General features: G+C 37.7%; 101 protein-coding genes, 1 pseudogene and 3 riboswitches (2 of these 105 cut by a window edge). Of the genes and pseudogenes, 45 read left to right on the top strand and 57 right to left on the bottom strand.

Annotated features, from left to right (window positions below; translation table 11 throughout):
* Together lipA and NLW78_RS11040 are read right to left on the bottom strand one after the other, a co-directional pair.
* Positions 1-164 carry the 5' portion of a lipoyl synthase gene (gene lipA, locus NLW78_RS11045; RefSeq protein ID WP_254497191.1) on the bottom strand. It extends 766 nt beyond the left edge of the window, so only the first 164 of its 930 coding nucleotides appear in the window; the start codon lies at positions 162-164; its stop codon lies beyond the left edge, outside the window.
* 4 nt (positions 165-168) lie between these two features.
* Complete coding sequence (locus tag NLW78_RS11040) at positions 169-1,005, bottom strand: lipoate--protein ligase family protein (RefSeq protein ID WP_254497190.1); 837 nt, start codon at positions 1,003-1,005, stop codon at positions 169-171.
* A gap of 309 nt (positions 1,006-1,314) precedes the next feature.
* On the opposite strand from NLW78_RS11040, the gene NLW78_RS11035 reads away from it, so the two are divergent.
* From NLW78_RS11035 to NLW78_RS11025, 3 genes are all read left to right on the top strand, one after another.
* On the top strand, positions 1,315-2,127 hold the full coding sequence (locus NLW78_RS11035) for a zinc ribbon domain-containing protein (RefSeq protein WP_254497189.1): 813 nt from the start codon (positions 1,315-1,317) through the stop codon (positions 2,125-2,127).
* A 53-nt stretch (positions 2,128-2,180) separates the two neighbouring features.
* Positions 2,181-2,360, top strand: coding sequence for an SE1832 family protein (locus tag NLW78_RS11030; protein WP_254497188.1), 180 nt, complete (start codon positions 2,181-2,183; stop codon positions 2,358-2,360).
* A gap of 157 nt (positions 2,361-2,517) precedes the next feature.
* A complete protein-coding gene (locus tag NLW78_RS11025; protein ID WP_254497187.1) occupies positions 2,518-2,889 on the top strand; it encodes a DUF805 domain-containing protein in 372 nt (123 codons plus the stop codon).
* 39 nt (positions 2,890-2,928) lie between these two features.
* Here NLW78_RS11025 and NLW78_RS11020 read toward each other — a convergent pair whose 3' ends face one another.
* The 6 genes from NLW78_RS11020 to NLW78_RS10995 form a co-directional block, all read right to left on the bottom strand.
* The gene (locus NLW78_RS11020) at positions 2,929-3,453 is read right to left on the bottom strand and encodes an acyl-CoA thioesterase (protein WP_254497186.1); all 525 of its coding nucleotides are present in this window, start codon (positions 3,451-3,453) and stop codon (positions 2,929-2,931) included.
* 42 nt (positions 3,454-3,495) lie between these two features.
* On the bottom strand, positions 3,496-3,855 hold the full coding sequence (locus NLW78_RS11015; RefSeq protein ID WP_254497185.1) for a VOC family protein: 360 nt from the start codon (positions 3,853-3,855) through the stop codon (positions 3,496-3,498).
* Positions 3,855-4,886, bottom strand: a complete 1,032-nt coding sequence (locus NLW78_RS11010) for an S-adenosylmethionine:tRNA ribosyltransferase-isomerase (RefSeq protein WP_254497184.1) — start codon at positions 4,884-4,886, stop codon at positions 3,855-3,857. Before NLW78_RS11010 ends, NLW78_RS11015 begins: the two co-directional genes overlap by 1 nt.
* On the bottom strand, positions 4,883-5,599 hold the full coding sequence (locus NLW78_RS11005; protein ID WP_254497183.1) for an SDR family NAD(P)-dependent oxidoreductase: 717 nt from the start codon (positions 5,597-5,599) through the stop codon (positions 4,883-4,885). The genes NLW78_RS11010 and NLW78_RS11005 overlap by 4 nt, the downstream gene beginning before the upstream one ends.
* Positions 5,600-5,764: 165 nt before the next feature.
* Positions 5,765-6,718, bottom strand: coding sequence for an L-threonine 3-dehydrogenase (locus tag NLW78_RS11000; protein WP_254497182.1), 954 nt, complete (start codon positions 6,716-6,718; stop codon positions 5,765-5,767).
* Between the two features lie 20 nt (positions 6,719-6,738).
* The gene (locus NLW78_RS10995) at positions 6,739-7,932 is read right to left on the bottom strand and encodes a glycine C-acetyltransferase (RefSeq protein WP_254497181.1); all 1,194 of its coding nucleotides are present in this window, start codon (positions 7,930-7,932) and stop codon (positions 6,739-6,741) included.
* A 287-nt stretch (positions 7,933-8,219) separates the two neighbouring features.
* Here NLW78_RS10995 and NLW78_RS10990 point away from each other — a divergent pair, with 287 nt between their 5' ends.
* The 6 genes from NLW78_RS10990 to NLW78_RS10970 all read left to right on the top strand — a co-directional run bounded on the left by NLW78_RS10990 (position 8,220) and on the right by NLW78_RS10970 (position 13,975).
* Positions 8,220-8,465, top strand: a complete 246-nt coding sequence (locus NLW78_RS10990; protein ID WP_254497180.1) for a stage VI sporulation protein F — start codon at positions 8,220-8,222, stop codon at positions 8,463-8,465.
* 88 nt (positions 8,466-8,553) lie between these two features.
* Positions 8,554-8,688, top strand: a complete 135-nt coding sequence (locus tag NLW78_RS15605) for a hypothetical protein (RefSeq protein WP_302328525.1) — start codon at positions 8,554-8,556, stop codon at positions 8,686-8,688.
* 372 nt (positions 8,689-9,060) lie between these two features.
* Positions 9,061-9,744: a CPBP family intramembrane glutamic endopeptidase gene (locus tag NLW78_RS10985; RefSeq protein ID WP_254497179.1), complete on the top strand. Its 684-nt coding sequence runs from the start codon at positions 9,061-9,063 to the stop codon at positions 9,742-9,744.
* 99 nt (positions 9,745-9,843) lie between these two features.
* A complete protein-coding gene (gene megL, locus NLW78_RS10980; protein ID WP_254497178.1) occupies positions 9,844-11,037 on the top strand; it encodes a methionine gamma-lyase in 1,194 nt (397 codons plus the stop codon).
* 118 nt (positions 11,038-11,155) lie between these two features.
* Complete coding sequence (gene rarD / locus NLW78_RS10975; RefSeq protein ID WP_254497177.1) at positions 11,156-12,085, top strand: EamA family transporter RarD; 930 nt, start codon at positions 11,156-11,158, stop codon at positions 12,083-12,085.
* Positions 12,086-12,415: 330 nt separating this feature from the next.
* A complete protein-coding gene (locus tag NLW78_RS10970) occupies positions 12,416-13,975 on the top strand; it encodes an FAD-dependent oxidoreductase (protein ID WP_254497176.1) in 1,560 nt (519 codons plus the stop codon).
* Positions 13,976-14,003: 28 nt separating this feature from the next.
* On the opposite strand, the gene NLW78_RS10965 is transcribed toward NLW78_RS10970, so the two are convergent.
* From NLW78_RS10965 to NLW78_RS10945, 5 genes are all read right to left on the bottom strand, one after another.
* Positions 14,004-14,897, bottom strand: coding sequence for an NAD(P)/FAD-dependent oxidoreductase (locus NLW78_RS10965; protein WP_254497364.1), 894 nt, complete (start codon positions 14,895-14,897; stop codon positions 14,004-14,006).
* Positions 14,898-14,979: 82 nt separating this feature from the next.
* The gene (locus tag NLW78_RS10960; RefSeq protein WP_254497175.1) at positions 14,980-15,180 is read right to left on the bottom strand and encodes a cold-shock protein; all 201 of its coding nucleotides are present in this window, start codon (positions 15,178-15,180) and stop codon (positions 14,980-14,982) included.
* 169 nt (positions 15,181-15,349) lie between these two features.
* Complete coding sequence (locus tag NLW78_RS10955) at positions 15,350-15,889, bottom strand: DUF4097 family beta strand repeat-containing protein (protein WP_367617677.1); 540 nt, start codon at positions 15,887-15,889, stop codon at positions 15,350-15,352.
* Positions 15,890-16,115: 226 nt separating this feature from the next.
* Positions 16,116-19,148, bottom strand: coding sequence for an efflux RND transporter permease subunit (locus NLW78_RS10950; RefSeq protein ID WP_254497173.1), 3,033 nt, complete (start codon positions 19,146-19,148; stop codon positions 16,116-16,118).
* 243 nt (positions 19,149-19,391) lie between these two features.
* Positions 19,392-19,898 carry a PTS sugar transporter subunit IIA gene (locus tag NLW78_RS10945; RefSeq protein ID WP_254497172.1) on the bottom strand — a complete coding sequence of 169 codons (507 nt, stop codon included), beginning with the start codon at positions 19,896-19,898 and terminating at the stop codon, positions 19,392-19,394.
* A gap of 294 nt (positions 19,899-20,192) precedes the next feature.
* On the opposite strand from NLW78_RS10945, the gene NLW78_RS10940 reads away from it, so the two are divergent.
* The gene (locus NLW78_RS10940) at positions 20,193-21,065 is read left to right on the top strand and encodes an SGNH/GDSL hydrolase family protein (protein ID WP_254497171.1); all 873 of its coding nucleotides are present in this window, start codon (positions 20,193-20,195) and stop codon (positions 21,063-21,065) included.
* Between the two features lie 23 nt (positions 21,066-21,088).
* Entirely contained in the window at positions 21,089-21,709 is a 621-nt protein-coding gene (locus NLW78_RS10935; RefSeq protein ID WP_254497170.1) for a YpmS family protein, read from the top strand.
* Between the two features lie 34 nt (positions 21,710-21,743).
* Here NLW78_RS10935 and manA read toward each other — a convergent pair whose 3' ends face one another.
* Positions 21,744-22,691, bottom strand: coding sequence for a mannose-6-phosphate isomerase, class I (gene manA / locus NLW78_RS10930; RefSeq protein WP_254497169.1), 948 nt, complete (start codon positions 22,689-22,691; stop codon positions 21,744-21,746).
* A 29-nt stretch (positions 22,692-22,720) separates the two neighbouring features.
* Positions 22,721-23,740 (bottom strand): low-specificity L-threonine aldolase, encoded by a 1,020-nt coding sequence (gene ltaE, locus NLW78_RS10925; RefSeq protein ID WP_254497168.1) that lies wholly within the window; start codon positions 23,738-23,740, stop codon positions 22,721-22,723.
* Positions 23,741-23,893: 153 nt separating this feature from the next.
* Here ltaE and NLW78_RS10920 point away from each other — a divergent pair, with 153 nt between their 5' ends.
* Both NLW78_RS10920 and NLW78_RS10915 read left to right on the top strand, forming a co-directional pair.
* Positions 23,894-25,156, top strand: a complete 1,263-nt coding sequence (locus NLW78_RS10920) for an MFS transporter (protein ID WP_367617681.1) — start codon at positions 23,894-23,896, stop codon at positions 25,154-25,156.
* 73 nt (positions 25,157-25,229) lie between these two features.
* Complete coding sequence (locus tag NLW78_RS10915; protein ID WP_254497167.1) at positions 25,230-25,421, top strand: gamma-type small acid-soluble spore protein; 192 nt, start codon at positions 25,230-25,232, stop codon at positions 25,419-25,421.
* A 22-nt stretch (positions 25,422-25,443) separates the two neighbouring features.
* On the opposite strand, the gene pepT is transcribed toward NLW78_RS10915, so the two are convergent.
* From pepT to NLW78_RS10875, 8 genes are all read right to left on the bottom strand, one after another.
* Entirely contained in the window at positions 25,444-26,676 is a 1,233-nt protein-coding gene (gene pepT, locus NLW78_RS10910; protein ID WP_254497166.1) for a peptidase T, read from the bottom strand.
* 110 nt (positions 26,677-26,786) lie between these two features.
* On the bottom strand, positions 26,787-27,521 hold the full coding sequence (locus tag NLW78_RS10905) for an SIS domain-containing protein (protein ID WP_254497165.1): 735 nt from the start codon (positions 27,519-27,521) through the stop codon (positions 26,787-26,789).
* A 6-nt stretch (positions 27,522-27,527) separates the two neighbouring features.
* Positions 27,528-28,238 carry a KDGP aldolase gene (locus NLW78_RS10900; RefSeq protein ID WP_254497164.1) on the bottom strand — a complete coding sequence of 237 codons (711 nt, stop codon included), beginning with the start codon at positions 28,236-28,238 and terminating at the stop codon, positions 27,528-27,530.
* On the bottom strand, positions 28,222-28,965 hold the full coding sequence (locus tag NLW78_RS10895) for a creatininase family protein (RefSeq protein ID WP_254497163.1): 744 nt from the start codon (positions 28,963-28,965) through the stop codon (positions 28,222-28,224). The genes NLW78_RS10900 and NLW78_RS10895 overlap by 17 nt, the downstream gene beginning before the upstream one ends.
* Positions 28,966-28,974: 9 nt before the next feature.
* A complete protein-coding gene (locus NLW78_RS10890; protein WP_254497162.1) occupies positions 28,975-29,967 on the bottom strand; it encodes a phosphotriesterase family protein in 993 nt (330 codons plus the stop codon).
* Positions 29,968-30,028: 61 nt separating this feature from the next.
* The gene (gene ulaA / locus NLW78_RS10885) at positions 30,029-31,324 is read right to left on the bottom strand and encodes a PTS ascorbate transporter subunit IIC (protein ID WP_254497161.1); all 1,296 of its coding nucleotides are present in this window, start codon (positions 31,322-31,324) and stop codon (positions 30,029-30,031) included.
* Positions 31,325-31,338: 14 nt separating this feature from the next.
* A complete protein-coding gene (locus tag NLW78_RS10880) occupies positions 31,339-31,605 on the bottom strand; it encodes a PTS sugar transporter subunit IIB (protein WP_254497160.1) in 267 nt (88 codons plus the stop codon).
* Complete coding sequence (locus tag NLW78_RS10875) at positions 31,602-32,051, bottom strand: PTS sugar transporter subunit IIA (protein ID WP_254497159.1); 450 nt, start codon at positions 32,049-32,051, stop codon at positions 31,602-31,604. The genes NLW78_RS10880 and NLW78_RS10875 overlap by 4 nt, the downstream gene beginning before the upstream one ends.
* A gap of 220 nt (positions 32,052-32,271) precedes the next feature.
* On the opposite strand from NLW78_RS10875, the gene NLW78_RS10870 reads away from it, so the two are divergent.
* A complete protein-coding gene (locus NLW78_RS10870; RefSeq protein ID WP_254497158.1) occupies positions 32,272-32,994 on the top strand; it encodes a GntR family transcriptional regulator in 723 nt (240 codons plus the stop codon).
* Between the two features lie 34 nt (positions 32,995-33,028).
* Here the strand turns inward: NLW78_RS10870 and NLW78_RS10865 are convergent, their stop codons facing one another.
* From NLW78_RS10865 to NLW78_RS10780, 19 genes are all read right to left on the bottom strand, one after another.
* Entirely contained in the window at positions 33,029-34,435 is a 1,407-nt protein-coding gene (locus NLW78_RS10865) for an HD-GYP domain-containing protein (protein ID WP_254497157.1), read from the bottom strand.
* The gene (locus NLW78_RS10860) at positions 34,435-35,667 is read right to left on the bottom strand and encodes a GGDEF domain-containing protein (RefSeq protein ID WP_254497156.1); all 1,233 of its coding nucleotides are present in this window, start codon (positions 35,665-35,667) and stop codon (positions 34,435-34,437) included. The genes NLW78_RS10865 and NLW78_RS10860 overlap by 1 nt, the downstream gene beginning before the upstream one ends.
* Before the next feature lie 289 nt (positions 35,668-35,956).
* Positions 35,957-37,387 (bottom strand): S8 family peptidase, encoded by a 1,431-nt coding sequence (locus tag NLW78_RS10855; protein WP_254497155.1) that lies wholly within the window; start codon positions 37,385-37,387, stop codon positions 35,957-35,959.
* Between the two features lie 70 nt (positions 37,388-37,457).
* Positions 37,458-37,589 (bottom strand): hypothetical protein, encoded by a 132-nt coding sequence (locus tag NLW78_RS15600; protein WP_302328524.1) that lies wholly within the window; start codon positions 37,587-37,589, stop codon positions 37,458-37,460.
* Between the two features lie 74 nt (positions 37,590-37,663).
* A riboswitch (cyclic di-GMP riboswitch) is annotated at positions 37,664-37,740 on the bottom strand.
* Positions 37,741-38,193: 453 nt separating this feature from the next.
* Positions 38,194-38,273: riboswitch (cyclic di-GMP riboswitch) on the bottom strand.
* Positions 38,274-38,453: 180 nt separating this feature from the next.
* The gene (locus tag NLW78_RS10850; protein WP_302328523.1) at positions 38,454-39,632 is read right to left on the bottom strand and encodes a M24 family metallopeptidase; all 1,179 of its coding nucleotides are present in this window, start codon (positions 39,630-39,632) and stop codon (positions 38,454-38,456) included.
* 37 nt (positions 39,633-39,669) lie between these two features.
* Positions 39,670-40,650 carry a cyclodeaminase gene (locus tag NLW78_RS10845; RefSeq protein WP_254497154.1) on the bottom strand — a complete coding sequence of 327 codons (981 nt, stop codon included), beginning with the start codon at positions 40,648-40,650 and terminating at the stop codon, positions 39,670-39,672.
* A 17-nt stretch (positions 40,651-40,667) separates the two neighbouring features.
* A complete protein-coding gene (locus NLW78_RS10840; protein WP_254497153.1) occupies positions 40,668-41,621 on the bottom strand; it encodes a pyridoxal-phosphate dependent enzyme in 954 nt (317 codons plus the stop codon).
* Between the two features lie 456 nt (positions 41,622-42,077).
* Entirely contained in the window at positions 42,078-43,451 is a 1,374-nt protein-coding gene (gene argH / locus NLW78_RS10835; RefSeq protein WP_254497152.1) for an argininosuccinate lyase, read from the bottom strand.
* Between the two features lie 22 nt (positions 43,452-43,473).
* Positions 43,474-44,685 carry an argininosuccinate synthase gene (locus tag NLW78_RS10830; RefSeq protein WP_254497151.1) on the bottom strand — a complete coding sequence of 404 codons (1,212 nt, stop codon included), beginning with the start codon at positions 44,683-44,685 and terminating at the stop codon, positions 43,474-43,476.
* Between the two features lie 81 nt (positions 44,686-44,766).
* Positions 44,767-45,693, bottom strand: coding sequence for an ornithine carbamoyltransferase (argF, locus tag NLW78_RS10825; RefSeq protein WP_254497150.1), 927 nt, complete (start codon positions 45,691-45,693; stop codon positions 44,767-44,769).
* Positions 45,694-45,704: 11 nt separating this feature from the next.
* Positions 45,705-48,923 (bottom strand): carbamoyl-phosphate synthase (glutamine-hydrolyzing) large subunit, encoded by a 3,219-nt coding sequence (carB, locus tag NLW78_RS10820; RefSeq protein WP_254497149.1) that lies wholly within the window; start codon positions 48,921-48,923, stop codon positions 45,705-45,707.
* Positions 48,910-50,010 (bottom strand): carbamoyl phosphate synthase small subunit, encoded by a 1,101-nt coding sequence (locus tag NLW78_RS10815; RefSeq protein ID WP_254497148.1) that lies wholly within the window; start codon positions 50,008-50,010, stop codon positions 48,910-48,912. The genes carB and NLW78_RS10815 overlap by 14 nt, the downstream gene beginning before the upstream one ends.
* Before the next feature lie 18 nt (positions 50,011-50,028).
* Positions 50,029-51,213 carry an acetylornithine transaminase gene (argD, locus tag NLW78_RS10810; RefSeq protein ID WP_254497147.1) on the bottom strand — a complete coding sequence of 395 codons (1,185 nt, stop codon included), beginning with the start codon at positions 51,211-51,213 and terminating at the stop codon, positions 50,029-50,031.
* Positions 51,206-52,006: an acetylglutamate kinase gene (argB, locus tag NLW78_RS10805; protein ID WP_254497146.1), complete on the bottom strand. Its 801-nt coding sequence runs from the start codon at positions 52,004-52,006 to the stop codon at positions 51,206-51,208. The genes argD and argB overlap by 8 nt, the downstream gene beginning before the upstream one ends.
* 12 nt (positions 52,007-52,018) lie before the next feature.
* Positions 52,019-53,257 (bottom strand): bifunctional ornithine acetyltransferase/N-acetylglutamate synthase, encoded by a 1,239-nt coding sequence (gene argJ, locus NLW78_RS10800; protein ID WP_254497145.1) that lies wholly within the window; start codon positions 53,255-53,257, stop codon positions 52,019-52,021.
* A gap of 22 nt (positions 53,258-53,279) precedes the next feature.
* Complete coding sequence (gene argC, locus NLW78_RS10795; RefSeq protein WP_254497144.1) at positions 53,280-54,317, bottom strand: N-acetyl-gamma-glutamyl-phosphate reductase; 1,038 nt, start codon at positions 54,315-54,317, stop codon at positions 53,280-53,282.
* A 218-nt stretch (positions 54,318-54,535) separates the two neighbouring features.
* Positions 54,536-55,117 (bottom strand): C40 family peptidase, encoded by a 582-nt coding sequence (locus NLW78_RS10790; protein WP_254497143.1) that lies wholly within the window; start codon positions 55,115-55,117, stop codon positions 54,536-54,538.
* A gap of 228 nt (positions 55,118-55,345) precedes the next feature.
* Positions 55,346-56,692, bottom strand: coding sequence for an MATE family efflux transporter (locus tag NLW78_RS10785; protein ID WP_254497142.1), 1,347 nt, complete (start codon positions 56,690-56,692; stop codon positions 55,346-55,348).
* A 111-nt stretch (positions 56,693-56,803) separates the two neighbouring features.
* On the bottom strand, positions 56,804-58,129 hold the full coding sequence (locus NLW78_RS10780) for a S8 family peptidase (protein ID WP_254497141.1): 1,326 nt from the start codon (positions 58,127-58,129) through the stop codon (positions 56,804-56,806).
* A gap of 238 nt (positions 58,130-58,367) precedes the next feature.
* Here NLW78_RS10780 and NLW78_RS10775 point away from each other — a divergent pair, with 238 nt between their 5' ends.
* From NLW78_RS10775 to NLW78_RS10745, 7 genes are all read left to right on the top strand, one after another.
* Positions 58,368-59,531: a M20 family metallopeptidase gene (locus NLW78_RS10775; protein ID WP_254497140.1), complete on the top strand. Its 1,164-nt coding sequence runs from the start codon at positions 58,368-58,370 to the stop codon at positions 59,529-59,531.
* Between the two features lie 176 nt (positions 59,532-59,707).
* Positions 59,708-60,502 (top strand): transporter substrate-binding domain-containing protein, encoded by a 795-nt coding sequence (locus tag NLW78_RS10770; protein WP_254497139.1) that lies wholly within the window; start codon positions 59,708-59,710, stop codon positions 60,500-60,502.
* Between the two features lie 26 nt (positions 60,503-60,528).
* On the top strand, positions 60,529-61,188 hold the full coding sequence (locus NLW78_RS10765; protein WP_254497138.1) for an amino acid ABC transporter permease: 660 nt from the start codon (positions 60,529-60,531) through the stop codon (positions 61,186-61,188).
* A complete protein-coding gene (locus NLW78_RS10760) occupies positions 61,181-61,903 on the top strand; it encodes an amino acid ABC transporter ATP-binding protein (protein ID WP_254497137.1) in 723 nt (240 codons plus the stop codon). The genes NLW78_RS10765 and NLW78_RS10760 overlap by 8 nt, the downstream gene beginning before the upstream one ends.
* A 472-nt stretch (positions 61,904-62,375) precedes the next feature.
* Positions 62,376-63,995: an ABC-F family ATP-binding cassette domain-containing protein gene (locus NLW78_RS10755; RefSeq protein WP_254497136.1), complete on the top strand. Its 1,620-nt coding sequence runs from the start codon at positions 62,376-62,378 to the stop codon at positions 63,993-63,995.
* A gap of 95 nt (positions 63,996-64,090) precedes the next feature.
* Positions 64,091-64,813 carry a DUF421 domain-containing protein gene (locus NLW78_RS10750; RefSeq protein ID WP_254497135.1) on the top strand — a complete coding sequence of 241 codons (723 nt, stop codon included), beginning with the start codon at positions 64,091-64,093 and terminating at the stop codon, positions 64,811-64,813.
* Positions 64,814-65,006: 193 nt separating this feature from the next.
* Positions 65,007-66,170 carry an MDR family MFS transporter gene (locus tag NLW78_RS10745; RefSeq protein ID WP_254497134.1) on the top strand — a complete coding sequence of 388 codons (1,164 nt, stop codon included), beginning with the start codon at positions 65,007-65,009 and terminating at the stop codon, positions 66,168-66,170.
* 24 nt (positions 66,171-66,194) lie between these two features.
* Here the strand turns inward: NLW78_RS10745 and NLW78_RS10740 are convergent, their stop codons facing one another.
* Complete coding sequence (locus tag NLW78_RS10740) at positions 66,195-67,016, bottom strand: ion transporter (RefSeq protein ID WP_254497133.1); 822 nt, start codon at positions 67,014-67,016, stop codon at positions 66,195-66,197.
* A 219-nt stretch (positions 67,017-67,235) separates the two neighbouring features.
* On the opposite strand from NLW78_RS10740, the gene NLW78_RS10735 reads away from it, so the two are divergent.
* Positions 67,236-67,895: a type 1 glutamine amidotransferase domain-containing protein gene (locus NLW78_RS10735; protein ID WP_254497132.1), complete on the top strand. Its 660-nt coding sequence runs from the start codon at positions 67,236-67,238 to the stop codon at positions 67,893-67,895.
* 30 nt (positions 67,896-67,925) lie between these two features.
* On the opposite strand, the gene NLW78_RS10730 is transcribed toward NLW78_RS10735, so the two are convergent.
* Positions 67,926-68,711, bottom strand: coding sequence for a hypothetical protein (locus tag NLW78_RS10730; protein ID WP_254497131.1), 786 nt, complete (start codon positions 68,709-68,711; stop codon positions 67,926-67,928).
* 139 nt (positions 68,712-68,850) lie between these two features.
* A riboswitch (purine riboswitch) is annotated at positions 68,851-68,952 on the top strand.
* A gap of 162 nt (positions 68,953-69,114) precedes the next feature.
* Between NLW78_RS10730 and ade the strand changes: the two are divergent.
* The 3 genes and pseudogenes from ade to NLW78_RS10715 all read left to right on the top strand — a co-directional run bounded on the left by ade (position 69,115) and on the right by NLW78_RS10715 (position 73,277).
* Positions 69,115-70,781 (top strand): annotated as a pseudogene (gene ade, locus NLW78_RS10725) (adenine deaminase).
* A 354-nt stretch (positions 70,782-71,135) separates the two neighbouring features.
* On the top strand, positions 71,136-72,635 hold the full coding sequence (gene zwf / locus NLW78_RS10720; RefSeq protein WP_254497130.1) for a glucose-6-phosphate dehydrogenase: 1,500 nt from the start codon (positions 71,136-71,138) through the stop codon (positions 72,633-72,635).
* 24 nt (positions 72,636-72,659) lie between these two features.
* A complete protein-coding gene (locus tag NLW78_RS10715; protein ID WP_254497129.1) occupies positions 72,660-73,277 on the top strand; it encodes a cyclase family protein in 618 nt (205 codons plus the stop codon).
* A 50-nt stretch (positions 73,278-73,327) separates the two neighbouring features.
* Here NLW78_RS10715 and gnd read toward each other — a convergent pair whose 3' ends face one another.
* Both gnd and NLW78_RS10705 read right to left on the bottom strand, forming a co-directional pair.
* Positions 73,328-74,737 (bottom strand): NADP-dependent phosphogluconate dehydrogenase, encoded by a 1,410-nt coding sequence (gnd, locus tag NLW78_RS10710; RefSeq protein WP_254497128.1) that lies wholly within the window; start codon positions 74,735-74,737, stop codon positions 73,328-73,330.
* 92 nt (positions 74,738-74,829) lie between these two features.
* Complete coding sequence (locus NLW78_RS10705; RefSeq protein ID WP_254497127.1) at positions 74,830-75,096, bottom strand: hypothetical protein; 267 nt, start codon at positions 75,094-75,096, stop codon at positions 74,830-74,832.
* Positions 75,097-75,232: 136 nt separating this feature from the next.
* Here NLW78_RS10705 and NLW78_RS10700 point away from each other — a divergent pair, with 136 nt between their 5' ends.
* The gene (locus tag NLW78_RS10700; protein WP_254497126.1) at positions 75,233-75,895 is read left to right on the top strand and encodes a LysE family transporter; all 663 of its coding nucleotides are present in this window, start codon (positions 75,233-75,235) and stop codon (positions 75,893-75,895) included.
* Here NLW78_RS10700 and NLW78_RS10695 read toward each other — a convergent pair.
* On the bottom strand, positions 75,851-77,191 hold the full coding sequence (locus NLW78_RS10695; protein ID WP_254497125.1) for an amino acid permease: 1,341 nt from the start codon (positions 77,189-77,191) through the stop codon (positions 75,851-75,853). The two genes, NLW78_RS10700 and NLW78_RS10695, sit on opposite strands and share 45 nt — an antisense overlap.
* Before the next feature lie 367 nt (positions 77,192-77,558).
* Between NLW78_RS10695 and NLW78_RS10690 the strand changes: the two genes are divergently transcribed.
* The 8 genes from NLW78_RS10690 to NLW78_RS10650 all read left to right on the top strand — a co-directional run bounded on the left by NLW78_RS10690 (position 77,559) and on the right by NLW78_RS10650 (position 88,975).
* Positions 77,559-78,569 (top strand): TAXI family TRAP transporter solute-binding subunit, encoded by a 1,011-nt coding sequence (locus NLW78_RS10690; RefSeq protein ID WP_254497124.1) that lies wholly within the window; start codon positions 77,559-77,561, stop codon positions 78,567-78,569.
* 99 nt (positions 78,570-78,668) lie between these two features.
* The gene (locus tag NLW78_RS10685; RefSeq protein WP_254497123.1) at positions 78,669-80,699 is read left to right on the top strand and encodes a TRAP transporter permease; all 2,031 of its coding nucleotides are present in this window, start codon (positions 78,669-78,671) and stop codon (positions 80,697-80,699) included.
* 179 nt (positions 80,700-80,878) lie between these two features.
* Positions 80,879-81,130 (top strand): DNA alkylation repair protein, encoded by a 252-nt coding sequence (locus NLW78_RS10680; protein ID WP_254497122.1) that lies wholly within the window; start codon positions 80,879-80,881, stop codon positions 81,128-81,130.
* Positions 81,131-81,199: 69 nt separating this feature from the next.
* Entirely contained in the window at positions 81,200-83,185 is a 1,986-nt protein-coding gene (locus tag NLW78_RS15595) for a cell wall-binding repeat-containing protein (protein WP_302328522.1), read from the top strand.
* Positions 83,186-83,529: 344 nt separating this feature from the next.
* Complete coding sequence (locus NLW78_RS10665) at positions 83,530-84,885, top strand: hypothetical protein (RefSeq protein ID WP_254497121.1); 1,356 nt, start codon at positions 83,530-83,532, stop codon at positions 84,883-84,885.
* Positions 84,886-85,079: 194 nt separating this feature from the next.
* Positions 85,080-86,267: a CaiB/BaiF CoA transferase family protein gene (locus NLW78_RS10660; protein WP_254497361.1), complete on the top strand. Its 1,188-nt coding sequence runs from the start codon at positions 85,080-85,082 to the stop codon at positions 86,265-86,267.
* A 15-nt stretch (positions 86,268-86,282) separates the two neighbouring features.
* Positions 86,283-87,479 carry an acyl-CoA dehydrogenase family protein gene (locus tag NLW78_RS10655; protein WP_254497120.1) on the top strand — a complete coding sequence of 399 codons (1,197 nt, stop codon included), beginning with the start codon at positions 86,283-86,285 and terminating at the stop codon, positions 87,477-87,479.
* Between the two features lie 47 nt (positions 87,480-87,526).
* Positions 87,527-88,975, top strand: a complete 1,449-nt coding sequence (locus tag NLW78_RS10650; protein ID WP_367617676.1) for an NAD-dependent succinate-semialdehyde dehydrogenase — start codon at positions 87,527-87,529, stop codon at positions 88,973-88,975.
* Positions 88,976-89,028: 53 nt separating this feature from the next.
* On the opposite strand, the gene NLW78_RS10645 is transcribed toward NLW78_RS10650, so the two are convergent.
* The 7 genes from NLW78_RS10645 to NLW78_RS10615 all read right to left on the bottom strand — a co-directional run bounded on the left by NLW78_RS10645 (position 89,029) and on the right by NLW78_RS10615 (position 97,823).
* Entirely contained in the window at positions 89,029-90,183 is a 1,155-nt protein-coding gene (locus NLW78_RS10645; RefSeq protein ID WP_254497119.1) for a saccharopine dehydrogenase family protein, read from the bottom strand.
* A gap of 15 nt (positions 90,184-90,198) precedes the next feature.
* Positions 90,199-91,695, bottom strand: a complete 1,497-nt coding sequence (locus tag NLW78_RS10640) for an aldehyde dehydrogenase family protein (RefSeq protein ID WP_254497118.1) — start codon at positions 91,693-91,695, stop codon at positions 90,199-90,201.
* 51 nt (positions 91,696-91,746) lie between these two features.
* A complete protein-coding gene (locus NLW78_RS10635; protein ID WP_302328536.1) occupies positions 91,747-93,354 on the bottom strand; it encodes a thiamine pyrophosphate-dependent enzyme in 1,608 nt (535 codons plus the stop codon).
* A gap of 8 nt (positions 93,355-93,362) precedes the next feature.
* Complete coding sequence (locus NLW78_RS10630; RefSeq protein ID WP_254497117.1) at positions 93,363-94,535, bottom strand: LL-diaminopimelate aminotransferase; 1,173 nt, start codon at positions 94,533-94,535, stop codon at positions 93,363-93,365.
* Between the two features lie 279 nt (positions 94,536-94,814).
* On the bottom strand, positions 94,815-95,771 hold the full coding sequence (locus NLW78_RS10625; protein ID WP_254497116.1) for a glycine betaine ABC transporter substrate-binding protein: 957 nt from the start codon (positions 95,769-95,771) through the stop codon (positions 94,815-94,817).
* 13 nt (positions 95,772-95,784) lie between these two features.
* The gene (locus tag NLW78_RS10620; protein WP_254497115.1) at positions 95,785-96,621 is read right to left on the bottom strand and encodes an ABC transporter permease; all 837 of its coding nucleotides are present in this window, start codon (positions 96,619-96,621) and stop codon (positions 95,785-95,787) included.
* Positions 96,618-97,823 carry a quaternary amine ABC transporter ATP-binding protein gene (locus NLW78_RS10615; RefSeq protein ID WP_254497114.1) on the bottom strand — a complete coding sequence of 402 codons (1,206 nt, stop codon included), beginning with the start codon at positions 97,821-97,823 and terminating at the stop codon, positions 96,618-96,620. The genes NLW78_RS10620 and NLW78_RS10615 overlap by 4 nt, the downstream gene beginning before the upstream one ends.
* 122 nt (positions 97,824-97,945) lie before the next feature.
* Here NLW78_RS10615 and NLW78_RS10610 point away from each other — a divergent pair, with 122 nt between their 5' ends.
* From NLW78_RS10610 to NLW78_RS10580, 7 genes are all read left to right on the top strand, one after another.
* Entirely contained in the window at positions 97,946-98,170 is a 225-nt protein-coding gene (locus tag NLW78_RS10610; RefSeq protein WP_254497113.1) for a hypothetical protein, read from the top strand.
* 135 nt (positions 98,171-98,305) lie between these two features.
* Entirely contained in the window at positions 98,306-99,385 is a 1,080-nt protein-coding gene (gene htpX, locus NLW78_RS10605) for a protease HtpX (RefSeq protein ID WP_254497112.1), read from the top strand.
* Between the two features lie 473 nt (positions 99,386-99,858).
* Positions 99,859-100,365, top strand: a complete 507-nt coding sequence (locus tag NLW78_RS10600) for a zinc ribbon domain-containing protein (protein WP_254497111.1) — start codon at positions 99,859-99,861, stop codon at positions 100,363-100,365.
* A 424-nt stretch (positions 100,366-100,789) separates the two neighbouring features.
* A complete protein-coding gene (locus NLW78_RS10595; protein WP_254497110.1) occupies positions 100,790-102,055 on the top strand; it encodes a hypothetical protein in 1,266 nt (421 codons plus the stop codon).
* Complete coding sequence (locus tag NLW78_RS15685; RefSeq protein WP_254497109.1) at positions 102,048-105,914, top strand: vWA domain-containing protein; 3,867 nt, start codon at positions 102,048-102,050, stop codon at positions 105,912-105,914. Before NLW78_RS10595 ends, NLW78_RS15685 begins: the two co-directional genes overlap by 8 nt.
* Before the next feature lie 20 nt (positions 105,915-105,934).
* On the top strand, positions 105,935-107,500 hold the full coding sequence (locus NLW78_RS10585) for a hypothetical protein (protein ID WP_254497108.1): 1,566 nt from the start codon (positions 105,935-105,937) through the stop codon (positions 107,498-107,500).
* 18 nt (positions 107,501-107,518) lie between these two features.
* Positions 107,519-108,235, top strand: coding sequence for a hypothetical protein (locus NLW78_RS10580; protein ID WP_254497107.1), 717 nt, complete (start codon positions 107,519-107,521; stop codon positions 108,233-108,235).
* Positions 108,236-108,575: 340 nt separating this feature from the next.
* On the opposite strand, the gene NLW78_RS10575 is transcribed toward NLW78_RS10580, so the two are convergent.
* Together NLW78_RS10575 and NLW78_RS10570 are read right to left on the bottom strand one after the other, a co-directional pair.
* Positions 108,576-110,066 carry a zf-HC2 domain-containing protein gene (locus NLW78_RS10575; RefSeq protein ID WP_254497106.1) on the bottom strand — a complete coding sequence of 497 codons (1,491 nt, stop codon included), beginning with the start codon at positions 110,064-110,066 and terminating at the stop codon, positions 108,576-108,578.
* Complete coding sequence (locus tag NLW78_RS10570; protein ID WP_254497105.1) at positions 110,063-110,566, bottom strand: RNA polymerase sigma factor; 504 nt, start codon at positions 110,564-110,566, stop codon at positions 110,063-110,065. Before NLW78_RS10570 ends, NLW78_RS10575 begins: the two co-directional genes overlap by 4 nt.
* A 214-nt stretch (positions 110,567-110,780) precedes the next feature.
* Here NLW78_RS10570 and fdhF point away from each other — a divergent pair, with 214 nt between their 5' ends.
* Genes fdhF through NLW78_RS15585 form a run of 4 tightly spaced genes read left to right on the top strand, consistent with a single transcriptional unit; the run spans position 110,781 to position 114,623 of the window.
* Entirely contained in the window at positions 110,781-113,771 is a 2,991-nt protein-coding gene (fdhF, locus tag NLW78_RS10565; protein ID WP_254497104.1) for a formate dehydrogenase subunit alpha, read from the top strand.
* Positions 113,746-114,237 (top strand): helical membrane plugin domain-containing protein, encoded by a 492-nt coding sequence (locus tag NLW78_RS10560; RefSeq protein WP_254497103.1) that lies wholly within the window; start codon positions 113,746-113,748, stop codon positions 114,235-114,237. The genes fdhF and NLW78_RS10560 overlap by 26 nt, the downstream gene beginning before the upstream one ends.
* 15 nt (positions 114,238-114,252) lie before the next feature.
* On the top strand, positions 114,253-114,474 hold the full coding sequence (locus NLW78_RS10555) for a heavy-metal-associated domain-containing protein (RefSeq protein WP_254497102.1): 222 nt from the start codon (positions 114,253-114,255) through the stop codon (positions 114,472-114,474).
* Positions 114,475-114,488: 14 nt separating this feature from the next.
* Entirely contained in the window at positions 114,489-114,623 is a 135-nt protein-coding gene (locus NLW78_RS15585) for a hypothetical protein (protein WP_302328520.1), read from the top strand.
* A 49-nt stretch (positions 114,624-114,672) separates the two neighbouring features.
* Here the strand turns inward: NLW78_RS15585 and NLW78_RS10550 are convergent, their stop codons facing one another.
* On the bottom strand, positions 114,673-115,343 hold the 3' portion of the coding sequence (locus NLW78_RS10550; RefSeq protein ID WP_254497101.1) for an L-lactate MFS transporter. It continues 571 nt past the right edge of the window; only the last 671 of its 1,242 coding nucleotides appear in the window; the start codon falls outside the window, past its right edge; its stop codon occupies positions 114,673-114,675.

Below are 115,343 nucleotides of genomic sequence, written 5' to 3'. Positions count from 1 at the left end.
ACAGACCAACACTCATGAATGTTCGGACACCTTGCTTCTTCACAGACAGTATGTAAGTTTTTTTCACGCATCATTTTTTTCAAGTCTGTGTAGTTTTTATTCGTATTTAACTTAATCTTTAACCATTCAGGTTTTCTAAGATATTCTTCCTTCTTTTTACTCATTGTATCACGCTCCTAAGTTCGTGTTTCGTTTAAATGTCCAGTCATCATTACCGTACTTCTCTTCCATCAACTTATGTACTTCCTTAAGCTGTTCGGAAGATAACTCAAATGGAACGAAATTTATATTTAAACCTTCTTCAAACCCTCTCTTAAAAGCCAACCTTAAATCGTTCATATTTCGTTTTACCGGGGAAATATCATTAATCGCTACTGCTTTATTCCCAAAAGCTTGCTTTGCTTTACTTTTCACACGTTCATTAGGGTATACAAACAGATCAAAAAGCTTATCCTCGTCAACTTCCAGAGGAATCGACCCATGTTGTAAAATAACACCTTTTTGTCTTGTTTGTGCGCTTCCCGCTGCTTTTCGACCTGCTACTACAAGTTCATACCAGGATGGCTGATCAAAGCAAACAGCAGAACCTGTTTGAGTTAATTTCCCTTCAGGAATCGAAAATTCAGCATCTAAATGTAAGTTTTGAAACCCTCTTAGTATTCCTTGCGAAATAACACGATATGCCTCAGTGACAGAATTCGGCATTTTTTCATGTTTTTCACTTACGATGACACTATATGTTAGCTCATCATCATGAAGAACAGCACGACCACCAGTTAAGCGCCTAACAAGTTGAAACCCATGTTCCTTTACAGCATTAACATCGATTTTTCCATCAATCTTTTGAAAATAGCCAACTGATAGGGCTGCAGGAGACCAACAATAAAACCTTAGAACGGGCGGAATGTCACCTTCACTATGCCACCGAAGAAGAGCTTCATCTAAAGCCATATTAAATTCAGGTGAATTATACTCCGTATCCAAGAAATACCACGTTTCCTTCATATTGTACCCCTTTTCTGCCTTCAGTCCTTTAACGTACGTAAACATTACCATAATATCAGTTATTATTTTGTCTGTAAATTACTGCGTTTAATCGTTTTCAATCCATACCTATATAAAGGAATCATAATCCGGATTCACTCATAATTCTTGTAGAAAGAACATTTCTTTTTTTCGGGTTATAAAGGATAATAGACTTATCTGTCGAAAAAGGGTGACAGAACAAAATATGTATGTTGATACGTTACATAATTTTTGTAAGTCAGCAAGTTACATTGTACGAACCAAAATAAATGGAAGGAAGTGTTGATTATGAATTGTCCTAATTGTGGTCAAGAAGCTTCTGGTGAAAAGTTTTGCTCCAACTGTGGTACACCGTTAGGAAATTATGAAACTCCAACAACACCTGTTCAGGAAATACCACAAAACAGTGAGCAAGCAGCAACTGTTCAGGCTAATGTTGTACCAGTTTCTGAAAATTCCTCACAAAAGACGAACGAGGTAGTTAAGCAAGTAGCTTCACAGTTCAAAGAATTCGGTTCCTTCTTACTACGTCACTGGAAAAAACCGAGTGAAGCAAAAAATGCTACCGAGAATGACTTCATCCCTTCGTTAATAACGGTTGGGGTTGTTTCTCTCCTAACGCCAATCTTCTTATTTATCTCATTAATTGGCTTACTATACTATATTAATATTGGAAGTGTAATTATCTTACCGTTAATCGGCTTTTTAGTGATCTTTTCTGCATCCTATGGCACTACGATAGCCGGGTTACGTTTAGCGAAGAATCAAAGCAGCGCTAAACTCGTGTTTGCTAAATTCGGTGCATACTTAGTACCGTTCGCTTCTTTATATGTATTAGGGCTATTATTTGGAGCACTTAAAATTCACACATTACTTAGTATATTCTCTGCTATCGGACTTTTAGGCATTTTATTCGTTATTCCAACTCTTATTCTTTTCGAAAACAAAAAAGAGGTTGGTGGAATAGACCAAATTTATACATTGTTAATCATTGTAAGTGTGAATCTATTAGTATTTGGGATCGCTGTAAGATGGTTCTTTTTAAATATTTTAGGTAGCCTCTTCGGCGGAATAGGCGGAGCGTTTCTAGGTTTTACATAATATCTATGAAATTTTTTCACTTCCCATATATCTCGAATTAGGAGGATGGTAACATGACAAAAAAAGAACTTGAGCAACAAATAGCACAGCTAAAAAATGATTATGTTCGAATCCAAGGGGATTTAGATAAACTTGAATCTGTTGGTGGAAATGTTGCCAATTTGGAACAGTCGCTAAACACTATGGAGGAAGAACTTGCCCAACTACGCAAACAGTTAGAGGAAAAGTTATAAAGTTAAGAGTCGTTTTCGAACGACTCTTATTTATTTGAATTATTACCGAATATACACATTTCCTGTATAGTTCCAAAGGTACATTCCATAACTGTTTCTTCAAACAATGCTGAAATATGTCGATATTAATAGTAATGATTTAAAAGGAGGTGTCATCATGTATTGGTTCCTAAAAGTATTAAAAAACTACTCTACTTTTAGCGGTCGGGCACGTCGTAAAGAATACTGGATGTTTGTTCTTTACAATGCGATTTTCGGTGTATTACTAAGTGTCTTAGAACTTGTTATCAACCTAGAAGGTGTGTTAACTACGTTTTACGGACTAGCGTTATTATTACCAGCACTAGCGGTAACAGTACGTCGATTACACGATATCGGCAAAAACGGGTGGTGGTATTTGCTTATGCTCGTACCTATTGTAGGAGCTATTATGATCCTCATATTTACTTGCTTAGACAGCCAGGAAGATGAAAACCGTTTCGGTCCAAACCCTAAATTACATAATGAAGGAAAAACAGTTACTGCTTAATGAAAAAACCATTCCGTCCAAGTGGAATGGTTTTTTACGTTATATTTTTTTCCTATTCCACGGCAAGTTTGTTCCAAACTTCTCCGCTACTTCTTTTGAATCCTTCCTACGCAGTCGACGGTATTCCGCTCTTTTTGCCGCCCCCTCATGTAACCACTTTTCTTCCTCCGACTCAGGGTATACACCAGGGACAGGTGTAGGTTTATTATTTTCGTCAATCGCTACCATTGTAAGAAACGCTGTTGCGCATAACTCCCGGTCCCCTGTTAATAAATTTTCCGTAATAGCTTTCACAAACACTTCCATTGATGTTTTGTGCGTATAGGTGACGAACGCTTCTAAACATATCGCGTCCCCTTCTCTCACTGGTGAAAGGAAGTCAACAGAATCTGTAGAAGCAGTTACAACCGGCTTTCTCGCATGACGTAATGCAGAAATGGCAGCTACATCATCCATATAAGCCATTAGTTTTCCACCAAATAACGTTCCATGGGTATTCGTATCTGACGGTAATACGTGTGATATTTTGATGGACAATGATTCTGAACAAGGCTTCGATTTCATAAATATCCCATCCTTTCATCATATATGATTCATATCATAACATTAACATTTTTCCTTTACTTCCATTAATTCAATTACTTCTCCGTTAATTCCGGACATGAACATAAGCTTTATCGTATCACGAGCATGAATGGGACCCTCGATAATTCGTGCTCCAAATTCGGTAAGCTGGTCTGCGACTCGTTCTACATGATCTACTTCATACGCAATATGGAACGTTCCTTTATCTGTTGTTGTTGAAGGTTCCACAAGTTCAATAAAGTGTTGATCTTTATACAAAAAGCAGATTTTTTCTTCAGCTATAATCATTTCTGCATGTACTTGATAACCTAATTGCTGCTCGTAAAATTGACGGGATTTATCAATATCTTCCACCTCAACACCTATATGGTGTAATTTCATTATTTTACTCCTAATGGCAGTATGAAATTCATATCTCCAAATTCATGCCACAAATATTGTTCCCTTACAGCCTCTTCGTACGCTGTTAACAAAAGATGTTTATCAACAAAAGCTTGTAACATATGAAGGTGGCTTGCCTCAGGCTCGTGCAGTCCAGTTATTAATCCATCTACAACTTGCAAAGGATAATTCTCCGTAATATAAAGATTCGTTTCTCCATTCTTCGCCTCTACACTTCCTGCTAGGGCAGCACTTTCAAGGGCTCTTACTACCGTTGTCCCTACCGCAATAATTTTTCCACCCTTGTTCTTCGTATCGTTGATTGTTTTTGCCGTTTCATCTGATACAGAAAAGAATTCATATTGATCTTCGGGATTAGGCCAAATATCATTTTCATAGTAACTTAAACCTGTATGAAGTTGTATAAATGCTTGATGAACACCTTTGTCCTTCAGCTCCTTCATCAATCTCCATGTAAACGGCCTTCCAGCTGACGTCATTTCTACAGACCCGGGTACACTGCCATAAACCGTTTGGTATACATGTAATGGCCAAGGAGTGTTTATATATTCATAACGAATTGGCATACCGTACCGATACAAAAAATCATATAGTTGGATACCCTTTTCCGAAAAGACTAGCTCTACCCTTTCTCCATCATTCATTAGTGAATTAATGGTAGCTTCCACATGATCCTCGAAACGAATGACTGACCCCATCTTCTTTTTCCCATTTATGAGAAGTGCTTCCCACCGATTACTTGAAATCATTTTTGCAAGACGTATACTGACCAAGTTTCCATCTTGATATCCTTTTACATGTGATGGAATGGTTCGACTATTGTTAAACACGAGTAAATCCCCGCTTTGAAGGTATTGTCCAATTTGGGTGAAATGATTATGGTCCGTCTTTCCAGTAAGGGAATCTAAAACCATCATTCTAACATCCGCTCTGGAATGATTCCGAATTTCGGGTGGCTTCGCCGCATTGAGTGACTCCGGAATGTGAAATTGATTCTTTATCAGCTTCATGTTGTTTTCCGGCTTTCATTATAGATTCCGGCTTCAAACCGTTTGCCGTTATCGGCCTTCGTTTCTGCTAAATAAAAAAACACCCCCATTACATCCTCGGGCCGCTGCAATTCATAATCACAGTCCGGAACTGCTACTTTATGCATGTCTGTATCCATCTCACCTGGGTCTACCATATTCATAACAACACCTGTTCCCTCTAATTCATCTGCCCATATCTCGGTCATTCCTTCTAATCCAAATTTTGACACACCGTAAGCACCCCATTCACTAAATCCAGTCTTCCCCGCTTCTGATGTAACATTAATAATTGATCCACTACCTTTCGTTAACATGCCTGGCAATACCCTTCTCGTTACGAAAAATGGATTCATAATATTTACATGTAACACGTTTTGAAACTTGTTAACCGGATAGTCCAACAACAAACTTGGACCTGGACCAAAGATGGAAGCATTGTTAATGAGAACGTCGATTTGACCATACTCTAATTCAGTAATGGAAACAAACCGTTCTACATCTGCCTCAATTGAAACATCTGCAGCAACCGCTATGACTTCTCCACCTAACTGTTCAATTTCCGATTGCACCTTTGTTAACGTCTCTTTCCCTCGCGCACAAATCGCTAGTTTATATCCCGCTTGTGCAAATGCTATGGCAAGAGCTCTCCCTAAACCTTTAGAAGCACCTGTAATCATAACCACTTTTTTCATTGCCTTTCCCCCTTCGTTTTATTACATACAGTGTAAGAAACGAGGGATGTTGTCACATCGGCAATTTACAGGAAAAGAATGTACGAAATGTGGATGAAATTTTTTCAGACTTTTGATGTAGAAAAATGCCCCCTCCATATTCAGGAAGGGGCAAGGGGTAAACGTTTATTTTTGTATTAACTTTCCACGTAGCTTTTGAAACATATCACCCGTCATCGAGTTTAAGTCATACTTTGCGCGGAATCCCCACTCTTCCCATGCAATAGAGGAATCAATCGCATTCGGCCAACTATCGGCAATGGATTGGCGAACAGGGTCTACATCATAGGTCATGTTAAACTGAGGAATATGTTCCCTTATGGCATTTGCAAAATGTTCAGGAGCAACACTCATTGCCGTTACGTTATATGCGTTGCGATGAATAAGTTTATCACCATCAGCTTCCATGAGCTGAATAATTGCTTCAATAGCATCCGGCATATACATCATGTCCATATACGTTCCTTCTCGTAAATAACAACGATATGATTGATTTGCCAACGCTTTATAATAAATATCAACCGCATAGTCGGTTGTTCCGCCACCAGGTGGTGTTACATAGGAGATTAACCCAGGAAAGCGCAAGCCTCTCGTATCAACACCAAATCTTTGATAATAGTAGTCACATAACAGTTCACCTGCTACCTTATTCACACCATACATCGTAGTTGGTCTTTGAATTGTCACTTGAGGAGTTTCATCCTTTGGTGTTGTTGGTCCAAACGCACCGATTGAGCTTGGTGTAAAAAATTGTGTATTTAATTCTCTCGCTACTTCCAGCGCATTTACTAAACCACCCATGTTTAAGTTCCATGCTAACAGAGGTTTGTTTTCCGCAGTTGCAGATAGAAGTGCAGCTAAATGAATAATCGTGTCTACTTCATATTGCTTTGCGATCTCAAACATCCGCTCTCCGTCCATAACATCTAAAACCTCGAATGGTCCATCTCCTACAGTTCCTTCACTATCGTTTCTTATATCAGTGGCAATAACATAATCATTACCATACCTATATCTAAGTTCCGAGGTAAGTTCAGACCCAATTTGACCAAGAGCTCCCGTCACTAATATTCGTTTCATCTGAATCCCTCCTGTTTACGTTAAGAAATAATACCAAGCTCTTTTCCGACTTTCTCATATATCGCTAATGCACGATCTAACATTTCTTTCGAGTGTGCCGCTGTTGGCATATTTCTCACGCGCCCAGTGCCACGTGGGACTGTCGGGAAAACAATGGACTTTGCATATACGCCTTCTTCATTAAGCCTTTGACTAAACTGTTGGGTAGCCTTTTCCTCTCCAATGATACACGGTGTAATTGGTGTCTCACTATGACCAATATCAAAGCCCAACTTCTTTAAACCATTCTTCAAGTAGTCTCCATTTTCCCATAAGCGGTTTTGAAGCTCAGTACTTTCAGTTAAAAGATCAATAGCTTTAGTACACGCCGCTACATCTGCTGGAGTTAAGGACGTTGAGAATAGGAACGGTCTTGACCTAACTTTAAGCCAGTCTATCAGCTCCCGTTTGCCCGCAACATAGCCACCTACAACACCTATTGCTTTAGATAGCGTTCCAATTTGGAAGTCTACTTTTTCCTGTAACCCGAAATGTTTTACTGTACCTGCCCCTTTTCCTAACACACCTGAACCGTGGGCATCATCAACGTACGTAATCAAGTCAAATTCTTCCGCAATTTCAACTATTTCTGGTAATTTAGCAATGTCACCATCCATAGAAAACACACCATCTGTAATGACCATAACTTTGTTATATAAGCCAGATTCGACTGCCTCTTTCGCCTTTGCTCTTAAATCTTCCATATCAGAATGTTGAAAGCGGATAATTTTCGCTTTCGATAATCGACAACCGTCAATAATTGAGGCATGGTTTAGTTCATCGGATAAAATTGCATCATGTTTATCCATCACAGCTGAAATCGCAGCCATATTGCAATTAAAGCCTGATTGATAGGCAATCGCTGCTTCAGTTCCTTTAAACGATGCTAATCTTTCTTCTAATTTCACATGCAAATCTAATGTGCCGTTAATGGTACGAACAGCCCCCGCACCTACACCATGTGTCTCAACCGCACTGATGGCAACCTTTTTCAATCGATCATCTGTCGCTAAACCTAAATAGTTATTAGATGATAGGTTAATAAGTTCTTTTCCTTTAATTTTGATTGTTGGTCCATTCGCACCTTCTACTGTATCGATCTCATTGTATAAACCGTCATTTTTCAATTCTTCTAAATGGTTGCGTAAGAAATTCGTTAACGTACTACTTGCCAACTTAATCCACCCCTTCACTGTAAGCGTTTAAAAAACTATTGTCCTTTTCACAAGGACAAATAAAACCAATAAATACTTTGTGTAATAGTATTTTATCATAAGATGTTTTATTTGTTTACTCTAAATAGACAGTTTTTGTGTGTTATTTTGTCGATTTCTTAATAAGAGCTGTTATGTGTTTTTCTCATATCTCAAAATATTGATACATTGGTCTAATCGCTTTCTTCAACCATTGAATACACTTTGGTAAGGGGGTCATAACGAGGAGGTAGAGGAGGAGCATTTGTATGGACTTCATGAAAAACATTGAAAAAGCTACAGGAGTAAAACAAAAGGACATTTTAAAAGTGGCTAATTCTTTTCAAAATGCTAACTTACAAGATGAGAGAACAGTTCGGAAGTTAATTCGAGAAATATCACGATTAGCTAATAAGCCAATATCAAAACAACTTGAAAATAAGATTGTAGATAATGTGGTCAATAATAAAGTACCAAAGAATATGGAACAATTAAAAAAGAAAACGGGGTTTTAGCAGGTAGTCACAGCGATAGTTGCCGTTACACTATTAATCATTATAAGTATGTTACTCATAACGAAAACAAGAAGGAGATTGGTTAGAGATGGGGCAGTTAGGAAATCACTTCATTGATAATGAATATGTTCTAGCAATCGTGCATTTTTCTATCGTTTTGTTGTTAACGGAGAGAGATGCCCTTTTTAACAATTTAATGATGAATCCTAATGAACCTCTCTAACTCTATCCTTTTCGGTGGTAAGTACTGATTCTGCACAAAATCTTATCCAACTATGTCAACCTGAGGTACTGAGACCTCAGGTTTTTTTATATCAAGGGCGTATTATGTTAATTACGTTGAAACATGATATAAAAATATGTGGCGGAGACATCATATTCATATTTGAGCAAGTCATCTTGAATTAAGAAACGGGGAACGAGTTGTTTTAGTCGGTTGAAATGGTAGTCGTAAAACGACACTTTTCAGACTGCAAGGCATGAAAACGATGGATGAGATAAAGTACAGTCGCATCTATCATAATCGACAGATTGCGCAATAATGGAATTACCTGTAATATTACAGGTGAATCCATATCTATTAAGTGGTGATTAAATGAACAAGAAACAAATTACCCATATTATCATAATGAGTATGGTTAGTTGCGTAACTTTATTTATCGTTGAGCAAGTAATCGATTTTCCTTACGGACTTAAAACGTTATGTAAAATCGGTTTATTTCTTATGATTCCCGTTTTATATATCCGATTTGTAATCAAACAACCGGTTAGAACGTTCCTAAACTTACGTAGCTTCACCTGGGTTCGACTTAAATCTGGTTTTTTCCTTGGTCTTCTATCAATCGGTATCATTTATATTACGTACATCTTGTTAAATGATTTTATTAATGAAAGATCGATTATTTATGATTTGGAAAATAGACTAGGCATAAACGCGAAGGAATTCATTTTTATTGGTATATACATTACATTAGGAAACTCATTCCTGGAAGAATTTTATTTTCGCGGTTTTATCTTTCTAAGAATCTATCAAATGAAACATAAACTACTAGCATACGTGTACTCTGCTCTTCTGTTCTCTCTCTATCATATTGCTATCTTTGCTACTTGGTTTAACGTTTGGATTATGTGTATCGCCGTGTTTGGGCTGTTTATTGTGGGCTTACTCTTTAACTGGCTAAACACCCGGGCAAAAAACTTCTTCAATTCATGGATCCTTCACATATGTGCCGACGTTGCCGTAGTGACAATTGGATTCTACTTATACTACATCTATTAACTTTTATCATGTAATAATCTTCACCATTTTTAGTAAGCGCTTACAAATTTGTGATAATTAACATATGATATTGATGAGGGAGATAAAAGGAGGAGTTCGATGAAGAAAGATGATAATTACCAATTTCATTTTGACACATTAGTTGTCCATAGTGGCTATAATTCAAAAGATTACCTCGGCAGCTTATCGACACCACTATTTCAGACATCTACATTCACTTTTGAAAGTGCCGAGCAAGGTGAAAGGCGCTTTGCCGGGGAAGAAGGCGGGTATATTTATTCTCGGCTTGGCAATCCTACCGTTTCTGCACTTGAATCTCGTATTGCCTCTTTAGAGGGGGGAGAGGCTGGACTAGCGTTTAGTTCGGGTATGGCTGCTATTTCCGCGATATTAATCGCTCTAACGAAGTCTGATGATCACATCATTTGTTCAAAGGGGATCTATGGCTGTACATTTGGATTACTTGATTTGATGAAAGATAAGTATCGTATTCAAACTGACTTTAGCTCCATGTCTTCAGCAGATGAAATTGAATCACTCATTACCCCAAAAACATCATGTATTTATATTGAATCCCCTATCAATCCTACAATGAAACTCGTCGATTTACAGCTTGTCTCACAAATTGGAAAAAAACATAATATACCAGTCGTTGTTGATAATACATTTGCTACCCCATACTTACAAAAACCACTACAACTCGACTGTGACATTGTTATTCATAGTGCTACGAAATATATTTGTGGTCACGGTGATGTAGTTGCAGGACTAGTTGTTGGCAAGAAAGATTTTCTTGCTAAAGTTGCAATGACGACGCAAAAAGATATTGGCGGCATCATATCTCCGTTTGATGCTTGGTTGCTATTAAGAGGCTTAAAAACATTACCGGTTCGAATGGACCGCCATTGTTCAAATGCTAAGTTTCTTATGGAGAAGTTAAAGGAACATCCAAAAGTCAAAAAAGTGTATTACCCGGGTCATTCCGATTACCATGATGACTTTATTATGACCAAACAAATGGCACAAGGGGGAGGTCTCATCTCATTTGAAGTTTATGGAACAAAGGACGATGCTCAACAGTTATTAAATGAATTACAGTTAATTCGTATTGCGGTTAGTTTGGGTGATGCCGAAACGCTAATTCAGCACCCAGCTACGATGACACACGCTGTAGTGCCAGAAAAAGAACGGTTGGATATGGGGATCACCGACCAATTGTTACGCCTCTCTGTCGGCTTAGAAAACAAAGATGATATATGGGCCGACCTTTCCAATGCGTTAGCTAAAGTGTAGGAAGCACCTCCGCCATTGCGGGGGTTTTTCTGTTTCCAATCTTTTTCATACTTCTTCCCCTCCATTTTCCTTTATAATAAATGGAACAACTTAAGAAATGGAATGTGAGGTTTATGACATGGGAACAGGAACGGATAAGCTTGGAATTTTATGTGCTGCAGGAGCGTATATTTTATGGGGGTTTCTTCCATTATATTGGAAGTTAGTTGAACATATAAGCGCACTGGAAGTATTAGCTCACCGAATTGTATGGGCATTCGTATTTATGATGATAATCGTTGTCATTTCGAAGCAATGGAATGTGTTTAAGCTAGAATGTCTTAGTATTATAAAAGACCGAAACAAGTTGTTTGGTATAACGGCCGCTTCCCTCGTTATTAGCATAAACTGGCTGGTATATATTTGGGCTGTCAACAACAACCACGTAGTAGAGGCGAGCTTAGGCTATTATGTTAATCCGCTTGTAAGTATTTTGTTAGGCGTTCTCGTTTTAAAGGAACAACTTAACAAATGGCAGATTGGTGCATTTATCCTTGCTACCATCGGCGTATTAAATATGACAATCCACTTTGGTAGCATTCCTTGGGTTGCACTGCTTTTAGCGATATCGTTCGGACTGTATGGATTACTTAAAAAACTTGTCTCTGTTAATTCCGTATTCGGGCTTACAATTGAGACATTAATCGTTACACCAATTGCTTTACTCTTCCTCAGCACAGTTCATTCTAACGGCACAGGTGGCTTTCAACTAAGTACCGACCCGGTTGTTGCCTTATTGTTAGTTGGGACAGGAATGGCTACCGCAATTCCATTGTTGCTTTTCGCGAGTGGAGCAAAGCGAATTCCCTTATCTATGGTTGGATTTTTACAATACTTCGCCCCAACTATTATGCTCATACTAGGTGTCTTACTATTTAAAGAACCATTTACAACTGTCCATATGATATCCTTTACGTTTATTTGGTCAGCACTAACGATTTACACATTATCTAGAACTAAATTATTAACAAAGCTGGAAGGTAGAAGATCTATCAATAAACCAATGTAAGTTCCACCATTAAAATGGCGTGTAATCTGATACAGATTTGACACGCCATTTTATTTTTTATGGTTTTATGACGTCGATTACTTTGAAACAAAATAATTTGTTTATTACCAGTAACGTCAGTAAATATCCGAGAAACGTCATTTGCACTCTCCCTACTTATGAAATCTTTCTTTCTCTGTAAGAAAACACATATCGTCAATTGAACGTTCAAAGCGGAATGATTTAAATCTACCATGACAGTGTATTTTTTGTACATACAATACAAATAGGTGAATGTATTTCCCTCTTTTTGGAAATGATAATCGATAAATTATAAATGGAGGGTACACAATGAATGAACAACAAAAAAGTAGCAGCGAAATGCCGAAACAGCCGAAATCTTATTGGCGAGACTCGGTTAAATTCCAACAATTTAATTCGTTATCAGAGGATATTGAAGTAGACGTAGCTATTGTAGGAGCGGGAATTACAGGTATAACGACAGGGTACCTCTTAAGTAAAGAAGGGCTAAAAGTAGCAATTATTGAAGCTGGGAGTATTTTAGATGGGGCAACGGGATACACTACAGCAAAACTAACAGCTCAGCATGGTGTTGTGTATGATGAATTTATCCAACACTTCGGAATTGAAAAAACACGCCAATATTATGAATCGAATATGGAGGCAATCCGGTTTGTAAAGGATACGATACAAGAGTACAATATTGACTGTGATTTTAGTGAAGAGGATGCTATTGTTTATGCAACTTCGGAAAATTCATTGAACAATATTCAAAAAGAATTTAAAGCGTATGAAAAATTAGGTATAGAGCGGGATTTTCTTCATGAGATTCCGTTTAATATTGATGTAAAAGGCGCCTTAGTAATGAAAGACCAGGCCCAGTTTCACCCGTTAAAATTTTTACAACCCCTTTTACAAGCTTATTTACAAAACGGCGGTCTGCTTTACGAAAAAACAACCGCTACGAATGTGGAAGAAGGTACTGTATCTAAAGTCGTCACGTTAAAGGGGCATAAAGTTTCTTGTAAGTACGTCTTATCCTGTTCCAGATTTCCTTTTTATGATTCGAAAGGACATTATTATGCGAGACTCAAGCCTGAGCGATCCTATCTTATTGGTATTACGACAGATACACCTTATCCTGGCGGAATGTATATTAATGATGATTCACCAACTCGCTCTTTACGTTATACAACTTACAACGGAGAAAAACTTATCCTCGTCGGAGGAGACCGACATAAGGTTGGACACGGAATTAATACAATGAAACATTATGAAGCATTGCAACAATTTGCGGAAGATGTATTAGGAATTAAAGAGTTTAAATACCGTTGGTCCACTCAAGATTTAACGACGTTAGATAAAATTCCGTACATAGGAAATATCACCTCTAACGACCCTTACGTTCTCGTAGCTACCGGGTATCGAAAGTGGGGGATGTCCAACAGTATTGCAGGTTCATTACTTTTACGGGATATCATTATGAAACGAGACAACCCTGCTAGAGAAGTGTATGATCCAGGGAGATTCAATATTGATCCAGATGTAAAGTCATTTGCGAAATATAATACAGACGTTGCAACACATCTCGTTCAAGGCAAGGTTCAAGCGCCTAACAAGTTTGATGCTTCAGATTTACCAAATGGAGAGGCTACCGTTTTAACAGTGAATGGTGAACGATCAGGTGCCTATCGAGATGAAAATGGCCAATTACATGTCGTAGACACAACTTGTACCCATATGGGCTGTGAAGTTGAATGGAATAATGCAGAACGATCATGGGATTGCCCTTGTCATGGATCACGTTTTAACTATAAAGGGGATGTTGTTGACGGACCAGCTGAAAAACCGCTAAAAACATTCGATACATCAGATATTGAAAACAAATAAGCTGTCCAATTGGACAGCTTTCTTTTCTTTATAATAAGCTCTTATGAATCCATATTGCTGCTTGAGACCCTTCCCCCATAGCTAGCGTTACGAGTTCTGAATGGGCAACAACGTCCCCCGCTGCCCAAACATGTTTCACATTTGTTTCACGGGTACGGGGATTCACTTCAATATGATCATTTTTTAATGGTTGAACCCCTAAGCTTTTGGCTAATGAGGATTTCACTTGATTACCTCCCATAGCAATAAACCCTCTTTCCCCATCTATTGGTTGACCGTCAGCCAAAATTACACCTTGAAATGAAGGACCGTCACCTGTGATTTCCATTATCGATTGATTTATAATGGGAATGCCTTTTCGTTTTAACTGATCATACTTTTCGTTGCTTATATTCGTTTGTTCATGATTAATATACATAAGGTCATTCGTCCAATAAGTTAGGGTTAAAGCCATATTGGCCCCTACATCCCCAGACCCAATAACAATCGTCTTTTTATTGTTCACTTCGTAGCCATCACAATCAGGACATACATATACGGAAAGACCTAAAAACGCTTCTAAATGCGGTATGTTCGGCAACCTGTCCAAAAGACCAGTTGCAAAGAGTAGTCGTTTTCCTTTATATGTGAATCCATTTTTTGTTTCAAGTTGAAAATACTTCTCGTCTATATGTTGTACATGTACAACTTGATCGTCATGAAATTGTACGCCTACTCGTTTTGCTTGTTCCCTGCCAATTTTTCTTAGCTTTTCTCCACTTATCCCATCAGGCCACCCTAAAATATTGTGGTAGCTTCTACAGAGGGCAGAACGCCCTTTACCAGCATCAATAACGAGAATGTGATGGTTGTATCGCCCTAACTGAATAGACGCTTGCAAACCAGCAATCCCACCACCAATGATAATGCAATCAAAAATGATTATCCCCCCCTTATGAATAGGGCACTAAAAGGAAAAGGACCTAAAAAGATAATGCATTATCTTTTTAGATCCTTTGTCAGGCTTACGATTTTCTTACATTAGCAGCTTGAGGTCCTCTTTGACCATCTTCAATATCAAAAGATACTTCTTGACCTTCTTCTAATGTTTTAAAGCCGTCTCCTTCGATTGCTGAATAATGTACAAATACATCATCAGCGCCTTCCACCTCAATAAATCCATAACCTTTTTCTGAGTTAAACCATTTTACCTTACCTGTTGTCATTTCGATCCTCCTGGTACTTATGTCTAGCGATGATATATTAATATCATCATTCTTAATATGGTCATTATTGTGAGAACAAATACTAACAAAATTCGTAAACAGAAAAAAATTTTCCTAGTTCGGAAACAACAATATTATTTCAGCTTAAACATGCACGAATGTATATAATTCATTCATGTTGAATATTTATTTTTCCAATTTCTGTTTTCCCAAATAATATAGGACCACCTTCACTTAACTCTTTAACCATTTTGCGTGACGAGCCATCTACGTTATCGAAACCATTAACCGAAATTTCACCTAAGTTTGTTGAAAGGTCAAACGTGATATGATCGGGTACATGTAATATATTCACATTAATTTCACCTATATTAGACATAAGATAAACATCTTCAACCATCTCATCCAATGTTAACGAAATTTGTCCTTTATCTGTACTTACATTCATTTTACCTACTGCTGAGTTAATGTTAATTTTTCCTATGTTTGTTTTAATATCAGCTTTCTCACCTCGGAACTGATCAATTAAAATTTCACCTATATCACTTTCAGCGTGTAATGATTTAGTATGGATTGTCTCGATATGGATTTGACCAATATTAGAAATTACTTTGACAAAATCAACTTGACCTTTCGGAATTTTGATTTGGACTAGTCTTTGTTCACCGTTGCTTTGAAAATTCAAAAACGGTATAGAAAAACCCTTCATAGTCGGGGCATCCATTTTTACATACACAATACTATTCTTTTGTTCCAGCGAAAAGGTTCCATTGTCTACAGTTCGTTTTTGGTAACTTTCCATAAAGGCTTACATGACATCAAAACTCACATAAACGATATGGAAAAGTGGAGAGGAGTAAACTTGTGAAAAAAGCCACCATATTACTACTTTTCGTAGTTGTTATTTTCATAATTGGCTCTACATATGTTTTCTCCTACATCGTCAACGTATCTTTTTTCTTTCTTTTTACAATCTTTCGTAACCCTCTACCGATATCATTAAACGTCATATACACTGCTGGAATTAAAATTAATGTTATAAGCGTTCCGAATAACAGACCGGAAATAATTACAGTAGCAATCGGTGCCTGAAAATTACCAGAAGAACCTGTTGCAAAAGCTAAAGGCAGCATACCTCCTGCTGTCGTTAACGTCGTCATAAAAATGGGGCGTAAGCGATTTTTCCCTGCTGTAACTAAAGCCTGATCAATGTCATATCCTGCTTTTCTTAACTGTTTTGTCCGATCTAATAAAAGAATAGCATTGTTTAAGATAATCCCGATTAACATAATCACACCCATCGATGAAAATATGCTTAGTTCTCTCTGAGTAACGAGAAGTCCTATAATAACTCCTGCCATTGTTACCGGGATAACCGACATTACAACCAGCGGATGAGCTAAATGGTTAAATTGTACAGCCATAACAAAATATACAAGGAAAAGGGCAGCAAGCAATACGAGCATCATTTCAGTCATTGCTTTTTGTTGTTCCTCTAAATCGCCAGATAAAGATACACTATAACCCATAGGAATATCCATATCTTTTATCACATTTTGCACATCACGATTAATAGATCCTAGGTCTCGCCCCTCAATATCTGCTTGAACAATTATATATCGCTCGCCTTTTTTCCGTAGCACTTGATTCGGTGTTTCTACATTCTCGAGTGAGACATATTCTGAAAGCACTTTAGTTCCCCGTGGTGTATTAATTTCCGTTTCCAATAAAGCATCATATGATGTTAAAGGTTCACCCATAGATACAATGATTGGATACGTATTCCCCTCTTCTTGAATCATACCGATAGGCATTTCCATCGATAATTGTTCCATATATTGTTTTATTTGTATCGGGGTTAAACCGTCATCAAATACTGTATCCTCATCGACAATAATGTGTTGTGCTATGGATTGTCGTTGTGCATTTGTAACACCGACTATACCATCGATGGATCTTAATTCTGCTCGGAGTTCTTCGGCAATTTGTTCAATCTCAGCAAACTCTTTCCCTTGAACATCTATTTGAACAGGTGAACCTCCCACAGCATCGAGATTGCCTGATACAGATTTTATAGGATAAACGCCAGTCATCTCCCGAAAAGAGCTTAAAATTTCCTCGTTTACAGCACTTTGCTCCCTCGTAATGTTTTCCCCTCTTGTCATATTAATGATCGCAAACAAAGTATTTTCAAATGTCATTACATAATTCGTTTCGACATCTGTAATATTAGATAAACGAGCATCAATCTCGTTTATGACTTCGGTTCGTTCTTCTAACGTTGTTCCAGGTTCGAGTAATAATTGTACTTCACTGTAGCGGTTATACATGTCAGGAATGACCGTCGTCGGTATTTTGGAAACGACAGCCATAGAACCGATAAATATGAGGACGAACAATGCTATAACTCCTAAACGGCACCGCTTTTTCCTTGTAATCCACGTAATAACCGCCCCATACTTTGATAAAAGTTTACTTTCACCATTTTTCTCCGAATTACTTTTAACCTTTACAAACTTATCCGATAGTACGGGAATTAAAGTAAAGGCAATAATAACTGAACTTGTTAGTGTAATAATCACGACCATTGAAAGAACAAGAATGAATTCACCTATTTCTCCACCAATAATTCCAATTGGTAAGAACACGACGATGGTCGTCAACATAGAGGCGATCACAGCCGATGCAACTTCTTTCGTACCTGTTACGACTGCATCGAAGTTCTTTAAACCTTCTTCTTTCTTTTTGTAAATGGATTCTAAAATAACGATTGAAGAATCAACAATCATCCCTATTCCTAAACCTAATGCTATAAGGGTCAATAAATTAAAACTAAAGTCAAAAACCCACATCGCTATAAATGTTAGTAATATTGATGACGGAATAGCCAGAGCGATAACAACGGTAGCTCGAATGTTACGTAAAAAGGCTAATAATATAAAAAGAGCTACAATTCCCCCGATTAATACATTGTTTTGAACACCACTCATAGCATCATCAACATAATCTGCTTGGGCAACGATTTCATTTATCTCAAATTCATCCACTAACCCTTCATCTTCTAAAGCTTTGATTTCTTCTCGAACTGCAAGGGCCATATCAATTTGATTTGCATCAGTAGAACGACCTATTCGAACAAATATAAAATCTGTTGAACCTTCTTTCCACACATTTGAGACAACATCTGATTGATTCATTGTAACTGTAGCCATTTCACCTAAACGTACAGGACCATCATTAGAAAGAATGGAAATCTTTTCAACATCTTCCTTATCCGATAATGTCGTATCCCACTTTAATGTAGGCGTTTGCTCTTCTTCACTAAATGACCCCATTGACTGAAACCGATTCGTCTCTTGAATCGCTCCAATAATTTGTTGAGGGTCCAGTCCGTATTCGGATATTCTGTTCTGATCAAGTTCAATCGTAACTTCATATTGTGTTAAACCTGATAATGAAACTTCCCGGACTTCAGAAAGCGATTCTAATCTAGGTTTTAAAACATCTTTAGCAAACTGTGACATTACATCCATATCACCATTTGATATTTCCATAAAATGCTCAAACGGCTGGTCTGTTGACAGTTGGAATGTTTCATAATCTTGCAACCCGATTAATTCATTTTCCACTTCATTTATTGCAGCTTGAACATCTCTATAGCCTTCATCCCCAGTTCCTTCATCAAAAAAGACTCGGATCGTTGCATTACCTTCATATGTAAAGGATAACATGTTATCCAAGGTAGCAATGGCCAACAATCTTTGTTCAAGTGGCCCGACAATTTGTTCTTCAATTACAGTAGCATCTAAATCCCCAGCATACAGTTCGATAACTGCAGCATCAATTTTTATCGTTGGTAGTAATTTTTTGTCCAGTTGATTCACAGCAAATAAACCGAATCCAATAACAAAAAATACTAATAATCCAACAAGAATCTTTCTCTTTAAAATAAATTGTATAAACTTCACAAAGCCCCTCCCCCTAACCAGTTAACAAATTATTCCACAATAACATATAATCTCCAATATTCTATAACTATTTCCCTATAAATACAACTTAATAAATAAAATATGCACAAGATTTACAATAGTATAACATTACCACTTGCGGACACTTTAAGAGACGTTTCTGTTCCTGCTTCCTCCTCATTTCACTTTTTTAAAATAAAAAAAAGATAAACATATTATATATGTTTATCTTCATATTCCTTATTACTGTTGCTTCACTTTAACATGCAATACTTTTGTCTCTTGGGAAACTTTTCCGTCGTTATTTACTCGTTCAATATTTTCAACAGCTGCTTCATTTGTAATGATAACAGGTGTAATTGTACTTTTCGCCTTTTCTTTTACAAGGTCCATATCGAATGTAACAAGTTGATCGCCAACCTTCACTCGGTCTCCTTCTGTAATATGGCCTTCAAAACCTTCACCTTTCATTCCAACTGTTTCAAGTCCAATATGAACTAATACTTCTAAACCAGAATCAGTTTGAATGCCAACAGCATGTTTCGTAGGAAATAGCTGAATGATTTTACCCTCTACCGGACTTACAACTTGTCCATCCTCAGGTTCAATGGCAAATCCATCACCCATCATCTTTTGTGAAAAAACTGGATCTGGCACTTCCTCTAAAGGTAGTAGCGTTCCATTTATTGGTGAAAAAATATCTTCTTCTGTTTTTTGTTCTTTTTTCTTCCCGAAAATTTTGTTTAACATGCTCTACACCTTCCTTTTCATATGTAAGTAAACAATTTCTGCTACACAATGGCATATTATATCATGCAATTTAAATTACGCAACGAAAAAATGGAACTTGCCTTTTGAATAGATAGCAAAAGAGCAATATTTTAAGACAGAATTTTTGACGCATCGTATATTATACTTTATTTTATAATGTTCGCTAAAGGATTGTAACGTATACAATTTTTCAGCAGGATAGGGAAAAATAAATCCGACATTATCGTTAACTTACATAAATGGAATATGATATTCTTAATTTAGGTGATTTCTATGAAAAAAGGAACAATAGGCAGTATCATCTTTCTTCTAATTATTGGCGTTATCTTAATTGTGCAACAACTTACTATTGAGCAACCCGTTACTGAAAATGAAACAGATGATTCGGAGACTGAGACTGAAGAGACTTTGCCCGATGAAGAAACGAGCGAAAATGTTATGCAAAAAGTCGGGGAAACAATAGAAGGTTTTGTCCAATCTACAATTGATCTTCTCATACCTAGAGATGTAAATATTCTGGCCATTGGAGATTCTTTAACACAAGGGGTCGGAGATGAAACTGAAAACGGAGGGTATGTTGGCTTATTAGAAGAAGCTATACCATATGACCGTAATGGTGAGGTAACCATTTATAACTATGGAAAGCGTGGGAACCGAACGGATCAATTACTAAAACGATTAGAGCAAGAGGAAATTGTTTCTTCGATAGAAGAGGCAGATATAGTTCTCATTACGGTTGGTGCAAACGACATTATGAGGATCGTAAAGGAAAATTTCACAAATTTAAATTACAATATATTTGTTTCCGAGCAAGACAACTACCGGGAACGGTTACATCAAATATTTGTTGAAGTAAGAAACTTGAACGAAGATACACACATCTTTTTAATTGGACTTTATAATCCGTTCGCTCAATATTTTGAGAACATACCAGAACTAACACAAATTGTAGAGGATTGGAATAACATTGGTATGGAGGTTGTAGCCGAGTATAATCATACAACATTTATTCCAATTAAGGATATATTCTTAAAACATGAAAAAGACTTATTTTACGAAGATCACTTTCACCCTAATCACGATGGATATAGGGAAATTACCAAAAGAGTTATACAATATATAACACCTATAATAGAAAATTTATAAACAACAAGGGACTGAGGGGACAGATGTATCAAAAGTTAAAGTTTAAAATTCAAAATAAGTGGAAGGCAAGTTTTTGGGGACTTTTGATTCTCAATATTGTTATATTATTAGGGGTTCTTTTACTGATCTTTTATCCTGCCAGTCCAACAACATTGCCGAAGCAAAGTAAAAACGAGCCGATTGGGGCCGAGTTTACGATCTCTTCTACGAAAGATAACTTAAATGACTATATTAATTCTTACTTAAGTGAATTGTCAGCCAAAACAGGAATCTATTACAGCGTTTCAATCGAAGACGAGGTAAAACTAACGGGGACAATTATTGCGTTTGAAAAAAAAGTACCTTTAACTGCAACATTTGAACCGATTGTGCAAGAAAACGGTGATTTGGTACTCGAGCTTAATTCGATTGCACTAGGTGCACTCCAATTACCAAACAAGCGCGTGTTGGACTATGTGAAAAAGAATTACCCAATGCCGGATTGGATAGTTGTTAACCCGAATGAACAATTCATTTATGCAGCAATTACAGAAATGAACTTAAAAAGTGACTTCAATATACGGGCCGAACAGTTTAATTTGGAGGATGAAACGATATCCTTTATTATTAATGCGCCGAAAGAAAGCTTTAATATTTCATTCTAATGAGCAAAACAGGCAGGTATTACCTGCCTGTTTTTTATATGTGAGAAATAATAATTTCCACTTCACCTTCAATTTGAAACTTTCCGAATCCTTCCGGCAATAAGAAATGATCCCCCTTCACGATGTTATATCGTTTTTCTTTTCGAATGCACCCTTTCCCACGAATAACACTGACTAATAGGAAAGGTTTTGTCTGTTCATATGCAATATCACCGTTTACTTCTAATTTATGGACCGAAAAATAGTTGCTTTTCACAAACGTTGTCAGGGTACCGTTTGGAAATTCTGTCCTCTCAATTGAGTTTGGACTATCTTTGTGAGGGACAGATGTAACATCTATAGCTTTATCAATATGTAGCTCACGCTTACGACCTAAGTAATCTTTACGGTCATAATCATATACACGATACGTTGTATCAGAGCTTTGCTGAGTTTCTAATACTAGTGTGCCTTCACAAAGGGCATGTATAGTTCCACTTGGAACATAGAAAAAATCACCAGGTTTTATTTTTATTCGACGTAAAAGCTTGTTCCACAGACCTTCATTGATCATTTGTTCAAATTGTTCCCGACTTTGTGCATGATGGCCAATTATAATTTCAGCCCCTTCATTACAGTCGATAATATACCAGCACTCTGTCTTCCCTAGTTCCCCATTCTCATGTTCATACGCATAATGATCATCAGGGTGTACCTGTACGGATAAATTCTGGCTAGCATCTAACATCTTAGTTAATAAAGGGAACACATCAGAGGAATGGTTCCCAAAAAGCTCCCGTTGATGTTCCCATAGTTCACTTAATGTTTTCCCTTTGAATTCCCCATTCATTACTTTGCTCTCACCATTTGGGTGTGCAGATATAGCCCAGCATTCTCCTGTGCGTTCTGACGGAATGTTGTACCCAAATTTGTCCCGGAGTTTTGTACCTCCCCAAATACGCTCTTGAAACACAGGTTGTAAAAATAACGGCTCTAAACCCATCCCAATCCCTCCGTTAAGCAAAATTCTCTTTACAGTACGCTTTTTACTTTATCTAACACGAGTTGAATATCATGTTTTGTTACGCCGTAATTTGTCACAAATCGAACTGTGTTTGGACCGAACGGTACGGCAAGAACGCCTTTTTCTTTTAGAGCTTCTAAAAACGTATTCGCATTATATGAAGTATCACTAACATTTACTAAAAGGATATTCGTTTCCACCTCATTTTCGACAGTTAAGGGTGAAATATTTCCTAACCCTTCCGCTAATAACTTCGCATGATCATGATCATCCTGGAGACGATCTACCATATGTTCCAGTGCTACTAAACCAGGTGCAGCAATGACTCCTGCCTGACGCAGACCACCACCAAGTCTCTTTCTCCACTTCCTTGCCTTGTCGATAAATGATCTTGGACCTGCAAGGATTGAACCAACAGGTGCACCTAACCCTTTAGATAAACAAACTTGTACTGTATCTGTATTAGAGGCAAAAGCATGTAATGGTGTGCCTGATGCAACTGATGCATTGAATAACCGCGCCCCGTCTAAATGGACTGAAACGCCCTTTTCTTTTGCAATCCCATAGATTTGTTCCATATTTTCAAGCGGAACGACCGCCCCACCTGCTTTGTTATGAGTGTTTTCAATACAAATTAAATCCGTTTCCGGAAAATGAATATCATCAGGACGTATCGCAGCATTCACTTCCTCAGGTCTCATTGCACCTCTCATCCCTTTTAACGTTCGCGGCTGTACACCAGCTAACGCCGATGCAGATGCACCTTCGTATAAAAATATATGTGACTCTTCTTCTAATAACACTTCATTACCCGGTTGACAGTGGGATAAAATGGCAATGGAATTTCCTTGTGTCCCACTCGTTACAAATAGCGCTGATTCTTTCCCTAACATATCCGCGGCTTTTTCCTCTAGCTTCCGTACGGTAGGATCCTCTCCGTATACATCATCTCCTACTTCAGCTTGATAGCTTGCTCTTCTCATTTCTTCTGTTGGTTTTGTAACCGTATCGCTACGCAAATCTATCATTGTTTCATATCCCCTTTGTTTTCTATGTTATGTCTACTATTCTACTATTCCTATATACGAATGCAATTTTGTTTCCCATTAATTTAGAAAATATGTCTTTTTACCGTTTTCTTTTTCCACATTTCGTGTAAGATAAATATTTAGATAGACGAAATAAAAAAGCGAACAGTTCAAAGAAAGAAGGGAACGAGCATTTTAGATCAGGAGAAAGCAGCAAGGCGTAATTTAATCATTATGTGGATTGCCAACTTCTTTATAGCTGGCAGTATGACGATGGTATTACCGTTTTTATCTTTATATATTGAAACATTTGGGGATTTTTCGGATCAATATGTTAAGCACTGGTCAGGCTGGGTATTTGGTATAACGTTCGTGTCAGCCATTATCTTTTCTCCGATATGGGGACGTTTTGGAGATAAATATGGCCGTAAGAACATCTTAATTATATCTGGTACAGGTCTTGCCATTTGTGTATTTTTAATGGGGTTTGTAACGTCGGTTTTTCAACTTTTTTTATTGCGTTTTGTGATGGGGATATTCACTGGTTTTATTTCCATCGGACAAGCACTCATCTCTACGGAAACACCTAAGCACCTAGCTGGTAAAGTTCTCGGGACTCTACAAACAGGGAATGTATCTGGTGCATTACTCGGACCTTTACTCGGTGGTGTGTTAGCCGATTCAATCGGTTTTGCAAAGACATTTCAACTTACAGCCATTACATTAATTTTGGCTGCGTTTCTCGTTCTCTACGGAATAAAGGAATCACGACTAGATGCTGGAAAAGAAAAAAAGAAGCGGTATACAAGTAAAGAAGTGGTCAGTCATATTTTACGGCATCCGATGTTGCTAGCTGTCATGTTTATCTCAATTTTCATTCAAATTGCACACTTTAGCATTCAACCGATATTAGCCTTATATGTAAGTGAAATACACGGTCCTGCTAACCTGGCTTTATTTTCAGGAATTGCCTTCTCGGTTACCGGACTAGGCAACTTACTTATGGCGAGAAGTTGGGGGAGAATTGCTGACCGATTCGGTTATGAAAAAATTCTCGTATTACTTCTCATCTCCTCCGCTATTGTTTATTTCCCTGGTGCTTTTGTGACAAACATATGGCAGCTCATTATTTTACGATTTTTATTAGGTGTTACAATCGGGGGAATTATCCCAGTACGAACAGCATACATCCGGCAGGTTGCACCAATTAGTATCCAAGGTGAAGTATTAGGGTATAACAATAGCCTCCGCTTCCTTGGTAATATTATTGGACCTGCGTTGGGCGGTTTATTATCCGGTTATTTCGGTATTTCATCCGTCTTTTATGTTACGAGTTTCCTTTTACTCGCCTGTGGAATTATGCTAGCTTCTGTCATCAAACAAAACCCCAAATATGTAACAGAAAATAGAGCTTAGTGGTAAGCTCTATTTTTATTGAGCATATTTTGAATGCAATTGCCCATGTTAAGGATAAAAGGAGGAAACGTGTATGAATAATGAAAATCGCACAGATGTCGGTACGGATATCGATGAAGTAAAACGACTAAATGCACAATCGGGGTTAAGCTATAATGAAGTAAAACAATTGCTTGTTGAAGCGGGTGGTAGTGGTACGGCTAAGTATAGTGATACCGATGTTCAAGCAATCAAGCAAAAATTAACGGCGAAGAAAAAGACTTAGGCGATAACACCTAAGCCTCTGTTTATGCTCTTTCTTCAAATAGTCTTGCTATAGCTACAATTGTTTCTACCGCTTTTTCCATGTTGTCAACAGAAATATATTCATATTTCCCATGGAAGTTTTCCCCTCCTGTGAATAGGTTCGGTGTTGGAAGTCCCATAAAGGAGAGTTGTGACCCATCTGTTCCGCCTCGAATAGGTTTCACTAATGGTTCAATCCCTACTTCCTTCATAGCATCGTATGCAATATCGACAATCTCCTTAACTGGCTCAATTTTTTCACCCATGTTGTAATATTGATCCTTCATCTCCAAGCTGACTGTTTCGTCTCCATATTTTTCTTTCAGTTGTTTTACAATTTCTTCAATTTTAGATTTCTTTTCATTAAACTTATTTCGATCGTGGTCGCGGATAATATAGTACAATTCTGTTTCCTCTACTGTCCCTTGAAAAGAAATTAAATGATAAAAACCTTCATATTCTTCGGTCAACTCTGGTGCTTCTTTTGCCGGTAATTGATTGTGGAAATCGATCGCCATCTTACTGGAATGGACCATTTTATTTTTTGCAGTTCCTGGGTGAACATTATTTCCTTTAAACGTAATCTTAGCAGCTGCAGCGTTGAAGCTTTCATACTGAAGCTCTCCTAAAGGGCCTCCATCTACTGTGTATGCGTATGTGGCATTAAAACGGTCAACATCAAATTTATGTGGTCCCCGTCCAATTTCTTCATCAGGAGTAAAACCGATCCGAATCTTACCATGTTTTATTTCCGGATGCTGAATTAAATAGTCCATAGCGGTCATAATCTCAGCAATTCCAGCTTTATTATCAGCACCTAACAATGTTGTTCCATCCGTCGTAACTAAAGTATGTCCTTTATAGCTTGTTAACTCAGGAAATTCCTTCGGTGAAAGGGTAACACCTAACTGTTCATTTAAAACGATATCGTTCCCATCATAATTGTGAACAAGTTGTGGATTAACATTTGCTCCAGTGAAATCAGTCGCCGTATCTACATGGGCAAGAAAACCAATCGTCGCCACGTCTTTATTTGTGTTCGCTGGTAGCGTAGCAAACAAGTACCCATTTTCATCAACAGATACATCTTCCATACCGATCTCTTTTAATTCATCTGCTAACATGTGAATAAGTGTCCACTGTTTCTCTGTTGAAGGACATGTATCACTCTTTTCGTTTGATTGAGTATCAACCTTTACGTATGTAGTAAACCGTTTGATGATTTCCTCTCTCATTGCTTTCACTCCAATTCATTAACATTACGTTTATATTATCATAACTCCTCCGTCTTATATGTAAGGTTAATAAAATAAATAGGCACACCTGGTGGCGTACCTATATTCATTTACTTAAGTAATGGTATTCTCTTTCTATACTTTTCGACCAGGCGCGTATTGTGATCATCAGACCCATTAATATTTCCACTTAAAAAGACAGGAGGAGTTTCACCTTGGTCTGCAATATTGGCAATCGCCTCAGCAAATACGCCATTTAGAATCGTGGCCCCGACTACAGTTGAACTTGGTCCAAAAGGTACATCCACTTTTTCATGGGTTAGTAGGGCATCTCCCTTTACTGCATGGTTATCAATGACATGGTCAACTACATCAGATAAATGTTTACCGTTCACATGGCGTGATGGCTGACTTTTCGAATACTCAATCGAGGTTATTCCTATGACATATGCCCCTTTTTGTTTTGCCATTAACGCTACATCTACCGGCACTGGATTGCGCCCTGATGTCGATATGACAAATATCACATCACCTTTACGAATATCTTGTTCTTCCATAAACCCTTTCGCATAGTCATTTTTCCGCTCATATGATGAGGAGCGAACCGCTCCTTCATGTAGCATTAATGGTTCTACAAAAATTGGGTGGACAGGAACTAGTCCCCCTGCACGATAAAACATTTCTTCCGTTAAAATATGAGAATGTCCACAACCAAATAAATGGACAATCCCGTCATTTAAAATACATTCAGCCACTTTACGGGCTGCTGCCTGCAACTGTTCGCTTTCTGCTTGTTGGACTTCTGTAATCTTTTCTTTAATCTTTTCAAAATACGTTGTTAGCAAACCGATTCACTCCACTTCCAGTAGAATTTGTTTCACCTTTTCTGGTATTGTCTTTCCTGTCTCTTTATCAATAGTAGAACCGAATATATGAGGCATAAACAGTTCGATGCCTGTGTTTTTGATCCCATCTACAATTGCTTTAATATTCCTTGCTTCAATTCCACCTGCCGGTTCGACAGCCCTAATCCCCTGTTTTGCTGCCACTTTTGTAATATATACGAGCTCATGTAAATGAGTTTTCCCTTTGACCGGCATTACTTTAATCGATTCGATCCCAATATAATGAGCGACTTCCATAAATTCTTCCACTTTCATACGAACACCTGATGATAGTTGAATTATCCCTACTTCACCTGTAGGTGAAATTAAGCCGTTGACGACTTGGGGAACCCCCCTGCCTTGAAGATAACCCTTTACATATGAGGCTTTTTCAAAAGGCTGGTTAATATGGCCGGGGTCCGATTGTTCAGCAATTTCCATTACTTTTGCCCAATTGGTGACATCACCGCCCCCCCCAAGGCCAATGCTTACACAATTTGATACGGTTTTTAATTCTTTCACCTTATTTGCTGCTACTTCTATATTCACATAGCTAGACGCTACAATTCCCGGAACAATATAACCGTTTCCAGCTTCACATATATCTATTGCATTCTCTTCATCTATTGCTAAAAAATTAAAAAGTAAAAAATCGTGTAATTTATTCTGTTGAATCATGGAGCTCCTCCTTAGCTAATTGAATCATGTCAATCATATGATTCAATGAAACCGATATTATCTTTCCTCCCTTTTCTTTCGTTGCAAGGGTTGCATCGCCTAACACCGCTGATGACGTAAACTCCTCCCACGGGGTTGGTGTGGAGTCTGCGCTAAGAGGTATCGTTGGTATATCACATATAGCCTTTTCCATGTCTACATATTCTTCTGCTAAATGCAGCATAAATGACGTTTCAATTTCACAAGCATGAAAATACGTACCATGAGAAGAAGGGGTTTCCCGCACCTCTTCAACGGGGTTTTTCATCCCTGGATAGAAGAAATAAAAGACTTTAAAATCTTTATACCTTTCATAAAGCCTTCGAGCCGCTTCTTTTATAGCAACCGCATTACCTAGATGTCCGTTCACAATCGCCAGTACTTTAAATCCTTGGCGATACAGACTGTCGCCAATATCTACGAGCATTCCAATTATCGATTCATTAGAAACATTAATGCTTCCAGGGAAGTTTTTTAAACTCCATACTTGGCCATAGGGTAACGTCGGTAACACAAAAGCATTAACCTGCTCAGCCAGCTTATCTGCAAGGCGTTCCGCTAATACATTATCTGTACCTAACGGCAGATGGGGGCCATGCGCCTCTACTGCTCCAACCGGTAAAATGGCGACAAGTTTTTCATTTATTTTTTCTTTCACTTGAAAGGAATTTTCGTTTTGAAATTTCATGACATTCACCTACTTTTTAAAGGTAAAGCAATTGGCTGGATTTTTGACGAAAAATTTTTCGATTAATTGCTCCCCATCAAACCCTCGACTGTTAGCTTCATCTATAAATCGCGGCACCCATTTGGAAATAATATATTCTAATCCTAATCCGTAATCGTAATGCTTATAATACGTCTTTCTCGCTGTATCTCCACTAATTAATATTTGGCCTTCATAACCTTTATCTACTAACTGAAGCAAGCATTGAATTCGATCGCTTTCTGGTGCATATTTAATTTTCGCGATGGAATCAAAGCTGAGGTAAGCACCTGTTTTTGCAATTTGCTCATGATAATATGGGTCTAAATTACGATCCATATGGCCAAAACTCATGTAAGATAGGTCAACACCTTCAGACTTTAATAATTCAATTTGTTCTAAACCCATTGTTCCAGCTTCCGTATGGGAGTGAACCGGTGCTTTCGTCTCATGGTGAGCACGGGCAACGGCACGAAGCGTTTTTTCCTCCAATGGTGTGATACGATTGTATCCAGTTCCAAACTTCACTTGTCCTGCCTTAAATGACGTGCCTTCTAAACCTTCCTCAACCTCTTTGACGACAAAGTCCGTTAGTTCATTTATCGATGCGGAATCAATCCACTCATAATACGTCCTATAATCACCGATAATCGGCTTTAATTCTTCTTTAATTTTCGCATCCCATAAGAAGCTTTTATTAAATCCAGCAGTTCCGACTATATGAATACCTGTTTCTTTACCAATGGCGGCTACTTCTTTAACACTACGTCCATAATCGATTGCCGTTGCATCGACAATTGCTTGTCCACCATGATTCTTAAAATCGAGTACATCTTGCTTTGATTTCTCTTTATCATCTAACAAAAGGTCGTCTTCTCCTCTTTCTTGCCAAAAAGCTGGACGACAAACAATATGTTCATGTGAATACGTAAAGCCAAGTTGATTAGGTTGTATATCTCCATAAAATGTTCGAATAAAACTCATGTTGAACCTCCTATTTGATAGAAAAGAAGGACAGTCTATGCTGTCCTCCTTCGTTTATCGATTACAAGAATAATTGAGCTAACACTTTAATGATTGGTCCAAGGATAAACATGTCAGAGTCTGCAGCCCACATCGCTGTGTCAGGTACTGTTGAAGCTAGTAATCCTTTTACCATGACAAATTGTCCCCATGCTACAACTGTTGATGTAATAAAACCACCTATTAATGCACCTCGTACACCACCAGTTACGTTACCGAACACACCTGCTGTAGCAGAGTGGAAGAACAATACAATCATCGTTGGTACGAATATATATCCAACCGTGTTACCGATTACAACTAGCCATAAAAGAGCTCCGAAAAATGAACCTAGGAAACCTAATATAACTGCATTAGGTGCATACGGGAATACAACAGGACAGTCAAGGGCCGGCTTAGCACCTGGAACAAGTTTAGTAGCAATTCCGTTAAAGGCTGGGACAATTTCGCCAATGAACATACGTACTCCCATTAATACAACTGCAATACCTGCTGCAAATTGAAATGATTGAATAATGGCATAGACAAAAAAGTTTTTATCGCCTGAAGAAGCAATTAACTCTTCTGCACCCGGAGTCCCTTTACCACTTACAATAAGTGCACCAACTAGGAATAAAACTCCCATTGTCAAAGCTGTAATTACATTTGAATCCCGTAAGAACTCTAATTTCTTTGGTAATTTAATTTTTTCTGAGTCGTTATCTTTATTTCCTAAATATTTACCTGCAAGGGCTCCTAATAAGGCAACAGATGCAGATGTGTGTCCTAAGGCAATATTGTCATTCCCTGTTATTCTTCTCATAAATGGTTGAGTTAAAGCTGGCTGAATCGTCCAATAAACCCCCATAAATATAGATAGGAAGACGACAAGCTTACCAAATGATACATGCCCTACTTCGTGAATAATAATTCCTGCAAAAATTGTAGTCGTCCAGAACATCATATGCCCTGTTAAATAAATAAACTTAAATCTCGTAAAACGGGCTAATAGTACGTTTATTAAGAACCCTAAGGTCATCGCCAATGTAATAGCGCTTCCATACTTAGCATTAAATTCACCTTGACCTAAAAAGGATCCTAATTCTTCTTGCTCCAAATTAAATACTTCTGCCCACATCGGTTGGAAGATTAATAGAGCGTCTACGATAACTCCTGCTCCTACACCGATAATTAAGAAACCAATAATCGCTTTAAACGTTCCACTCATCGTTTGGTTAATCGTTTTCTTTTGTAATACTAGTCCTAGTAATACGATGAAACCGAGCAAGACTGCAGGCTCACCAAATATATTCGTGGCCATCCATTTAATTGTTTCCATTGTCTATTTCCCCCTTATGAAAGATGTTCTGACAAAGCAGATTTTATTTCGTTATTATCAAAATAGTTATTCACTATAATGATCTTGGCTGATGAACTAGTTAATGATTCGGCTAGTTCGTTACTCGTCACAATATAGTCTGTATTTTCACTTGAAGCAGCTGAAACATCTGTATTTTCTACATCTGCTTCTACACCGAGTTCTCTTAATACTGTTTCAACATTCATTCGCAAAATTAAACTCGTACCTTGACCTAACCCACATACACATAAAATTTTCATTGTTTATTTCCCCCTACATCTAGTATTTTTTGTAATTCTTCAAAGTTAGAAACCTCTTTTAACTGCTTTATTTTATCTTGGTTTCCTAATACACTTGATAATTTTTGTAACACTTGGATATGTTCATCACTGGACGAAGCACCAAGAGCAAATACAAATTCAACTGGATCATTCGACTTATGACCGAACTTAACAGGTGTTGTCAACCTCATAAACGAAACGGATGCCTCCTTACCCCCATCTTCTGGTCTTGCATGGGGCAAAGCTATATGAGGTGCAAGGACGAAATAAGGTCCATTTTCCTGATATGATTCAATCATTGCTGTCACATAAGCAGAGTCAACACATCCGCTATCTACTAATAATTGACCCGCTTTCTGTATAGCTTCTTCAGGACCTTCTACTTGTACATCGAAAAGCACCATATTTTCCTCAATAAATTTCATATTCCTTCCCCCAATTGTGTTGATACTACATTTGCATTACTTTCTTCGCAATTGATAGCGTTTTCATTAATTAATCCTAAAGTACCATATTTTTTTATAGTTGTCTATACCACTAGATAACTTTTCTATTAAACGAGATAAATTGTAAAGTAAAGGAAAATCGATTAATATGGAGATAACGTAATAAAGTCTGTTTTTTACTTAAGAAGGAGATGATGTAATGATTGATAAAAACTCTCCCATACCAATATATTTTCAAATTGAAGAAAATATTAAAAGACTTATACACGAACAATCACTACAACCTGGGGATAGCATTCCATCTGAACGGGAATTTTCTGACATGTTCAATGTAAGTCGCATGACCGTAAGGCAAGCCATTCAAAATCTAGTATCAGAAGGTTTACTTTACCGGGAAAAAGGAAAGGGAACATTTATAGCCCATCAAAAAATTCAACAACCGTTAGAAGGTTTAACGAGTTTTACAGAAGATATGAAGAAAAGGGGGATGACACCAGGAAATCGCTTGTTACATTTCCGAAAGGTGCAAGTTAAACAAAGTATTGCAGAAAAATTGAAATTAGAGTTGAATGAACAAGTGTACGAAATTGAACGGATTCGACTTGCAGATGAAACCCCAATGGCATTTGAAACTCTTTACTTACCTGTTTCTTTGTTACAGGACTTACCGAAAGAAATATTGCATCATTCTCTTTATCAATACATTGAAAAACTAGGGCTTACTATTGGAAATGCACAGCAAATCATTGAAGCATCGACTGCAACCGAACGGGAAGCTAACATCTTAGGCATTGAAGAAGAAGCACCAGTATTAAAAATTGAACGACAAACTTTTTTAAAAAATGGACAGCCCTTGGAAGTGGTTCGCTCTATCTATCGATCGGATAGATACCAGTTTGTTACAAATATGAAACGAATATAAAAACCCATCTCACAAGAGATGGGTTCATTTTAATTTAAATAATTTGCTTTTCTACCATTAATTTTATAATTCGGGAATTGGATTTAATTTGTTTGTCCACCACTGATTGTTGCACAAGTTTTGCTGAATTTTTAAAAATATGGTCACCAAGTGTCTTCCGAATATTCATCAAGGCTTCCACAACAGCAGGATGGAACTGTGTACCTTTACAACGTTGGATTTCGTTCAGGGCATCCTCTACTCTCATTCCCCGCTTATATGCACGATCAGATAATATGGTATCTAATGTATCCGCTACTGCTAAAATGTGAGCGCCAATCGGTACTTCACTGTTTTTCAGTCCTCTCGGATACCCTTTCCCATCGTAACGTTCATGATGCATACCTACTAATGTGGCCACATCTCGTAAGCTATGAATTTTATTTAATATCTCTTCACCAATTTCAGCATGTTGTTTAATGATTTCATATTCATCGTCACTTAGCTTCCCGTCTTTGAACAAAATATGTTCAGGAATTGAAATTTTGCCGATATCATGAAGCAACCCGGCAATCCGTATTTGTTCAATTTCCGTCTTTTTCAACTTCAATTCTGTAGCTATTGCCAATGCATAATTTGACACCTGAAGCGAATGCCCATACATAAATGGGTCACGGGCATCAATCGTAGCTGTTAATGTAGCGATAAAATCTTCTAGCGTCTGGTCTAACTGGGACACGAGATTTTGCTTTTCTTTATTACTTCTTTCCAGTTCGACTAAGCGCTTTTTAAAGATTAAGGCAGATGCCTTTAGTCCATAGCTCACTAAAAAGATTAAAAACATTGATAATACAATGGAAATGACGCCGTATTGTTTATACCATTGGCCAAGTAACCCACCAATGACTGCAAATATTAACGAATGAGCAATGTGGGGGCCAATAACATCTTCGACAACCGTTTTTATCCTTTTTCCTGTCACAATAAGCATTAACAAGACCGTTAATATGTAATTATGTAATATGTAAGCAAATGATAATGTAAAAGGATACATAATACTAGACTCTTCTAGTGCTGTATGGACAAGTAGATAGTTTGCTAGAATAGAGGTAAGAATAACAGTTGTTACATAAGAAAAAACATTGTAAAACGTCTTAATTGCAGGTAATTTTTGATATAACGATACCGTTAAACCGGCTAATGCACTTACTATAATTGCCTCTCGAATGCCGAAAATAACGAGAACACCTATACATAATACGGAAGTCCACGAAATCGATACAGACTCCCTCGTATTATAAATAGATATTCTCACTTTAAATTTTTCAGCAATACACGTCATAATAATAAAAGGCATTAAAAGTTCCCACTCAATTGAATCACCCACAAAGTTTAAAAAGGAAAACCCTAATGAAAATGACCCTAGCAGGATAATATAAAAGTGTAGGAGGTTCTTGTTCATTACGAAGTACCTCCTTTCGAAGCTAATTGCTCAAATAGATTCGTATTGGCATCATATTGTTTTACTGTATTCTTTCCAGAGTGTTTCGCTTCATATAGCGCTTCATCAGCGCATTTAACCAAAGTTTCCATATCCGTAGCATCGATCGGGTAGTTTGCCACACCTAAACTAATGGAAAGCTTTAATGGTGTACCGTCCTCCAGGGGCACTTCTTGCGCTGTTAGGTCTATTCGGATTCTCTCTGCAATTTTAGCTGCCTCTGCTTTTGTGATTGACGGTAAAATCATAACGAATTCTTCTCCTCCAAACCGGGCAACGATATATTCTTCATTATACTGTTTGAATACGTCCCCAACTTTAACAATCGCTTTATCTCCATACTGATGACCATATGTGTTATTAATTTCCCTTAAATTATCCATGTCACCGAATACAACGCTTAACGTCTTCTTCTTTTGAACTGCTGTTTGGAATTTTTCTTTCATCTGTTCGTCAAAGTATCGATAGTTATATAAACCGGTTTTTTCATCTATGTAAATGAGCTTCGAATCGTTCACATTTTTCAATAGTCTATGGAGTGAAATGAGTGGAAGTAAGAGTAATAGTAGCAGGTACGGATCAACCATGTACATTTTCGCTACTAATGCGCCTGAAATAATGACGACACCTTCCATTAAAAAGGTGCGACTTTCCATCGTTCCTACCCTTTGCCAATGTTTTTGACTATCAACCGATAATAGAATAGTCATAAATAAAATTTGGATAAAAGCAAATGTTAAACCTGATAAAAGTAATGTTAATGTTGATAGGGAATCTCCTACTAGTGGAGCTAGTAATTCATAAACCAGAACTGCAATGTAGCCACCAATTAAGACGTTTGCAGCATTAAAATCAGGACCTAAAAATGGTTCTGGATGTTTCCGTCGGATACGGTCCAACACAATGGTGCTGTATGACACTACCATCGCTAGACAAAATAACGGAAATGGTAATATCATCACGACAGCAAATTCTACTGCGTTTGCCCACCCGACAGATATATCAAAACCGAAAAACTTAAACAATCCGCCTAACCTGGCTATACATAAAATGAACAACCAAACCCCAAAATGAATCCACGTACTTATATTATATTGTCCAAATTCTTGCAAACTGGAAACTACGATTAAGATGGCTGTGATATTACATAGCCATACGAATATGTAAGTACCAATTGGATGTTTATTTTTCATGGTTATCCCCCATTAATCTTTAAATAGATAAGGTGGTCTGTTTGAACCACCCCAACGGAAATTCAGTCCTTCTATACTTCGAGATATAGATTGAATTCTCTATTCTTCATGCTTATTCCCTATTATTATAAACCGCTCTACTTGAAAAAATTGTAAGACTATGCAGAGAAATCGTTGTTTTTTTGTCGATTTTGATCATGTAATCTTATGTCTATCCCTTTTCTCATATGATAGATAATAGTTGACCGAATCAATAATGATCCGATCAACTATATGAAGACTCTATTGTTTATTCAAACAAATTAGACCATGAAATGTTTGACCATGAAATATTTGACCAAGAGATGTTCGACCATGAAATGTTGTTAAATAATACATCTTCATCATCAGCATCAATAAATGGTGATAGTTCCACACCTTCGTTTGCACTTGGAATTTTTGTTACATCTTTTTGATACGCCGTTGCTTTATCAATTTGAACAATAGGAGTGTCAATGCCTTCAATTTTTTCACCTGTTTCCATTAACAACCACTTCACTTGGTCTGGTGTTAAATCTGGAAGCTCTTGTAAAATGATAGCCGCTGCTCCTGCTACCATTGGAGCTGACATAGAAGTTCCACTCATACGGAAATAGTAATCATCTACAACGCGGTCTTTCATCTCTTTCTTAATGAACCCAGAAGGCATAAAAGATACAATATCTGATCCTGGTGCCATAACTTCTGGTTTCATAAACCCGTCTAAAGTTTCGCCATAGCTAGAGAAGCTTGCTAGAACGTCATCGTTAATTTTAGCTGTTTCATTATCCTCTAGTGCACCAACTGTAATTACAAATGGATCGTTCGCAGGTGCGTAACATGTAGAGCAGTCTTCTCCCCCACGGTTCCCCGCAGAAACAACAACGACAATTCCGTTATGCCAAAGTACTTCAACAGCAGCATTTAACGCACTTTCTGTATAATGTTGTTGCGTTGCTACTTGTGAGGAAATGTTGACAACACGAATGTTGTGTTCATCTTTATTTTCTAACACCCATTGCAACCCATTTACGATGTCTTCCTCTGTTGCCATACCTTCATCATTACTAACTTTCACACTAATAATGTCTGCCCCCGGAGCAACTCCTATATACTTACCATCCTGAGCATTTCCGTCTCCACCTGCGATTCCAGCTACGTGAGTTCCATGCCCAAATTTATCAGCCATATATTCTGTCTCAGAATTCACTTCAACTACTTCAAGTCGATCTTTAAAATCATTTACTTGCCCCTTTTCCTTTGTTACACCACTATCGATGACAGCAATGCCAATACCCTCACCAGTTAGACCTTTTTCCCATGCTTTTGTAGCTCGTATTGCTTCGTTATATACGTTAGCAAGGGTTGCGGTAAAGTCTTCTTCTGTGTCACTCTTCGTTTCAATCGCCATATTGTTTGGTGTTACAGCTCGTACACCTTTAATTGTTGCTAACGTTTCTATTTGATTCTCCGGAATTTCCACCGCAAAAGCATTAATGAAATCCCATTTAGCTGTTACATGTCCACCTAATGCTTCCGTTTCTTCTACTACACTATCGTTATCAGAAGTACTAACGATTACACTTACTGGATCCGTAGATTCATTAGCTCCCAACTCACCGACAGTTGCCGCTGATACTGCAACCGCTATCGCTAATGCAAAGATGCTCGTAATAATGACGCGTTTCCATATTCCTCTCATTAAAAAACCTCCTCTGTTTCTTCATTCCTTTAACTTAAAATATTTCGTTTCGAATTTGTGATTAGTAGGTTCAAGACCATGAGATATTTTGATAGGAACGAACGATATCCCATGCACTGAACGTACCTGTAGCTAACGCTAGTGCAACCGCTAGCGTAACTACACCCGCAATGGCGATACGATTCCTTGTCCTTCCTTTCACATCTTCATCCTCCTTTGTTAAGAGCATGTCCCATCCATAAAAAAACCCGGCCTGAAAGGGCAGCCGGTTATCCGAATGGTAGCTGGCTGGCTTTTAAAAAGCCCCTATAGCTTTGCGTCACTAGGTCACCCTAGCTTTGCCCTTGTCATAATTTCTATCATTCTCTTTTCAGTAGTCATTATAGCTTTTCCAATTAGAAAATATTGTCACTATACGAAAAAAATCTCTTCTTCTTTTGTCGATTCATTTGGTTTTTTTCCTAATTTCGTCCAATAGTTGTTTTAAAAGGATATATTTTCCTTTTGTATCATCTTATTTACTTATGATATAACCGATACCCCAGTTATGACATGTACCTTTTTCCCTATTAATACAGTGAGAATGTTTTTTGGATAGGTCTAATGACTTAACAAACAAGAATCCCAGTCAATGATGCTTAAAAGCTATTTCATTAGCCATTACGAAATGAGATTCTCAAGGAAACATACAAACGCTAACTTTCTTTGAATAGCTACTCAATTTTTTACCTCCTTTTCCTATTGTTCGAGCAAAATTCCACCAAAAAAAGACCGGCTGTCTAGGGGGAGAAACAGCCAGTTTATCTGATGGTAGCTGGCTGGCTTTATAGTAGAAGCCCCTATAGCTTTGCGTCACTAGGTTTCCCTAGCTTTGCCCTTGTCACATTTATATCTATATTTCTATGTCGTTAGCCATTCTATCCATTTAAAAGTCTTTTAAACATTAAAAAATAAAAAAATGACAAAAATATTTTACTTTTAGAGAATCGTAGTTTCTATCAATGGATTTGTATCATAGTCTTACAAAAAGGAAAAAGTACCCTTTTTTAGAAACGAAGTACTTAAGTTACTGTTCTGTTTCTTCTTTAATAAATAATTTTCGAGGAAAGTTAGAAAACGTTTCGATCCCTTTCTCAGTAACAACAAACGATTCACTAATTTCTACACCGTAATCGTCATACCAAATGCCAGGTATTAAATGAAAGGTCATGTTTGGCCGGAGAATCGTTTTATCTCCCGCACGTAAACTTGCTGTATGTTCACCCCAATCTGGAGGATAACTTAGTCCCATGGAGTATCCTATACGGGAGTCTTTCAAAAAACCGTACTTCCCTATCGATGAACGCCACACTTCCTCGACTTCCTCACAAGTAACTCCTGGCTTGATAAAGGATAACGTATCTTCAATACCTTCAATGACGACATCAGAGAGTTCCTTAACTTGTTTTTGCGGCTTCCCTATAACTAGAGTTCTAGCTAGCGGTGCATGATAACGTTTATAGCACCCTGCTAACTCGATGATGACATTATCTCCACCCTCATACGGTTCATCTGCCCACGTAATGTGTGGAGCAGATGTTTTCTCTCCTGATGGAAGTAAGGGTACAATTGCAGGGTAGTCTCCACCATACCCCTCAGTCCCCATTATTTGTGAGTAGTATATGTTGGCGACGACTTCGTTCTCCTTAACTCCTTTATGAATGTTATCAATTGCTGTTGTCATGGCTTGCTCCACTATTTTACCGGCTTTTTTCATAAAGTCGATTTCCAAAGGGGACTTAATGATTCGCACGTAGTTTACGAGTAATGTAACATCTTTAAAGGTTGCGTTCGGTAACCCTTTTACGAGTTGTTCATAAGCTTTTGCCGTAAAATAGTAATTTTCCTTTTCAACACCTATTACGTGTTGGTTAACACCAATCTCGGTTAAAATCCTTGCAATCTCATCCATTGGGTGTTTTGTAATCGAGTGGACAAATTCGTCTGTATAAAAGTATATGTTGCCGTGATCCAGCCATGTTGTTAGTTTTGCTGAATTTGCATCCTGCTTTCTTCCTATCCATATCGGCTGTTCCTCATCTAGCAATACGACTAACATTTGATGCACATAAAATGACCATGCATCATATCCGGATAAATAATTGATATTTGACGGATTCGTTACTAGTAAAACATCAATTCCTTCAAGAGCCATTCGTTCTTTTGTCTTTTTTAGCCTTTCTTTATATTCAATTAACGGAATCAAAGGACTTCCCCCCTCTATACGGACGTGTTCTTATCAGTTAATTTCCTACTGTAATGCCCGCCAACTTCCGTAACTTTTCATATGCTACAATCGCTATCGCTGTATCTTGGACACCTGTCCCGGTCAAGTCGCATACAGTAATCTCTTGATTAGACAATCTTCCGCTCTTCTCATTTGTTAATATTTCCCCTAATTCCGTTATCGACGTTTGGTTCGAAATAGTCCCGTCATCGTACGCATGATGTAATTCGCCAAGTCGCTTACACTGTGACTTCACATCACAAACAATACGGTCTGCCTGTAAAAAAACATCTGGATATAGTTCTTGTTTATGTTCCGCATCAGACCCCATGGCTGTAATGTGTATTCCCGGATGTAACCAATCACCCTTAATAAGGGGAGTTTCCGAAGGGGTCGTTGTCACGACGACTTCACTTTTTTTTACTACTTCTTCTATTGAGGTTGTAGGAACGACTTCTACCTTTAATAAAGCCTCCATATCCTGCTTGAATTGTTCAACCTTCCTGTAGTTACGACCGCACACACGTAATTGTTTAAAGGGGCGTACTTGTTGTAAAGCTATCATCTGATAACGAGCTTGTGCTCCTGTGCCAATAACGCCCGCAGTTGTTATGTTTTCCTTAGCTAACAATTTAGCACTAACCGCTCCTGCTGCTGCCGTCCGGACATGGGTTAAATAACCGTTATCAAGAAGTATGGCTCTCGGAAATCCTGTTTCGCTGCTTAACAGTAACATCAGTCCATTCCCACTTGGTAACCCTAGTTCATCGTTATTAAAAAAGCCTGACGATAACTTGACTGCGAAGTATTTTAATCCAGGGATATAAGCTGATTTCACATCTAACTCACCATTATGTTCCTTTACATCGATACGCATAATTGGAGGCATCTCCACTTTTTTTGTTCGCAAACTAGCAAAAGCTTCCTCCACAACATTCATCGTCTCAAGATCTATATCTACATATTGCCGAATTTCCTTTTCTGTGAAAATTTGCATGATAACCCTCCTTGCTTTCATTTGAATAATGTAGAAACGTCGACATTATTACCCGAAATGATCAGGACTACATTATCTCCAATCTTTTTTAGTTTTTTGTCGAGAAGTGCGCCAGCACCAACTGCTGCAGCACCTTCCACGATCAACTTCTCCTGATAAAATAAATGGGATAACCCTTTTTGAATGCTGTTTTCTTGAAGCAATACGAGTTCATCCATTACCGACTGAACGATTGATAAAGTAAATTTATTTTGTGAACCTATACCTCCTAATAAACTGTCTGCTACAGTGTCCTTTTCCGGGACCCCTGTCGGGTGGCCTTTTTTTATACTTTCAGCCATCGCCGATGCACCATCAACTGAAATGCCGGTTATTGTGGTACCTTCATTTGCAGACTTCAATGCTAGTCCAACACCTGATAATAAACCTCCCCCGGATAACGGTACGAGACAATGATCTACTTGCGGTAAATCCTCTAATATTTCAAGACCTATTGTTCCTTGCCCAGCAATAACTTCTCGATCATCAAATGGGGGAATGACCGTCATATTATACTTCTTATGTAATGCTTCACAATGTCTTGCAGCATCGTCCTGACTGTGACCTATGACTTCTAACTCAGCCCCGTATTGTTGAAGTTGCTTTACTTTCGCTTCAGGAACACGATTGGAAATACAAATAATCGGTTTTATGCCCAGTAAAGTAGCTACATAAGCGACGGCTAACCCGTGATTCCCGGTGGAAAACGTTGTGACTCCTCTTTTTTGCACGTCCAGAGGGAGGGACAATATTTTGTTTGCGGCTCCGCGTAGCTTAAATGCACCAACTTCATTTGCAGTTTCCAGCTTCAAATAAACTTTTTTATTGGTCATACGAGATAGGGTGTGGGATTGAATAAGTGGGGAATTAGACACAATAGAGGAAATACGTTTTTTTGCTTTCCATATATCACGTATCCTTACTTCAGCCATTGCACTCCTCCTTTTCTTCTTATTACAAAATATGCCTTCTAAATGCTCAACATGATATCACTGCAAAAATTTACATTTACTATGTTCATTTAGAAGGAAGTTACAGTTTCATAGAGTATATTTCAAAAAGAGGCATTTCTATTTTCATAAGTACCTATACCTCTCCAAACATACTATGAGGAGTGGGAACGTGTTAAATCTTGATATTGCACGAATCATTCGCTTATAACCGGAATATGGATGTAACTTATTTCATCCGAAAGCGTCGAAGTTGGTGGTAGGACCAGCCTTCCTCTAATTTCAATCGAACAACCTCACTTCGGTATAGGCAACAAATTTCTGGCCTTATTTTAGCCATAGAAAAACCCCCCTACAAGTAGACTATTTAGAACATTTTATATGCTCTCTTTTTTCCATGTCTACCTGTAAGGGGATACTACCATTTAGGCTTCTTTTTTATTTAATCTTTTCTTCTGCCAATGCGATTTGCTGTCGAACTTGATCTTGAGAGGTTCCACCTGTACTCTTTCGTGCAGCAACAACTTGTCTTGGGTCCAACGTTTCATAAATGTCTTCCTCAAAATAAGAGTGGAACTGTTTATATTCATCTAACGTTAAATTCACTAAATACTTCTCTTGCTGAATAGCATACAACACAATTTTTCCAATAACCTCATGCGCCTCACGGAATGGTAACCCTTTTGTCACTAGGTAATCGGCAATGTCGGTAGCGTTAGAAAAGTCTTCTTTAACCGCTTGGTACATGTTCTCTTTTTTCACGGTCATCGTTTCAATCATTGGTGCAAGAAGAGTTAATGAACCTTCTAACGTTTTAACGGTATCAAACATTCCTTCTTTGTCTTCTTGCATATCTTTGTTGTATGCTAGTGGCAAGCCTTTGAGCACGGTTAGTAAACCGAACAAATCACCGTAAACTCGACCTGTTTTAGCCCTCAATAACTCCGGTACGTCAGGATTCTTCTTTTGAGGCATAATACTTGAACCGGTACAGAACGAGTCATCTAGTTCTACGAATTGGAACTCTTGACTCGACCATATCACTAGCTCCTCAGATAAGCGTGAAATGTGAGTCATAACGATTGATGCCGAGGATAAAAATTCTAAAATAAAATCCCGGTCACTAACTGCATCCATACTATTAGGATAAATGCCGTCAAACCCTAAAATCTCCGCAACTCTTTCCCGGTCTATTGGAAAAGTAGTTCCAGCTAATGCCCCTGCTCCAAGAGGAAGAACATTGATACGAGTTAAACTATCTTGAAGTCTTTCCTTATCTCGTTGAAACATCCAAAAGTAAGCTAGTAAATGATGAGCAAAGGAGACAGGTTGAGCACGCTGCAAATGTGTATAACCCGGTAAAATCGTTTCAACATGCTCTTTTGCTTGCAATAACAACGCTTCCTGTACATCGTTTACATACTGAATAATCTTTTCCGTTTTCGTACGTAAGTAAAGATGCATGTCAGTTGCCACTTGGTCGTTTCGACTTCTACCTGTATGCAATTTCCCGCCTACAGGGCCTACTTCTTCAATTAGAAGCTTTTCGATGTTCATATGAATGTCTTCATGTTCAACCGAAAATTGCACTTCGCCACTTGCTATTTTCTTTTGAATACGAAGAAGCCCCTCTTTAATCATTTCTGCATCTTCTTGGGGAATGATATTACATTCCCCTAACATTTGCACATGGGCAAGACTGCCCTCAATGTCCTCATTTGCTAACTGTTGATCAAATTCAATGGATGCAGTAAACTCTTCTACCAGTTTATTCGTTTCTTTTGTAAACCGTCCACCCCAGAGCTTAGACATGATTATCCTCCTACCTATCTGCTTAGCTGTTTACTTTTTCTTTTTGGTGTACTTGGGAATATACTTCTGTTGACAATCCCCATAGTTTAATAAATCCTACTGCCGCGTTATGGTCAAACATATCTTCTTTAGAATACGTTGCAAGCTCTTCATTATATAAACTGTTGTCTGATTTTCGACCAACTACTGTATGGTTCCCTTTAAATAATTTTACTTTAACTGTTCCTGTTACAACTTTTTGTGTTTCATCAACAAACGCATCCAATGCATTCTTCAACGGTGAATACCATAATCCTTCATATATAATTTTTGCCATTTGTTGATCAATTTGAGGCTTAAATTGAGATACTTCTCGCGGTAATGTTAAAAACTCCAACTCTTTATGAGCATTTATCAAAATAAGTGCTCCTGGGTTTTCATACACTTCACGAGATTTAATACCGACAAGACGGTTTTCAATGTGATCAATTCTGCCGACGCCATGTTTTCCGCCTACTTCATTTAACTCTTCAATAATATCTACTAACGTCATTTGTTGTCCGTTAAGGGCAACTGGAACACCTTCTACATACTCAATTTCCACATATTCAGGTGTATCTGGTGTTTCCTCAATTGGATTCGTCCAGTCAAAGGCAGCTTCTGGTGCTTCTTCCCAAGGGTTCTCAAGTACGCCTGCTTCACAAGCACGCCCCCATATATTTGCATCTATAGAAAACGGATTATCTACATTAACAGGTACAGGAATATTTTTCTCTTTTGCATAGGCAAGTTCTTCATCACGTGTCATACCCCACTCACGAACAGGAGCAAGCACTTCTAGGTTCGGGTTTAATGCTTTAATGGACACTTCAAAGCGAACTTGGTCATTCCCCTTACCTGTACATCCGTGAGCTACAGCTACTGCTCCTTCCTGTTCAGCTACTTCGACTAACAATTTTGAAATTAACGGACGGGATAGCGCTGACGATAATGGATATTTTCCTTCATATAAAGCATTAGATTTTAATGCTGGTTTAATATACTCTTCCGCCAACAATTCTTTTGCATCAATCATAATCGCCTTAATAGCTCCAACATTTAACGCCTTTTCCTTTATCGATTCTAAATCCTTTCCTTCTCCTACGTTTAATCCCAGCGCAATGACATCATATCCGTACTTTTCTTGGATCCACTTTACTGCAACCGATGTATCTAAACCGCCTGAATAGGCAAGCACAACTTTTTCCTTCGCCATGAAAAATCTCTCCTTTGAATTGTTCGTGAGTATAATTATATATAAACTTGCATTAATATACAACCATAAACAAAAATTTTTTTATTTGTTCTCGAGCAAAGCTTTTAAAATGGCTTTTTGAGCATGCAATCGGTTTTCTGCTTCATCAAATACAACAGAGTGTGGTCCATCTATAACATCGGCTGTTACCTCTTCTCCTCTATGAGCCGGCAAGCAATGTAAAAAGATAAAATCATCCTTCGCATATTGGCACAGTTCTTTATTCACTTGGTATGCATATAAATCTTTCATTCTATTCGCCTGTTCACCTTCTTGCCCCATACTCGCCCATACATCTGTAACGACGACATCTGCTTCTTGAATCGCGGTGATTGGGTCAGTAGTAAATGAATACTGGCTTTCGGTTTTTTCTCCAATCTTTTTCGCTTCACTTACAATTGTTTCATTTGGTTCATACCCCTTCGGACTAGCGACTGCAATATCCATTCCAACTGACAAAGCACCTTCAATCAGGGAATGACACATGTTGTTGTCCCCATCACCGACGTAACACATTTTTAATCCTTTTAATTTCCCTTTATGCTCTAGTATTGTTAATAAATCGGCCATAACTTGTGTTGGGTGGTGCATATCCGTTAATCCATTAATGATAGGTACAGATGAATGCTCTGCAAACTGTTCCACCGTTTCATGACCAAAAGTGCGAATCATAATCCCATCTACATACCTTGATAGAACTTGGGCGGTGTCGGAAATCGACTCCCCACGCCCAAGCTGAATATCATTCGAGTTTAAGAAGATCGCATTGCCGCCCATTTGTAACATACCAACTTCAAAAGAAACTCTCGTTCGTGTTGAAGATTTTTCAAAAATCATCCCTAATACTTTTCCTTTTGTATAAGGATGTGATTTTCCACTCTTTTGCATCTGTTTTATAGTTAATGCATCATCTAACAATTTCGTTAATTGGTCAGGTTCATGCTCCCCTATCGTTAAAAAGTGTTTCATTGTACATCCCCCTATATATTTAATAACGTTGCATTCGTATATTGTTTCATGGAACGAATTTCCCAATTTTCTTTTGAGATATTTGCTAATTGTTTTACTGTATCAAGGGAAGTGAAATAAGGGACTTGATAACGTACAGCTAACTCCCGAATATAAAACCCAAACGTCGTTTTATCCCTTCCTTTCGTAGGAACGTTCATAACAGCTGTAATTTTTCCTTCACGTATGATGTCATGTAACTGTTCTTTCTCTTTTTCTACTCGTTGAACAGGAACGTTGTTTTTCTGTAAAAATGCCGCTGTTCCTGGGGTTGCCATTATTTTATATCCTTGCTGTACAAACTGTTGTATCGTTGCAAGACTTTCCTCTTTAGCCCGATCATTGATGGAACAGAGAACATAATGTTTTTCTGTAGATGAAAATGGCAAATGTTGATCTTTTGCTAATGCCTTAGCTACCGCTTCTTTTATTGTCACCCCAAGGCCTAACACTTCGCCAGTCGATTTCATTTCTGGCCCTAATACGTGATCCACATTTTTTAATTTGCTCGTAGAAAAGACAGGTGCTTTCACTGTGTAAAATTGTGGTTCATCCAACAATCCGCTCTTATTCGTTATAGTTTGTAGTGAATCACCTAGTTGAACAGCAGTAGCCCATTCCACCATTGGCACTTTTGTCACTTTACTCATAATCGGAACCGTACGTGATGAGCGGGGGTTTACTTCTAATACATATACTGTTTCTTCATGAATGACAAATTGTATATTCATAAGCCCAACAATATGCAATTCCTCACTTAATCTCATTGCATAATCTACTAAAGTATCTTTTGTTTTTTTGTTCATCGTTTGGGGCGGAAAAATGGTGACACTGTCTCCAGAATGTACACCTGCTCTCTCTACATGTTCAAAGATACCAGGGACGACAACATCTTTTCCGTCACAAATCACATCGATTTCACACTCTAGTCCAGGGATGTACTGGTCAACAAGCAACGGCCATAACTTTTCATTTCCTACTGAAATCGTTTGTAAATAATAGTTTAATTCTTCTTCTTGGTTAAAAATATGCATCGATTGCCCACCAATCACGTAGGATGGACGAACAAGAATTGGATAGCCTAATTCATTTGCGACTTGCTTCAAATGTTGTTCATTGTGCACCGTTTCCCCTTTAATGTGAGGGATGTTTCGTTTTTGCAATACGTCATAAAACTGTTGACGATCCTCTAATTGATCAATTGACGCCATACTTGTGCCGAGTAACTTGATACCTTCTTCCTCTAAGCTTTCCGCCACATTAATGGCTGTTTGACCACCAAATTGGATGAGGACCCCATCAACATTTTCTTTTTCTGCAACGTGTAATATATCTTCCGTAGTTAACGGTTCAAAATATAAACGATCTGCAACCGAATAGTCGGTACTCACCGTTTCGGGGTTATTGTTCATCACTACTGCCTCATACCCTTTTTTCTTTAATGCGAGTGTCGCTTGAACGGAGCAGTAATCAAATTCGATTCCTTGCCCAATTCGGATTGGACCTGAACCGATAACGAGCACCTTTTTCTTGCTCGTAACCTCTACTTCATCTGCACCTAACCATGTTGAATAATAGTAAGGAGTTACTGCTTCAAATTCTCCTGCACATGTGTCAACTAACTTGTAACCTGGTGTAAGCCCTTCTTCTTTCCGTTTAGCACGTACCTCTTGTTCGGTAACATTACATAGTTTCGCAATATAATGGTCACTCATATTTTTTTGTTTTGCTTCACGTAATAATTCGAGTGGCAACGCCTCCCATTCATACGTATGCAAACGATGCTCCAGTGTGATTAGCCCATGTATTTTCGTTAAAAACCAGTAGTCGATTTGCGTTAACTCATGGACACGTTCAATTGTGAACTTTCTTCTAAAACATTCTGCAACTGCAAATAAACGTAAATCGGTTACCTCTGCAATATTAGAAGCTAGTTCTTCTTCACTCATATGATGAAATAGTGGGTGGTACAAACCATATACATTCATCTCTAAAGAACGGATCCCTTTATTTAATGCACCTTCAAACGTTCGATCAATCGCCATCACTTCTCCAGTTGCTTTCATTTGAGTGCCAAGCTTACGTTCTGCTTCTGGAAACTTATCAAAAGGAAAACGAGGCAACTTGACAACAATATAATCAATTGCCGGTTCAAAGGATGCATACGTATTTTCAGTAATCGGGTTTTGAATTTCATCAAGATGATAACCGACAGCAATTTTAGCAGCCATACGAGCAATAGGATAACCTGTCGCCTTCGATGCTAAGGCAGACGAACGACTGACCCTCGGATTTACTTCAATAATGTAATATTGGTCTGAATGTGGGTCTAAAGCGAACTGGATGTTACATCCACCTATTACATTAAGAGCACGTATTACTTTCAGTGATGCGTCCCGTAAAATTTGGTATTGCACGTCAGTAATTGTTTGGGACGGAGCTACGACTATCGAATCCCCAGTATGCACGCCAACTGGGTCTACATTTTCCATATTACAAACTGTAATACACGTATCGTTGGCATCACGCATCACTTCGTATTCAATCTCTTTCCAACCTTTAATGCTTCGTTCAACAAGGACTTGATTAATTGGGCTTAAGCTTAATCCTTTCGTAAGCACTTCCTCTAACTCTTCATCATTAGCAGCAAATCCGCCGCCGGCTCCTCCTAATGTATAGGCAGGGCGGATAATGACTGGATAACCGATTTTTTGAACAAACTTCACACCTTCTTCGTAGGAACGTATAATTTTTGATTCTGAAATTGGTTCACCAATATCAATCATTAATTGGCGGAACTTTTCCCGATCTTCCCCTTTTTGAATAGAATCAACTGTTGTTCCTAATAACTCCACACCGTACTTCGATAAAATTTGTTGTTGTTCAAGTTGAACTGCTAAGTTTAAGCCTGTTTGGCCACCGAGTGTACCGATAACACCGTCCGGCTTTTCCTTTCGGATAATTTCCTCAATACTTTCAATCGTTAGAGGTTCTATATAAATGTGATCTGCAATCGTTTCATCTGTCATAATTGTTGCTGGATTACTATTAATTAAAACAACTTCAATTCCTTCTTCCTTAAGTGCTAAACAAGCTTGTGTTCCTGAATAATCAAACTCTGCAGCCTGCCCAATAACAATAGGTCCTGATCCGATGACTAATACTTTTTGTATATCTTTACGTAACGGCATAATGCTTTTCCCCTACCCCTTTTAGTTGTTTCATAAATTTTTGGAAGATATGGTCTGTATCTGTCGGCCCTGGATGGGCTTCCGGGTGAAACTGTACAGACTGAATCGGTAATGTCTTATGCTCCAGTCCTTCTAATGTTCCATCATTTACATTGCGATATGTTATGTTGAACTGTCCTTTATCTATACTATTTTCGACTACAACATAACCGTGGTTTTGGGCTGTCATCCACACTTTTCCGGTATGAAGTTCTTTTACTGGATGGTTTCCACCACGATGTCCAAAGGTTAACTTTTCAGTTGAAGCACCGTAAGCTAGAGCTATAAGTTGATGCCCTAGACATACACCCAATGTTGGATAAGCTTCGATAATCTTTTTTATCTCCGACAATGAAGAAGATAATTGAAGCGGATCACCAGGTCCATTGCTTAATAAAATACCATCGGGGTTTAATGCTTTCACTTCTTCGTACGTATAGTTATGTGGGACAACTGTTACTTTACATTTCGCTTCAAGTAATGCGTTCAAAATAGATTTTTTATATCCGAAATCCATTAATACGACATGATGTCCATCACCTTCATACGTTTTCAACTTCTTCGTTGAGACATCCGCTACAGGTGTTTTCGTTATTTGTTTTGTAGCAGCTTTGACGTAATTTTCAATTGACTTATCTTCAGGTAATGATGTCGTTATCGTTCCTTTTAATGTTCCTTGTTTACGGATTAATTTTACGAGCGTTCTCGTATCAATGCTGTGTAGCCCGGTTACACCTGCTTCTGCTAATTCATCGTGCAATGTTTTTTCTTGTAAATAATGGCTAGGATGTTCACACATTTCGCCAACAATAACTCCTGATAAGTTCAACTTCACACTTTCAAAGTCCTTATGATTAATGCCGTAATTCCCAATCATTGGGTAACAAAATGTAATGATTTGTCCTGTATACGACGGATCTGAGATAATTTCTTGATAACCTGTCATACTCGTATTAAAGACGACTTCTCCGATTGTCTCCTTGTTATTTCCGAAGAGTATTCCTTCAAATACATCTCCTGTCTCTAATAACAGATAACCTTTCTCCATTTGGAAGTCTCCCCTTTCTTAGATCGCCTTACTTTTAGCTTCCAATGCTTCTGATAACTGATGCACAAAGTAATCTATTTCTGCTTTTGTCGTATTTAGAGGGGGCAAAATGCGAATCACATTTGGCCCTGCTGGCAGAACGAGAACTCCCATTTCCCTTATAAGGGAAATGATGTCTAATGCGTTTCCTTCTACGGCTAAACCTAATAAAAGGCCTTTTCCGCGCACTTCTTTAATAAGTGAAAATTTATCTTTTATATCCCTTAACTCGTTATGAAAATATAAAATGTTCTTTTTTATCGTCAGTTGATGTTCCTCTTTCGCTAAATATTTCACTGTTTCCAACCCTGCCGTTGCAGCAAGAGGATTACCGCCAAAGGTACTTCCGTGACTACCTGGCTGAAATGATTGTGCTACCTCTTCTTTCGCCAATATGGCTCCTATTGGTATCCCCGAACCTAGCCCCTTTGCTAATGTAATAATATCTGGCTCAATATCATATTGCTCATAGGCAAATAGTGACCCTGTACGCCCAATTCCTGTTTGCACTTCATCAACAATGAGCAATACGTCGTGCTGCTTACAAAGGGTTGCGAGTTTTTGTACCCATTCACTGTTAGCAACCATAACACCACCTTCTCCTTGAACAAGCTCAAGAAGTACGGCAATGGTATCCGGTTGAATTATTTTTTCCAATGCTTCCATATCATTAAACGGCTCGTGTCGGAAACCAGTTAAGAGCGGAGTAAATCCATGTTGAATCTTCTTTTGTCCCGTTGCAGATAAAGTTGCCATCGTTCGACCGTGGAACGACTGGGTAAACGTTACAATTTCACCTTCTTCTTTTCCTTGATCATGCGCATATTTCCTAGCTAATTTAATCGCTGCTTCATTTGCCTCTGCCCCACTATTACAAAAGAAAACTTGATCAAAGCAACTATACTCGACTAACAATTCTGCAAGCTGTTGCTGTGCAGGAATGTGATATAAATTTGAGCAATGCCATAATTGATCAAACTGCTCCATCACTTTTCCTCTAATCTCTTCAGGAACGTGACCTAAGTTGCACGTCGCAATACCTGCCGTATAATCTAAATATTTGTTACCCTTATCATCCCAAACATAACTCCCTTTCCCTTTCACTAACGTCACCGGAAAACGGTTATATGTCTTCATAATTGGTGATGTATCCACTTTAGCCATTGGCCACTTCTCCCCCTAACACAACTCGTGTGCCTATCCTCTTACCTTCACTGTAATGGATGAGACTATCACGCTCTTTCCCATTTAAAATAGCAACTTCTTTTACATTATGATTTAACCCATCTATTGCAGCTTGCGCCTTCGGAATCATACCGTCTTTAATCACACCTGCCGCAATCATCGATTCGATCTCTTCACTTGACACTTTATTTAAAATTTTCTTTTCCCCATGTTGAATGTGGTAAACACCTGGTACATCACTGACAAAGCATAGTTTTGCCTTTAATGACTTTGCTATCGCTGCGGCAGCTACATCTCCATTCACGTTATATGTTTGCCCATCACCATCGATCCCAATAGGAGAAATAACCGGTATATAACCTAATAACGCCATATCACTAATGATCGTTTCATTAACATTCGTTACCTCTCCTACATAACCTAATGCTTTATTTGGAACTTGCTTTACTTGTAAAAATTCTCCATCAACTCCGCTAAATCCTAATGCTTTACCTCCAGCTTTCGCTATAGAGCGGACAATACCTTTGTTGACCGTACCCGATAACACCATTTCAACGACATCCAGTACTTCTTTCGTTGTTACTCGTAATCCATCAACGAATTGTAATTCTAAAGATAATTGTTCTAGTTTCTTTGAAATGGCTGGTCCGCCTCCGTGAACAATAATTGGTTGCCACTTTCCTTCTTTTTGAAGTTGGACGATATTTTCGTAGAATGTGTCAGGCAGTTCTTCCAACACACTACCGCCAAACTTCACGACTAAATAGTTCATATTGTCACCTTCCTAAGTTCGATAAGATGCATTGATTCGAACATACTCATACGTTAAATCACATCCCCACGCTTTTCCTGTTCCTTCTCCAGCATGTAAAGAGACGTATATTTGAATAAATTCATTTTGTAAATATCTTATTGCTTCTTCTTCATTAAAGGTTGTTGGTAGTCCATCTGATATTACTTTAATTGGTCCTAAACTAATCTCAATTGAGTTTGGGTCTACTTGTTCACCACTATAACCGATAGCCCCAATGATTCTTCCCCAGTTCGGATCCTCTCCAAAGACAGCTGTTTTGACGAGATTTGAGGAAATAATAGATTTCGCAATAGCTGTTGCCGATGAATGGCTGCTAGCTCCATCTACTTGTACTTCGATTAGTTTCGTAGCTCCTTCTCCATCGCGAGCAATTTGCTTCGCTAGCGTTTCACATACATAAGTTAACCCGGCTACAAAGGTAGACCAATCAGGATGGTTTGCATGTAATGTATCGTTTTCTACCATACCGTTAGCTAGCAGAAGGACCATATCATTAGTACTTGAATCCCCATCGACCGAAATACAATTAAATGTTTTGTCGGTAATCGTTTTTAACGCTTGATCCAAGTCATCCTTTTTAATGTTAGCGTCTGTTGTTATGAAGGCGAGCATCGTCGCCATATTTGGATGAATCATGCCTGACCCTTTAGCTGAGCCACCAATCGTTACCATCTTACCGTCGATTTCCATCTTTACGCCAACGTGTTTCGTACACGTATCCGTTGTTAAAATGGCTCTTTCAAATTGTTCAACTTCGTGGTTCTCCATGCTCAGATTCGATATTCCTGTTTTAATCTTCTCCATTGGCATTGGCTCCCCTATCACCCCGGTAGACACAACTGCTGTTTCGTGATGAAGGAGATGAAAATGATCGGAAAACATTTTCCGCATGTTATAAGCATCGGTTAATCCTTGTGTTCCAGTACAGGCATTTGCATTACCTGAATTGACAATTACACCTTGTATCTTTCCTCCTGCTTCAATACTTTCTTGGGTTACAACTAATGGTGGAGCTTGAAAGGTATTTGTCGTATAAACACCCGCTGCCGTAGCTGGAACCTTTGAATACAACCAGCCTAAATCAGGTCGTTTCCGTTTAATCCCACAATGTAATCCTCCGGCTTTATATCCTACAGGTGTAGCCACATTACCGTCTTCCAACACTGTATATGCCGTTTCCCTTTTTACTTCACCTTTGTTCACACTCATTACCGAATTCCCCCTAATTTTGTTACGGATAAACAGTTGTTTGTTTTAAGCCGGTTTCAACATCCCAACCGTTTAATAGATTCATATTTTGTATAGCCTGACCGGCAGCCCCTTTTACGACATTGTCAATGACAGCTACAATGGTTACTCGTTTTGTCCGTTCGTCTACCATAAAACCGATATCACAGTAATTTGTGGCATAGACTTCTTTCGTCGAAGGCCAACTACCTTTCGGGCGAATTCGGACAAACGGTTCCTGTTCGTAATAATTGTTATACAAATCAATCAATTGATCTTCAGAAGTAGAAGCCCGAAGGTTACCGTACATCGTACACATAATCCCTCGTGTCATGGGTACTAGGTGTGCAGAAAACGAAATGGGAAAATCGTTTCCTGTAACATCACCTATTGTCTGCTCAATTTCGGGAATATGTTGATGTGCTCCGAGCTTATATGCCTTCACATTCTCATTTACTTCAGAAAAATGTGCCGTTAATGACGGTGTTCTCCCTGCACCTGAGACCCCCGTTTTTCCGTCAATAATAATTGTCGACGGATCAATTACTCCTTCTTGGAGGGCTGGCAGTAATCCTAATAACGTTGCCGTCGGATAACAGCCTGGGTTTGCCACAATCGAAGCCTCTTTAATTTGATTGTGGAAAAACTCACTTAATCCGTACACAGCTTTTGTTAGGTAGTCGGGATTGGTATGAGACTTTTTGTACCATTCCTTATACTTAACTGCATCTCGCAAGCGAAAGTCACCTGACAAATCAATACATGCAATCCCTTTTTCCACAAATAATGACACGTAATCTTTACTCACTCCTGAAGGAGTTGCAAAAAAGATGAGGTCGACTTTTTCGGCAATCTCTTCCACCTTCAAGTCTGATAATTGTTGTTCCAAAATTCCCATTAAGTGCGGATATAGCTCCGCAATGTTTTTCCCGTTATTCGAGTTAGATACAATCACTTCAATGGATACATACGGATGTTGATGAAGAAGCCGAATTAGTTCTACTCCACTATATCCATTAGCACCAATAATCCCGACCTTCACAATAAAATCACTCCTGATATGTTTGTTGTTTTGAATAATTATACTTATTAAGGAATTAATATGCAATAATTTTTAAAAAATTACATAAAAATAAGCCTATTTTTCGAAAGAGGCTATTTACAAACTTCTTTAACGAAGCATGTTTGTTCGAATATACAAGCAACAATAATGAAAACGGTAATGAAAAAGAACTACCGTTCGCTTGGTAGTTCTTCACATTAGTTTTTAATAATAGGTTTGTATAATATCAACTGTTTTTCTTTCATTCTATGGTCTTGCATATAATTTAATAAGGTTCCTTCATAAACTTTAGTAAATTGAATATTATTGCGGTAATCTTCAGGCGTTATTAACCCCGGGGGCTTATTCCATACATCGACTCCGGCAGATTTCAAAACTGTGGCCACAAATTGTGAACAAAAGAAAGCGTTCCGTCTATCCAAAGGTCGCCCAATGGCCACCCCAGCTAAGCCTATTAAATTATATCGGTAATGTAAGGCATTTCTCTTGAAATGGTTAATAATTCGTTCTACCTTTTTCATTTGTCGATCATCAACGGTTATGCAATATAACGCACAAGTCGTATCAGGAAATCGAGAATAAGTACCGCTGTATACACATTCTTTAACAAAACCAGCTCGTACTGGATTATACGGGGTTCTTCTCCCAAAGCTATATAACTGTGTCAATTCTTTATCCATGGAAATCGAAACATGGTTATAGGGGGCTCTCGTATACAACCCTATCGTTTGAGACAGTAATGTTCCCGTCCTTGTTAACAATATATATACTTTTGGCATTTTCTTCATCACCCTTCTTAAAACTATACCGTAATATTTTTTAGTATTCTATATTTTATTTCTCAATTTTTTCCTTTTAATAGATTTCCCCTGAGATTTATTTTATATTGGTTTCATGAAGGGAGATGTTGTTAGCAATAGTATATATAGATACATTATATATCTTCGTGCCAAATTGTTGCGTATTTTTACAAAAATTTGAATTGCGTTTTACATTTTCGCAAATTGTTATTCATGCTCTTTAAATAAAACTTTGTTGTGCCAGCCGCCATAACGGTAATATAAGAAAGCAATGATACTACTTATGACAAAACTGAATCCCATTCCCAACGCAATTCCTTTCTCACCGAATAACGATGAACAAGCGTATGCCAGAGGATATCGTAAAATCCAAAAAGATATAACGTTTAACACTAGTACTTGATACATAGCTCCAGCTGCACGCACAATTCCGTTCAATGCAAAGTTAATACCTAAAAATGGATAAAAGAAGGCAATGATTTTCAAATACTCCGTTCCAAATTCGACTGAATGCTCTTCCCGGATAAACAATGTAATGCCATATCGTGCAAACAGGACGAGCAGCAGGGCAATCACAATCATGATACAAAAGTTATACAGAACTCCATAAACAGCAATCTGTTTTACCCTATCCCATTTTTTCACACCAATATTTTGACCAGCCATGCTATTCACCGCTATACCTAGTGCATGAGCAGGTAATATTAGGACACTGTCTAACCGTTGAGCTGCACTAAAACCAGCAACTACATCTTCTCCGAAACTCGTTACTACACTCATAATCGCAGCAATTCCTGCAGATATGACAGCCATTTGTAAACCTGAAGGAATTCCGAGATGTAAAATTAACGTTACTTCTTCCTTTTTCGGCATTTGTAATCTCGTAAACGTGACTAAATTTCGTTTCAGCATAAACGATAAACCGTATGTGAACGCAATTCCTTGGGAAGTGATTGTAGCATATGCTGCTCCTTCTACTCCTAAGTTCAGAACCGCAATAAAAAACGGATCTAAAAAGACGTTACAAATGACTGCTAATAGGGTAAAACCCAAAGGTGTTCGACTATCTCCAACTGCCCTTAATACCGTTCCTATAAAGTTATACCCCATTAAAAAAAATATCCCGATAAAATTAATGCGCAAGTATGCTCTTGCACTTTCCATCATAGCTTCAGGGGTTCCGAGTAAACGTAAAATTGGTTCTGCAAACACGTATCCTAAAACACCTAAAATAATAGATAATGAAGTTAAAATAACAACAAAAGCATTTAAGTAGTTTTGAACTCCATCTTCATTTTCTCTTCCCCTTTGCTGCGATAGTATCGTTAGGGAAGCATTATTCATTCCAATTACGAAAGATAGTACTGTGAAAATAATGGTTGCTGATATAGCAACAGATCCTAAGGCATTTGCACCAATTAAATTACCTACCCACAAACTATCCACAAGTTGATAGGATACTTGTAATAAGTTGGCCAGGATAATAGGGGTAGAAAATCGCCAAAGTTGTTTATATATTTTTCCTTCAGTAAAGTCGTATTGATTCTTAGCCATGTAATGTAACTCCTTTAATGATTTCACCTTCCATTATTTTACCATGATTGCACCTAGTCCTAAGCCTTTTATATATAGACTAACCCTCACATTTTTGGTGAGGGTTTAAAGTTAAGAAGGTATGAAATTTTCTCCATTAATAAAACCTGCACCATATACATTTGGATCTCTATTTCTCCATGGACTAGCTCCGTCTTTTAGTAACTGTTTCACTTCGTCAGGTGTTAAACTTGGATCATTTTGTAGCGCTAATGCGACAATCCCAGCACATATAGGGGTTGCCATTGACGTTCCAGACATCTGAAAATAATCATCTTCTACACGATTTCCCTTTTGCAGCTTATCTATATAAGAGCCAGGAGAGCGTAGTGATATAATATTTACGCCTGGGGCTAAAATATCCGGCTTTGTTACTCCATAAATTGTAGGTCCTCGGCTGGAGAAATTCGCTACATCATCATCACCTTTTGTCTCCGACGTATCACTATCATCGAGAGCTCCTACTGTTATAATCTTCCTACTAATTCCAGGGCTTGCTATTGTTTGGGCATCAGGGCCGTCATTTCCTGCAGCAGCACATACTACCATCCCCTGTTCCCAAGCTTTATTCACGATTTGTACCATCGGATCTTCATTCTCTTCATCGTATTGCTCTGCTCGGGACCCAAGTGACATGCTTAATACGTGTATTTTATTTTCATTGTTTTCATTATATTGGATGCACCATTCTACACCAGACATAACTGTTTCTAAGGAACCAGAACCTATCTTATCCAACACTTTGACACCAATTATATTTGCCTCAGGAGCAGGAGCTACATATTTACCTTCTGAAAGTAAACCTGAACCTGCCACAGCACCTGCACAATGAGTACCGTGGCCGTTATCATCATACGGATCTTCCCGTTCGTTAATAAAGTCGACAAATTTAGTAATTCTCCCCACTAAGTCATCATGGGGGTAAACACCTGTATCAATCACAGCTATTGTTACACCTTGACCAGTTAGGGTACTTCCCTTTCGGACTACTTGATCTGCGTTAGCTGAAGGTACTGCATGATTCAATAACGTTTGTACCTCTCGATTCAAATAGATTTTCTTAATATGTTGACAGTTTAATAGTAAACTTTCGATTGCCTCTGGTGTAACATCAACTGTCATACAAGATACTATTGAAAAATGTTTCCGACTTCGGCACCTCATATACTGTTGTATAGTGTCTTCAACCTCATGGCAACCTTCGGAAAAATTTTGCTCATCGAATTGTATAACTACTGAAATCTTTTTCCACTTTTTTAAACCTTTTTCAAATATTTGGTGGAGAAAGCACGGTGTCCATTTAAATGGCTTATATAAATGTAACAATTCATTTCGTAATGGACGATCTAATTTAGGACCATGACTTCGAACCATTTGTACCATAGAATAACTAAACATAGACCTACTTTCCTTTCTTTAAGGAGTGTACAACACTTTATGAAATGGCTCTCACACAGGAAACGATTGAAGTCTATATTATGTTATAAATAATGAAGTCACCTATAGTACAATTTAAAGTTTTAAGTAGAAAAAAGAATTGAACATTAATTCAAGTCTCAATATATGAATCATCAAGGTAATATGCTAAAATACTGAAATTATGTAAGTAGCGCATACGAAAGGATGAACTGAACTAATGAAACAAAATTTAGAAGGAAAATTGCAACCAATACAAGAAAAACTTTGGGACATTAACAAATCTTTGTATCACAATCCAGAGCTTGGCGACCAAGAATTTGAATCTATGGCTAAATTAGTTGCGTTTCTTGAAGAACACCAATTTACTGTAGAAAAGGGCGTCGTAGATAGACCCACTGCTTTCAAAGCTGTATATGACAGTAAAGCAGATGGTCCAACTATAGCCTATTTGGCAGAATATGATGCACTACCTGGTGTTGGACACGGATGTGGTCACAATTTAATCGGGACAATGAGTGTAGGGGCAGGTATCTTGTTAAGTAAAATTATAGATGATATTGGTGGACGTGTTGTTGTATTCGGAACACCTGCAGAAGAAACAAACGGTGCCAAAGTACCTATGACTGAAAATGGTTTGTTTGATGATATTGACGCTGCAATGATTGTTCATCCAGCCGGAGAATCACATGAAAGTGGAGATTCACTAGCAATGGATGCTATTCAATTTGATTTTCGTGGTAAATCCAGCCATGCTGCTGCATCACCAGAAAAAGGCATAAATGCCCTTGATGCTGTAATTCAATTATTCAATGGAATTAATGCACTCCGCCAACATGTAACTTCCGACGTTAGAATCCATGGTGTGATTACAGAAGGGGGATCAGCTGCCAATGTTGTTCCTGATAAAGCAGTAGCTCAGTTTTATATACGAGCAAGCAATAGAAATTATTTAAATGAAGTTGTAGAGAAAGTAAAGGGTATTGCTTATGGTGCTTCTGCTATGACAGGGGCCGATGTCATCATCGACAACTATGAATTAAGCTATGACAACATGATTACAAATCAAACATTGTCCAAAGCGTTCACACACAATTTGCTAAAAGCAGGAGTCGAAAAAGTGTATAAAGCAAAAGACACGTTCGGTTCCATCGACATGGGGAATGTTAGTCATATTGTTCCGGCAATCCATCCCTATATCGGCTTTGGTGTCCCTGATTTAGTAGCCCATACAAAAGAATTTGCAGATTTAACCATTACGTCAAAAGGTTATAAAATGCTTGGGCAAGGGGCGTTATCTTTGGCATTCACTGGTTATGATTTGATAACCGATAGCAATTTGCTAGCAGAAGTTAAAGCGGAATTCCAACAAAAAAGAGAATGATAATATAAATATAGCCCACTTTAATGAGTGGGCTATATTTATGTAGAAATGGTAATTATTCGTTTTCTGAATATTAGAAAAGCGTTTTACCACAAAAATCCTCTTCCCACAAGGGGAACGGTGTGTTAATATACATTTACTTGCATAATAATAAAAACTTACCGGAGGGAAAGACATTGAAAAAAAGATTAGCTATCATTTTAACTTTATTACTAACAATTTTGGCGACAGCTTGTGGAACAAGCACTGACAATGGAGGCACAGGAGAACAATCAAAAGACGAGAAAAAGAAACTGGTTATGGGGACATCTGCTGACTACCCACCTTTTGAATATATTGATACAAAAACAGGTGAAGAAATTATTGGTTTTGATGTGGATTTAGCAAAATATATCACTGATCAACTTGGATATGAACTTGTAATAAAAGATATTGCATTTGACGGCTTAATTGGCGCACTACAAGCTAACAGGGTTGACTTCGTTGCAGCTTGTATGTCTGCTACAGAAGAGCGTAAGAAAAGTGTAGACTTCTCAGATATCTATTTTATATCAGGAGAAATGGTATTAGTTAGAAAAGATTCAGGTATTGAAAAAGTGGAAGATTTACAAGGTAAAGTTCTCGGCGTTCAACTTGGTTCCATTCAAGAAGGTACAGCGGATGACTTACAAGAAGAAATTACTGACCTTGAAGTGAAAAAGTTAAACAAAGCTCCTGAACTTATTCAAGAATTAAAATCAAAACGTATTGATGGAGTAGTGCTAGACCAAACGGTTGCTGAAGGATTTTTAAACCAGTTTGATGATCTTTTAAGCATTACTTTAGAAGTTGACTCTGCCGGAACTGCTATTGCATTTCCTAAAGATAGTGAATTAGTGGACGAGTTTAACACGGTTATTCAAGAAATGAAAGAAAACGGCGAACTAGACAAATTAGTTCAAAAATGGATTGCAGGAGAAGAGAAGAAATAAAACAACATAGAAATGAGGTGTAAGGCATGACTTTGGATTTTTCCCAAATCGTGCCTTCTATTCCGTTTATTTTATACGGAATATGGGTAACATTAAAATTCGTTTTCGTTTCGGCACTTGTCGGCTTTATTCTGGGAACGATATTAGCTTTATTTAAAATAGGTTCCTTTCGGACATTTAGGTGGTTTGCGGATGCATATACGTCTGTTTTCCGTGGAACCCCACTTATACTACAATTAATGATTATTTACTTTGCTGTACCACAGTTAACTGGGTACAACATATCGGCTTTTCTTGCGGGCATTTTAGCCTTCGGTTTAAACTCTGGTGCCTATATTTCAGAAATCATTCGGGCAGGGATTGAGGCAGTCGATAAAGGGCAGCTTGAAGCTTCTATGGCCCTTGGAGTACCTTATCGTTCAATGATGCAAGATATTATACTTCCTCAAGCGATGAAAAATATTTTACCTGCATTAATGAATGAATTTATTACATTGACGAAAGAATCAGCAATTATCTCTACAATCGGTACACTTGATATAATGAGAAGAGCTCAGATTGTTGGTGCTGATACGTATCGTTATTTTGAACCGTTTTTAGTGGCCGGATTGATATATTATATCATGGTTATTGGTTTAACTCTCCTTGGTAAAGCGGTTGAAAGGAGAATGAAACGTAGTGATTAAAGTTGAGCATTTATCAAAGTCGTTTGGTAAAACTGAAGTTTTAAAGGATATTTCCACAACAATCAATAAAGGTGAAGTTGTAACCATTGTGGGGCCATCAGGTTCCGGGAAGTCTACCTTCTTAAGATGTTTGAACCTTTTAGAGGAACCAAGTAGTGGACAAGTATGGATAGGTGATGATGAACTTACCAATTCGAAAACAAATATAATGAAAATCCGCCAAAAAATTGGTATGGTTTTTCAACATTTTCATTTGTTTCCCCATATGACTGTTTTAGAAAATTTAACATATGCCCCAATGAAGATAAGAGGAACTGCTAAGAATGAGGCTGAATCTAAGGCAAATCAACTACTAGAAAAAGTAGGCTTAAAAGATAAAGCTAATGCTTATCCTAATCGATTATCCGGCGGTCAAAAGCAACGGGTAGCTATCGCCCGCGCCCTTGCTATGGAACCGGAAGCTATGCTTTTTGATGAACCTACTTCTGCACTAGACCCAGAAATGGTTAAAGAAGTGTTAACGGTTATGAAATCATTAACCCAAACCGGAATGACAATGGCCATTGTCACTCACGAAATGGGATTTGCCAGAGAAGTGTCCGACCGCATATTATTCTTAGATGACGGAAAGTTGGTAGAGGATAGTAAACCGAACGAATTCTTTACGAACCCGAAAACGGAACGGGCAAAAGAATTTTTAAATAAAATACTTTAAATTAAGGAAAAGACAGCAACTCTGCTGTCTTTTTCCTTAATTTTTACTTAAAAATCGGCTTAAAATGCATTGGCGTTAGTCTTGATGATCTCACACTGAAGTGTAATCACAATAAAGATGGTAAAACTACTAATGGTTAGTCAACTTTAAATGAACGCTTTTTTAAAGCCACGAAAGAGCAATATTTTCAGCAACGATGGGGAATAAACGGTTATAGAAGATATCCAATCGATATAGTGTGAAGTTTAACATAAAGGCAACCAGGCAAACCAGTTTGTAGGAATCCTATTTTCTCTATGTTTTGTAAGCATTGTTAACTTTTTTACATAGCTTCAAAGCCTAATATATGATATTGTTCACATGGAACACTTTTTATAATGTTACTTATATTACTAAAGGTAATAATAAAATATATTAAGATTGACCCAACTCCACTAGAGCAAGAGAAGGGAAATCAAATGGAGGTACAATTATGTTAGTTGTGAATGACGTTAGCTTACAGTTTGGAGACCGTAAGCTATTCGAAAATGTAAATATTAAGTTTACTCCTGGTAACTGTTATGGTTTGATCGGAGCTAACGGTGCTGGAAAATCCACTTTTCTTAAGGTATTATCTGGTGAAATTGAATCCCAATCAGGGAACGTTTCAACTGGTCCAGATGAACGAATCGCCGTTCTTAAACAGAACCACTTCGAATATGAAGAGTATGAAGTTTTAGAGCTTGTCGTAATGGGTCACCAACGTCTTTATGAAGTGATGCAAGAAAAGAACGCTATTTATATGAAGGCTGATTTCACTGAAGAAGATGGCATGCGAGCAGCAGAATTAGAAGGGGAATTTGCCGAACTTAACGGATGGGAAGCAGAATCTGATGCTGCTGTTTTATTAAAAGGATTAGGCATAACCGAAGACTTGCACCATACAAAAATGGCTGAATTAACCGGTGCCCAAAAAGTGAAGGTGCTGTTAGCTCAAGCATTATTTGGTAACCCGGATGTACTACTCCTTGACGAGCCAACAAACCATTTAGACATTAAGGCAATTCAATGGTTAGAAGACTTTTTAATTAACTTTGAAAATACGGTTATTGTCGTATCTCACGACCGCCACTTCTTAAATAAAGTGTGTACACACATTGCTGATTTAGATTATGGAAAAATTGAACTTTACGTTGGAAACTATGATTTCTGGTATGAATCTAGTCAACTTGCCCGCAAAATGGCAAAAGAGCAAAATGAAAAGAAAGAGCAAAAAGTAAAGGAACTAAAAGAATTCATTGCTCGTTTTAGCGCAAACGCATCTAAATCGAAGCAGGCCACATCCCGTAAGAAGTTGTTAGAAAAAATTACTCTTGATGACATTAAACCTTCTTCAAGAAAGTTTCCATATGTCGCCTTTACACCAGGCAGAGAAATTGGAAATGATGTATTATTCGTAGAAGGAATTTCGAAAACAATTGACGGGGAAAAAGTGCTCGACAACATCACATTTACGATGAATAAAGATGATAAAATCGCGTTAGTCGGTAATAACGAAATTGCAAAAACAACATTATTCAAAATCTTAATGGGAGAAATGGAACCTGATGCTGGTTCATTTAAATGGGGTGTTACGACATCACAATCCTATTTCCCGAAAGACAACTCTAAATACTTTGAAAACAGTGACCTTACGTTAGTAGATTGGTTGCGCCAATATTCACCAGAAGATCAAACTGAAAGCTTTTTAAGAGGATTCCTCGGCCGTATGTTATTCTCTGGTGAAGACGCATTGAAGAAGGCGAGTGTTTTATCAGGTGGAGAAAAGGTTCGTTGTATGCTATCAAAAATGATGCTTAGCAATGCAAACGTATTATTGTTAGATGAACCGACAAACCACCTTGACTTAGAGTCGATTACAGCATTAAATAACGGACTGATTAAATTTAAAGGATCCATGATTTTTGCTTCTCATGACCACCAATTTGTACAGTCTATCGCTAACCGAATTATTGAAATTACCCCAAACGGTATCGTTGATAAAGAAATGTCCTACGATGAATATTTAGAAGATACGAAATTGCAAAAGCAAATTGCATCAATGTACCAGTAAGCAGAAAAAGTCTCGGGTTAACCGAGGCTTTTTTTGTATTGAAAAACATTCTGTTGGCTACGATGATAATAACATAATGTAAAAGGGGTTTAGACATGATAGAAACATTAAAGGAGACCTCTATTGTTATTGGCCGTATCATTACAATTCTACCTTTGCTATTATGGGTCACTTTGTTTATGGGAAAACGAGCGATAGGCGAACTTCCTGTTTTTGACTTTCTGATCATTGTTATACTGGGAGCTGTAGTCGGAGCAGATATTGCAGATCCAAACATAAAACATTTTCAAACAGCGGTCGCTATTGTTGCCATTGGATTATTGCAGCGATTTGTTGCCAACTTAAAGGTATCGAAAAGGTTACTTGGTCGATATATTACGTTTGAACCGACTGTCATTATATACAATGGAAGACTTCTACAAAGAAATTTAAAAGATATTCGCTACTCCATTGATAACGTGTTACAAATGTTACGGGAAAAAGAAATCTTTGATTTAAAGGATGTAAAAATGGCAGTAATTGAAGCAAATGGTTCATTAAGTGTGTTAAAGAAACCTGAAAAGCAAACAGTAACAAACGAGGATATGGGAATATCAAAGCTATCTACTATTGCTTATCCAGTCGTTATAGAAGGAAGAGTTTATGAAAAGACGTTACAACGATTCGATGTTGATGAACAATGGTTGCAATCCCAATTCAAAACAAAAGGAATTGAAGATGTTAACGATGTGTTCTTTGCGTCTATAAATGCTCAACACGACCTCCATATTATCCTTATGGAAGAAGATGAATCCAATGTACCACCCTTATATCATTAGCGTTAGTGCATGGAAGGAGAGGCATAATTTTCAGACTCCTCTTAATATGGGTGGAATTTAAAACCTGAAACTGAGAATTAAGGAATCGAGCGTGCGACGGAAGCTCGATTTTTTAGTGATGAAAAGTGTTGCTTTTCATACAGATTCATATTAGTATTTCTCAAGTAAACTTCTGAGGAAAAGGGCGCTGATTATGCCGAGACATATATGGTTATTAATTATTGGAACAGCAATTCAAGTAACAGGGGCGTCATTTATTTGGCCACTGAATACGATATACATGCACAATGAACTTGGCAAATCGTTAGCCTTTGCAGGTTTTATTCTTATGCTAAATCAAGGTTTTGCTATAATAGGCAACTTATTTGGTGGTGTCCTATTTGATAAATTAGGTGGATATAAAACGATTGTATTAGGAGCCTCAATTGCACTTGTTGCAGCCTTTACCTTAACGGTTTTTCACAGCATTCTACCTTATGCAGTTCTACTAATTATCATTGGATTAGGGTCTGGAATTGTCCGACCAGCCATGTTCGCGATGGCTAGCTCTGTTTGGCCAGAGGGAGGCAGGAGAGCATTTAACTCCATCTATGTTGCTCAAAACCTAGGGGTCGCCATTGGTGCTTCATTGGGTGGGTTTATTGCTGTTTACTCTTTTTCCTATATTTTCCTAGCAAACGCTCTCGTTTTCACCATCTTCTACTTATTAGTTCTGTTTACCTATAAGCCGATGAATGTAAAACAAAATACGCACGCTTATACCAACGTTTTAGAACAAGGAAGAAGTATTGAAAACAAAAGAGCGTTTCGAGCTTTGCTTATATTAAGTCTTGGTTTTTTTATTTGCTGGATTGCTTATGTACAGTGGCAAACAACAATCGCCTCTTATACACAAGATTTAGGTATCTCTATCGATAAATACAGTATTTTATGGACAGTAAACGGGTTATTAATTGTCTTAGGTCAACCACTTATTAGAGTTATAACGAATTGGATTCCATCTCCGAAGCAACAAATATATATTGGGAACTCCATCTTTTTAATTTCCTTTATCTTTATTTTACAGGCGGAGTCATTTAATTCCTTTTTAACAGCCATGATTATTTTAACAATTGGAGAAATGCTCGTTTGGCCAGCCGTACCTACTTTAGCAAACGATTTAGCACCAAAAGGTCAAACCGGATTTTATCAAGGTATGATAAATAGTGTCGGTACAGCAGGGCGAATGATGGGTCCTGTCATCGGAGGATTTATTGTAGACCAATTCCACATTCATGTTTTATTTTACGGAATAATCATTCTCTTTACGATCCCGTATATAACAACATATCGTTATGATCGAAAGCTATCAAAATAAATAAGACGAGGCATTTGCCTCGTCTTATTTATTAGTATTTGATTGTTGGATTATATCTTTTAATTCTTTCATTTCTTGTCGTAGTAATTGGATTTCTTCTTTCAACATTTCTTGTTCAGGATCGGCTTGTTCCGCTTTCTCCTCAGCCTCTACCCGCTCAAAATTATTGACGATAACCCCTACAAAGAGATTTAAAATGACAAATGTACCGATTAAAATAAATGTGACAAAGTAAACCCATGCCCATGGTGCATGTTCCATAACCGGCCGCATAACTCCACTCGCCCACGACTCTAACGTTACCATTTGAAATAGTGTTAAAGCTGACTGTTGTAATGTACCAAAATACTCTGGTGCTATCGCTTTAAAAAGCATTGTTCCGATAACACTAAATACATAAAATATGAGAACCATTAACATTAAAATGGTCCCTAGGGACGGTAAGGTTAATAATAAAGCGTTCACGAGCTTGCGTAATGATGGAACAATTGAGATTGTACGAAAAATACGTAAAACTCGAAGAATACGTACAACGGTTAAAAAACGGGAACCAACAAAGATATGGCCACTTGCAACAATAATAAAGTCAAAAACATTCCATCGATCTTTAAAAAATTGGAATGTGGGTTTCGCCGCAATAAGCTTTAACATAATCTCTATTGTAAATAGCCACAAAATAATACGGTCAGATAAATAAAACCAATGTTCATAACGCTCATACAAATGCCCATAAGTTTCTATACCGACAACTACTGCATTTATTAAAATTAGAAAAATAATAAAAGCATTAAATAATTTATGATTTACAATGTTTTCACATAGAATTGAGATAGATTTTCTTTCCATATTCGTTCCCCCATTAAGCTCACTTCACCCATCATATATAGTAATGATTTGTTGACAAGGTCAAACCTATTGTATCGATTTTTTCTGTTTATATAAACTCTATTATGTTGGCAACTGGTATGGAAAGCAACTAATTCAATACAGTTCATAAAAATGTAGATTTTTATATAAATAGTAAGGTTATTGAATATATATATACTGCATAAGGAGGGGATACATATGGGAAGACGGAATGTGTTAATGGTTGTGACGAGTCATAGTCATATGGAAGATAAACCGACCGGCGTTTGGTTATCTGAATTTGCGGAGCCATTTGATGCTTTTCAAAAAGAAGATTTTGATATTACCGTTGCGAGTATAAAAGGTGGGTATGCTCCGATTGACCCTAGAAGTATCGACGAAGATGCGGAAGAAAGGTGGAAAAGTGCTATTCACCAACTTTCTCAAACAACTCCTATAAATGAAGTGAGCGACAGAGGATACGATGCAATTTTCCTCCCTGGAGGGCACGGCACAATGTTTGATTTCCCTAATAACCAAAAACTACAGCACCTCATTCAACAGTTTGCTGAAACAGACCGTATTGTTGCTGCCGTCTGTCACGGGCCTGCTGGCTTCGTTAATGTAAAACTTTCTAATGGGGACTATTTTGTAATGGGAAGACAATTAACTTCCTTTACCGATGACGAAGAACGGACAGCTCATCTGGATTATTATGTACCCTTTCTATTAGAACAACGTTTACGTCAACGAGGTGCACAATTCATAGGGAAAGATACATTTACAAATAACGTTGTCACGGATGAAAAACTTATAACAGGACAAAACCCACAATCTGGTGAGAGTATTGCCTTACGAGTAATCAATATGTTGCAGTAAAAAGGAAGAAGAGTTAACTCTTCTTCCTTTTTACGTATTCCATTTGAAATTTACTTCTGGGTGTATATAAACGACTTCAAAGTCATCATTTTTTTGCAAATTCGTAAATAAATCTTCAGGTGAAAACCATAAGAAGTCATTTTTCATTTCATAATTAGCCCCATAATAATAGCTGAGCCAAATTAACTTTGAACAATATATATACTCCCATAGATCCTTTAAGTCGATTCCTAATGAGAAAGAGAATGCCGGTTTCATTATATTATTGGCTACATTACTTTGATACTGTGCCAAATATTGATTGGCAAACTGGGCGGCTTTTTGACCCATTTCTGGTGACTTCGGACGGAAATGGGCATGGATTGGATAATTTCGTAAAAAAGCTTGAACCGTTTTTCGTTCAATCGCCGGGAATCCACCTGGTGACTCTATTGTCTCTGTAGGGCTAACAATTAAAGCTGAATGACCAACGTACTCTGATTTTTCATCGTTGATATTTTTACTGGAAACTAATATGTCACCTGGCCGAAAATCTCGTTGTCGGCTCTTCTCCTGCTCGGGTTGTTGATTCATAATTTGAAACGGATAAAGCCGTTGTTCAATGACTGGACTACCTGGGAATCTGTTATCCCTGACGACTATAATTAACATATATGATCCTGCTCGAAGGTCTCCTTTGAAGATTCTATACTCATTACCGTGATGAACAGGATTAACCCTCTCATTATTAATAAAAAATTCGTAACTAAATGGTACGTTTTGTTGAACCATTACCTTAATCGAAGTTTGATCTTGATTAATAACGAAATGACTCACACATATCACCCCTCAGAAATAAACTATTCATCAGGGCTTAGAGGCGTTCGTCTATTATTTCATGTTATTCTGAAAAAAAGAATAAACGGTTATTCATTGACAATTATATAGATTTATTTAGAATTGGGTATTAAATATTTAAATGAATAAACAATAAACTCGTATAAATTTGGGAATAAGGTCCAAAAGTCTCTACCAAACTGCCGTAAATAGTTTGACTACGAGGAAGCATAGAATACGTGTAACATACACATATTAATTTTCTATTTGTCCTCTCCTGTCAAACTCTAGTTAACTAGAGTTTTTTTGTTTTTATAGGAGGAATAAGATGAGCAATCTAATGAAAGATAAACTAAAAAAACGGATACAAGTAGCAAATAAATAAGAAAAGGCAGACCTTGTCATTAAAAACGGGAGAATTATCGATGTGTTTAATCAAGAAATCATCAATGGTGATATTGCAATCGTTGATGGCATGATTGCAGGCATTGGAACCTATGAGGGGACAGAAATAATGGATGCTAATAATGCATATATTTCACCCGGGTTTATCGATGGTCATGTTCATATCGAGTCATCCATGGTAACACCAAAGGAATTTGCGAAAGTTGTGCTTGCTCACGGTGTTACAACAGTCATAACAGACCCTCATGAAATAGCAAATGTCACTGGAGTTGATGGAATATCTTTCATGCTACAAGATGCAGAAGAAAGCGAACTAGATGTCCGTATTATGCTTCCGTCAAGTGTACCGTCGACTCCATTCGAAAATGCAGGGGCTGAATTACAAGCAGAGCACTTGAGGGAATTTTATTCACACAATAAGGGTCTAGGATTAGCTGAGGTCATGGACTTTCCGGGTGTTAAGCAACAAGATGACCACATGCTAAATAAAATAATTGATGCAGTAGATTATAATACAAACATTGATGGTCACGCTGCGAATTTGGACTATGAAGGATTAAATATATATCGCGCTGCTGGAATTCAAACCGATCATGAATGTACAAATGCTGAAGAAGCAAAGCGAAGACTGTCTCTAGGTTATTATGTCATGATTCGTGAAGGATCAGTGGCAAAGGATTTGAAGAGTCTGATTCCTGTCTTAAACAATTCAAACAGCAAGAGATGCCTATTTTGCACTGATGACAAACATTTAGATGATCTAATTAGTGAAGGGAGCATTGACCACAATGTTCGCCTCGCTATAAAGAGTGGAGTCAATCCTATTGTAGCTATTCAGCTCGCATCTATAAACGCTGCCGACTGCTATCAGCTAAAGCATAAAGGAGCTATTGCACCAGGGTTTGAAGCTGACCTCCTCTTTATAGATGATTTAGAGAAAGTTACGATTACAAAAGTACTGAAATCCGGAAAAGTCGTAGCTGAAAATTATGAATATGCAGGTTCTACTCGTGTGGATAAGGATACAAAAAAACAAACAGTAATGAATTCCGTACAAATTCCTACTTTAAATGTCATGATTTACAAATAGAGGTTAAAGATAGAGCAAATATTATCGGTGTTATTCCTAATCAGTTAGTTACGAAAAAGTTAGTAGAACAAGTTGATACAAAAAACGGTTACTTTACACCTTCTACAGAAAAAGATCAATTAAAAATAGCGGTAATGGAAAGACATCATAATACCGGGAATATTGGGTTAGGAATCGTAAAAGGTCTGGGCCTAGTTTCAGGGGCGATTGCATCCACAGTAGCTCATGACTCTCACAATATTGTGACAGTAGGGACGAATGATGAGGATATCTTGACTGCCGTTCATACCATTAAAGATATAAACGGTGGACTCGTCGTTGTTAATAACGGAGACGTTGTCAGTTCATTAGAACTCCCGATTGGTGGTCTGATGTCTAATAAAAGTTATCAAGAGGTTAATGAAACATTGCACCAATTAAATAAGGAAGTAAATCACCTTTTAACGAAAGATGATTTAAACATCTTTATTGCCTTATCGTTCTTAAGCTTACCTGTTATACCAGCATTAAAATTAACCGATGCCGGTTTATTTGATGTAAGTGAATTTAGACATATAGATGTAGCAGTAAAATAAGGAAAGAACTTAGCCCCTCGATGGGGCTAGGATTCTAATTAACACTTTTATTAAGTAATATGAGCATTACCATTTGTGAAAATGGTTGAGTATCGTTTAAAATATGAAAGGACAATCATTAACGTGCATCGATGAAAACAAAGTACTGTTGATCTGAAAACTTTTTATAAAATGACGTATTAAGGGCATTTTTAAAAATAAGGGGAATAAGATTTCGACTACTAGTACGATTGTAGTCGTTTTTTATATTGACTGAAGAAATGGATAATGCTGGTACTTTGTTGACATCCTAAGGATAAATGGTATGGTTGTTCTTATGTCAATGACATTAACTAATGAAAGCGAGGATTTAACGTGGATAATAAAAGTGATGGCTATTGCACACTCGTAATATTTGGAGCAACTGGGGATTTAGCAAAACGAAAACTTTTCCCATCTATATATAACCTATATAAAAAAGGGGAAATTTGCCATAATTTTGCCGTTGTCGGTGTCGCACGCAGAGAATGGAGCGATGAGTTTTTCCAAGAAAATGTGTTAAATTCAATCAAAGAATCTAAGGTTGAAATCGGGGACGATATTGACGAATTCCTTGAGCATTTCCGCTATTTAGCATTTGATGTTACCGATAAACGCTCCTATCAAAACTTAAACGCATTACTACATAACTTAGAAGAAGAGTACCATATCCCAAGTAACCGTATGTTTTACATGGCAATGGCTCCGAAGTTTTTCGGTACAATTGCATCCAGCTTAAAGTCCGAAGGGGTTACAAACGAAAAAGGATGGAACCGCCTCATTATCGAAAAACCTTTCGGACATGACTTACCATCTGCCGAACAGTTGAATGATGAAATTCGGGAAGCGTTTCGGGAAGATGAAATTTACCGAATCGATCATTACTTAGGAAAAGAAATGGTTCAAAACATTGAAGTCATTCGCTTTGCAAATGCGATTTTCGAACCACTATGGAACAACCGGTACATTTCAAATATACAAATTACATCAAGTGAATCACTAGGAGTAGAGGATCGTGGTGGTTATTATGACCATGCTGGAGCTCTACGTGATATGGTTCAAAACCATATGCTACAAATGGTTTCTCTACTCGCGATGGAACCACCAATTCGTCTCACAACGGAGGAAATTCGCAGTGAGAAAATTAAGGCATTGCGAGCGTTAAGGCCCATTTCCGTTGAGGAAGTGGACAACTATTTCGTACGTGGTCAGTACGCGCCCGGAGAAATTAAGGGCGAAGAAGTTCCAGGTTATCGCAGTGAACCAAACGTAGACCCAGAGTCTATTACAGAAACGTTTGTAGCTGGAAAATTGATGATTGATAACTTCCGCTGGGCAGGAGTACCAATCTATATTCGCACTGGTAAACGTATGACCGAAAAGTCTACAAAAATTGTGATCCAATTTAAAGAGTTACCAATGAACTTATACTATAAAGAAGAAGACCAGATGCACCCTAACTTGTTAATCATTCATATTCAACCTGACGAAGGGATCTCTCTCGTGTTAAACGGGAAAAAAGTGGATGCAACTGGCCTCACAACACCGGTGAAACTCGATTACTGCAACAATTGTATCGATGGGGTGAATACACCTGAAGCATATGAAAAGTTACTTCATGATGCGATTCAAGGGGATGCTACAAACTTTACACACTGGGACGAAGTTTCCCTTTCTTGGCAATTCGTTGATGTCATCTCAAAAGCTTGGGAAAAAGGTGGACACATTCCAGGCTATAAATCAGGTTCAATGGGGCCTGAAGAGTCTGAACAATTATTGGCGAAAGATGGTTTTAAATGGTGGCCAATTATTGATGGGGGCTCTTATTCAATCTAACTACTCATAGAGGAGGAAGATAGCATGAAAAAAGTATATGATATTACAGTTCCTGTTTATGAAGGTATGCCTGTTTATAAAAACAAGCCAGAGAAACAACCTAAATTTAAAAAGGTAACGAATGCACATGTAACAGAATCTACAATTACAATGGATGCGCACACAGGAACCCATATTGATGCACCATTGCATATGATAAACGATGGGGAAACGTTTGAGGCCGTTAATTTACAAAGCTTAATTGGGGAAGCAAAAGTGTTTGACCTAACGAGTGTAGAAGAAGGCATTCAAGAAGAACATCTAACAGGATTAAACATCGAAAAAGAGGACTTCGTTTTATTTAAAACGAAGAACTCCTTTGATGATGAATTTAACTTTAATTTTATTTACTTAGCAGAAAGTGGCGCAAAATATTTAGCCGAGAAAGGCATACGCGGAGTGGGGATTGATGCTTTAGGTGTTGAAAGAGCTCAACCAGGTCACCCGACACATAAGACACTATTTGCGAGTAATATTATCGTGATTGAAGGGTTAACGTTCAGAGAAGTGGAAGAGGGTACATACGACATGGTAGCTGCTCCATTAAAATTACTAGGTACGGACGCATCTCCTGCACGTGTGCTCCTATTTGAACAAGCATAAAAAAGATTTAGTTATAGTAAAAAACGGAGCCAATTGGCTCCGTTTTTTTATTAATACCATTTCGTATGGAACGTACCTTCTTTATCAATTCGCTTGTACGTGTGAGCACCAAAATAATCACGTTGAGCTTGCAATAAGTTTGCTGGTAATGTAGCTGTCCGGTAACTATCGTAGTATGAAATTGCTGCTGAAAAGGCCGGTACTGGAACACCTTGTTCAACGGCAACAGCGATAATTTTTCGTAATGAATGTTGATAAGACTCTACAATTTCTTTAAAGTATGGGTCAAGAAGCAAGTTTGGTAAATTTTCATTATTATCATATGCCTCTTTAATATTTTGTAAGAAGCGTGCCCGTATGATGCAACCGCCACGCCAAAGCATAGCAATACTTCCAAAATCCAGGTCCCAACCGTATTCCTCTGATGCTGACCGAAGCTGCGTAAACCCTTGGGCATAGGAAACAATTTTACTCATATAAAGCGCTTGGCGAACAGCCTCTATTAGCTCTTCTTTATCCATTGGCACTTCAGGTTTATCTTGTGGTCCATTAAGAACACCACTTGCATTTACACGTTCATCTTTCAATGCAGAGATAAAACGAGCAAATACGGACTCTGTAATAATTGGTAACGGTACTCCTAAGTCTAAAGCACTTTGACTTGTCCATTTACCAGTACCTTTTTGGCCTGCAGTATCTAATATAACATCAACAAGGGGTTTACCTGTTTCATCATCTTTTTTCGTAAAGATATCTGCTGTGATCTCAACTAAGTAACTGTCTAATTCTCCTTTATTCCATTCACTGAAAATTTCATGGAATTCTTCTGCTGAAAGTTGGAGAGTTTGCTTTAAGAAGAAATATGCTTCACATATTAACTGCATATCACCATACTCAATACCATTGTGGACCATTTTTACATAGTGACCTGCTCCATCTGGTCCAATATAGTTACAACATGGTTCACCGTTTACTTTAGCGGAAATACCTTCGAGCATATGGTGGACTTTTTCATAGGCCTCTTTTTGGCCACCAGGCATAATAGAAGGACCTTTTAATGCACCCTCTTCTCCACCAGACACACCTGCCCCAATGAAATTAATTCCCTTTTCAGCTAAACGCTTATTTCTGCGCATTGTATCTTCAAAATATGTATTCCCGCCGTCAATTAAAATATCTCCTTCATCTAAGTGGGGAAGTAAGGAATCAATAGCTTTATCCGTAATTTCACCTGCATTTACCATAAGCATAATTTTCCGAGGCTTTTCTAGTGAGTTTATAAATTCCTGTACATCGTATGTACCTACTAGGTTTTTCTCACGATGCTCTTCCAGGATTTCATCTATTGTTTCTTTTGAAATGTCATATAAGGCAACAGGGTACCCTTTGCTTTCGAAGTTTAACGCTAAGCTTTTACCCATAACGCCGACGCCGACAACGCCAATTTGCTGTTTTGACATTTGCTGTTCAACTCCTTCCTTTTCATACTTTTTCTATTTTAAATGAAATAAGCTATTTAGTGAAATTATTCTTTCACATTTGATTAAAATGATTACGAAAAATACCCTGTTTCAAGTGATTGCTGGGCCTCATGTAAATGTTTCAGCAATTCTTTAGCATGACGAAACTGTACATTCGTTTCCAGTTGTTCTTTTATCGGGCCCTTTTGTAGAGCATTGATCATTTTTTGTGCGCTCATGAGCAACTGTTCAGCTCTTTGAAACTGTTGAGGGCTATTATTTGCTTGCGATTCAATTACAGCCTGCTCTGCCTCACGCACAGCCTTCAGAACAATTTCTAACCTTTCATTAACCTCCACAGCCATCACCTCTATCTTATTTTTGTCCGTAACGGCTGTTTCATACGAATTCGTTTTATTCAGAAAAAAATTAGTCGTACAAGCTGCTCCTTTTGAATACAAATTTGAAGACAAGCATTTTTTAAGGGGTGAAGAAATGGGTATATTCATCAGTTATATATTGTTAGGTTTATCTTTAGCTGCACCAATTGGTCCTGTAAATGCAGCACAAATTGATCGTGGAGTTCGTAACGGTTTCCTTCACTCTTGGCTCGTAGGATTAGGGGCCGTTTTAGCTGATATTATTTATATGTTAATTGTCTATTTAGGGGTAGCCCATGTCATTAATACACCATTCGTAAAATCGTTTTTATGGCTGTTTGGCTGTTTCATCCTTCTTTACACTGGAATTGAGAGTCTCACCAGTTCCCATAAGTTAGGCATGAGTAATGAACGAAAGAAGGAGCCATTATCCCAATCCTTTTTATCAGGCTTCCTTATGTCCATCGCCAATCCATTAACGATTATTTTTTGGTTAGGGATCTATGGTGCAGTACTTGCCAAAACAGCTGCATCTTATGGTACGAAAGATTTATTTATTTTCAGCAGTGCGATTATAATCGGGTTACTTTTATGGGACATTACAATGGCTACCGTATCCAGCGGCTTTCGAAAGTGGTTAAAAGCACGTACGCTTTCATACATTGGTGTATTATCGGGAATCGTGTTAATTGGGTTTGGCATTTACTTCGGCATTCAAGGTGTACAAGAAATTTTACATTTTTCCTTCATTCATCTTTTCTCGTTTCCATATGCGTGACATAAACCATACAACAATCCCAATTAGAAGAACGATACCCATACTAATAAAAAAGCCTGGCCGGTTTATTCCGTCAACTAACGTACCTGACACACCGAATAAAATCAATCCCATACCTGCTATATTTTTTACTTTCTCCTTCGTATTAGGATCATTTAATCTTTGGGCTGATAGCAAGATGAAAAACCAGTTATATAAGAGCATTAATCCTGCTCCTGTCGTAACATATTCATAAATTTTTTTCGGTAAAACGAGAGCCATAACAATAGATGCGATTAAGCCAACAACAAGTAAAGCTAAAGCCGGGATAGGAATGGCAAGCTTTCCTTTTTTCGCAAATAGGTGTGGTGCATCGCCATCCTCAGCTAAAGAAACTAAAATGGTCGTTACACCATAGAAAGCGGCAACCATCGTTGAGAAACCGGCAATAATGAGAACACCATTAAAAACATGGGATATAAATGTTAAATTAAAGGTTTCTAATACAGTGACAAATGGACTGTCCTCGGTACCGAACTTTTTCCAAGGTACTAATAGAAGAGCTAGTCCCAATGATAAAATATATATGATCGTAAGTAACAATAGCATTGCTCTGCCTGATTTCGGGGCCTCCTTCGGTTCCTTTAATTCTGTTGCCATAAGACCCATGACTTCTATGCCTCCAAAGGCGTAAAAGGCAAATATCATGCTAGACCAAAATCCCATAAACCCAGGAGAAAAGAAATCGTTCATCGTCTTTTTTACCTCGATCGGCTTTTCACCGTCAACAAAACCGAATAAGAAAACAACGCCAATCACGATAAACATTAAAATCGCACCAATTTTCATGACTGCAAATACGTTTTCTAACTTACTTAATTTCTTTCCTCCTGCTAATAAAACAATAAGACCTAATACAGCATATATGATGGCGAAGATCCAAAGAGGAATATTCGGAAACCAAAAACGAGTGAAAATGGAAAGTGCAGTTAACTGACTTCCCATAATTAACATTTCTGAGGACCAGTATGCCCAACCAATACTAAAGCCAGCCCAATGGCCATACGCTTTTTTTCCATAATAACGAAAAGCACCTTTTTGAGGATCATTTGCTGTCATTTTAGACAAGGCATCAAATACAAAATACGTTGCTAACCCTGCTAACAAAAATGCAATGAGTACCGATGGCCCACCAAGCTTTATGCCAATACTTGAGGCTAAAAAGAAGCCTGTACCAATCGTACATCCAACACCAAACAGGGATAATTGCCACCATTTCATGTTGTGTTTGTTTCCGTTTGCTTTTTGTGACTTCATTCCTGGTCCTCCTCGTGTTCTTGCATCACACCATTAACATTCCCAGTTTCACAAAAAGCATTTGAAAAATTATTTATAAATATGTAAACAAGCTATAAAGAGAGTGAAATCCAAAAATAAACATTTTTAACATAATTTTAATATTTGTATTATAAAATATTTAAGAGAAAAACACAGTAATAGCAACGTCTAGCAATCTTAATACAAATTCATCCTCACTTAAAATATTTACACAATATTTCACAAAATTCATTTATATGGTAATATATTATGTAAAGTGCTAGTCCATAAAATTTTGCACTTGCACATCCAATGGGACTTTATAATACTGTTGGAAATCATTACATATTAAGAGGGGGAGATAATAATGAAAAAGACTATTACTTTAATGCTAGTATCCATTATGGCTCTTGTATTAGCCGCGTGTGGTGGAAACAGCGAAGATGGTACCGGTGGCGGAAATGCAAACGTAGCTATCGGACCTGCTGGTAGTGGTACACAAGCAGCTGCAAAAGTTATCCTTGAAGCTTACGAGTTAGGCGAAGATGACTTCTCTGCTTATGAAGAAGGTTTTGGTAATGCAAAAGATGGACTACAAGACGGGAACATTGATGTTTCGTTCGGCCTATTAGGGCTTCCAGCTGGTAGTGTAAACGACTTGCAAGCTACTTCTGGTGATGCAAAATTAATCGGGCTCTCTGATGAAGCTGTTGCATATGTAGAAGAAAACCTTGGCTATTTCGGATATACTATTTCTTCAGATGCTTATGACTTTTTAGAAGAGGATGTGCAAACGGTTACGGCATATGCAATCCTTGTTGGTAACACCGATACAATTAGCGAAGAGGTAGCATATGAATTAGCACGTATTTCTGTTGAGCATGCAGACGAAAATACTCATGCACAGTCTGCTCATATGACACTTGAAAATGCCCTTAGCGGTCTTCCAGGATTACCAATTCACCCTGGTGCGAAAAAGTACTACGAAGAACAAGGTTTAACAGTTGATGCTGAAGTTGCGGACGTAAGTGCAACAGACACAGCTAGTCAACTAGTTCTAGGTACTGGTAGTGCAGGTGGTACTTACTACCCACTAGGTGGAGAAATGGCGAACCTTTGGACGAAATATATCGATGGCGTAACAGTTACAGCTACTGAAACAGGTGCATCTGTTGAAAACTTGGCTACTATTGGGCAAGGAGACATGGATCTTGGTATGACAGTTCACGTACCAGCACTTAATGCTTACAATGGTGAAGCTGATTTTGAAGGTAAGCCAGTTGAAAACTTTGCCTTTATCGGTCATATTTATCCAGAGGTTATGCAGATCATTACTCGTGAATCAACAGGTATTAACAGCTTGGACGATCTAAAATAATTCTATCAAGATTAGCTTAAGAAGAATTAAGGGCCAGACACAGTGTGTCCGGCCCTTTTCTAACGTTATTCCATTTTTTGGGAAAGGGTGGTGAATGGTGTGACTGAGAAAAACAACTCGAAGTACACTAACAGACAGAATTTAGATGAGGATAGCACTAAGCCAGAAATCACTCCTGAAAACGGTGAACTAAAAAATCCAGAAGAGTTGTTAGAGAAGTATGACCGAGAAAGTGCATACCGAAAGCATATTGGTAAATGGGCTTGGGTTGTATCCTTTATTGGTATTTATTTAACCTTGTTCCATCTTTATACTGGTTACTACGGAATATTACAATCACAAATACAAGGCGCTATACACGTAGGTACGGCATTAGGCTTGATTTTCTTACTCTATCCAGCGAAAAGAGGGTTACACAAGAAAGGAGTACCTTGGTACGACGTAGCACTTGCATTTACGGCCATTTTTGTTGGGTATTATAAAATTATGAAATTTGATGAAATTTTACGAGCTCGAATACATGGCTATGAAACATTAGATGTTATCGTTGCAGTTTTAGGAGTATTACTCCTACTTGAAGCGACCAGAAGATGTGTAGGATTACCGATTGTCATTGTTGGAGTTATTGCTATCGCTTATGCCATGTACGGAAACTTAATTCCCTCACAAATCTTAGCACACGCCGGATTCTCCTTCGAAAAAGTCTTTACGGACTTATGGTTTAGAGAAAATAGTATATTTGGAATACCTGTTCAAGTTTCCGCAAAATTTATTTTCCTCTTCCTATTATTTGGTGTTTTATTAGTAAATTCAGGTATCGGTAGATTTTTTAACGACCTAGCCTTTGCATTAACAGGGCGGTTTACTGGGGGTACGGCTAAAGCGGCTGTAACAGCTAGTGCATTACAGGGTATGGTTTCAGGCAGTTCTATTGCAAACACTGTTGCATCAGGGTCTTTTACTATTCCGATGATGAAGAAAGCACGATTCAAGCCCGAATTCGCTGCAGCAGCGGAAGCCTCCGCATCTACTGGCGGACAGTTAATGCCACCAATAATGGGTGCAGCAGCCTTTATTATGATCGAATATACGGGAACAACTTATGCTACGATTATGTTAGCAGCCTTAATTCCGGCAATTTTATATTTTTCCGGCATTTTTATGGGAGCTCACTTTGAGGCGAAGAAGCAAGGAATTTACGGACTATCTAAAGAAAAGCTTCCAAATGCAAAAAAGCTGTTCTTTTCCAGAGGATATATGTTGCTCCCATTAATCGCGATTATCGTAACGTTGTTCTCAGGTTTTACACCTCAGCGAGCGGCTATTATGGGTATCGTCGTCGCTTATGTTGTTAGTATGATAAGCAAAGATACTCGCATGGGTATTAAGAAAACGTTATATGTGTTAGAGCAAGGTGCTCGAGTAGCACTCCCTGTTATTGCCGCTGTGGCAACAGCTGGTATTATTGTAGGTGTTGTAGGAATTACTGGTTTAGGTGGGAAATTTGCCAATGCCATTATTGCCTTGTCTAGCGGCATACTACCGTTGGCTCTGTTCTTTACAATGATTGCTTGTATTATTCTTGGAATGGGACTACCAACAACCGCAAACTATGTAGTTACAGCTACCGTAGCGGCACCAGCATTGATTAACGGATTTGGCCTTGAAATGATTGCCGTACATTTATTTGTGTTTTATTTCGGTATTGTGGCAGATATCACTCCTCCTGTATGTTTAGCCGCATACGCAGGTGCAGGTATTGCCCGATCGAATCCGTTTAAAACTGGGGTGACGGCAGTTAAGTTGGCTATTGCTGCCTTTATCATCCCTTATATGTTTGTATTTAACCCAATCCTCGTGTTAGCGGGAGATTATAATGTATTAACCGTTACAATAGCCATTATTACTGCCTTACTAGGTATGATGGGTATTAGTAGTTCCTTAATGGGATATTTTGCACGAAAAACTTTATTGTGGGAAAGACTTGCATTGTTTGCGGCCGGTTTTATGTTAATTGCGCCAGGAAATTTCATTGACATTGCTGGAGCAATTTTAATCGGAATTGTTTGGTTTGTACAAACACGAAGACCAAGTGAGCAACGAAAGGAAAACACACAAGTACAACCTTAAGTGAAAAGCGTACCTTTCTATGTCAGTAGATATAGGAAGGTACGTTTTTTGTATGAAAAATTTTCATTTCAAATGTCAAAATGATGGACTAACTTATGAGAATGCACATTCAATTTTTGTTTCTATTTATGCAAGATATATATAGAAGTGGAAATACTAGTATATGGAGGTGTATTTCTATGAACAGCCCATACTTATGTCCAAACTGTAAGACAAATCGTTCTAGGTTTAACATTATTGAACAAGTAGCGAAACCAGTAAAGCTGGACGCACAATCAGGTAATATTATTGAGGAGTATACAGATGGTGATGTAGATGTTTTTCATATGAGTTATAACGGCCCTTCTTACAAGGTTCAATGCGGTGTATGCGGATTGGTTGAAGATGAATTAACATTTATTAAACATGCGGAACATAATCCACGTTCGTAAAAGTGCTTCCAATGGAAGTGCTTTTTTACATATGAACTCGCTCTATGGTGAAACTTAAGGAGGACAGTTATGGACTTGTTTTCAGATCATAAATTAATCAAGAGAGAGAACGGATATGAAATTATTTTATATATAAATCCCCATTTAACAGAGTTTTCTGAAGAACTTCTTCATGGTCAATCTAACGCAAATCCGAAACAATCTTTTGATATGTATGTGAAAACATATCTTCTAAATAAATTTCCTAAATTAAAAATTCTTGGTGCTAAGGTGCTCATTGGAAGTATTATAGTTGGAAGTTTCATGATAAACGAAGTACAACCTTCAAGTGCTAGTGAAAAAGCAACAGTGTCTCAAACGCAAACAACCCTTTATACCGTAAAGTCGGGGGATACACTTTTTAGGATTGCACATCAGTTTGAGGTTTCAGTTGATGATATTAAAGCAGCTAATCAACTTACTTCAGACGCCATTACTACTGGTCAAACATTAATGATCCCTACTGTTAAGGCAGATGTGAAAGCAGTAGAGTTATTCGGAAAAGATCGATACGAAACAAGTGTGGTCATTTCTCAAAAGGGTTGGCAAAATACATCAGACATTGTTGTATTAGGTCGGGGCGACTTACCGATTGATGCCTTAACTAGTAGTGTACTAGCGAAGAAATATAATTCTCCATTACTCTTAACAAAACCCGATCACCTCGGTGATAATGTAGTAAAGGAAATTAATCGATTACAGCCGAAAACGATATATCTTACAGGCGGAGAAAATGCAATATCAAAAGCAATTGAACATAATCTAAAACAGCAGGGCTATGAAGTAAAACGAATTAGCGGTAAAGACCGTTATGATACATCAGTACAAATCGCAAACGAAATAAAACACCCAAACGAGTTGATTATTACAACCGGGAACGAACGTTCACCCGACGCACTTTCGGTTGCACCCTATGCTGGAAAGATGCAAATACCCATTGTGTTTACTGGGAAGGATAAACTCCCTGATTCTGTAAAGCAGTATATACATCAACACGGAATTAAAAAAGTCACCCTAATTGGTGGTGAGGGTGCTGTTTCATCAAGAATTGAATCGGAAATTAAAAAAATAGGTGTATCTAATATAGAACGAATAGCTGGTTCAGACCGTTTCGTTACAAGTGTAAAAATTGCAGAGCGCTATAGCAACGAACTCGACCGAGGGAAAGTGTTTTTCGCTAGTGGGGTTAGCTTTATTGATGCTCTACCGGCTTCACCTCTTGCAGCCATGAATGAAGCACCTATTATTTTAACGCAAAAAGATAAAATACCATCTTCTTTAGAAAACTGGGTAAAAAACCAAACGAATACAATCAATAATGTCACAATTCTCGGGGGAACTGGTGTTATCTCCCCAAATGTTCGAGACTTTTTAAAGTCAAACGGAAATATACCCGTACAAAATCCTTCACCTGAAGGACCAACCGTAACGTATACGACCCATACCGTCAAAAGTGGAGATAACTTGTGGAATATAAGCAATCATTATGGCATCCCTTTCAATGACTTACTAAGTGCTAATAACTTAACCCAAAACAGCTCCCTGTCCATTGGACAACAGTTACGTATTCCCAAGGTTCACGTTCCTATAAAACCGGTTGTCAGTCAAAAGCATGGTGAGTTATTAGACTGGTGGACTGAAGCGCGATATGTATTTTCAACTGGAAAGATAGCTACAATTACCGATTTCCATACGGGAAGGACTTTTCAAGTAAAGCATACTATGGGTGGTAATCATGCAGACAGCGAGCCATTAACTGCTCAAGATGCTCAGGTTATGAAGGAAATATGGGGAGGGGATTATTCGTGGACACCAAGAGCCATTATTGTCGAAGTAGACGGTCGAAAACTTGCAGCGGCAATGCACTCATATCCCCATGGTGATCAACTTATAACAGATAATCAATATAACGGACACTTTTGCATTCACTTTCTAAATAGTACGAGACATAAAGATGGGCTTGTCCAAGATTCCATGCAACAACAAATTGAAACCTCATCTGGTACTAAACAGTAATGACACCGTCATTAAATTAACGGGTTCAAAAATAAGGTGCAAGACGCAAAAGAGTAATTAATATAGCAGATGTTTTTTATAGGAATTCACTTTGTACTAAACAATCCTATTAGCAATGTAATAATACGAAAGAAGAGCTTGGGTAACCCTGAGCTCTTTAACGTTTTCAATTGTTAATGTAATCTCTCAGCTGATGGGATTGGTTTGCTTAATAAACTGCTTAATTTATCATAATCAACATTTACCATGATCGGATGCCGTTTTTCGTAGTTGCCTTCGACAATGTGCAAACTCTTTTCTATAATGGAATTAGAGTGAAGTTACTGAGAAGGGGCACATTTTATATGAAAACAATTATCATACGTCCACTAGCTACTTTGTTAATAGGATTCACCTATTTATTCTCTCAATTTTTCCAACATCCCATTATGACCATACTGATAAGTATCTTTACAGTCTTGGCGATTCTTGCATTTATTCCATTTTTAAATAAAGTTCCGAAACTATTAATTTGCGTATTACTGTTCGTTTCTTCTATTCTTTTTATCAAAGGTGGTAGTCTCTCTGCAGTTATGAATGGTCTAAACGCAAATGTCGGATTGTTATGTATCTTTATTTTCATTCCACTCATTTCTATCCCTATCCACGCAGGAAAGTACTTACAATACCTAGAAACCATTTTTCATCATTACATAAAAACGTCCAGACAACTATATACATACTTACAAATGACGATTGTTGGCATTGGATCAGTGATGAATTTAGGTACGATACCGATTATGTATCATGTTACCGGCACACCATCATTCAAGACTTATGAAGAAGCGAGGTTAAAAGCTTTAAATCGCGGATTTTCATTATCATTTCTATGGTCACCTTATTTCATATCGATAGCTCTGATTATTTCCTATTTTAATGTTACTTGGCTCGAACTGTTCCCAATTGGGATTACAATCGCTATGATAGGGGTATTACTTGGACTTTTATTTGAAGGTAAAACGAATGAAACAATTACAATTGAATCAAATGAGGATATATTGTCTCTTAAAAAAGCAAAAAAGAAGCTATTAGAATTATTTTCAATTATTATGAGCATGACTGCAATGACAATGATTATCGAATACTATTCCCCTTTCTCTGTTATTACGGTCATCCCACTTGCAGCTATTGTAGTAGCAACAATTTGGTCGCTTGTTTATCAGTCGCCAAAAGCATTTTTGACAAAACTATTTGCATACACACAGGAACGTTTACCACGTATGGGAAACGAGCTATCCTTATTTATTGCCGCGGGCGTATTCGGTGTTGCAATTATTAATGCAGGAGCAAGTGATTGGATTTTATCCTTTTTAAACGTTTTAGGCGTTTCACATGCACTGCTCCTTATTCCTTTATTAGGAGTTTCCATCGTTTTGTTATCATTCGTAGGCATTCATCCAATTATTACCATAACGGCGATTAGTGTTACAATCAGTTCATCACCCCTATTCATAAATGATCACCTTATCATTAGTATCGGCTTGCTTTCGAGTTGGATGGTGACGGTTATGGCATCCCCATTATCCGCGACAAACTTAATGGTGGCAAACTTAGCAAACAGCAACTCTATTAAAGTCGGGTTAAAGTTGAACGGTATATATGCGCTATCCCTTTGGTTCATTGCTTATGGATTTATACTCTGCCTGTATTTCCTTATGTAGACTCATCATATTTACCGTAATTCTCGCATAATATTAAGTTAAAGATTGGTAAGAGTTCCTTTGTAACTCGTGATATGCCTGCAGCCTTTGATTATAAAAAATGTCTTGTTCACAAAGCCAGTTTTACTCCTTTTGCATTAACTTCGTGCAGGAGAAAAACTGGCTTTTTCTATAAACCGAAAGGGGGTCTACAACTGTTAGGTTCATTGCATGGTTTTAAAATACTAGATTTATCGAGAGTTTTAGCAGGGCCTTATTGCTCTATGATTCTTGGGGACCTTGGAGCAGAAGTCATAAAAGTAGAAGCTCCAGGCGGAAGTGATGAAACGAGAAAATGGGGACCACCGTTTCAAAATGGTGTTAGTGCCTATTATGTATGTGCGAATCGTAATAAAAAAAGTATAACTGTTAACTTAAAAGAAGAAGAAGGAAAGGAAATTATCTATAAGCTTGTTGCACAAAGTGATGTTATTCTCCACAATTTCAAAACGGGAACGATGGAACGATTAGGGTTAGATTACAACACATTAGCGGACATAAATCCGCGACTCGTTTATTGTTCCATTACCGGGTTTGGTGAAACGGGACCCTATAAACATTTACCAGGATACGATTTTATTATTCAAGCAATGAGCGGATTAATGAGCATTACAGGAAATTCCCTTTCGGGGCCACAAAAATTAGGCGTCGCAATAACAGATGTGTTAACTGGATTGTACGCCTGCATTAGTATACAAGCTGCTTTACTGGAACGTAGTACATCAGGTATGGGGCAGAAAATCGACTTATCATTATATGACTCAGCAGTTAGCTCCCTCGTTAATATTGCTAGTAACTTCCTCATGTCCGGTGAGAATCCGAAGCGTCTAGGGAACACTCATGCAAATATCGTTCCATATCAGTCATTTAAAACGAAAGATGGTGAGATGGTCATTGCGGTCGGGAATGACCATCAATTTATGAGACTGTGTACCGTAATTACACAGCCCCATTTAGCAAAGGATAGACGCTTTGCAACAAATCCAGACCGCGTTGAAAATCGGGAAACGTTAATTCCAATATTACAGAAAGCATTCTTACAAAAAAACACCGCTCATTGGAAACAAACTTGTCAAGATGAAGGCATCCCTTGTGGACCAATCCAATCCGTAAATGAACTTATCTCTGACCCGCAATTACAAAGCAGGGAAATGTTCATTGCAGCAGAACACCCTACTGCAGGAAACATTCATATGATAGGCAGCCCAATTAATTTATCTAGAACGGGTGTGCAATATAAACAACATCCACCTAATCCAGGGGAACATACACAAGAAGTATTAACCAGCATTGGATATAGTGCAGAAGACATTATGAACCTGCTGAAACGAAATGTGATATAAAAGGAGTGATAGTTGGTGAATTTTGAGCTTACTGATGAACAATACATGTTACGTAAAACAGCTAGGCAATTTGTTGATAAAGAAATCATCCCATATATGAAAGAATGGGATGAGCAAGGTTATTTTGACCCGGTGTTAACGGATAAACTAGCAGAACTCGGATTCATGGGAGTATGTATACCTGAACATTACGGTGGAGGTGGTATGGACTATAATTCCTTAGCTATATTGTGCGAAGAATTAGAACGAGGGGATACTGCCTTTCGGACGGCGGTTTCTGTTCATACTGGTCTGAACAGTTTAACATTGTTACAGTGGGGAACTGAACAACAAAAACAAAAGTACCTAGTACCCCAAGCAAAAGGAGAACAAATTGGAGCATTCGGACTAACTGAACCTAGCGCCGGTTCTGATGTTGCTTCCCTCCGTACAACAGCAAAACATGATGGTAATGATTATATATTAAATGGACAAAAGACATGGATTTCCCTTTGTGATACAGCTGACAACTTCCTCATTTTCGCTTATACAAATAAAGAAGAGAAACACCATGGGATATCTGCATTTATTGTGGAGCGCAATTTTAAAGGCTTTTCATCTAAAGCTATTAAAGGAAAACTCGGTATTCGATCTGGTAATACAGGGGAGATTTTTTTAGATAATGTAAGAGTTCCGAAAGAAAATTTACTAGGAAAAGAAGGAGAAGGATTTAAAATTGCTATGTCCGCTTTAGATAATGGCCGCTTTACCGTAGCTGCTGGTGCCTGCGGACTTATTATGGCATGTTTAGAAGCAAGCGTTCAGTATTGTCATGATCGGGAAACGTTCGGGAAACCAATTGGTAAGCACCAACTCGTACAACAAATGTTAGCGAAGATGGAAGCAGGTTTACAAATGAGTCGCCTTCTCGTCTTTCGAGCTGGTGAACTTAAGAACAAAGGAAAACGAAATACACGAGAAACGTCACTAGCAAAATGGCAAGCCTGTGATTTTGCTAATCAAGCTGCCAATGATGCGGTACAAATTCATGGCGCATACGGTTACTCAAACGAATACCCGGTAGAACGGTATCTTCGTAACTCAAAAGCACCAGTTATCTATGAAGGTACACGAGAAATTCACACAGTTATGCAAGCGGAATACGTACTTGGATACCGACAAGATAAAGAACTAAACAAAATGTTACCGTCTTGGCCTTTTTCTAATTCATAATATGGTAAAATTTATGCAACGAATTATCTTTTAAGGGGGAATGATTTGTGGAAACATTAACAAAAAGCAACTATATTAACGGTGTATGGAAAGAATCTGTATCAAAGAAGTCGATGCCTGTCTATAATCCCGCAACATTAGAGCAGATTGCTGAAATATCCTATGGCGGTAAAAGCGATGCCGAGGAAGCGATAAAAGCAGCTAAGAATACCTTTCCAACATGGTCCTCAAAAACACCTCGAGAAAGATCTACTATATTATATAAAGCCTATCAACTCATGACAGAACAAGCAGATGATCTAGCAAAGACGATTACGAAAGAACAAGGGAAACCATTAAAAGAAGCTCTAGGTGAGGTGAAATCTGCTGCCAGCTTTCTGCTATGGTATGCTGAAGAAGCGAACCGTCTATACGGTGAAACAATCCCATCATCAGTAAAAACGAAGCGATTACTCGTCATCCCACAACCAGTCGGTGTAGTTGCTGCTATTACACCATGGAATTTCCCTGCCTCAATGATTACGAGAAAACTCGGGCCAGCACTCGCTGCAGGTTGTACAGTTATCTTAAAACCAGCACCAGATACCCCCCTCACAGCGATTAAAATTGTAAAGATTCTAGAGGAAGCAGGTATTCCTTCAGGTGTTGTAAACTTAGTAAATGGCGATGCTAAAGGGATTGGAAAAGCAGTATTATCAAACGAAGACGTTAGATTAATTACGTTTACTGGTTCTACTGAAGTTGGTAAATATTTAATGGAAAAAAGCGCAAGTCATGTCAAAAAACTTTCTCTTGAATTAGGTGGTCATGCTCCTATTCTCGTGTTTGATGATGCAGACATTGACCAAGCAGTAGATTTAACGTTAGCAAGTAAATTTCGTAATAGTGGTCAAACGTGCATATGTGCAAACCGCGTATATGTTCAACAGTCCGTATATGAAACCTTTACTGAAAAGTTAAAAGATAAAGTTCGCGATTTACGCCAAGGAAATGGCCTTGAGGAACAAGTTGATATAGGGCCATTAATTAATGAACATCAGAAAGATAAGGTGATGACCCATTTACGAGATGCTCAGGAGAAAGGGGCTGACATTTATAGCCCGCATAATGATAATAGAAACCATTTAAGTAATGGTCTGTTTTTTCCTCCTACTGTCTTAACAAATGTACATAAAAAAATGAAAGTCATGCATGAAGAAACGTTTGGTCCCATTATCCCGGTACAATCATTCCAAAGTGAGGATGAAGGAATTACAAACGCGAATGATTCAAATTATGGGCTAGCCGCTTATATTTTCACGAAAAACGTAGATCGTTCTGTCCGCGTATCAGAAAAACTTGAGTATGGAATTGTTGGAATAAACGATGTATTCCCCGCGTTAGCGGAGGCACCATTTGGGGGAATTAAGCAGTCAGGTATTGGAAAAGAAGGAGGCCATCACGGCATTCATGAATTCGTTGAATTAAAGTATATTTCTATGGGTATCTCTTTATAAAAACAAGGCTGTAGACCTTTCTTTATTGTCTACAGCCTTGTTCATGAATGGTGTTAATTAAATGTCTTCGTTTCATGGATTTGAACTCCGCGTTTTGCCATTTCCGCAATATATTTCTTCCCAAAGACTATTTGTTCAGGCGGGTAGACACCCCTTTTCTGGATAGTTCCATTCCCAATCATTTGAGCGACAACTGATATTGTATTGGCTGTAGACCGTGCCATTGCTGTCACATTTTCCTTTTTATCTTTAAATGTAGTCATTTCATACGTACAAGTCATTCTTCCCCCATCCTTTGAACCTTCAACAATGACTCTTAGCAAGACGGCATCATCTTTATTTTTCAAATGAACAATTGGATCAAGCACTTTTAAAAACACGTTTCTCGGGTTTACTAGCAAACCGTCAATATCTACATAGTAATCTTTTTTCGTCAAATTCAAATCTACTAGCAGTTTAAACTTCTCTGCATGACCGCGATAACGAATCGTTTTATACTCTAATGTTTTTACATTGGGATAAGAGTAGGATAGAGTAGAAGTCCCTCCAGAAGTATGAAATGCCTCTAACGGACCAAACCGTTCGAAGTGAATTTGTTCAATTTCTGATAATGCAGGAACTTCTTGTTTTGAACCGTTACGAATTATGAGAGCAGGATCTGTATAATGGTCAAATAATCCTTCCATGGAAAAAACATGGTTGTACTCTAAAGGAGGATCTGGTTGAACAGGAATTCCCCCAACAAATAGTCGAATTGAATCCACTTCATCTAACTGACTGACTCCATACCCTGACAAGATATTAATCATTCCAGGTGCAACACCTAAATCTGGTATAATGGTGACACCAGCTTTGGATGCTTCTTCATGCTTTTTCAACACTTGATCTGTAATATGCCCAATGTGCCCACCTAAATCCACACTATGTGTACCAACTTGAATTGCTGTTTCCGCTACTATTTCGTTAAATGAATAAAAAAGTGCGTTAATTATTACATCAAACCGCTCCATAAATTGAGCAAGCTCTTCTTTTTGACTGGCATCTACTGTCGCTGAGCTTAATTTCGGAGATTGAATTTGCTGACAGACGGTCTCTGCCCTCTGTTGATCAATATCAGCCAAAACTACTTCTGTAACCCCGCTACTTCGAACTAGGTCTCGTGCAGCTTCTTTTCCCATTAAACCTGAACCTAACACGCCAACCTTCATAGAAACACCCCTTCTTTACTCAGTGTCAATCTGAGCCCGTTGAAGTTTCCCGCTGTAATCTACATACACACTCTTCCACTCGGTAAAAACGTCAAGTGCCGCTAACCCCGAATCACGGTGACCATTACCAGTACCTTTCGTTCCTCCAAACGGAAGGTGGATTTCAGCGCCAGTTGTACCAGCATTTACGTAAACGATTCCTGTATCTAAATCTCTTTGAGCAGCAAATACTTGGTTTACATCCTTTGTAAATATGGAGCTAGAGAGGCCATAGGATACGTTATTATTTACCTCAATTGCTTCTTCGAAACTTTCAACGGATATGATTGATACGACAGGGCCAAAGATTTCCTCTTGAGCAATTGTCATATTTGGTGTGACATTCGTAAATAAAGTTGGAACAAAATAGTTCCCCTCTTCATATGACCGATCCTTCAACTCATAACCTCCAGCTAATAACGTCGCACCTTCTTGTTTTCCTATCTCTATATATCTTTTAATCTTTTCAATGGCTGAACGGTTAATAATAGGCCCCACTTTAATGGATTCTTCCAGCCCGTTTCCAATGCTGAGATTCTCCATTTCCTTAAGTAATTGTTCTTCCAATTGAGCCTTTCTATCTTGGTGGACAATCACCCTACTACATGCTGTACATCTCTGACCACTCGTACCAAATGCACTCCACAATATGCCTTCAACTGCTAAATTAATGTTTGCATCATCCATTACAATGACTGCATTTTTCCCTCCCATTTCTAAGGACACCTTCTTTAAGTGTTGGCCACATTTACTGGCTACATTACGACCAACATCATTAGATCCCGTAAAGGAAATAACTCGAATATCTTCATGATCGACCATCGCTTCTCCTACTTCTGAGCCGGCCCCATATACAACATTTAAAACGCCTTTCGACAACCCTGCTTCATCACAAATACGAGCTAATTCCCGTGCCATTAACGGTGTTTCAGTAGCCGGTTTCCAAATGACCGTGTTCCCTGCGACGATTGCTGGAAACGACTTCCATGTTGCAATGGCAATTGGAAAATTCCATGGAGTAATAATGCCAACGACTCCAACTGGGGAACGAACACTCATAGCAAATTTATCCTTTAGCTCAGATGGTGTCGTTTGACCAAATAGTCGACGACCTTCTCCTGCCATATAAAACGCCATATCAATTCCTTCTTGCACTTCTCCTCGAGCCTCTTCAATGACTTTTCCGTTTTCTAAGGTTAGTAATCGGGATAGTTTCTCTTTCCGCTCCTTCATTAAGGCACCAATTCGAAACATTATTTCTGCTCTTTGGGGGGCAGGGACAAGCGCCCACTCTCTTTGTGCTTCTTTGGCATACTGAACTGCTCTATCTACATCCTTCGCTTTTGATTGTGGAACTTTAACAATGACCTCACCATTTGCTGGGTTGAAAACAGGTTTATATTGTGTGCTTGTAACCCACTTTCCATTTATATAGTTTGATAGTTTTTCCTCACCAACAGATATTTGCAACATATCTATCTCCTCCTTTTTTCAATATAATGCGAACCGTTACACATGACGAAACTACTCGATGGTTTTCGTCACGGAAATTTGACTCGGGTCACTGTTTACTTCAATAACGGTCGGTTTATCATTTGTAAAAGCTTGGCGCAACGCACTCTCAAACTGTTCCTTATCGTTTACTTGTACGCCTACAGCACCGATACTTTCTGCCATGTTAGCAAAATGTATAGTTCCTAGTTCCGTTCCAATAACTCGTTTCGGATAATGTATCTCCTGGTGCATGCGAATCGTACCGTACATTTGGTTGTTAAATACGATACAAATAATTGGAATATCATAACGAATAGCAGTCTCTAACTCTTGTATTGTCATGAAAAAGCCACCATCACCGGATAAGGAAACGACCGTTTTCAATGGTTGTGCCATTTTTGCTCCAACTGCAGCCGGCATGCCGTAACCCATTGCACCAGATGTAGGGCCGATATATGTGTTTTTTTCTTTAAATAAGTAGAACTTATGCAACCATCCGGCAAAGTTACCTGCGTCATTCGTTAAAATGGCATCCCTCGGTAAATAGGTTGATAGTATATGAATCACATGTGTATTGATATCTTTTTGTTCCGGTAGAAGAACTGTTTGTAAAAAACGATTTCTACATTGTGTAATCCATTGCTCCCATTTCGTCTGTATGTTGTGTTCCAACAGAGCACTTAACCATTCTCCAGCGTCAGCAACGATTCCTAAATGAGGCGAAAATACTTTCCCAAGGCATTGTTCATCAATGTCAATGTGAACGATTGGTTTGTTTGGTTGAATAATAGAATAGTCTTGAGTTGTAACCTCAGAAAGTCTCGTACCAAGTGCAACAATTAAGTCTGATTGATCAACTGTATCGATAATGCTCCTACTTGTTCCCAACCCTAGATGACCAACATAGTTTGGGTGTTGATTCGGAAACACATCATGACGACGAAAAGCGGCCATTACCGGTATTCGGAAATGTTCTGCAACTTTAATCAGCAAGTGTTCTGCTTTCGAAAGCTTCACACCACCTCCCGCAATTAATAGAGGCCGTTTTGCATTACGGAATAAACGTAAACTTTCATGAATTTCCTGTTGAGAAGGGCGTGGTTTTGATTGATGATAAGGTTGACCAAAGGTCATGTCGGCGCTTTCGATTAACATGTCTTCAGGCAATGAAAGAACGACCGGACCAGGGCGACCACTTTGGGCAATCCGAAACCCTCGCTGAATAAGTTCAGGCACCCGCTCGGCGTCCTGAATTTCTATTGCCCATTTTGCAAAGGTCGAAAAATAACGATCCAAATCTATTTCTTGAAATCCTTCCCGATAACGGAACTTTCGATGTACTTGACCAAGAAGTATAACCATTGGTGTTGAATCTTGATGTGCAGTATGCACCCCAATAGAAAGATTGGCCGCCCCTACTCCTCTCGTAGCCATTACAACTCCCGGCTTTCCACTAGCTTTCGCATAACCTTCGGCCATGAAAGCTGCTCCACCTTCATGCCGATTCGAAATTAAGTCAATGTTAGGTTCTTCATATATTGCATCGAGCAATGGCAAATAACTTTCTCCAGGGACGCAAAAAACTTTCTTTACACCTTCTCGTTTCATACAAGAAACGATCGCCTGTGCACCTGTCATCACTGTCACTAGGATTCACCTCCTTTAAATTGGCGAATTCTTTTAGCTGCCTCCTCTAGTCGGTCCGTATGAACAGATAAAGAAATGCGAAAGTATCCTTCACCTGATGGACCAAATGCTGTGCCAGGTGTAATAATGACACCAGCTTTTTTCAACATTTCTTCGGCAAATTCATTAGAGGTATAGCCAATTGGTACAGGAGCCCATATGAAGAATGTTCCTTTTGGCCTTTTGACATGTATCCCTATTTGTTTTAGTGCATTGAGCATTGTACTTAATCGATTGTTATATATGTCATTATTATGCTTTACAGATTGGAGATCACTTTGTAATGCTACGGCTGCAGCTTTTTGAATGGGGAGGAATTGACTTGTATCAATATTACTTTTCATAAGAGAGAGGGATTGAATGAGGTGCTTACTTCCGACTATGTATCCTATACGCCAGCCAGTCATATTAAAGCTCTTTGATAATGAACCGAATTCGACTGCAATGTCCTTTGCCTCTGGTACTTGTAATATACTAGGAGCTTCATATTCGCCAAATGTAACTAATCCATATGCAGCATCATGTACAAGTGCTAAGTTATGCTGTTTTGCAAATGAAATGGCTTCTTGAAATGTAGCGAGGTTTACCGTGGCTGCTGTAGGATTACTCGGATAATTAAGAATGATCATTTTCGCCTTCCGTATCTCGGTTTGAGATAAGGATTTAAAGTTTGGTCTATATTCATTTTGATGATCTAAAGGAAAATAAATACTTTCCCCATCAGCAAGACTAACCGCTGAGCGATACACTGGATATCCAGGGTCGGGAATTAGAACCGAATCACCCGCGTTAATAACGGCTGAAATAAGATGGGCAATTCCTTCTTTTGAACCAACTAACGTTAAAACTTCTTCGTCCGGATTTAATTCTACTCCATATTTCCTGCGGTAAAAGTTTGCTACCGCTTCTCGGAACTCTTGAGACCCTGCATAGTTGGAATATCGATGATTTTCCGGCTTTACGGATTCATCTAATAGTTTTTGCACGATAAATGGAGGTGTCGGTAAATCAGGGGCACCGATACCTAAGTCAATAACATCGACTCCTTGTTCTTCTAACTGTTTCTTCTTCTTTTGAAAAACAGAAAACAAATATGGGGGCAAATTCGTTACTCGTTTTGATCTGTAATCCATTTCTTCCCCTCCTTTACTCATTATTTTATTATGTAAAATACATGTTCATGTAGGATTGGTATACTTTTCCTAACAATACATAATATTGGTTGATCCATGTGAGCGGGGAGCGGTTTGAAAAACTTTTTAAATTACTTCATAAATACGCGGAAGTGAGGACTGTCCATTGATGGACAAGGAGAAGGCGGATAAGTTGCTCATGTAAATCTGGGCATTTTAGTAGTGGAAAACCAATTGAATAAAACCATCCCCTGATGATAGGGGATGGTTTTTAATTACTTATTCATTTCCATTTTCGTTATCATTTCCGTTATTGTTCCCGTTTTCGCCTTCGTTTTCATTATCGTCTCCGCCATCATCACCGTTTCTCATTTGATCTACTTTGTCTTGATTGTTATCAATCCATTCTTGCGCTACTTCTTCTGCATCTCTACCGCCGTCAATCTCCACAATCATATGTTCAACATCTTCTACGTCAATGCTCCACCTGCTAAGAAATTCATAAGCTTCTGGAACTCGATCTTTAAAGTCTTTATTTGTTAAGACGTGTACTTCAGATGTTTTGAAGTATCCCTTTGGATCCTTTAATACTTTCAAGTCATAATTTACGAACATTGGGTGAGGTCTCCAGCCTAAGAACAGTACTGGCTCATTTTGATTGATGAAGCGAGAAGCCTGCGCTAACATTCCACCTTCACTAGAATTCACAAGCTCTAAATCTAAATCATAACCCTCAAGCATTTCTCTTGTAGTGGCAGTCATCCCAGCTCCTTCTTCAATACCATAAATCTTTCCATCAAACAAATCTTCATTTCCTTTTATCTCATCAATGGAATTAATATCTACATATTCGGGAACAACCCAACCCAATTCTCCATTTGGGTAACTCAATGCCGTATCATCAATGTTTTCACCGAATTGATCCATATAATTTGCATGCATATCTGGTAACCACGAGTCCATAAACACATCAATATCACCTCGTGATAAGCCGGTATAAATACCTCCAGCATCTGCTTTAGTTGTTTCCACTTTATATCCCATGTCCTCTAAGATCAATCGGGCTACTTCAGTTGGGGGAACAGTGCTTGACCAGGGAGTTAGACCAAGAGTGATGGTCTCTTCTTCTTGGTTCCCACCTTCGTTATTGTTATTGTCATTTCCGCCACCACAACCAACGAGCAAACCTAATAAACAAATGACAACAAATGTTTTCTTGAAAACTATATCCTTCATGTTTTTTCACTCCTTATCTTCTTCCTGTTTGTCCAATTCCTTGTGTGATTCGATCCAGAATAATCGCTAATACAACAATCCCTAAACCACCAACTAGACCTAATCCTACATTTACTCGTGAAATACCGGCTAAAACGATAGAACCTAAACCAGGCGCACCAATCATCGATGCAATAACAGCCATCGATAAAGCCAACATGATCGTCTGGTTAATACCAGCCATAATTGTTGGTATGGCCATAGGTAATTGTACTTTTCTTAGCATTTGACTTGAGGTTGACCCAAAAGCTCGGGCTGCTTCAATGACATCGTCAGGTACTTGCTGTATTCCTAAAATGGTCATCCTTACTGCCGGGGGGGTTGCAAACACAAAAGTAGAAACAACGGCCGGCACACCACCAAGTCCAAACAGTAAGATTGCAGGGATTAAGTAGACAAAACTAGGTAATGTTTGCATAAAGTCCAGAATAGGCCTTACAATTTGGTGTACTACGTTATTTTTTGAACTTAGTATGCCTATTGGAACACCAATTATTATAGAAAAAAGCGTAGCAACAATAACAATTGCTAACGTAAGCATTGCATCTTCCCAAAGGTTTACAGAACCTAAATACAGAGCCCCAATCAATGTGAATATGGCAACACCTATACCGGATAGCCACCAAGCTAGTCCTACAAGAATGATGGTCATCAATTCGGCCGGTATAATCGTCAGGATCCAAATGACACCATCAATAAAAAAACCGATAATATTACTAATGGCTGCAAAGAATCCACCCATAACAGGTATAAGCCAATTATTTACAAAATCATTTGTCCATTGCTCTAAAGGTAAGTTAAAGTAGTTCACGATTCACTCACCTCCTCAGTTTGGTCCTTACCTAAAATAAGTCCAGATAAAATGGAAACCCGTACAATAATACCGACAAGCTTCTCATCTTCTACTACGGCTATGGGGTATCTCGTTTCTGTTGCAACCCCAATTAAATCACTTAATGGAGTATCAGGGCTTGTTGTTTCGTAATCGGTTTGGAGAACATCCTCTATCCACTTATCTTCTTTATAAGCTTTTAAGGCGTCATCTATTGTTAGAATACCTTTCAATTTCTTCTCTTTATCCGTTACAAAAATACTTGATAACCCAGCATCTTCCATTTTACGTATAGCAACTCTTGGTCCGTCTTTCCAAGTGGTAATTACATCTGGTTTTTTCATTACGTGAGACGCCAGTAATACTTTGGATCGGTCTACATCTTTTACGAAGTTTGATACGTACTCATTAGCAGGATTTTCAAGTATTTCTTCCGATGTACCGATTTGAACAATACGACCATGTTTCATAATCGCAATACGATCACCTAACTTCAAAGCCTCATCTAAATCATGCGTAATAAATAGTACTGTTTTATTTAGTTTGTTTTGTAAATATAAAATCTCATCTTGCATTTCCTTACGAATTAGAGGGTCTAATGCACTAAAGGCTTCATCCATTAGCAATATATCTGTATCATTTGCTAAAGCACGTGCAAGTCCTACACGCTGCTGCATACCCCCACTTAATTCGTCAGGATAACTTTCTTCATATCCTCCAAGTCCAACATCTTCAATCGCTTTGCGGGCTTTTTTCTCCCTTTCTTCTTTTGACACTCCTTGGATTTCAAGACCATATTCTACATTTGTTAATACTGTTCGATGTGGGAAAAGAGCAAACTTCTGAAAAACCATCCCTAACTTTTTTCTTCTCGTTTCAATGAGTTCTTGTTTGCCCATTTTTGTTATATCTACTCCATCAATTTTCACTTCACCGGCAGTAGGTTCGATTAATCGATTCACTAAACGAATTAATGTTGATTTCCCACTGCCAGAAAGCCCCATAATGACGAAAAATTCTCCAGCTTTCACTTCGAATGTAGCGTTGTTAACACCAACTGTTAATCCGGTGTCAGCCAAAATTTTCTCTTTGCTTTCACCTTTTTCTAACCGTTTTAAACCTTCTTTAGGGTTATTACCAAAAATTTTCGTTAAGTTGTGAACTGATATTTTCGCTTCCATATCACAATCTCCTTTATCTGACGCTTACAATCCTTACTATTTGCTTTATAGATTTTTTTATTATGTAAATAGGTCATATTTCACGTGAAAATAACAAATGCTTTTAAAAAAGGAGGATGATTATGGCTTTCGATAAAATGAGAGAGAAGCGACGTATGAAGAAACAAATTAATTCAATCTTGAAGGAAACGGATAATCCGGCCATTATTCAAGATGTTGTCGATACGGAGTTTGGTGTAATTCCCGGTACATTTGACATAATCAATGATGTGCACAACCGACCAAATAACCTCGCACAGGATGCTACAGATGGAAAGACCTATAACGTAGTGGATGAAGATAAATAAAACTCGCCGCAGGCGAGTTTTTCTTTTTTATAAATATTATTTTTTGAAAAAGGAGGAAAAAAGTTCTGGGTTAGGGAAATAGATAAAGTCACATTTTGTTAAAAAATGTCGTTAACAACAAAGGGGGAAATTTTTTTGGCATTGATTACATGTAATGAATGTGGAAATCAAGTCTCTAATAGAGCAGCATCATGTCCAAAATGCGGATTTCCAATTCATGATGAGGTAGCGGCTGCTACTGAGTATATGGAAAGCGTTAGTGACCATTATAGTTATGAACAAAGAAATTTTACCGGGATTACAAATCATATTGAAAAGTCGCCTCCATTACATATTAGGGGGGGAGCATTGAAGAGATGGAGTTGGTTCCTATTAGCTAATATTGGAATTATATTTTCTTTATCCATTATTTCAGCTGGTGCCCTCGTAGGTTTAGCACCTTTCATACTATTGTTTGGTTGTACATTTCCGTTTATTAGCTTATTATTTTCCAAAGCCTTAGCAAAGAGAGCACACAAAATGTACATCATTAATCCAGATCAATTTCAAAGTGAAGAGGAAAAAAGTTTATATGAACTTGTCTCCTCATTATGTGCGAAAGCAGGGATGAAAAAAATGCCCGAAGTCGGGATTTATGATAGCCCAGACGTTAATGCGTTTGCAACTGGGCCAAGTAAAAACAGTTCCCTTGTTGCTTTTAGTTCAGCATTGTTAGACGAGATGGATGAAAAAGCGATTGCAGCCGTAGCAGCCCACGAGATCGCACATATTTCTAATGGTGATATGGTAACGTTAAGTTTAGTTCAAAGTGTTGTAAATACGATTATATTATTAATAACGTTACCTCTTACGATGATTAAATGGGTTGCATTATTTAACGAAAATGTAAGTGCACTTATGTTCTTCATTATCTCTATTGTGAAATTTCTCATATCATTATTCCTTGTATTTTTAGGAAGTTTAGTTGTAAAAGCCTTTTCAAGAAGGCGTGAATTTGCTGCTGATAAATTGGCGAGTGAATTAATCAATAGCGACTCGATGATATATGCCTTAGAAAGCTTAAAAAATGATAACCCTAGAGTAGTAAAGGAACAACAAGCATATGCAGCCTTTAAAATTAATACACCAGAAAAAATATTAGACATTTTTTCAACACATCCATCGCTTGATCGACGTATCGAACGGTTAAAGGCACGTCATGAAAAAACAACCTGAGCTACGTAGCTCAGGTTGTTTTTTTCATATTCGGTATCGCTTGGATCATCATTAAATGTCTTCTGTGTAGTAAAAGCAATTATAGGAATCTTTAATATGTAGTTCAGCTTTTAGTTACTGCTCTTATCATGCAATATACTTTTGTTCTGTAGAAGTAAATTGGTGTGGGGTCACGAAGATACTTTAATACCCCATCAACCTTCAATTCATGTGGACTATCCACTTAACGATAGCAATTTATTCTAATTTGAAGCATGATCCTTTTTATCGCTGTCAAGTAGGCATTCATTCCTGTCATGTTAAGATTCACCAAATGTTACATAAAGTTCAATTTTAATTGCTTTCACACTATAAGATAGGTACAATTAACTTGGTCTTTATGACCATTAACTTTGTGCTCACAAACGAGATAGGTTTTGACCATTCTTTATTTGTTGGGTGTTTTTAAGTATAAAGTTATAGGGGGAAAACAAATGAGTATTATGAATACATTTAAAAAAGGCGCTACAAATATTAGCAAAAAAACTAAAGATACTGTAGAAATAAATCGCCTGAAAATGCAAAATTCCAGTAAAGAGAAAGAAATTAAAGAATTGTATTTTGAAATTGGTAAAATTGCGTATCAAAAACATATAGAGGAAGCAAATGTTACCTTTTCTGAAAATGAATTAACTTTATTTTTTCAGATAGACACACTTCAACATGAAATCAATGAGACTGAACTTGAAATTGCTAGATTAAATGGAAAAAAACTATGCCAAAGCTGTGGGGAGTATGTAATCAACGACATTAAGTTTTGCTCTTCATGTGGTGCAAACTTTTCAGATTTTGATGAACCTACCTCAAATAATGAAGAAGTAGCTGCTACAGCACCAAATAATGATCTTATATGTCCTAATGAAGAATGCCAAGCTCCGGTTATTAATGAAGCAAAGTTTTGCGGTGAATGTGGTACTGACTTAACGAAATTATGGGAGTAATATGACGCGTTTATTTGAGTCTTTTGATTGAGTTCAATCAATGACTCGGAGCCTCTAATCAATTTGGGAAAGGCCCTTGTACTTAGATTCTTTTTAACAACTATACTACTATTAAGCGCATGGCTAGCAATTACAATGTTTACATACTTAGTATTAGAAACTGACAAAGCCACCTATGCACTATAAGGGTGGCTTTTTTTTCGGGAGGCGGCGGTTAATCGTTATGCAATGTTCCAAATGTCAATCAAAACATCAAACGAGCAATTTTTGCACAAACTGTGGTACCAAAATAAAAAAAAATGATAACAATAACCCTAGTATTATTCAGTCAAAACGTACACAACAAACTACTCAATTAAAAGAGAAGTTAGTAGATGTGAAATTCTATGTAGCTAAACACTCGCCTTATTTGAAGAACGTAATATTGAAAAGTTCTTTATACACAACAGTAATATTTGCATTTATTATACTCACTTCTTTTGCCATCTCTTTTGTCTTTAAAAGGTCACTGCTCATTCAGGATTTTACATATCGGTTCTTAACAGCCATTCTTCAAGTAAAAGATGAAGTTGCCCTAAGTATCTCATCTGAACTGAATATCAACTTTTGGAATGTGCTTGTAGCTATGCATGGAGGTACCTTTCAAGGTACTGTCGTCCATGAAGATATGGAAGCAGGGTCAGTAATGTCTACATTTACTATACACCTGCCTGTTATAGCGGTTACGATTTTACTTTTCCTCTTACTCGCAATATTTTTTAAAGGAATCAAGCGTTTCATACCCATGAAAACCAAAGACAAAGGAATGTCACTATTCCTTAGTTCCCTGTTATATCTAGTGTTCTTACTTGTTACATTAGTCCTTTTTAATCCTTCCTATACAGGGCAAGGGGCTAATTACGAGCTTTCGGTTCCATTCCTAAATCTAGCACTCTCTACTATTATCATTTATTTATTGGGTGGTTTTATCGGACTCGGCCCTTGGGAGGGGGAAGATAATGCTTCTTTTAAATTGTTATCTATTATTCATCCAATTAAAACGTTTGTCACGATTCTATTTTCTTATCAAATGCTAATCTTAATTTTAATGGTTATTACTTGGAACTTGACGAGTACAACAGGTTTATTTGGAAAATCGATTACAACAATAGCAACATTTTGGTATGAATATCGTAAGGAACCCTTATTCTATTTATTTCTTCCAAATGTTATTCTAACTGAGCAATTATATGCAATCGGTGGAAGTTGGACCGTTACAACTAGTTATCTAGCTGAATTGATACAACTAAACTATCCAGTGTCTCTTAACATTATGCAAGGTGCTAATTTAATGGTAGCGGACCTAGAGGGCGCTGATTGGTTAAACAGTTTGGAACGTGTGATTAGGTGGGTATGGCATCCATACGCTTTACTAATCACCTTTGTATTTGCGCTCGGAAAATCAGATGTAAAAGGAAATTGGCGAACGTTTATAACAAAAGTTGCCGGCGTTTGCATCATGGTGTTTGTATTATCCAAATGGATAACGATCTCTGTATCAAGCAACCTAACGAACTCAACTGAAATGATTGGATTTAACCCACTTCAAGTCGTAATAAGTACTGCCATTTTAGCAGCTATTTATTATATATCTTCCCATTTCTTATCTACAAGGTTCGTCGCAAAGAAAGTAGGTGGGCACAGTGAGTAACACACTTTTATATAGCATGATTATTACTTTAGTCATGCTCATTGGTTCACTCATGACTATTTCTATTACATTACGATTATATAACCCTAATCGTTTCGCTAAATGGTTAACAACGGGAGTAGTTACTTTATTAATAGTTGGTCTAGCTGTTGTGCAAGTAATCTTTGACCATGGGGATAACAAACACATTCCTTCTAACGAAGTGATACATTATTACAAAAATGCCGGTTTAGTTACTTCCCAAGAGTCCAATTCCTTACAAGTAAAACATAAGTGGGAAATGCAGCCCTCCCTTGAAAACAAGTACCTATATGCTCTTTCATTTATCAAACAAGGAAATGTTAAAAGAGCTAAAGTTCTATTAAATGAATTATCGGGAGAAGTTAAGCATTCAGATTATTTGACTGAAGAAATGATTGCGGACACGTTACAAATAACTGACAATCATTTTGAATCGAGTGGAACAGAAGATCATAATCCTTATGCTCTATTGGCAAGAGAACAAGCATCCTCATTTAAACAGATGATTGCAAAACATTCTCCTATACCATTCGAAGAATTAGAGTTAATCGCTAAATTTGATACTGAAATTCTTGAATATCTCAAGATTAGAAATGAAAACAAACAAGTTAATCAATTGAAGAATGAGTTCCATCATTTTATAAATGATAATCTAAAAAAGGTTGAAACATTATCTGCCATTACGAAGAAAGAGTTAGCTGAAACTTGTTACTTTTTTGGTTACCGGGAGATAAGCGAATTTTTACTAATTGATGTTATAAAAGATTATCCATCAGATAGTGAAAGTGTCTCTCTACTTAGCGAAATATATTTAAGCGGGGAATATAGACCATCAGATGAAGCTAAAACACTTCCTTATTACCAGAGAGCAGAACTTCGAACCGTACGAAACAGAATTAAGGCATTTGAAACATGGGCTATTGAAGAGGAAACGGAAGATAACGAAGTCAGTTACGAGAACATCTATGATCATCAATTAGATTTAGCTAATGAACTTGCCTATTCATTAGTTGATACTGTCAAAGAAGATGCTCCTAAGGATCCAACTCTTAATATTCGTTTATCTCGATATTATTTCAACAGTGGGGAGTATGAAAAGGCAAATGAACAAATTCAAAATTTCGTTAAGAAACAGAATCTATTAGCTCCTACTGAGCAACACCTTATTAGTTCATTGAATTATAACGAAGATCGGTTAAGTTCTTCTGAAGGAAGCTTATCATATACGGAAAGACAAAAGTATATGAAAGAGCAATATGAAGCGAAAGAGAAATTATTTAAAGCTTTACATTCTCCTAATATAAACGTTCAGCTATCAACTTCTGATAGAAGTTATCAGCACTTCTTAGCAAATGGTGTAAAAGGAAATAATAAAAACATATCAATAACATCTATTCATGGCAACGCAAATGGCGAAATTACGTTATATATCAGTACGGATGAAATAGATAAATTAAACTCCAGTAAGTTATCCATCACAGATAACGGAAAGCCAATTCAAAACTTTAATATACAAAAAATAAGTGATTTAGGTAATAATGGGCTACAACGTTCTATTGGAATGGTGATTGATGTAAGCGGTAGTATGGAGGGGAATCCACTGGAAATAGCTAAAAAGTCTAGTGCATCATTCATAGGTAATATGAAGACTTATGAAGAGACCGAACTAGTTTCATTTAATGACTCCCAACAGTTAGTTCAGTCGTTTACTACTGATAAAAATCAATTAATTGATGCAACATTAGGGTTAACTTCTAATGGTGGAACCAATATTACGGGGGCTCTCCTTTACGAAATTAATCGCCTAAAATCCAAATCTGGACATAAAGTATTGTTCATTTTATCTGATGGAGAGGATAACCAATTTTCACAAATTGAATCTCGAGCTCAAGTTATCGACGAAGCAAACCGATATGGCATTACCATTTTTGCAATTGGATTTGGAGCGGGATATGAAACCCTTTCTGAAGTAGCAGAAGAAACAGGCGGTCGTTATATTGCTACACCTAATGAAGCAACCCTTTTTACGTCATTCCAAGAAATTGCAAATTCACTTAACAATGTTTACAAAGTTACGTATCAATTAGAGTCACCAGAAAAAGGCCGTCACATTGCAAAAGTAGAATATGAAAATATTTATGATAAAAAATCATATCTACTCGGTGAAGAAGAAAGCAATGAAAATGAGGCAGCAATTCCTGCCTCTGGAGTCACAGATAATACTGATGGGGATCTGGATGAATCTAGTTCTTTTCATATATCAAGAGTAAAACCTAATACTTTATATAAAAACAACGAAAACAACTATAAGGTCACCCTTGAAGGAACAGAACTCGATAGTGTTAAAGGAATTGATATCGGTAAAGTTAAGGGAAAGATTATTGAACAAAAACAAAACGCTATTACTTTATCTTTACCTGAAAATCTCCCATTAGGAAATCACTTAATCATTGTGACAAATGATGAAGGAAAAGAAGAACAAGTTTCTTTCACACTTTCAAAACCTGGAATTAAAGACTCGGTTCAATTTGGTTGGGCGACAATATATGCAGATACTTGTGTTGATAATGGTAATTCTATCGACTGTATGGGGAATCCTAACATCGACCGTTTTATTTTTCCTCATAGCTCTAAAATGAGTTTAAAAAATCATGAAACTCTCCATTTTAATGGCATTAAGTTAAACATAAAGGGTGCTAGTTTTGATTTTGTTGAATCTCTTTTAGATACAGGTAATGGGTTTAAAATGACTAAAAATTCGAATGGAGAAACCTTTAATCTATCAAATGGCAGTACTTTGAATTTTAAAAAGTATGGTATAGAAATTGGCTCCAAAATGAAATATACGGCTAAACATGATAGAGGAGCACCCGGAACCTTAGAAGCAACTGCCGAGTTTAGTGGACTACAACCTTTACTAAAGCATACAACTTTAGAAAATTTAGATATTGTTAACAAACTTGCACCTGCTTTAGGCGGGAAATATAGTGTAGGCATTTCCTTCGGAGATGATTCAGCTAATTTCAAAGGTAAAGTAGATTTGAAGGACACCGACTTAAAGATTTTTAACTTCGGTCATGCTTTTGGTGCAATTGAGGCGGATATTATAAAAAACCGATATCAAGTCGATATGAGTTTAGATAGAATTAATCTATTTGGAAAGATTCCTTTTATTGGTTCAGCCATTGAGTCTCAAGAGTTTACATTTGGATATGAAGTTCCTTTCGGTATAAGGCTTGGAGTTACCGTTGAAGGGGATTATAAGTTAGGAACTACTGGATTAACTGCAGAAAAGGCTGGATTGATTGGTGATTTCACTTCTAAAAATGAGCAAGAGTTAATTGCAGGTATAGGTACTGTAGGAAATCGCCCTATTAAAATGCTTTTTAAGGAATTAAATAGTATAAAAATAGCAAATATTCACCTATTTGACATTGATGAAGATAAAGCGACATTAGCCTCTGTTGAGTTTAATGGAAAACTCAAAAAAATGTTTTCAAGTAGTTGGGAAGCAGAAGCAAAATTAAAGGCGTTACTTTTAGGTTTTACACTCGGAGAAGCGAATGGTCGAATTAATAAAGACTTAATCCAAAGTACCTTTACAACAGACGTAATGAACATGAAAGGAAATGTAACGATAACCTATCAGGATCCAGCCTATTGGAATCGCTTAACGATTTTTGCTTTAGGTCAAATAGAACCAGCACCACTTATTAAAGGAAATGCAAAAATAACGTTAATACCATCAAGCATACGGAATAGTGAGTTTGAAATTGTAGCAAAAGCCGGCTTTTTAAAATTGCATAAGACGCAAGACGAATATAATTTCTTTCATTAAACAATTCGGAGGGGCTTAATGTGGTCAAAAACAAAATAAAAGTACTTCTAATGATGATTCTAGGAGTACTTTTAACTCCTTCTTTCATAAGCGCTGAAGAAATAAGTAAAACTTATGATATGAAGGAATTAAAAGAGAATTTTCAATTTGAGATAAACTCTAACCATGATAACTTTGAGGTAGATATGATTTTACCAAGTGGACAAACGATATCTCATAAAGAGTTTGATTATGATGAGTATATGTATTTAGGACTATCAAATAAACGGTTCTGGGCCGTTAAAACAGCAAATCCCGGCACCTATACATTCATTATTAAATCAGAAGGGGAATCACATAATTTTAACCTTGTCACTAAAGAGGCGCTAAAAATACCTGAGATTACATGGATTGAACCGAAAAGTGGTACGATTTCAATTTCCGACGGTCAGGAGCTAAAGTTAAATTGGAACTCAGCTGGCGACTTTTATTTTGATGATGCTATAACTATTTACTTACAACAACAAAACGGGTGGCACGAATTCGAAATAGGAAAAACAAGAGTTACAAATAACGAATTAACGGTAAGACTTCCTAATTCAATACCTAGTGATAAATACAAGCTAAAAGCTAAAATAGACAATATTGTAATAGAGCAAAATGAAATAGACCCAAATATAATAATTGATTATACCAATTCAGAGTATAAAGGTGACGATCACATTCTTAAGGATATCATTATTGAAAATGGCAATTTATTTTTAGAGTTGGACGTGTCCAGAGGATTGGAATGGGATACTTTAGAATATCGGTTATACGAAACAGAAAACAATGAAGTGTTGGAATCATATGTGTCAATAGAGGATATGGAATTAGTCAATGAGACTGATGACCGTTACCTTTACCGAGGCTTAATAACGAGTATAGAAACCGACGGGAAATATAAGGGAGATTTCATCTTAAAAAAAGGAGATACCGCCTTTTCAAAACTTCATACAATACCAAGCTTTTATATTAAAAATAAAGAGTTTAAAGATGAACAGGTTAAGTTCTCGATTGATGAACCCAACACGAACGCAACTCAACTTAATGTTTCATTCTCATTTGAATTCCCGGTCAACGTTACTTTATACGATAATGATAAGCCAATATTCAATCAGACAGTTAACCCAGATAGTGAAGATGTGATCATCCCTATAGAAGAGGGGCATAGACAGATCATTGCCAAGGTTCAAGATGAATACGGAAATACGAAACTTTACTCTAAACATTTAACGATAGACCACACGTCACCACGTTTAGAAATGATTCAGCCGCTACCAACCCACAAACAGGTAAAGGGAAATTTTGCGAGTGGTTTTGTAGAGGCTGGTAGTACGTTAATCATTAATGGCGATGAGATAACCTATGAGGAAAATACTGGGTACTTTAATGTTGGGTTCAAAGGTGATATTGAAATTCTTGTAAAGGATAGCGTAGGCAATATATCCACATATACATGGGAACGAGACAAATCCAGTCTATGGATTTGGACGACTTTCATAAATCTTGTTATTATCATTTTTACTATAGTAATCGTGTTGCGAATAAAGGGAAGAAAAGTTTAGCTATAAGGGAGTTATTTAATGAGAGAAAAATTCTATTGCACTGCTGTTTCTTGGTACTTTGCACGACCATTTCTTTATGAAAAAGTATCAGATTATGATAAATCTAACCTTCCTAAAACGAATTCTACTTTATCTATTAAACTAGTCCTTTTAGGGATTTTATTTGCTATATCTGCCACGATAACAGGAAGACTTGGATTGGAAAAGATAGGGATGATATTAGCGATATTGATGTTTTTTTCTTTCTTTCTCTTTTTTATAAGGGAACGTAAAATCAAAGTAAGTATTTATAAAGATATTATTAACGCTACTGTATTACCTGAAAAAAATGATTCCCCACTCTTATATATATTACAAGATGACGGAATTTGGATTAATTATCTTAATAGCTCAGAGGGATACGGACTATTCTTAAGTTGGGATTCGATAAATAGTGGATATATAGGTCGAACAATAATAAACTATATAGCTCACTCTGAAAAATTGAAGGCTAATGGATTTGATAAATATATATTCGAAGAGTCATTTGAATTAGCAAAAGAAAATTTAGATGATTTTCCTTACGAAGTGAAAGAAAAATATAACGAACACATTTCTCTCTTTTTGCAACAAGATCACGAGCGGCCATTTCAATTGCCAATACCGAATGCATGGTTCTACAACGGTGAATATGAACGGTTTATAAACTTGCTTGTACGCCAATCCGGTATAAATGTTAAGAATTTAAGGAAGTAAACCTTATATTGAATAGCTGGTACAAAAGATTATTACTATAAAGCACTTGGATTTAATCCATCCTTTCAGGCTGTAAGAAAACCACGTTCGATATTAATAATATCGAACGTGGTTTTCTTTTGTATTGTGTATATTTTTTAACGGACTATAAGTATAGGTCCGTCACTTTCAGTTTGCTAGTTTTTCTAGATTCATGTTTCTGTGGAAAAGGAGCTTTCTCTCCCTAAAATGTATAATTTATGACAAAAGTTTTTTTACAGTCTATTAAAAAGAGGTAGTACTACCATATAAACGGGTGATTTCACCCGTTTTTCTTCGTAATCGTCAAAGCGTTATATGGTTAATACATTACCTCTTCCTCACCGGTATTAACATTTAACAAGACCTTAACTGTATATCCTTCTTCATGCTCCCCTTCATATTGGTGAACCAACACATACTCATTATTTAGAAGAGAAGGGATATATATCGTATCCTTGTATTGAAATTGAACCTCGGGATATTTCTCCTCTAAAGACTTTAAACCATCGGAATTCGTGAATTTTACATCGCTTGTAGCAAATGTAAAATGATTATAAAACGGATTGTCGGTTGACATTAATGATGCGATATTACCGGTTCTTGCATCAATGCGTAACCTGTATTCTGAATTTGTTTCAAATCCATCATTCGTAGGTTTCACATGATACGTATATACTTTCGTGTCCATATTGCTCTGATAATGATAGTTAACACCTAAATAATCAAGTCGAAATTCCTGTACTCCTAGAAGTTGATTTATATATTGGTTGGCTTTTTCCCTAATGAGATTTTCTTTCAATAGTTCTCCACGTTCGGATATGCGGTGGTTTTGAACTTCAATCAACCTACCAGTATAAGCATCCCAACTAGCATATACATAATAATCTTCACTAGCTAGCGATGTATTATATAGTCCATATCCTCTCACAATCTCTTCTTTGACGTCCGGAGTTACACTAACTTCTGCTTCTGGCATTTGAAACATTTTCCGTACATGCTTTTTTAATTCGGCTTTCGTCATAATATCTACTTCTTCAGGAAATTTTAGAAAGTTGCTATATGAATAAGCAAGGTAATCAATTTTTTGATGGATTGATTTTATTTTTTTCCCTTTAAATGGTGTAAATAGGGATGATGGGTGATAATTACGAGCATCATTCAGCTTAAGTCGTTCATCTGTTAATAACCTCGTATACTCATCAAAGTAACCTTTCATTCGATTTAGTGCTTCCTCATCTTTATATGTCCAATATCCATGCTTGTAACGTTCATGTAACGCTTCTAGAAAAAGATGATAGTTAACACTTAGATTAAATTGATAAGGATGCTGATCTAATTGATAATTCTCATAAATATTTAAATACCTTGGGATGCGACTTGTTTTCTCGTTCATATCTTCAATAAGTGAAGTTTGAAGGCGTACATCACCTTCAGTTTTCACTTGATCTAATTCAAAATTCAAATCCATAAGTGTTTGCTCTGTTCTTGATACCTCATATAACAAATTTTTTCGATTATCTACGTATTGGAAAAAACTATATACGAGAATAACCGCCACAAAAAACAAAAAAGCAAATTGTATTTTTCGTAATTTTAATTTTAATTTAATTTGTTTATCTAACTTATCAGGTGGTGTTATCGTTTCTTCTCCTTGTTTTGCTGTTATAAAATTTTCACCGGATTTATATACCTTTGTACACTGTGTACATGTTGATAAGTGCTCATCAATTGCTTTCTTTGTACTCCTATGCAAATCATCTTCTTCATATAAGACGTACATGTCTTGCACCGCTTCACATGTTAAATTCATTCTTCACCCTCCCCTTCTTGCCTTCGGTATAATGTTGTAAATGACTTCCTCGCACGGTAGATTCCAACCTTAACTTGACCTTCTGTCAATTTTAAAATTTTAGCTATTTCACCATAAGTGAACTGCTGAAAGTCTCGTAAAAGTAAAAATGTCCTTTCTTTCTCGTTCATAGTGGTTAATATTTGCTGGATCATCATTTGTTCATCAATGGCTTTATAATCATTCTGTTTATCCGATAAATCCTTTAACATTAAATCAACTTGTTCTTCCATTTGTCTTGCTTTTTTCCTTACATCATTTACGTATGTGTTATGAGCAATTTTAAACAACCATGTTTTTAACGAACTATCACCGCGAAAATGGTTCATCCCTTTAAATGCTTTAAAAAACGTTTCTTGTGTTAAGTCCTCTGCAAGGTGTGTATTGGATGTTAAGCGGAGGAAATAACGATAAATAGAATGTTTATGGTATGTATACAACTGTTCTAATGGATCTGCCATTATTTCCTCCCCCCTCTTTTCCGTCACCCTTTACAGACAAATGAAATACAAAAAAGTTACAGTCAATTTGCTTTTTTTAAAAAGAATTGTTTCTTACTTTGATTCTACCTCGAAACGTGGCGAAAAAAAGTAATTATTTCCTTTTATTTGTAATACATTTTGTCGATTGGTTCATACTTTAAATAAGTCTACATTTTAAGAGGTGGGTCTATTTATGGAAGAACAAAGTTTTACGTTCAAAGTGAACGACACAGAAGTCGAAGCAAAAAAAGACCAATCTATTTTAGAAGCAGCGCTAGAAAATAACGTTTATATTCCGGGTATATGTTCATCACAGCCTGATCTAGGTATAGGCGTGATTCAAACATGTGACACCTGCTATGTAGAAGTAAATGGTGAACTAAAACGTGCATGTTCTACAAAAGCAGAGCCAAATATGGTAGTCAACTCTGTTTCTGAAGTAGCAAAAGAAGCACAGTTAGAAGGTATGTCAAGAATCTTAAAAAATCATGAACTTTATTGCACTGTTTGCGACAACAACAATGGAAACTGTGTCGTACATAATACGGCAGAATACTTAGAGCTTGACCATCAAAAATACGAATTTAAACCAAAACCTTATCCTCCAGATAATACACACCCGTTCTACCGTTATGAGCCTGATCAGTGTATCCTTTGTGGCCTTTGCGTAGAGGCTTGTCAAGACTTACAAGTTAGTGAAGTGTTAAGTATTGACTGGGACCGGGAACAACCTCGGGTCATTTGGGATGATGATGTTCCGATTGATCAATCATCATGTGTATCATGTGGACATTGTGTAACCGTTTGTCCTTGTAATGCATTAATGGAAAAATCAATGCTTGGAAATGCCGGTTACATGACCGGTATGGATAAAAACATATTAGAGCCGATGATTGATTTAACGAAAGAGGTTGAGCCAGGTTATAACGAAATTTTTACAATTTCCAATGTTGAAGCTGCTATGCGCGAGGACCGTATTAAGAAAACGAAAACAGTATGTACATACTGTGGAGTTGGATGCAGTTTCGAAGTCTGGACAAAAGATCGGGAAATCTTAAAAGTTCAACCTGTTGAAGATGCACCTGTTAACGGCATTTCGACCTGTGTAAAAGGGAAATTTGGTTGGGATTTCGTCAATAGTGAAGAACGTCTAACGAAACCACTCATCCGTAAAGGGGATAAATTCTACGAAGCGACATGGGATGAAGCATTAACATTAATGGCAGAGAAGTTCCAAAATATAAAGGAAAAAGAAGGCCCTGATGCACTCGGGTTCATTGCTTCATCAAAATGTACGAACGAAGAAAATTATATATTTCAAAAGTTAGCCCGTTCTGTGTTTGGAACTAACAATATTGATAACTGTTCCCGCTATTGCCAAACTCCTGCATCTGCCGGGCTTATGCGGACCGTAGGTATTGGTGGAGATTCGGGAACAATGGAAGATATCGCAAATGCAGGATTAGTACTTGTAGTTGGTGCAAACCCATCAGAGTCACATCCAGTGCTTGCAACTCGTGTAAAACGTGCACACAAATTAGGAAATACTAAATTAGTTGTTTCCGATTTAAGGAAAAATGAACTGGCTGACAGAGCTGACATGTTTATCCACCCGAAGCCAGGTACAGATCTTGTTTGGCTATCAGCCATTACGAAATATTTCTTTGATCAAGGTTGGGAAGCGAAAGAATTTTTGCGTGAGCGTGTTAACAATGTAGAAGAGTTTAAGCAATCATTAGATAAATTCACTCTTCAGTATGCTGAAGATGTAACTGGTATTTCGAAAGAAACATTGATTCAATTAGCCGAATATATTCGTGACGCTGATGGAACTTGTGTCTTATGGGCTATGGGAGTTACACAACATATGGGGGGTACAGATACGAGTACAGCTATTAGTAACCTCCTGTTAGTGACTGGAAACTTCGGCAGACCTGGTGCAGGTGCATTTCCACTTCGTGGTCATAACAATGTGCAAGGAGCAAGTGATTTTGGAACAATGCCGAACTTCTTACCAGGTTATGAGCCTATTGAAGATGACGGCGTTCGGGCTCGTTACGAAGAAGCTTGGGGTACAAAACTGCCAAAAGAACCGGGATTAAATAATCACCAAATTGTAGAAGCGATTACAAACGGTCATGTAAAAGGCATGTACCTATTCGGAGAAGAAATGGCTCTTGTCGATTCGAATATTAACTACGTTCACGAAGCATTTGAAAAACTCGACTTCTTTGTTGTACAAGATGTCTTTTTCTCCAAAACAGCCCAATTTGCGGATGTTGTGTTACCAGCAGCACCGAGCCTTGAAAAAGAGGGAACGTTCACAAACACAGAAAGAAGAATTCAACGTTTCTACCAAGTGTTAGAACCGTTAGGAGATTGTAAACCGGACTGGGAAATATTCCGCGACTTTGCCAATAAATTAGGAGCAAATTGGACATATTCAAACCCTTCCGAAATTATGGAAGAAGCAGCTAAGTTAGCTCCTTCCTTTGCCGGTGTTAGATACGACCGATTAGAAGGTTTTGATAGTCAAATCTGGCCTGTGAAAGGAAACGGGGAAAGCACACCATTGCTCTATAAGGATAAGTTTAAGTTTAAAGATGGAAAAGCAAGATTATTCCCTGTAGATTGGACTGTTCCACAGGAATATGATGATGAATACGACTTACATTTAAATAATGGCCGTTTGCTTGAGCAATTCCACGAAGGGAATATGACAGACAGATCAGAGGGGATTCACCATATGGTTCCAGGCCCATGGTTAGAAGTGTCAAAAGAATTAGCTGAGGAAAGGAATCTTGAGACCGGTGCTCTCGTCCGATTACTTTCACCATATGGAAAAGTAGAAATTCGCGTACTTGTTACAGAGCGTGTAAAAGGAAAAGAGCTTTACTTGCCGATGAACTCAAGAGAAAGTGTTAGCGCCGTAAATAAGTTAACAAGTAGTTATTACGATAAAGATACCCATACACCAAACTACAAAGAAGCAAAAGTAAAAATGGAGTTACTGGAAGAATCAGGAGAAGCACCATTACCAGAGCACAACCACAGATTTGGTAATCCACAGCCACATATCGGTGTGGAAGTTGAAAAGAAATGGAAACGTCCAGATTTCACTCCAATTCCGGAGACATTAAGAAGTGAGGGTGTATACGATGGCAAAAGCGATCAAGCAAATTGAACGTACGGAAAAAACCGTCCATGAAGAAAGAGAGCAGGATTTAAATGCCATTTTAAAACAAATTGCAGATAATCGCGAAGCAATTCAAGAAACGTTAACCATTATTGAAGAACTTCACAACTCTGGTGTCCTTCCGATTATTAGAGGGTTCCTTAGAACAAGGGACAAAGTTGGAGCCATCATGATGGAAGAAATAAATCAACCAGGGATGCACAATGTCATTAAAAATAGCATGAGTATGGCTACATTGTTATCCTCTATTGATTCCGAGAAGTTAAACCAATTGTTAAATGGATTAACCCAAGGTATCGACAAAGCTACGGAAAGCACTGAAGACGATGGCAAAGTTGGCATGTGGGGGTTATTGAAATCAATGAGAGACCCTAATGTGAAAGCTTCAATGAACACGATGGTTCATTTTTTAGAAGGAATGGGAGAAGGTTTAAACAACAAAAAAGCACATTAGTCAGGTGGTGTACCATTGATTACGCATAAATTTTCAGTTCCAAACCTGAAAAAAGAAGATGAACAGAAATTAGGTGAAGCTTTACTTGATGTATGGGGTGTTCGTAACGTAAAAGTGAATACACAGACGAATGAAGTTATCATTTCTTATGACGAAGATGCTGGTGCTTTACATGATTTCCAACAAGCGATTATTGATGTCGGGTATGAGGCACATAAACTTGAAAATGAGCTGTAAAGGAGGCTTCTTGAATGGCAAGAATTTGTGAAGTTTGTGGCCGAGTAGAAGAAGGTTCTAAGGGTGAGAAACACGAACAATACGACATTCTTGATGTTTGCCCGGAATGTTCCGAACATTTAATTCATCCTACGTCAGATATAGAATAACATGAAAGGCCGGTCTTCATGACCGGCCTCATCTATGGTTATACAGTTATTAGCTTGCTGCTTTTTCTTCACGAACCGCCTTTATATCTCTCTTCATGAAGATACTTGTCACAAGAGCAGTTGCAATTAAAAAGGCGAAAATGTAAAAGGTCATACTGTAGGAGTCAGTAGCTTCCCGAAGGAAGGATACCATCATTGGTCCAACAACACCGGCCATTGCCCACGCTGTAAGCAAATATCCATGAATAGCTCCTAATTGCTTCGTACCAAATAAATCACCAATAAACGCTGGTAATGAGGCAAATCCTCCTCCGTATATTGAAACAATTAAATACATAAGGATTTGGAACATAATCGCATTCGTTGCAAAAGGTAAAATTAAAAAGGCGACGAGTTGGATTGAGAAGAACACTAAAAATACATTACCTCTTCCTATATAGTCCGATAACGTAGACCAGCCAATACGACCAGCACCATTGAATAGCCCCATTACACCTACAATGGTTGCTGCACCAATTGCTGTTAAACCAACTATCTCTTGAGCCATCGGAGATGCTACAGATATCAACATAATACCCGATGAGATGTTAATGAACATCATCCACCACAGTAAATAAAATCGTCTCGTTTTAATCGCTTCGTTAGCTGTTAATTGAGCTAAATCTGGTCGTTTTACAACTTCGCCCTCATCAGTCTTTTCTTTTGCTGCCGCGGGAGCCC

The organism is Salirhabdus salicampi, assembly GCF_024259515.1.
GTDB classification, from domain to species: domain Bacteria; phylum Bacillota; class Bacilli; order Bacillales; family Alkalibacillaceae; genus Salirhabdus_A; species Salirhabdus_A salicampi.
This window is presented reverse-complemented; position numbering and strand designations above follow the sequence as displayed.

Bases quoted from the DNA above. Each gene is read 5' to 3' on its own strand.
- NLW78_RS11035 (WP_254497189.1), top strand. From the start codon at position 1,315: ATGAATTGTCCTAATTGTGGTCAAGAAGCTTCTGGTGAAAAGTTTTGC.
- argH (WP_254497152.1), bottom strand. From the start codon at position 43,451: ATGTCTAAGCTCTGGGGTGGACGGTTTACAAAAGAAACGAATAAACTG.
- megL (WP_254497178.1), top strand. From the start codon at position 9,844: ATGAAGAAAGATGATAATTACCAATTTCATTTTGACACATTAGTTGTC.
- NLW78_RS10935 (WP_254497170.1), top strand. From the start codon at position 21,089: ATGTATCAAAAGTTAAAGTTTAAAATTCAAAATAAGTGGAAGGCAAGT.
- NLW78_RS10860 (WP_254497156.1), bottom strand. From the start codon at position 35,667: ATGAAAAATAAACATCCAATTGGTACTTACATATTCGTATGGCTATGT.
- NLW78_RS10600 (WP_254497111.1), top strand. From the start codon at position 99,859: ATGAGTATTATGAATACATTTAAAAAAGGCGCTACAAATATTAGCAAA.
- NLW78_RS10960 (WP_254497175.1), bottom strand. From the start codon at position 15,180: ATGACAACAGGTAAGGTAAAATGGTTTAACTCAGAAAAAGGTTATGGA.
- ulaA (WP_254497161.1), bottom strand. From the start codon at position 31,324: ATGGAAACAATTAAATGGATGGCCACGAATATATTTGGTGAGCCTGCA.
- ltaE (WP_254497168.1), bottom strand. From the start codon at position 23,740: ATGATAGATTTGCGTAGCGATACGGTTACAAAACCAACAGAAGAAATG.
- NLW78_RS10695 (WP_254497125.1), bottom strand. From the start codon at position 77,191: ATGAAGTCACAAAAAGCAAACGGAAACAAACACAACATGAAATGGTGG.
- NLW78_RS15595 (WP_302328522.1), top strand. From the start codon at position 81,200: ATGGACTTGTTTTCAGATCATAAATTAATCAAGAGAGAGAACGGATAT.
- NLW78_RS10665 (WP_254497121.1), top strand. From the start codon at position 83,530: ATGAAAACAATTATCATACGTCCACTAGCTACTTTGTTAATAGGATTC.
- NLW78_RS10700 (WP_254497126.1), top strand. From the start codon at position 75,233: ATGGGTATATTCATCAGTTATATATTGTTAGGTTTATCTTTAGCTGCA.
- NLW78_RS10895 (WP_254497163.1), bottom strand. From the start codon at position 28,965: ATGAAATTTCAAAACGAAAATTCCTTTCAAGTGAAAGAAAAAATAAAT.
- NLW78_RS11030 (WP_254497188.1), top strand. From the start codon at position 2,181: ATGACAAAAAAAGAACTTGAGCAACAAATAGCACAGCTAAAAAATGAT.
- NLW78_RS10890 (WP_254497162.1), bottom strand. From the start codon at position 29,967: ATGAGTTTTATTCGAACATTTTATGGAGATATACAACCTAATCAACTT.
- fdhF (WP_254497104.1), top strand. From the start codon at position 110,781: ATGGAAGAACAAAGTTTTACGTTCAAAGTGAACGACACAGAAGTCGAA.
- NLW78_RS11015 (WP_254497185.1), bottom strand. From the start codon at position 3,855: ATGAAATTACACCATATAGGTGTTGAGGTGGAAGATATTGATAAATCC.
- NLW78_RS10630 (WP_254497117.1), bottom strand. From the start codon at position 94,535: ATGGATTACAGATCAAAACGAGTAACGAATTTGCCCCCATATTTGTTT.
- argF (WP_254497150.1), bottom strand. From the start codon at position 45,693: ATGAAACACTTTTTAACGATAGGGGAGCATGAACCTGACCAATTAACG.
- argB (WP_254497146.1), bottom strand. From the start codon at position 52,006: ATGAACTATTTAGTCGTGAAGTTTGGCGGTAGTGTGTTGGAAGAACTG.
- NLW78_RS10790 (WP_254497143.1), bottom strand. From the start codon at position 55,117: ATGCCAAAAGTATATATATTGTTAACAAGGACGGGAACATTACTGTCT.
- NLW78_RS10625 (WP_254497116.1), bottom strand. From the start codon at position 95,771: ATGAAGGATATAGTTTTCAAGAAAACATTTGTTGTCATTTGTTTATTA.
- NLW78_RS10945 (WP_254497172.1), bottom strand. From the start codon at position 19,898: ATGTTAAACAAAATTTTCGGGAAGAAAAAAGAACAAAAAACAGAAGAA.
- NLW78_RS10640 (WP_254497118.1), bottom strand. From the start codon at position 91,695: ATGTTGCAAATATCTGTTGGTGAGGAAAAACTATCAAACTATATAAAT.
- NLW78_RS10680 (WP_254497122.1), top strand. From the start codon at position 80,879: ATGAACAGCCCATACTTATGTCCAAACTGTAAGACAAATCGTTCTAGG.
- NLW78_RS10830 (WP_254497151.1), bottom strand. From the start codon at position 44,685: ATGGCGAAGGAAAAAGTTGTGCTTGCCTATTCAGGCGGTTTAGATACA.
- NLW78_RS10570 (WP_254497105.1), bottom strand. From the start codon at position 110,566: ATGGCAGATCCATTAGAACAGTTGTATACATACCATAAACATTCTATT.
- manA (WP_254497169.1), bottom strand. From the start codon at position 22,691: ATGGGTTTAGAGCCGTTATTTTTACAACCTGTGTTTCAAGAGCGTATT.
- NLW78_RS15585 (WP_302328520.1), top strand. From the start codon at position 114,489: ATGGCAAGAATTTGTGAAGTTTGTGGCCGAGTAGAAGAAGGTTCTAAG.
- NLW78_RS10990 (WP_254497180.1), top strand. From the start codon at position 8,220: ATGGACTTCATGAAAAACATTGAAAAAGCTACAGGAGTAAAACAAAAG.
- NLW78_RS10900 (WP_254497164.1), bottom strand. From the start codon at position 28,238: ATGATTCAACAGAATAAATTACACGATTTTTTACTTTTTAATTTTTTA.
- NLW78_RS10775 (WP_254497140.1), top strand. From the start codon at position 58,368: ATGAAACAAAATTTAGAAGGAAAATTGCAACCAATACAAGAAAAACTT.
- NLW78_RS10845 (WP_254497154.1), bottom strand. From the start codon at position 40,650: ATGCAAATTTTCACAGAAAAGGAAATTCGGCAATATGTAGATATAGAT.
- argJ (WP_254497145.1), bottom strand. From the start codon at position 53,257: ATGAGTGTGAACAAAGGTGAAGTAAAAAGGGAAACGGCATATACAGTG.
- NLW78_RS10690 (WP_254497124.1), top strand. From the start codon at position 77,559: ATGAAAAAGACTATTACTTTAATGCTAGTATCCATTATGGCTCTTGTA.
- NLW78_RS10815 (WP_254497148.1), bottom strand. From the start codon at position 50,010: ATGGAGAAAGGTTATCTGTTATTAGAGACAGGAGATGTATTTGAAGGA.
- NLW78_RS10575 (WP_254497106.1), bottom strand. From the start codon at position 110,066: ATGAATTTAACATGTGAAGCGGTGCAAGACATGTACGTCTTATATGAA.
- NLW78_RS11010 (WP_254497184.1), bottom strand. From the start codon at position 4,886: ATGAAGCTGATAAAGAATCAATTTCACATTCCGGAGTCACTCAATGCG.
- NLW78_RS15605 (WP_302328525.1), top strand. From the start codon at position 8,554: ATGGGGCAGTTAGGAAATCACTTCATTGATAATGAATATGTTCTAGCA.
- NLW78_RS10745 (WP_254497134.1), top strand. From the start codon at position 65,007: ATGCCGAGACATATATGGTTATTAATTATTGGAACAGCAATTCAAGTA.
- NLW78_RS10840 (WP_254497153.1), bottom strand. From the start codon at position 41,621: ATGGCTGAAGTAAGGATACGTGATATATGGAAAGCAAAAAAACGTATT.
- NLW78_RS10955 (WP_367617677.1), bottom strand. From the start codon at position 15,889: ATGAAGGGTTTTTCTATACCGTTTTTGAATTTTCAAAGCAACGGTGAA.
- NLW78_RS10740 (WP_254497133.1), bottom strand. From the start codon at position 67,016: ATGGAAAGAAAATCTATCTCAATTCTATGTGAAAACATTGTAAATCAT.
- NLW78_RS10940 (WP_254497171.1), top strand. From the start codon at position 20,193: ATGAAAAAAGGAACAATAGGCAGTATCATCTTTCTTCTAATTATTGGC.
- NLW78_RS11025 (WP_254497187.1), top strand. From the start codon at position 2,518: ATGTATTGGTTCCTAAAAGTATTAAAAAACTACTCTACTTTTAGCGGT.
- NLW78_RS10865 (WP_254497157.1), bottom strand. From the start codon at position 34,435: ATGAACAAGAACCTCCTACACTTTTATATTATCCTGCTAGGGTCATTT.
- NLW78_RS10915 (WP_254497167.1), top strand. From the start codon at position 25,230: ATGAATAATGAAAATCGCACAGATGTCGGTACGGATATCGATGAAGTA.
- NLW78_RS10635 (WP_302328536.1), bottom strand. From the start codon at position 93,354: ATGACAGGTGCACAGGCGATCGTTTCTTGTATGAAACGAGAAGGTGTA.
- NLW78_RS10755 (WP_254497136.1), top strand. From the start codon at position 62,376: ATGTTAGTTGTGAATGACGTTAGCTTACAGTTTGGAGACCGTAAGCTA.
- NLW78_RS10645 (WP_254497119.1), bottom strand. From the start codon at position 90,183: ATGAAGGTTGGCGTGTTAGGTTCAGGTTTAATGGGAAAAGAAGCTGCA.
- NLW78_RS11005 (WP_254497183.1), bottom strand. From the start codon at position 5,599: ATGAAAAAAGTGGTTATGATTACAGGTGCTTCTAAAGGTTTAGGGAGA.
- NLW78_RS10560 (WP_254497103.1), top strand. From the start codon at position 113,746: ATGGCAAAAGCGATCAAGCAAATTGAACGTACGGAAAAAACCGTCCAT.
- NLW78_RS10855 (WP_254497155.1), bottom strand. From the start codon at position 37,387: ATGAGAGGAATATGGAAACGCGTCATTATTACGAGCATCTTTGCATTA.
- pepT (WP_254497166.1), bottom strand. From the start codon at position 26,676: ATGAGAGAGGAAATCATCAAACGGTTTACTACATACGTAAAGGTTGAT.
- NLW78_RS10880 (WP_254497160.1), bottom strand. From the start codon at position 31,605: ATGAAAATTTTATGTGTATGTGGGTTAGGTCAAGGTACGAGTTTAATT.
- NLW78_RS10750 (WP_254497135.1), top strand. From the start codon at position 64,091: ATGATAGAAACATTAAAGGAGACCTCTATTGTTATTGGCCGTATCATT.
- NLW78_RS10870 (WP_254497158.1), top strand. From the start codon at position 32,272: ATGATTGATAAAAACTCTCCCATACCAATATATTTTCAAATTGAAGAA.
- NLW78_RS10780 (WP_254497141.1), bottom strand. From the start codon at position 58,129: ATGTTTAGTTATTCTATGGTACAAATGGTTCGAAGTCATGGTCCTAAA.
- NLW78_RS10970 (WP_254497176.1), top strand. From the start codon at position 12,416: ATGAATGAACAACAAAAAAGTAGCAGCGAAATGCCGAAACAGCCGAAA.
- NLW78_RS10985 (WP_254497179.1), top strand. From the start codon at position 9,061: ATGAACAAGAAACAAATTACCCATATTATCATAATGAGTATGGTTAGT.
- rarD (WP_254497177.1), top strand. From the start codon at position 11,156: ATGGGAACAGGAACGGATAAGCTTGGAATTTTATGTGCTGCAGGAGCG.
- gnd (WP_254497128.1), bottom strand. From the start codon at position 74,737: ATGTCAAAACAGCAAATTGGCGTTGTCGGCGTCGGCGTTATGGGTAAA.
- NLW78_RS11040 (WP_254497190.1), bottom strand. From the start codon at position 1,005: ATGAAGGAAACGTGGTATTTCTTGGATACGGAGTATAATTCACCTGAA.
- carB (WP_254497149.1), bottom strand. From the start codon at position 48,923: ATGCCGTTACGTAAAGATATACAAAAAGTATTAGTCATCGGATCAGGA.
- NLW78_RS10735 (WP_254497132.1), top strand. From the start codon at position 67,236: ATGGGAAGACGGAATGTGTTAATGGTTGTGACGAGTCATAGTCATATG.
- NLW78_RS10765 (WP_254497138.1), top strand. From the start codon at position 60,529: ATGACTTTGGATTTTTCCCAAATCGTGCCTTCTATTCCGTTTATTTTA.
- NLW78_RS10615 (WP_254497114.1), bottom strand. From the start codon at position 97,823: ATGGAAGCGAAAATATCAGTTCACAACTTAACGAAAATTTTTGGTAAT.
- NLW78_RS10785 (WP_254497142.1), bottom strand. From the start codon at position 56,692: ATGGCTAAGAATCAATACGACTTTACTGAAGGAAAAATATATAAACAA.
- NLW78_RS11000 (WP_254497182.1), bottom strand. From the start codon at position 6,718: ATGAAACGAATATTAGTGACGGGAGCTCTTGGTCAAATTGGGTCTGAA.
- NLW78_RS10715 (WP_254497129.1), top strand. From the start codon at position 72,660: ATGAAAAAAGTATATGATATTACAGTTCCTGTTTATGAAGGTATGCCT.
- NLW78_RS11020 (WP_254497186.1), bottom strand. From the start codon at position 3,453: ATGAAATCGAAGCCTTGTTCAGAATCATTGTCCATCAAAATATCACAC.
- NLW78_RS10875 (WP_254497159.1), bottom strand. From the start codon at position 32,051: ATGAAATTTATTGAGGAAAATATGGTGCTTTTCGATGTACAAGTAGAA.
- NLW78_RS10610 (WP_254497113.1), top strand. From the start codon at position 97,946: ATGGCTTTCGATAAAATGAGAGAGAAGCGACGTATGAAGAAACAAATT.
- NLW78_RS10580 (WP_254497107.1), top strand. From the start codon at position 107,519: ATGAGAGAAAAATTCTATTGCACTGCTGTTTCTTGGTACTTTGCACGA.
- argD (WP_254497147.1), bottom strand. From the start codon at position 51,213: ATGGCTAAAGTGGATACATCACCAATTATGAAGACATATAACCGTTTT.